Source organism: Gemmatimonadaceae bacterium, from assembly GCA_036504815.1.
Classification (GTDB): domain Bacteria; phylum Gemmatimonadota; class Gemmatimonadetes; order Gemmatimonadales; family Gemmatimonadaceae; genus PNKL01.
The window spans coordinates 1-95,217 of record DASXUN010000001.1 but is presented as its reverse complement, the minus strand read 5'-3'; the positions used below and the strand labels follow the sequence as shown (position 1 = coordinate 95,217).

General features: G+C 68.9%; 78 protein-coding genes and 4 tRNA genes. 51 read left to right on the top strand and 31 right to left on the bottom strand.

Annotation, left to right across the window (positions count from 1 at the left end; all coding sequences use genetic code 11):
- Nucleotides 1-74: 74 nt before the first annotated feature.
- Complete coding sequence (gcvH, locus tag VGJ96_00410; GenBank protein ID HEY3285561.1) at nt 75-476, bottom strand: glycine cleavage system protein GcvH; 402 nt, start codon at nt 474-476, stop codon at nt 75-77.
- Between the two features lie 58 nt (nt 477-534).
- Nucleotides 535-1,143, bottom strand: a complete 609-nt coding sequence (gene coaE / locus VGJ96_00405) for a dephospho-CoA kinase (protein ID HEY3285560.1) — start codon at nt 1,141-1,143, stop codon at nt 535-537.
- Nucleotides 1,144-1,188: 45 nt separating this feature from the next.
- Here coaE and VGJ96_00400 point away from each other — a divergent pair, with 45 nt between their 5' ends.
- On the top strand, nt 1,189-1,740 hold the full coding sequence (locus VGJ96_00400) for a GspH/FimT family pseudopilin (GenBank protein ID HEY3285559.1): 552 nt from the start codon (nt 1,189-1,191) through the stop codon (nt 1,738-1,740).
- 65 nt (nt 1,741-1,805) lie between these two features.
- Here the strand turns inward: VGJ96_00400 and VGJ96_00395 are convergent, their stop codons facing one another.
- Together VGJ96_00395 and VGJ96_00390 are read right to left on the bottom strand one after the other, a co-directional pair.
- Entirely contained in the window at nt 1,806-3,194 is a 1,389-nt protein-coding gene (locus tag VGJ96_00395) for a tryptophanase (GenBank protein ID HEY3285558.1), read from the bottom strand.
- Entirely contained in the window at nt 3,191-3,994 is an 804-nt protein-coding gene (locus VGJ96_00390) for a helix-turn-helix domain-containing protein (protein HEY3285557.1), read from the bottom strand. The genes VGJ96_00395 and VGJ96_00390 overlap by 4 nt, the downstream gene beginning before the upstream one ends.
- A 113-nt stretch (nt 3,995-4,107) precedes the next feature.
- On the opposite strand from VGJ96_00390, the gene VGJ96_00385 reads away from it, so the two are divergent.
- Genes VGJ96_00385 through VGJ96_00375 form a run of 3 tightly spaced genes read left to right on the top strand, consistent with a single transcriptional unit; the run spans nt 4,108 to nt 7,780 of the window.
- Nucleotides 4,108-4,539: a prepilin-type N-terminal cleavage/methylation domain-containing protein gene (locus VGJ96_00385; GenBank protein ID HEY3285556.1), complete on the top strand. Its 432-nt coding sequence runs from the start codon at nt 4,108-4,110 to the stop codon at nt 4,537-4,539.
- A complete protein-coding gene (locus VGJ96_00380) occupies nt 4,539-5,675 on the top strand; it encodes a hypothetical protein (GenBank protein HEY3285555.1) in 1,137 nt (378 codons plus the stop codon). Before VGJ96_00385 ends, VGJ96_00380 begins: the two co-directional genes overlap by 1 nt.
- Nucleotides 5,672-7,780, top strand: a complete 2,109-nt coding sequence (locus VGJ96_00375) for a hypothetical protein (protein HEY3285554.1) — start codon at nt 5,672-5,674, stop codon at nt 7,778-7,780. The genes VGJ96_00380 and VGJ96_00375 overlap by 4 nt, the downstream gene beginning before the upstream one ends.
- Before the next feature lie 84 nt (nt 7,781-7,864).
- On the opposite strand, the gene VGJ96_00370 is transcribed toward VGJ96_00375, so the two are convergent.
- Both VGJ96_00370 and VGJ96_00365 read right to left on the bottom strand, forming a co-directional pair.
- Nucleotides 7,865-8,470 (bottom strand): thymidine kinase, encoded by a 606-nt coding sequence (locus tag VGJ96_00370; protein ID HEY3285553.1) that lies wholly within the window; start codon nt 8,468-8,470, stop codon nt 7,865-7,867.
- A complete protein-coding gene (locus VGJ96_00365; protein ID HEY3285552.1) occupies nt 8,467-9,972 on the bottom strand; it encodes a hypothetical protein in 1,506 nt (501 codons plus the stop codon). The genes VGJ96_00370 and VGJ96_00365 overlap by 4 nt, the downstream gene beginning before the upstream one ends.
- A gap of 109 nt (nt 9,973-10,081) precedes the next feature.
- Between VGJ96_00365 and VGJ96_00360 the strand changes: the two genes are divergently transcribed.
- Together VGJ96_00360 and VGJ96_00355 are read left to right on the top strand one after the other, a co-directional pair.
- Nucleotides 10,082-11,263 carry a pyridoxal phosphate-dependent aminotransferase gene (locus tag VGJ96_00360; GenBank protein HEY3285551.1) on the top strand — a complete coding sequence of 394 codons (1,182 nt, stop codon included), beginning with the start codon at nt 10,082-10,084 and terminating at the stop codon, nt 11,261-11,263.
- 69 nt (nt 11,264-11,332) lie between these two features.
- Nucleotides 11,333-11,611, top strand: coding sequence for an Lrp/AsnC ligand binding domain-containing protein (locus tag VGJ96_00355; GenBank protein ID HEY3285550.1), 279 nt, complete (start codon nt 11,333-11,335; stop codon nt 11,609-11,611).
- Between the two features lie 118 nt (nt 11,612-11,729).
- On the opposite strand, the gene VGJ96_00350 is transcribed toward VGJ96_00355, so the two are convergent.
- The gene (locus VGJ96_00350; GenBank protein ID HEY3285549.1) at nt 11,730-12,653 is read right to left on the bottom strand and encodes a hypothetical protein; all 924 of its coding nucleotides are present in this window, start codon (nt 12,651-12,653) and stop codon (nt 11,730-11,732) included.
- On the opposite strand from VGJ96_00350, the gene VGJ96_00345 reads away from it, so the two are divergent.
- The 5 genes from VGJ96_00345 (at nt 12,643) to VGJ96_00325 (ending at nt 20,566) form a co-directional block, all read left to right on the top strand.
- Nucleotides 12,643-13,653, top strand: a complete 1,011-nt coding sequence (locus tag VGJ96_00345; protein HEY3285548.1) for a hypothetical protein — start codon at nt 12,643-12,645, stop codon at nt 13,651-13,653. The two genes, VGJ96_00350 and VGJ96_00345, sit on opposite strands and share 11 nt — an antisense overlap.
- 121 nt (nt 13,654-13,774) lie before the next feature.
- Complete coding sequence (locus tag VGJ96_00340) at nt 13,775-15,721, top strand: hypothetical protein (protein ID HEY3285547.1); 1,947 nt, start codon at nt 13,775-13,777, stop codon at nt 15,719-15,721.
- Nucleotides 15,722-15,939: 218 nt separating this feature from the next.
- On the top strand, nt 15,940-17,142 hold the full coding sequence (locus VGJ96_00335; protein ID HEY3285546.1) for a DNA repair exonuclease: 1,203 nt from the start codon (nt 15,940-15,942) through the stop codon (nt 17,140-17,142).
- On the top strand, nt 17,139-19,607 hold the full coding sequence (locus tag VGJ96_00330) for an SMC family ATPase (GenBank protein ID HEY3285545.1): 2,469 nt from the start codon (nt 17,139-17,141) through the stop codon (nt 19,605-19,607). Before VGJ96_00335 ends, VGJ96_00330 begins: the two co-directional genes overlap by 4 nt.
- Nucleotides 19,604-20,566: a GNAT family N-acetyltransferase gene (locus VGJ96_00325; protein ID HEY3285544.1), complete on the top strand. Its 963-nt coding sequence runs from the start codon at nt 19,604-19,606 to the stop codon at nt 20,564-20,566. The genes VGJ96_00330 and VGJ96_00325 overlap by 4 nt, the downstream gene beginning before the upstream one ends.
- Before the next feature lie 22 nt (nt 20,567-20,588).
- Here the strand turns inward: VGJ96_00325 and VGJ96_00320 are convergent, their stop codons facing one another.
- Nucleotides 20,589-20,744: a hypothetical protein gene (locus tag VGJ96_00320; protein HEY3285543.1), complete on the bottom strand. Its 156-nt coding sequence runs from the start codon at nt 20,742-20,744 to the stop codon at nt 20,589-20,591.
- A 278-nt stretch (nt 20,745-21,022) separates the two neighbouring features.
- The gene (locus VGJ96_00315; protein HEY3285542.1) at nt 21,023-25,084 is read right to left on the bottom strand and encodes an AAA family ATPase; all 4,062 of its coding nucleotides are present in this window, start codon (nt 25,082-25,084) and stop codon (nt 21,023-21,025) included.
- Nucleotides 25,085-25,282: 198 nt separating this feature from the next.
- Here VGJ96_00315 and VGJ96_00310 point away from each other — a divergent pair, with 198 nt between their 5' ends.
- From VGJ96_00310 to VGJ96_00295, 4 genes are read left to right on the top strand one after another with little or no spacing between them, the layout of a single operon-like run.
- Nucleotides 25,283-25,696 (top strand): 6-carboxytetrahydropterin synthase, encoded by a 414-nt coding sequence (locus tag VGJ96_00310; protein ID HEY3285541.1) that lies wholly within the window; start codon nt 25,283-25,285, stop codon nt 25,694-25,696.
- Nucleotides 25,686-26,366 (top strand): GTP cyclohydrolase I FolE, encoded by a 681-nt coding sequence (gene folE, locus VGJ96_00305; protein HEY3285540.1) that lies wholly within the window; start codon nt 25,686-25,688, stop codon nt 26,364-26,366. Before VGJ96_00310 ends, folE begins: the two co-directional genes overlap by 11 nt.
- A 4-nt stretch (nt 26,367-26,370) precedes the next feature.
- Nucleotides 26,371-27,096 carry an SDR family oxidoreductase gene (locus VGJ96_00300; GenBank protein HEY3285539.1) on the top strand — a complete coding sequence of 242 codons (726 nt, stop codon included), beginning with the start codon at nt 26,371-26,373 and terminating at the stop codon, nt 27,094-27,096.
- Nucleotides 27,097-27,106: 10 nt separating this feature from the next.
- On the top strand, nt 27,107-27,715 hold the full coding sequence (locus VGJ96_00295; GenBank protein HEY3285538.1) for a hypothetical protein: 609 nt from the start codon (nt 27,107-27,109) through the stop codon (nt 27,713-27,715).
- A gap of 10 nt (nt 27,716-27,725) precedes the next feature.
- Here VGJ96_00295 and VGJ96_00290 read toward each other — a convergent pair whose 3' ends face one another.
- The 4 genes from VGJ96_00290 to VGJ96_00275 are packed head-to-tail and all read right to left on the bottom strand — an operon-like array spanning nt 27,726 to nt 31,640.
- Nucleotides 27,726-29,558 (bottom strand): long-chain fatty acid--CoA ligase, encoded by a 1,833-nt coding sequence (locus VGJ96_00290; protein ID HEY3285537.1) that lies wholly within the window; start codon nt 29,556-29,558, stop codon nt 27,726-27,728.
- A gap of 52 nt (nt 29,559-29,610) precedes the next feature.
- Complete coding sequence (locus VGJ96_00285; protein HEY3285536.1) at nt 29,611-30,402, bottom strand: hypothetical protein; 792 nt, start codon at nt 30,400-30,402, stop codon at nt 29,611-29,613.
- On the bottom strand, nt 30,399-31,178 hold the full coding sequence (locus VGJ96_00280; protein HEY3285535.1) for a ParA family protein: 780 nt from the start codon (nt 31,176-31,178) through the stop codon (nt 30,399-30,401). The genes VGJ96_00285 and VGJ96_00280 overlap by 4 nt, the downstream gene beginning before the upstream one ends.
- Nucleotides 31,179-31,640: a tetratricopeptide repeat protein gene (locus VGJ96_00275; GenBank protein ID HEY3285534.1), complete on the bottom strand. Its 462-nt coding sequence runs from the start codon at nt 31,638-31,640 to the stop codon at nt 31,179-31,181.
- 204 nt (nt 31,641-31,844) lie between these two features.
- On the opposite strand from VGJ96_00275, the gene VGJ96_00270 reads away from it, so the two are divergent.
- Complete coding sequence (locus VGJ96_00270; protein ID HEY3285533.1) at nt 31,845-32,387, top strand: phosphoribosyltransferase family protein; 543 nt, start codon at nt 31,845-31,847, stop codon at nt 32,385-32,387.
- Nucleotides 32,388-32,534: 147 nt separating this feature from the next.
- Here the strand turns inward: VGJ96_00270 and VGJ96_00265 are convergent, their stop codons facing one another.
- From VGJ96_00265 to VGJ96_00250, 4 genes are all read right to left on the bottom strand, one after another.
- Complete coding sequence (locus VGJ96_00265; GenBank protein ID HEY3285532.1) at nt 32,535-33,092, bottom strand: V4R domain-containing protein; 558 nt, start codon at nt 33,090-33,092, stop codon at nt 32,535-32,537.
- A gap of 17 nt (nt 33,093-33,109) precedes the next feature.
- The gene (gene ligA / locus VGJ96_00260) at nt 33,110-35,137 is read right to left on the bottom strand and encodes an NAD-dependent DNA ligase LigA (GenBank protein ID HEY3285531.1); all 2,028 of its coding nucleotides are present in this window, start codon (nt 35,135-35,137) and stop codon (nt 33,110-33,112) included.
- An 80-nt stretch (nt 35,138-35,217) separates the two neighbouring features.
- Entirely contained in the window at nt 35,218-35,742 is a 525-nt protein-coding gene (locus VGJ96_00255) for a ferritin (GenBank protein HEY3285530.1), read from the bottom strand.
- A 19-nt stretch (nt 35,743-35,761) separates the two neighbouring features.
- Nucleotides 35,762-36,553, bottom strand: a complete 792-nt coding sequence (locus VGJ96_00250) for a GAF domain-containing protein (GenBank protein ID HEY3285529.1) — start codon at nt 36,551-36,553, stop codon at nt 35,762-35,764.
- 129 nt (nt 36,554-36,682) lie between these two features.
- Between VGJ96_00250 and VGJ96_00245 the strand changes: the two genes are divergently transcribed.
- Together VGJ96_00245 and VGJ96_00240 are read left to right on the top strand one after the other, a co-directional pair.
- On the top strand, nt 36,683-38,020 hold the full coding sequence (locus VGJ96_00245; GenBank protein ID HEY3285528.1) for a thymidine phosphorylase: 1,338 nt from the start codon (nt 36,683-36,685) through the stop codon (nt 38,018-38,020).
- Nucleotides 38,021-38,257: 237 nt separating this feature from the next.
- Nucleotides 38,258-39,628, top strand: coding sequence for a serine hydrolase (locus tag VGJ96_00240; protein ID HEY3285527.1), 1,371 nt, complete (start codon nt 38,258-38,260; stop codon nt 39,626-39,628).
- Between the two features lie 7 nt (nt 39,629-39,635).
- Here VGJ96_00240 and VGJ96_00235 read toward each other — a convergent pair whose 3' ends face one another.
- Nucleotides 39,636-40,094, bottom strand: coding sequence for a hypothetical protein (locus VGJ96_00235; protein ID HEY3285526.1), 459 nt, complete (start codon nt 40,092-40,094; stop codon nt 39,636-39,638).
- Nucleotides 40,095-40,353: 259 nt separating this feature from the next.
- Here VGJ96_00235 and VGJ96_00230 point away from each other — a divergent pair, with 259 nt between their 5' ends.
- Complete coding sequence (locus VGJ96_00230) at nt 40,354-41,535, top strand: C40 family peptidase (protein ID HEY3285525.1); 1,182 nt, start codon at nt 40,354-40,356, stop codon at nt 41,533-41,535.
- A 77-nt stretch (nt 41,536-41,612) separates the two neighbouring features.
- On the opposite strand, the gene VGJ96_00225 is transcribed toward VGJ96_00230, so the two are convergent.
- The 6 genes from VGJ96_00225 to VGJ96_00200 all read right to left on the bottom strand — a co-directional run bounded on the left by VGJ96_00225 (nt 41,613) and on the right by VGJ96_00200 (nt 48,153).
- Nucleotides 41,613-42,767 carry a dipeptide epimerase gene (locus VGJ96_00225; GenBank protein HEY3285524.1) on the bottom strand — a complete coding sequence of 385 codons (1,155 nt, stop codon included), beginning with the start codon at nt 42,765-42,767 and terminating at the stop codon, nt 41,613-41,615.
- A 70-nt stretch (nt 42,768-42,837) separates the two neighbouring features.
- Nucleotides 42,838-43,575 carry a YIP1 family protein gene (locus VGJ96_00220; protein HEY3285523.1) on the bottom strand — a complete coding sequence of 246 codons (738 nt, stop codon included), beginning with the start codon at nt 43,573-43,575 and terminating at the stop codon, nt 42,838-42,840.
- 279 nt (nt 43,576-43,854) lie between these two features.
- The gene (gene gyrB, locus VGJ96_00215) at nt 43,855-45,804 is read right to left on the bottom strand and encodes a DNA topoisomerase (ATP-hydrolyzing) subunit B (protein ID HEY3285522.1); all 1,950 of its coding nucleotides are present in this window, start codon (nt 45,802-45,804) and stop codon (nt 43,855-43,857) included.
- 141 nt (nt 45,805-45,945) lie between these two features.
- Nucleotides 45,946-46,254 (bottom strand): DUF721 domain-containing protein, encoded by a 309-nt coding sequence (locus VGJ96_00210; GenBank protein ID HEY3285521.1) that lies wholly within the window; start codon nt 46,252-46,254, stop codon nt 45,946-45,948.
- The gene (gene recF, locus VGJ96_00205) at nt 46,251-47,366 is read right to left on the bottom strand and encodes a DNA replication and repair protein RecF (GenBank protein ID HEY3285520.1); all 1,116 of its coding nucleotides are present in this window, start codon (nt 47,364-47,366) and stop codon (nt 46,251-46,253) included. Before recF ends, VGJ96_00210 begins: the two co-directional genes overlap by 4 nt.
- Before the next feature lie 7 nt (nt 47,367-47,373).
- On the bottom strand, nt 47,374-48,153 hold the full coding sequence (locus tag VGJ96_00200) for an enoyl-CoA hydratase-related protein (GenBank protein ID HEY3285519.1): 780 nt from the start codon (nt 48,151-48,153) through the stop codon (nt 47,374-47,376).
- Nucleotides 48,154-48,429: 276 nt separating this feature from the next.
- Between VGJ96_00200 and mtnA the strand changes: the two genes are divergently transcribed.
- The 4 genes from mtnA to VGJ96_00180 all read left to right on the top strand — a co-directional run bounded on the left by mtnA (nt 48,430) and on the right by VGJ96_00180 (nt 51,577).
- The gene (gene mtnA / locus VGJ96_00195) at nt 48,430-49,443 is read left to right on the top strand and encodes an S-methyl-5-thioribose-1-phosphate isomerase (GenBank protein ID HEY3285518.1); all 1,014 of its coding nucleotides are present in this window, start codon (nt 48,430-48,432) and stop codon (nt 49,441-49,443) included.
- 7 nt (nt 49,444-49,450) lie between these two features.
- Entirely contained in the window at nt 49,451-49,771 is a 321-nt protein-coding gene (locus VGJ96_00190) for a hypothetical protein (protein ID HEY3285517.1), read from the top strand.
- 61 nt (nt 49,772-49,832) lie between these two features.
- Nucleotides 49,833-50,045, top strand: a complete 213-nt coding sequence (locus tag VGJ96_00185) for a hypothetical protein (GenBank protein HEY3285516.1) — start codon at nt 49,833-49,835, stop codon at nt 50,043-50,045.
- A gap of 119 nt (nt 50,046-50,164) precedes the next feature.
- The gene (locus VGJ96_00180) at nt 50,165-51,577 is read left to right on the top strand and encodes a hypothetical protein (protein HEY3285515.1); all 1,413 of its coding nucleotides are present in this window, start codon (nt 50,165-50,167) and stop codon (nt 51,575-51,577) included.
- 117 nt (nt 51,578-51,694) lie between these two features.
- Here the strand turns inward: VGJ96_00180 and VGJ96_00175 are convergent, their stop codons facing one another.
- The 5 genes from VGJ96_00175 to VGJ96_00155 form a co-directional block, all read right to left on the bottom strand.
- Entirely contained in the window at nt 51,695-52,174 is a 480-nt protein-coding gene (locus VGJ96_00175) for a GNAT family N-acetyltransferase (GenBank protein HEY3285514.1), read from the bottom strand.
- On the bottom strand, nt 52,171-53,916 hold the full coding sequence (locus VGJ96_00170) for a hypothetical protein (protein HEY3285513.1): 1,746 nt from the start codon (nt 53,914-53,916) through the stop codon (nt 52,171-52,173). The genes VGJ96_00175 and VGJ96_00170 overlap by 4 nt, the downstream gene beginning before the upstream one ends.
- Before the next feature lie 42 nt (nt 53,917-53,958).
- Nucleotides 53,959-54,717, bottom strand: a complete 759-nt coding sequence (locus VGJ96_00165) for an ABC transporter ATP-binding protein (protein HEY3285512.1) — start codon at nt 54,715-54,717, stop codon at nt 53,959-53,961.
- Nucleotides 54,718-54,814: 97 nt separating this feature from the next.
- Nucleotides 54,815-56,395 (bottom strand): transglutaminase-like domain-containing protein, encoded by a 1,581-nt coding sequence (locus VGJ96_00160; protein ID HEY3285511.1) that lies wholly within the window; start codon nt 56,393-56,395, stop codon nt 54,815-54,817.
- A 23-nt stretch (nt 56,396-56,418) separates the two neighbouring features.
- On the bottom strand, nt 56,419-57,399 hold the full coding sequence (locus VGJ96_00155; GenBank protein ID HEY3285510.1) for a hypothetical protein: 981 nt from the start codon (nt 57,397-57,399) through the stop codon (nt 56,419-56,421).
- 155 nt (nt 57,400-57,554) lie between these two features.
- Between VGJ96_00155 and uvrA the strand changes: the two genes are divergently transcribed.
- From uvrA to rpoC, 21 genes are all read left to right on the top strand, one after another.
- The gene (gene uvrA / locus VGJ96_00150; protein HEY3285509.1) at nt 57,555-60,365 is read left to right on the top strand and encodes an excinuclease ABC subunit UvrA; all 2,811 of its coding nucleotides are present in this window, start codon (nt 57,555-57,557) and stop codon (nt 60,363-60,365) included.
- A gap of 161 nt (nt 60,366-60,526) precedes the next feature.
- Nucleotides 60,527-61,201, top strand: coding sequence for an L-serine ammonia-lyase, iron-sulfur-dependent subunit beta (sdaAB, locus tag VGJ96_00145; protein ID HEY3285508.1), 675 nt, complete (start codon nt 60,527-60,529; stop codon nt 61,199-61,201).
- 69 nt (nt 61,202-61,270) lie between these two features.
- Nucleotides 61,271-62,149 (top strand): L-serine ammonia-lyase, iron-sulfur-dependent, subunit alpha, encoded by an 879-nt coding sequence (gene sdaAA / locus VGJ96_00140; GenBank protein ID HEY3285507.1) that lies wholly within the window; start codon nt 61,271-61,273, stop codon nt 62,147-62,149.
- 231 nt (nt 62,150-62,380) lie between these two features.
- Entirely contained in the window at nt 62,381-62,785 is a 405-nt protein-coding gene (locus VGJ96_00135) for a hypothetical protein (GenBank protein ID HEY3285506.1), read from the top strand.
- Nucleotides 62,786-62,787: 2 nt separating this feature from the next.
- Complete coding sequence (locus VGJ96_00130) at nt 62,788-63,561, top strand: PspA/IM30 family protein (GenBank protein HEY3285505.1); 774 nt, start codon at nt 62,788-62,790, stop codon at nt 63,559-63,561.
- On the top strand, nt 63,562-64,626 hold the full coding sequence (locus tag VGJ96_00125) for an AI-2E family transporter (protein ID HEY3285504.1): 1,065 nt from the start codon (nt 63,562-63,564) through the stop codon (nt 64,624-64,626).
- 137 nt (nt 64,627-64,763) lie between these two features.
- Nucleotides 64,764-65,663, top strand: a complete 900-nt coding sequence (locus VGJ96_00120) for an ABC transporter ATP-binding protein (protein ID HEY3285503.1) — start codon at nt 64,764-64,766, stop codon at nt 65,661-65,663.
- A 21-nt stretch (nt 65,664-65,684) separates the two neighbouring features.
- On the top strand, nt 65,685-67,097 hold the full coding sequence (gene cysS, locus VGJ96_00115; protein ID HEY3285502.1) for a cysteine--tRNA ligase: 1,413 nt from the start codon (nt 65,685-65,687) through the stop codon (nt 67,095-67,097).
- A 95-nt stretch (nt 67,098-67,192) separates the two neighbouring features.
- A tRNA-Thr gene (locus VGJ96_00110) sits at nt 67,193-67,265 on the top strand.
- 42 nt (nt 67,266-67,307) lie between these two features.
- Nucleotides 67,308-67,390, top strand: a tRNA-Tyr gene (locus tag VGJ96_00105).
- A gap of 88 nt (nt 67,391-67,478) precedes the next feature.
- Nucleotides 67,479-67,551 (top strand) — tRNA-Gly (locus tag VGJ96_00100).
- A gap of 24 nt (nt 67,552-67,575) precedes the next feature.
- A tRNA-Thr gene (locus VGJ96_00095) sits at nt 67,576-67,648 on the top strand.
- Between the two features lie 106 nt (nt 67,649-67,754).
- Complete coding sequence (rpmG, locus tag VGJ96_00090) at nt 67,755-67,907, top strand: 50S ribosomal protein L33 (protein HEY3285501.1); 153 nt, start codon at nt 67,755-67,757, stop codon at nt 67,905-67,907.
- A 2-nt stretch (nt 67,908-67,909) separates the two neighbouring features.
- Nucleotides 67,910-68,131 (top strand): preprotein translocase subunit SecE, encoded by a 222-nt coding sequence (gene secE, locus VGJ96_00085; GenBank protein HEY3285500.1) that lies wholly within the window; start codon nt 67,910-67,912, stop codon nt 68,129-68,131.
- Between the two features lie 8 nt (nt 68,132-68,139).
- The gene (nusG, locus tag VGJ96_00080) at nt 68,140-68,679 is read left to right on the top strand and encodes a transcription termination/antitermination protein NusG (GenBank protein HEY3285499.1); all 540 of its coding nucleotides are present in this window, start codon (nt 68,140-68,142) and stop codon (nt 68,677-68,679) included.
- Between the two features lie 240 nt (nt 68,680-68,919).
- Nucleotides 68,920-69,342, top strand: coding sequence for a 50S ribosomal protein L11 (gene rplK / locus VGJ96_00075; GenBank protein HEY3285498.1), 423 nt, complete (start codon nt 68,920-68,922; stop codon nt 69,340-69,342).
- Nucleotides 69,342-70,037, top strand: a complete 696-nt coding sequence (gene rplA, locus VGJ96_00070) for a 50S ribosomal protein L1 (protein ID HEY3285497.1) — start codon at nt 69,342-69,344, stop codon at nt 70,035-70,037. The genes rplK and rplA overlap by 1 nt, the downstream gene beginning before the upstream one ends.
- Before the next feature lie 6 nt (nt 70,038-70,043).
- Nucleotides 70,044-70,532, top strand: coding sequence for a 50S ribosomal protein L10 (rplJ, locus tag VGJ96_00065; GenBank protein ID HEY3285496.1), 489 nt, complete (start codon nt 70,044-70,046; stop codon nt 70,530-70,532).
- Nucleotides 70,533-70,597: 65 nt separating this feature from the next.
- The gene (rplL, locus tag VGJ96_00060; GenBank protein HEY3285495.1) at nt 70,598-70,984 is read left to right on the top strand and encodes a 50S ribosomal protein L7/L12; all 387 of its coding nucleotides are present in this window, start codon (nt 70,598-70,600) and stop codon (nt 70,982-70,984) included.
- A gap of 194 nt (nt 70,985-71,178) precedes the next feature.
- A complete protein-coding gene (rpoB, locus tag VGJ96_00055) occupies nt 71,179-75,747 on the top strand; it encodes a DNA-directed RNA polymerase subunit beta (GenBank protein ID HEY3285494.1) in 4,569 nt (1,522 codons plus the stop codon).
- Between the two features lie 3 nt (nt 75,748-75,750).
- Nucleotides 75,751-80,058: a DNA-directed RNA polymerase subunit beta' gene (rpoC, locus tag VGJ96_00050; protein ID HEY3285493.1), complete on the top strand. Its 4,308-nt coding sequence runs from the start codon at nt 75,751-75,753 to the stop codon at nt 80,056-80,058.
- A gap of 123 nt (nt 80,059-80,181) precedes the next feature.
- On the opposite strand, the gene VGJ96_00045 is transcribed toward rpoC, so the two are convergent.
- The gene (locus VGJ96_00045; protein ID HEY3285492.1) at nt 80,182-81,390 is read right to left on the bottom strand and encodes a phosphodiester glycosidase family protein; all 1,209 of its coding nucleotides are present in this window, start codon (nt 81,388-81,390) and stop codon (nt 80,182-80,184) included.
- 162 nt (nt 81,391-81,552) lie between these two features.
- On the opposite strand from VGJ96_00045, the gene VGJ96_00040 reads away from it, so the two are divergent.
- From VGJ96_00040 to rpsG, 7 genes are all read left to right on the top strand, one after another.
- Nucleotides 81,553-84,381, top strand: coding sequence for a carboxypeptidase regulatory-like domain-containing protein (locus VGJ96_00040; GenBank protein ID HEY3285491.1), 2,829 nt, complete (start codon nt 81,553-81,555; stop codon nt 84,379-84,381).
- Nucleotides 84,382-84,678: 297 nt separating this feature from the next.
- Nucleotides 84,679-87,702, top strand: coding sequence for a hypothetical protein (locus tag VGJ96_00035; protein ID HEY3285490.1), 3,024 nt, complete (start codon nt 84,679-84,681; stop codon nt 87,700-87,702).
- Nucleotides 87,703-87,771: 69 nt separating this feature from the next.
- The gene (locus VGJ96_00030) at nt 87,772-89,127 is read left to right on the top strand and encodes an MFS transporter (protein HEY3285489.1); all 1,356 of its coding nucleotides are present in this window, start codon (nt 87,772-87,774) and stop codon (nt 89,125-89,127) included.
- A 117-nt stretch (nt 89,128-89,244) separates the two neighbouring features.
- Nucleotides 89,245-91,374 carry a patatin-like phospholipase family protein gene (locus tag VGJ96_00025; protein HEY3285488.1) on the top strand — a complete coding sequence of 710 codons (2,130 nt, stop codon included), beginning with the start codon at nt 89,245-89,247 and terminating at the stop codon, nt 91,372-91,374.
- A 3-nt stretch (nt 91,375-91,377) separates the two neighbouring features.
- On the top strand, nt 91,378-92,838 hold the full coding sequence (locus VGJ96_00020; GenBank protein HEY3285487.1) for a 1-acyl-sn-glycerol-3-phosphate acyltransferase: 1,461 nt from the start codon (nt 91,378-91,380) through the stop codon (nt 92,836-92,838).
- Between the two features lie 271 nt (nt 92,839-93,109).
- Nucleotides 93,110-93,493: a 30S ribosomal protein S12 gene (rpsL, locus tag VGJ96_00015; GenBank protein HEY3285486.1), complete on the top strand. Its 384-nt coding sequence runs from the start codon at nt 93,110-93,112 to the stop codon at nt 93,491-93,493.
- A gap of 3 nt (nt 93,494-93,496) precedes the next feature.
- Nucleotides 93,497-93,967, top strand: a complete 471-nt coding sequence (rpsG, locus tag VGJ96_00010; protein ID HEY3285485.1) for a 30S ribosomal protein S7 — start codon at nt 93,497-93,499, stop codon at nt 93,965-93,967.
- A gap of 138 nt (nt 93,968-94,105) precedes the next feature.
- Here the strand turns inward: rpsG and VGJ96_00005 are convergent, their stop codons facing one another.
- Nucleotides 94,106-94,615, bottom strand: a complete 510-nt coding sequence (locus tag VGJ96_00005; GenBank protein HEY3285484.1) for a hypothetical protein — start codon at nt 94,613-94,615, stop codon at nt 94,106-94,108.
- Nucleotides 94,616-95,217: the final 602 nt, after the last annotated feature.

The window sequence follows — 95,217 nt, the reverse complement described above, 5'->3', positions numbered from 1 at the left end:
GGTCCGGAGCTCACGCTCCGGACCTCTGTTGTCTTTCCGTTGTTTCGCTGTTGTCTCTCTGTTGTTTCTCTTTCCTAGTGCCCGCCGCCCCCGGCCGCCAGGTGCTTCTCGTACGCGGCCGCATCGAGCAGCGCGGCGACATCGGCGGGACTGGCCTTCAGCTTGATCATCCAGCCATCGCCGTAGGGGTCGCTGTTCACCAGCGACGGCTCGCCTTCGAGGCGCGCGTTCACTTCCACCACTTCGCCAGCGACCGGGGCGTAGATGTCCGAGACGGCCTTGACGGCCTCAATGGTGCCGAACGAGTCGTGCGCGCCGAACTTCGCGCCGGCCTTCGGGAGGTCGAGGTAGACGACGTCACCCAGTTCACCCTGGGCGAAGTCGGTGACGCCGACGCAGAACACGCCTGCGTCCGCGGTGGGCTTCAGATATTCGTGACTTTCCGTATAGCGCAGATCAGCAGGAATCGAGGACACGGACCGCTCCAGGTGTGTCAGAGGTGTGCCCGAATTCTACCGTTCGCCCACGGTGGGTTCAAGGCGACGAGGCGCGCGCCTTGAGCGCGGTGAACACGTCATGGGCGCGCGTTTCGAGCTCGGCCAGGGTGCCGTTGTTGTCGATGATCCAGTCCGCCCGGGAGCGTTTGCGTTCGCTGGGCCATTGGGCGGCCATCATCGCGTCGGCGTCGGCGGCGCCCAGCTGGCGATCCCGTTCGAGCCGGGCCCGCCGCACCTCCTCGGGGGCGTCCACCAGCACGACGCCGTCCACCGTGCCCTCGAGCCCCGCCTCGAAGAGCAGGGGAATGTCGCAGACGACGAGCCGGTCGCCACGCCGGGCCGCGGCGGCGAGTGCCTCGGCGCGGAGCCGGCCCACCTCGGGGTGAACGATGGCGTCGAGCGCCGAGCGCTCGGTTGGACTGGCGAAAACGAGTCGGCGGAGCGTGGCGCGGTCCAGCGAACCGTCCGCCTGCAGCACGGCCGGACCCCACCGTGCCGAGATGGCCGCGAGAGCCGGCCTGCCGGGAGCGACCGCCTCCCGTGCGAGCTCGTCGGCGTCCACCAGCGTGGCGCCCCACCGCGCGAAGAGGCGCGCCACCGATGACTTGCCGGCCGCGATATTCCCGGTCAATCCGATTACGAGCATGTCGAACGATGGCGTCGGCTGCGCCTCCCGTGCAACTTCCTTCCCGTGCCACGCCGCGGATACACGATCATCGAAGTGATGCTGGTGCTCGCCCTGATCGCCATCATGGCGGCGATGGCGATCCCCAAGATCTCGTTCTTGCGCCTCCGACAGGACGCCAACGGCCGCCTGGTGCAGCGCACGCTCGTCAGCGCGCAGCAGACCGCGATGAAGTACAACACCAACGTCCTCTTCGTCATCGACTATTCCGCGTCGCGGATGCGCGTGGTGCAGGACACCAACTCGAACGGAGCGGCCGACGGCAACGAGCGATGGACGTCATGGAAGCTCGCCAACGGGGCATCGTTCGCGATCCCGACGGTCACGGTGGACGGGGCCACGGCGTACTACGCAACGGGACCCGGTGTCTCATCCACCGGGACAGGACCCGTGATCACCTTCTACCCGAACGGATCGGCCAGCGGCGACGCGTTCCTGTACATCGGCGTGCCGACGGGACGCAGCGACGCGCTGCGCGCCATTGAGTTCGCGGGGTCCACGGGCCGCACGCGGCTCTGGCGCTACAGCACTGGCAGCTGGAAACGCGACTCGATCTAGCCTGAGACGTCGCGGGCGCGGCCGGGGTGGCCGCGCCCGCGGTGCCCGCCCACGCGCGCGGAAGCCTACGCGATCACGCCCGGAACGAGCGGGGCGAACTTCGCGGTGAAATGGCGCAGCGCAGCCGGCTGTTCGACGATGCGAACGCCGCGAATGCGCGGGGCCAGCGTGTGCACGTGCGCCAGCACCTCGCACACGTAGTCCATGTGGCTCTGGGTGTAGACGCGACGCGGGAAGGCGAGACGCACCAGCTCGAGGTCCGCCGGCTTTTCGCTTCCGTCGGGCTGCTGCCCGAACATCACGGAGCCGATCTCGGCCGCCCGAATGCCGCCTTCCAGGTACAGCACGAGCGACAGTGCCCACCCGGGGTACTCCGACGGCGGGATGTGCGAGAGCCAGCGCTTGGCGTCCAGGTACAACGCGTGCCCGCCGGCCGGTCGCACGGTGGGGATGCCGGCGGTCGCCATCTTCTCCGCCATGTACTCCACCATGCGAATGCGGTACCGCAGGTAGTCCGGATCGAGCGCTTCGTAGAGGCCGACCGCGATGGCCTCCAGGTCGTATCCGGCGAGCCCGCCGTACGTGGGAAACCCCTCGGTGAGGATGAGGGTGTTGCGGCACCGTTCGGCCAGGGCATCGTTGTTCATCGCCAGGAAGCCGCCGATGTTGGCCATCCCGTCCTTCTTGGCGCTCATCGTGCACCCGTCAGCCAGCGAGAACAGTTCGCGGGCGATGGCGATGGGCTGCTGGTCGCCGTAGCCGCTTTCGCGCGTATGGATGAACCAGGCGTTCTCCGCGAAGCGGCAGGCGTCGATGAAGAACGGCACGCCGTGCTGGTGCGCGAGGGCCGAGGCGCCGCGAATGTTCTCCAGGCTCACCGGCTGGCCGCCGCCCGAGTTGTTGGTCACGGTGATCATCACCAGCGGCACGCGGCCCGGGTGCTCGCGCAGCACACGCTCGAGCGCCGCGAGATCCATGTTGCCCTTGAACGGGTGCAGCGTCTGCGGATCGTGCCCTTCGGCGATGGGGAGGTCGAGCGCCGTGGCCCCGCGGTGCTCGACGTTGGCGCGCGTCGTGTCGAAGTGGCGGTTGTTCGGCACGATGTCACCGGGCTTGAGCATCGCCCCCGTGAGGATGTGCTCGGCGGCGCGCCCCTGATGGGTGGGGATCACGTGACGGAAGCCGGTGATGTCATGCACCGCGCGCTCGAAGGCGTAGAAGGAGCGCGCCCCGGCGTACGTCTCGTCGCCCCGCATCATCCCGGCCCACTGGTAGACGGACATCGCGCCCGTCCCCGAATCGGTCAGCAGGTCGATCAGGACGTCCTCGCCATGGAGGAGGAAGACGTTGTAGTGTGCGGCCCCGATGGCGGCGGCGCGCTCCGCCTCGGTCGTCTGGCGGATCGGCTCGACCGTCTTGATGCGGAACGGCTCGATGATGGTCTTGTATTTCACGGGGAGGTTGGAGCTTCGAGGCCTTCCGCCAGCGCGGGACGGCCGATGGCGCGCAGGAACTGCGCGGTGACGTAGCGGGCGCCGCCGCGCTCGCGAATCTCGAGCGGCGTGGCCCCCACGTAGCGCTGGCACATGTTGCGGAAGGCGGAGCCCGACGGAAAGTCGAGCGTGCGGGCGATGCCGTCCGCGCTCCGTTTCGGGTCGTCGAGCATCTGCCCGGCGACGATCAACCGGCCCCAGCCGATGAGTTTCTGCGGGGCAGGCAGGCGCTCCTTGCGCAGCTTGTCCAGCAGGGTGGCCTTGTTGATGGAGAGCGTTTCCGCCAGCCGGTGCGAGGTGAGCCGCATGTGGGCCCGCGTGACGACGATCAGGATCGCGTCGCGCGCCACGACATCCAGGGCCGCGAGGCGGTGCCGGAGCAGGGCCGCGACGCCGCGCGCCTCGGCCTGCTCGACAACGGTGCGCACCGCCTGCGGCGAGTCGTCGAGGTCGACCAGGAGCAGGCCGTCGAGTCCGGCGCGCCCGGCGTCAAACAGGTCGCGGGCGCGCTGCGGCGTGGCGGTGACGTAGGCGATCAGCGTGAGCCGAGGAAAGCGCGTGCGCAACTGGCGGATGCGCTCGAAGCTGGCGGCGCCGTCCGCGAAGAGGTCCACCACCGCCAGATGCACCGGTTCGGTGGCGCAGGCGGTCAGCAACTCATCCCAATTGCGACAGGGCGTGAGCGTATGCTGTCCGCGAACGGCACCGTGGACGCGCTGGAGGCAGCGGTCGAGGGGAAGAAGCGTGGCAATGACGCCCATGGGCCTGGGGGTGGAGGCCGCCGACGTGGCGACAGGGAGAAGTTACCACCGTCGCGGCTTCGGCGGCAAAAGGGCTGGCGTTGGCCCGTGTGAAACGGCCACATTCCGTACGAATGCTGACGAAGATCTCCGCCCGCGCGCCGCGGCGCCGTTCCGGCATGACGCTGATCGAGGTCATCATGGCGGTGATGATCCTCAGCGGCGTGCTTATCGGCCTGTCGAATTTCACGCGCCGGTTCCAGCATCTCACCACCAATCACGATGTGCTGGCCGTCGCGAGCGAACTGGCGTCGGCGCGCATTGCGGCGGTCGAGCTCCACCGGACCTACGCCACCCTGGCGTCCACCTTCAGCGGGACGACGGAGACGAGCGGCACCTCCTCCGCCAATCCCTCCATGAGCGGCTTCCCGGGGTATACCCGCACGACGACGGTGGCGGCCACCGATTCCTCGTACAAGGCGCGCTACGTCACCGTCACGGTCACCGTCACGCATGCGGCGACCGCGACGACGGTCACGAAGTCGCTGGTCATCGCGGCCTTCTGATGGGACGGTCCGTGCGGCGGCGGGGCGGCTTCAGCATGGTCGAGATGATCTTTGCGGTCTCGATCACCGTGCTGGTCTTTGCCATCGCGGTGCCGTTCTTCCGCGCGCAGACACGGGCGATGGACGCCGGCGCGGGGCGAATGGACGCGTTCCAGAGCGCCCGGTACGCCGTCTGGCGCATCGGAGCCGATCTTCGCCTGGCGGGCGGGGACATCGGGCAGCCGCTCATCGTGCAGGCGGCGCCGCTCGCCATCGCCTTCAACGCCAACCGGCTGGGGCGGACCACGTCCAGCGACCCGAACGCGTCGGCGTGGGACGCCACGCTGGACACGCTGACGACGCAGAGCTGGATGGTGTCGCGCGCGGGCTCGTTGCGCACGGCGAGCAAGACCTATCCCACGCGGGCCTACACCGATCCGAGCGGGGCGACGAGCAAGGCCGAGACGATCCAGTACTACCTGCTTCCCGATACGGCCGGCGGCAACGCGAATCTCTACGTGCTCTATCGGCGAGTGAACGATCGCGACAGCACCCTGGTGACCCGCAACCTTTACATCCCCGCCGACTCGGCATTCTTCTTCCAGTACTTCCAGACCAGCGCGAGTGGCGCGACGACTGCCATCGCGAAGGCCTCGCTGCCCATCTACTGGGACGACTCGCTGGCGCGCGCCGATTCGATCACCGCCGTGCGCGTGCGGGCGACGGGGCGCTTCTGGGACGCGCGCAACCGGCAGAATGTCTTCCGCAACCTCTTCGTCACCGTGAACCTGCGCAATGCGTTCCGGCTCGTGAACAGCACGTGCGGGGCCGTGCCGCCGACGCCGGATTCGCTGGGTGTCACGGTGGAGACGGCTCCGGCGGGGCAGAAGCTCGACGTGCGGCTCGACTGGTCGGGGGTGGTGGGCGACTCGACCTCGCCGCGCGATGTCCGGCAGTACGTGCTCTACCGCCGGCCGAGCGGGGCGTCGTCGTGGACGGCGATTGCCAGCCGTCCGGCGCGTCGCGCGTCGGCGTATCGCTATCAGGACTTCGCGATTCCCGACTCGGCGGGGACGTACCAGTATGGGCTGGCCGCCCGCGACTGCTCCGGTCTCTCCGGGGTGCGCGTGGGCACCGCCACGGTGACCTTCCCATGACGGCCCGGCTTCGTCGCGGATCGGCCCTGATCCTGGTGCTGATCATGACGCTCTCGCTGGCCGCGCTTGCGTCCTCGGCCATCTACATGGCGTCGAGTTCAGGGATGCTGAGCCGGTACCACGACAAGGAGCGCGACCTGACGCTGGCGCTGGAAACCGCGCTCGAACTCGGGAAATCGCGCCTTCAGCGAGACACCACGCTTGTGTTGTACGACACCGGGTACAAACAGCTGCTCTCGAGCCAGAAAGTGTACGCCGCGACCGGCGCGGAAGTGACGGGGCTGACGGTGAATCTGTACGCAGGATACACCGGGGATACCGCCGGCACGCACGTGCCGTACATCACGCTCGTCGCGACGGTCAACGACGCGTCCGGGCTGCGACTCGCCCGGCGCATGGACCTGACGGCGCAGTCCTTTTCGCGCTACGCGCTCTTCGCCAACGACTTTCCGTCGGCCGCGTCCATTGGGCCGGGCGAGACATTCGGCGGACGCGTGCACGCGAACAACCGCTTCATCGCAACGAGCACGGGATCGCCCGTCCCCGTCTTCATGGATACGGTGAGCGCCGCCGGCACCATCAGTGGAAGCGCGCAGTGGTCCGACACCGTCTCCTCGACGGGCGGCGCGACGATCATCCCCTATCCGACGGTCAACGCGGCGAATTGGCGCGGGTCCACCTTTGCGAGCTGGTTCTACAACGTTGCCGACGCGGGCGGGTTGCGCGAGACGGTGTCCAGCGCGAGCCGCGGCCGGGTGGAGTTCCTCACCATCGACGTCAACAACAACGGGATGATCGACTCCACCGAGGGGTTCTTCCGGTATTTCCGGCTGAACACCGCCGCCGATACCACGGAGCTGGCGGTCTACTTCAGCGGCGCCCCCGTGCCGACGACCAACACGAACCTGCTCAACCAGTGCGGTGCGTTCTACACGATCAGCGGTCGCAAGGAGTTCTTCCCGATCGTCATGCACAAGGTCAACTGGGTGCGATCGCGCATCCAGTCCAGCACGCATCCCACGGTGTCGTCGGGGGACGCCGCGACGATGAGTGTCCTCGACCGTACCGCCATCATGACGATCCTGCAGCAGCCGACCGCGCGCTGCTTCCCGCAGGGCAGCCCGTACCTCGTCAATACGGAGCGCTACACGACGAACTCGGCGTGCACGCAGGACTGGTACACCGGTGTCACGATGTACACGTGGGGCTCCGCTGCCGCCTGTACCGGGGCGCAGCAATATGGCGGCCAGGACACGACGTTCACCCGGTATTCGTTCCGCTGCACGGTGGACCAGTCGGTCTCCACGGGACGATGTATGGCCGAGCCCACCTATGAGGGTTATTGGGACATCTACACGGGGAACAGCAACCTGCCGACGCTTCCCGCGGCGGTACGCCAGGACGTGGAGCGCCCGTTTCTCTATCCATTGCACAAGACCTACAACCCCGACTCGCGCGGGGTGATCTACCTGAACAGCAGCATGTACCTGCACGGCAAGGTGCGTGGCTTCGTGACGCTGTACGTGAACGGGGTCGCCAAGATCATGGATGATCTCACCTATGATGCCGACCCGGCGGACACCACGAATCTCTGCCGTTCGTTCTTCGGACTGATTGCGCGCGACTCGATCGCGATCATCGACAACGCGATCCTTCGCCCACGCATCTACAACACGCCGACGACGACCGCGGGCAACGTGATGACGATGGGAGGCGACCGCCAGTTCACCTTCCATGGCATCGCCATGGCGCTTGGCGGTTCGGTGAACGCCGCCAACCCCAGCGGTGCCACGCTGACGGTCCCAGCCTACTCCTGCCCGCTGGGGACGTCGATCACCGCCTCGGGCGGGTGCATGCAGATCGTCGGCGGGATCGTGGAGCGGACCTTCGCGAATCCGTACACGAGCACCACGGGGTCTGGCATGCGCGCCCTGCGCGAGCTCGATCCCTGCCAGAACACGAACCGGCGGCCGCCGTACTTTCCGATCGCGCCCACGCGCGTCAAGGCACTCAAGTCGTTTGATGTCGATGCGCGGCAGGTCAGTTCGGCGTCCTTGCTCCGGGCGTACTTCACGAGGTTGCGGGGAAATCGCGCGGCGCCGTGAGAGTGATGGCTGATGGCAGAAGGCGGATGTGCGGGACGCGTTCTGCCTCTCGCACATCCGTCATCCGCCATCAGCCATCCGCTTCTAGAGCAGCCTCGGCTGATCCCCGCGCAGCACCTGGTGGCAGGCCCGGCATCGCGCTTCGTAGCTCTCGGTGCCGCCCACCATGATCAGCGGCGAGTCCCAGTGCGCCGGGCGGCCATCGACCAGACGCTGGTTGCGCGTCGCGGGCGCGCCGCAGAGGACGCAGATGGCGTGGAGCTTGTCGACGACCTCCGCCTGGCACATCAACTTCGGCATCGGGCCGAACGGCTCGCCGCGGAAGTCGGTGTCGATGCCGGCGAGGATCACGCGCCGGCCGCGGTCGGCAAGATCGCTGGCCAGCGAGACGATGGCGTCATCGAGGAACTGCACCTCGTCGATTGCGATGACCTGCGCGTGCGGATCGAGACGGGTCGCCACCTGCGCCGCCGAGTCCACTGGCACCGCCTCCACCGTGCGGCCGTCATGCGAGCCGACCGCGAAGACGCCGGTATACCGGTTGTCGAGGTGCGACTTGAACACCTGCACGCGCTTCTTGGCGATCATCGCCCGCCGCACGCGGCGAATGAGCTCTTCACTCTTTCCGCTGAACATCGAACCGGCGATTACCTCCACCCAGCCGCCGGTCAACTGGAAGTGCTGCGTCACCGTTCACCCCGCGGCCGGCGCGGGCCCCCGCCCCGCGGCTTGTCGCTGAAGTCCGTGCGCTTGCCGGCGAAGCCGCCCCGTGGCTTGTCGCCGAACGATCCCCGCGGCTTGTCGCCGTAGGACCCGCGCGGCTTGTCGCCGAACGATCCCCGCAGTTTGTCGCCAAAGGATCCGCGCGGCTTGTCGCCGAACGACCCGCGTGGCTTGTCCCCCGTGCTGCGACGTGGGGCCTGGTCTCCCGCGCCACGGCGCGGCGGGCGCTCATCGCGATCGCGGCGCACCGTGCGATCCACGAACCGCGCCTTCGGACGCTCCATCGGATCGCGGAGCGGAAAGTCCGCGCGCGGACCACTCGGCCGATCGGATCGCGGGGCGCGAGCGCTCCGCTCCGGCGCCGGTGTGGCGGCGGCGGCTGGCGCCGGTGTCGGCATCGTGCTGCGCGCGCCTTCCAGCAGACGCAGCGCGGCGCCCGCGAGTTCGACGCCGTCATACTCGGCGAGCATCGGCTCGAGGGAGACGATCTCGCGCGCCGGATACGATCCGTCGAGCACCGCCTTCAGCTCCTTGCGCAGGCGTGCCTCTTCGGCGCGCGCCGTGCTGGTCGCGCGGCGCGTGGTGTACGGCGTGACGCTGGGGCCGGCGAGCCGGCGCAGCGCCGCCAGCTGGCGCGGACCGATGAGTGCCACGGCGCGGCCGGGCTGTGCCGACATCGCGGCCTCGAACGCGGCCGGCGAGGGCAACCCGGCGAAGACCACCAGCGCGACGTTCGTCGGCGCGCTTCCCTCGGTCACCTGCACGATGGTCGCATCGTCCGGATAGCCGGACGCGGCGAGCACCGTCCGCACCGCGGCCGCGTCGGAAGTGACGATAACGGCGGACGGCGGGTCGAGGTCGTCGAGAATGCCGGGCACGGCCGCGGCGGCGCCGAGGCTGCGCACACAGGCGTATTGCACAGCCGCGGGCGTTGCATCGGCGGCGGAATCGTCGGCCAGGCGATGCGCCTTGTGGAAGTAGCGCTCGAGCAAGACCTCCACCATCGGGGTCGCCTCGGAAGCAACGAGCACGCGCCGCGCCTCCTTCGGCACCGAGGCCATCACCGTCGCCAACTGGTCGGCCTGGAACTCCTCCGCGCCGACGAGCGCGATCACCTGCACCGTATCGAGCGGCAGTGCCGACGCAGAGAGCAGGCGCTCGATGTCGGCCGGCGTGGCGATGATGATCGGGGCCCCGCACGTCTTGATGACACGCGCCGCGCGCAACGCATCGGTCACGGGGAGAATGCGCGCAATCGCCGGGCGGGCGGTGCGCAGGGCCGCGGCCAGCTCGACCGCGGCGCCCGAGTCGGGAACGCAGAGGAGCGCGACGGGCGCCGAGCCCGGCTCACCGCCTTCGCGGTCGATCACCGGCCCAAGCCGTTCGGCGATGCGGCCCCAATGCGGGGCGAGGAAATGGGCGACGGAAGTGTTGCGGCCGACGGTGCCGGCGGTGGGTGAAGCGCTCACTACGACCTCGATTGTCAATGGCGTCAGCGTCGACGTGACGCTAATTTTTCGTGCGCCCTCAATCTACTGCGTTTATCCCCGGCCCTCCAAACGGGAGCCCGGCCTGTCCATGTCGCACCCCTTCGTACCGTCGCCCAACGTCGCCTCCCTCAAGGAGTCGGCCACCATCGCGGTTTCCCAGCGGGCCAGGGCGTTGCGTGCGGCCGGCCGATCGATCATCGACCTCGGGGCGGGGGAGCCGGATTTCGACACGCCGGCCTTCATCCTCGACGCCACCAAGTCGGCGCTCGACGCCGGGGCGACCCGATACACGGCCGTTGAAGGGATCGCGCCGCTGCGTGAGGCGATCGCCGCCGAGGCCACGCGCCGCCGGGCTGGCCGTGAAGAGCCGGTGACGGCGGGCGAGGTCGTCGTCTCCACCGGCTCCAAGCAGTCGCTGCAGAATGCGACCTTCGCCCTCTTTGGCCCCGGCGACGACGTCCTGCTCCCGGTGCCGAGCTGGGTGAGCTACGCCGAGATGGTCGGGCTGGCGCGGGCGAACGTCGTGAGCGTGCCCGGCGACCCGTCGCGCGGCCTCAAGGTGACGGCCGCGCTGCTGGCGCAGCACGCCACGCCGCGCACGCGGGGATTGATGCTGAACTCGCCGTCAAACCCGACGGGGGCGGTCTACGAGGCCGAAGAGCTGGCCGCCATCGCCGACCTGGCGTCGGCGCGCGGCTGGTGGATCATCAGCGACGAGATCTACGGGCGCATCACCTATCGCCTGCCGGAGGCGCCCTCGATGCTCGATGTCGCCGCTCGGCGCGACCACATTGTCGTCGTGAACGGCGTGGCGAAGGCGTACGCGATGACCGGGTTCCGAATCGGCTGGTCCGTCGCGCCACGCGCATTGTCGCAGACGATGACCGCCCTGCAGTCGCACACCACGTCCAACGCGGCCACGGAGTCGCAGTACGCGGCGCTGGCGGCGGTCACGCGGAAGCCGGAGGCCGACGCGGCAATCGCCATGATGGTGGCTGAGTTCCGCGAGCGCCGTGACGCAGCCCGGGCGATTCTCTCGGCGATTCCGGGGCTCGAACTCATCGAGCCCGAGGGGGCATTCTACCTCTTCTTCAAGGCGCCGGGCGGTGACGGGACCGCGTTTGCGACGACGCTGCTGGAGCGCGAAGGGATTGCGGTGGTGCCGGGGGCGGCCTTTGGCACGCCCGAGTGGGTGCGCGTCTCGTATGCTGCCGCGCGTGCTGATGTCGACGCCGGCATGCACGCCATTGTGCGTGCCTGGACGGCGTGACGCGCGCCCGGTTGGTGCTATGTTGGTGGTGTTGCCACTGTCGACTTTTCACCCGTTCCGCGTGATCCCATGATTACCACGATCGTCCTCGTCAGAGCTGAACCTGCGCTCATTCCAAAATGCGCGGCCGCCCTCGCCGGCATCGCCGGGGTCAGCGATGTCTATTCGGTATCGGGAGAGTGGGATCTCGTCTGCATCATCAAGGTGGCCGAATACGGCGAGATCGCGCACGTCGTGACGGAGGAGTTCCCCAAGGTGCCGGGTCTCCAGCGCACCATGACGCTCACGGCCTTCCGGGCCTACTCGAGGCAGGATATGGAGGGGGCGTTCAATATCGGGGTCGAGTAGGACTGAGCGGAACAGAGAAACAACAGAGAGACAACAGAGAAACAACAGAGAGACAACAGAGGCGGCGCTCCAGATCCTGGGCGCCGCCTCTGTTGTCTCTCTGTTGCTTGCCGGTTGTCTATCTCTGCCTCAAACACCACGCCTGGGGCACCCTCAACGCCTCATGCCACTTGCCGTTGGCGCGCGAGAGGACGATCAACTCGTTGGTGCCGGCGTACCGCCACGACTCGAGGAAGACCTCATCCGTGCCATCGCCCGTCAGGTCGAGGTGGTCGAGCATGCGCTGGAACTCCACCAGGCGCGCTTCGCCGCTCTCGAGGTGCTTGTAGGTCACCTGATAGCCCTTGCCGTCGGGGTTGTCGCCGAGCACGAGGAAATGCGTCGTGTGGCCAGCCCCCGGCCCCTGATCGCCGGCGTTCGGGTCCACCTGATTGGCGACCAGCGTGACGCCGCCGCCGTTCGACATGTGAATGGCGCGCGCACTGAACGCCGCCGTGTCGATGTCGGCGGCGTCGAGTCCCTGGGTGCGCAGCGCCAGCAACGCGACCTCGCGAGCCGCGGCGGTCACATCAGGCGGCTCCTGCCCGCGACTGTTGCCGCCCTTCAACGGCGTGCTGAGCGAGAGGAACTCGAAGGCGGGGTCAAGCGACACCTGCGTCTTGAGCTTCACCTCGGCCATTGGACGCACTTCACGGCAGCCGGGGAGGAAATAGAGCGGCTCGCTGTCGGGCTGCCACATGCGCCGCGTGACCGTCACCGCCCCCGCCAGTTGCCCGTCGCGATAGACGGGGTACTCCGTGCCCGGCTGGAAGTAGAGCGAGTCGAGTCGGCGCCAGTCGGCACCCGGGAGTACGATCGCCTTCACCGTGCCGTCAATGACGGCCGCGATGGGGACGAGGCGCGTGGAGTCGAGGTTGCCGAACGCCTGGAAGACCAGCGGCGGCTTGGTCGACACGTCGAACGACGGCGGCGGCGGCCGGTCGTCGGCCGACTCCTTCTTCGCCTTGTCGCATCCCGTCGAGAGGACTAGGATGCTCAGCATGAGTGCGGAACGGCGCATGGCGCCAACGTACCCGCCATCGGGGGGGGCCGCAAGCGTGCGCGACGCCCTGCGGGCGCTGCGCCACGCGGGCGCGGTGGTGGCTGCCGCCGAACCGGCGCTCGAGCTCCGCCCTGCGGCGAGCGAGCCGCCGCGACTCCAGCGGGCCGAACCGCTGGAGGGAGAGTCGATCCGCGCGCGCCGCCTGGAAGGTGAACCGGTGATCGGCATCGCGGCCTTTCTCGACGGCATTCAGGAGAGCCGCGTGCTGGCGCACTGGCCGGGGGGCGTGCCGCTGGTGCATGGCACGGTGGCCGCGGCCATCCGTCGACGGTCTGAACGCACGCTGGTGGCGTGGCGTCCGGACGGCGTTCGCATCGAACGCGCGCTCTTTGTGCCGCGCGCCGCGGTGGGCGATGCGGCCTGGCGCGCGCTGGAGGCGGCGTACGACGTGCGCGACACGCTCGATGCCGGCGAGGGCGGACCGTGGCATCCGCAGGAGCTGACCTCGCGGGCGTTGAGCGCCGTGCAGCGCCGGCGGGAGGCTTCGGAAACGTGGTGCGCCGAGCTTTGGTGCGGCGCCGGCGACGGGCCGCTCTTCGTGGACGGCGGCATCGCCGCCGCCGGCGCGGCCGCGCACAGCCCGCTGGCCATCGGCGTCGTGAAATCGCATCGCACGCTCTACGTGGACGGCGACGCGCTTCCGCTGGTATTGGAGCTCGCCGCCGGCGAGCGGACCACCGCCTTCACGGTCACCTCGCCGCGTCGTGCGGCCGTGGCCAGCTGGTACCTGCGGCTCCGTGCACCATCGGCACGCGATGCGCTCTGGGGGCTCGTCCGCGTGGAAGTCGCGCTCGACGGCGCGACCACCGAGCGCGCCGACCTGGTGTCGCGATGGCTGCTGGCCGAGCGTTCGCCGCTTTCGCTGCCGGATCCCCGCTGGGGGGCGATGGCGTACGGCGTTAGGTTGACGGAGGAGTACCTGCGGGCGGTGACCCGGTGAGTGGCGCCCGTCACGCGCACTCAGATGCGCCCGTCGGCGCTCCGGGCCGGAATCGCCCATCGCAATCCCAAATCGGAATCCGGATGCGCGATCCGGAATCCACATCCTGAATCGTATCCCGATGCCGATTGGCCGAGTCGTCGCCACCGAGCGCCGTCCCAACACGCCGCACGAGTTCCATTTCTGGACCGCGCTCGACGCGCCGGTGGGGATCGGGACCATCGTGCGCGTCGAAGGGCCGCCGTCAACGGACGGGCGCCTGGTAAGCGTCTACGGCGTGGTCGTGGAGGGATTCTCATACACGGACCTGCAGTCGCCGCTGCACGACGTCCTCGGCGCCGACGGCGATCCGGCGAGCGCCCTGCGCGCCCCGACGGACCGCACCGAGATTCGCCTGTACACGGCGCATGCGCTGCGACACGTCCCGGACGAGCCGCTGCAGCCCGTGCCCATGGGCACGGTCCATCTCACGACCGACGCCGACATCGCCGTGGCGCTCCGCATGGACGGCTACCTGCGCGACGGGCAGCGGACCGCGATTCCGATTGGCGTCTATCGCTCGGCGGAAATGCAGAGTCCGATCTTCCTCGATGCCGACTTCCTCCTCGGGCCGGAGGCGGCGCACCTCAACATCTCCGGGGTGTCGGGCCTGGCGACGAAGACGAGCGCCGTGGAGTGGCTGCTCAGCTCGATCTTCGCGCACTTCCCCGAGCAGAAGGGGAGCGTGGCCGCCGTCTGCTTCAATGTCAAAGGGCCCGACCTCTGTTTTCTCGACCAGCCCTCCGACCGGCTCGATGACGCCGATCGCGCCCTGTACGAGGCCGCCGGCGTCCCCGCGGAACCGTTCAAGGATGTCGAGTACTACGCGCCGTGGACGGCGCGCGGCCACGCGCTCGCGACGCTGCGGTCCCACCCGGCGCTGGCGCACAACGTGCATCCGCTGTCGTGGGGCCTGCGCGAAGTCCTGCAGTACGCCGAGGTGCTCCTCAACAAGGACGACGTGGATGCCAAGGCGGACGCGCTCATCGACTTCATCCGGGAGCGCGTGGTCAACCAGGAGTTCACTGACGCCATGCTCCCGCGGGCGCACACGGTGCGGTCGTTCTCGGACCTCGAGCAGTGGTTCCGCGACGTCCTGCGCGGCATGGAGTCGCATGACGCCGAGACCTGGCGCACCCATCACGTGGCGACCATCCGCAAGGTGCGCAACCGGCTCACGAACATCTCCACGCGCTGCCGCGGGCTCGTCACCGACGACGGCACCGCCAACGACCTGCCGTTCGGCGCCTTCCGCGACCGCGCGGTCTACGTCATCGACGTGGCCGCGGCGGAGGAGGATGCGCAGGACCTGATCTTCGCGCGGGTCGTCTCGCAACTGCGCGAGCAGCTCGAGCGTCGCACGCTGGGCGTGGACCACGTGATCGTCTTCGTGGACGAACTCAACAAGTACGCGCCGTCGGACGGACCCGACACGTATGTGCGGCAGATGCTGCTCGACATCGCCGAGCGCGGGCGCTACCTGGGGCTCGTGCTGTTCGCGGCCCAGCAGTTCCGGTCGCAGGTGCACCGGCGCGTGGTGGGGAATTGCGGCACCGCGCTGTTCGGGCGCATGGACATGGACGAGCTGGCGACGCCGGGATACGCGACGCTCGCCCCGGCGACGCGCATCAAGCTCTCGACGCTCGACAAGGGCCAGCTGATGGTGCGGCATCCGCACTTCGCGCAACCGGTCTTCGTGCGGTTCCCGCGGCCCGCGGTGATGGGTGGGCGCGACGGCGTGGAGCGTTTCCCCGCGGAGCCCGAGCCGTCGCTCGAGGTGGCGGTCACGCGCACCCTGCGCGGTCTCGATCCCTCGATCACCATCGAGTGGGTGAAGCAGGCGATCGTGGCGGCCGCCGAGGACGACGTGCTGCGGGCGCGGAACCGCACCCTGCAGGCGCGGCCGGAGGACGTGAAGGCCTACTTCCGGGCGCAATTCCGGGGGCGGGTGACGGCCGAACGCCCGTCGCCGCCCGCCGCCGCGCTGCCGCTGGCCGGGTCGGAGAGCCGGGATCCGTACGGGTCCTGACCGGCGGAGTACGACGGAATCCGACGGTGTGCCACGGACCACGACAGCGGATGGCTCGGGTGATCCGGTGCCTTCCTGCCGTGCTCCGTATGTACTCCGTCGTATTCTGTGGCACTCTGTCGTACTCTGTGGTATTCCGTCGTTCTCGGCGGTACGCCGTCGTGCTCTGTCGCCCTCCGTCCCACCCACTACATTTTCCTGACCCACGTCCGCGCCCCGTGCGACTCGTCCACCTCTCCGATCTCCACCTCGGCTTCCGGCAGTTCCAGCGCGTCACGCCCGCGGGCAAGAACCAGCGCGAGGCGGACGTGGCGGCATCGTTCACGCGCGCGATGGACAAGGTCATCGCGCTGGCGCCCGAACTGGTGCTCATCGGCGGGGACGTCTTTCACACGGTGCGGCCGACCAACCCGGCCATCCTGCACGCCTTCGCGCAGTTCCTGCGGCTGCGCACGGCCCTGCCGAACGCCATCGTGGTCATCGTCGCCGGCAACCACGACATGCCGCGCTCGAGCGAGACGACGTGCATTCTCCGCCTCTTCGAGCAGCTGAACTTCCACATCGTGGACGTGACGCCGCGCCGGCTGACCTTTCCCGAGCACGACCTCGCCATCCTCGCCGTTCCCGACCTGCCGCCGGGAAGCGTCGACCTGTCGCCCGACCTCGACTACAAGCACAACATCCTGCTGCTGCACGGTGAGGTGGAAGGGGCGCTGCCCGAAGGGGCCCGCGAGGACGAACGCGCCTCGATGCCGATTCCCGCGTCGGCGGTCTCGCACGAGCGGTGGGACTATGTCGCCCTCGGTCACTACCACGTGTACCGCAAGGTCGGGCCCAACGCGTACTACTGCGGCTCGATTGACTACACCAGCACGAACAGCTGGGGCGAGTACGCCGAGGAGAAGGCGGCGAAGCTTCCCGGCAAGGGGCTGATCGAGCGCGACCTCGCGACCGGGAAGCAGACGTTTCATGCGCTGCCCGTCACGCGGAAGATCATCGATCTGCCAGCAGTCAGCGGCCGCGGCATGTCGGCGGCCGACCTGGACGCGGCGATCGCCGCTGCCGTCGAGAAGTGCCCGGACGGCGGGATCGACGGCAAGGTCGTGCGCCTGGTCGTGCGCGACGTGCCGCGGCACGTTGTGCGCGAGCTCGACCATCAGCGCCTGCGCGAATTCCAGCGGCGCGCGCTGCACTTCGTCCTCGACACGCGCCGTCCCAACGTGGTGCGCACCGCGGTCGCGGAGAGCGGCGCGCCGGGCCGGCGGCCGTCGCTCGCGGACACGCTGCGGGAGGCGCTGCGCAGCCGCGTGCTGACGAGCGACATCGACCGCGACCGCCTGGTGGAACTGGGCGAGCATTACCTGCGCGACGCCGAGCAGGACATGGCCGTGCGCGGCGTCGACGAGACGGAGCAGACGTGAGGCTCTCGCGCCTTCGCCTCGTGAACTTCCGCCAGCACGCGGACAGCACGCTGCAGTTCGACAGCGGGCTGACCGGCATCATCGGGCCGAACGGGTGCGGCAAGACGACGATCCTCGAGGCGATCAAGTGGGCGCTCTACGGCGGCGACGCCACGCGCGGGACCGTGGACTCCATCCGGTTCGCCCGGGCCAGCGCGCGCTCGCCCGTGCGCATCGAGCTCGACTTCGAACTTGGCGGACATCGGTTCCGCCTCGTCCGCGCACTGACCACCGCCGACCTGTACGTGGACGGCGGCGAGCGTCCCATCGCGACGGGGGCGTCGGCCGTCACCGACGTCATCCGGCGAAAGCTCGGGATGTCGCTCGACGAGTTCGACAACACCTATTTCACCGCGCAGAAGCAGCTCGCGGTGATGGCCACCCTGACCGCGGCCGCCCGCGCCCAGTTCCTCTCGCGCGTGCTGGGTTACGAGAAGCTCCGGGCGGCGCAGGACCTCTGCGACGAGCGACGCAAGGCCCTGCGCAACGAAAGCAACGGCATGCGGGCCGGGATGCCGGACCCGGACGTCCTCGCGCGGCAGCTCGCCGACGCCGAGGCGCGGCTCCGCGATGCGCAGGCGCGCGCGGCCGCCGCGGCGGTCGAGCAGGCCCGCGCGCAGCAGGCGCTCAGCACGCTCCAGCCGCGCTGGGCGGAGGCGCAGCGCGCCCGCGAGGAGCTGCAGGGCCTCGACGCGGAGCGCCGCATTGTCGACGCCGAGCTCACCGGGCTCGCGCGCACCGTCGAGCGCGTGGAGGGGGAGCTGCTGCACGTCGCCGAGGCGCGCGCGCAGCTCGTGCCGCTCGCGGAGGCGCTCGCGCCGTTCCATGAGGTCGGCGAGGAGCTCACGCGCCAGCGCGAACTCGCGGTGTCGAATGGCCGCCGGCAGGCGCTGCAGGAGGCGGCGCACGAGCTCGCCACCGAATTGCAGCACTTGCGGGAAGGGCGCTCGCGCCTCGAGACGGCGCCGGCAGTCGAGGAACAGCTCACCGATGAGATGGAGCAGAAGCGCCACCGGCTGGAGGAGCTGCAGGGGCGTCTTGAGCTGCGTCGCACCGAGTGGGTGCGCGACCGGCAGGAGGCGGAGACGCGCCGGAACGCGCTGCGCGCGCATTATCAGGAGCTGCGTGAGCAGAAGGACAAGCTCAAGTCGGCGGGAGAGGAAGGGCAGTGTCCCACCTGCAGCCGGCCGCTCGGCGATCATTACCACAGCGTGATGGACTTCCTCGAGACGCAGATCGAGGCGGTCAGCGCCGACGGCCTGTACTTCCGCCAGCGGCTCGAGCAGCTCGAGGGCATGCCCGAGGACATCGCCGCGCTCGATGAGGAACGGCGACAGGCCATGCAGGAAGTCAGTGCGCTGGAGCGGAAACTGGCGCGCACGCAGGTGGCCGTCGGCCAGCTCGAGCAGCTGGCGCGCGAACTCGGGCAGAAGGAACAGCGGCACGCGGCGCTGGCGGCCGAACTCGCCTCGCTCCCGGGGGGTTACGTGCGCGAGCGGCACCTGGCGCTCGAGGAGCAGTTCGAGCAGCTCGCGGCCCTGAGCACGCAGGCCAACCGGCTCAACACGCAGGTCGAGCGCGAGCCGGCGCTGCGGCGCGAGCTCGAGTCGGCGCAGCGCGCGATGGCCGCGGCGCACGGCAAGCGCGAGCAGATCGCGGCGCGCCTCGGGACGATCGCCCACTCCGAGGAGGAGTATGCGGCGCTCGGCAGTGCCCACGCCGCCGCAACCGGCGCGGTGCAGGCGGCGGCGATGGCCGTGCTGAACGCCGAAGGGGAGGCCCGGCTCGCGTCGTCGGACCGCGATCGCGTGGTCGCGGCGCAGCGCGACCTCGACGAGCGGCGCGAGCGCGTGGCGGCGATCGAGGCGGACAAGCGGCTGCACGACGAGCTGTATCGCGCCTACTCCGACTTGCGAACCGATCTCAACTACCAGATGCGCCCCGAGATCTCCGAGCTCGCGAGCGGATTCCTCGCCGCGCTGACCGACGCGCGCTACAGCGAGCTCGACCTCGACGAGAAATACCGCATCTCGATCCTCGAGGACGGGGTCCCGCTCCCCGTCATCTCGGGCGGTGAGGAAGACCTCGCCAATCTCGTGCTGCGCCTGGCCATCTCGCAGATGATCGCGGAGCGCAGCGGCCAGCCCTTCTCGCTGCTCATTCTCGACGAGGTCTTCGGGTCGCTGGATGAGGTGCGTCGCCAGAACGTCATCGGCCTGCTGCGCGCGCTGCGCGACCGGTTCGACCAGGTGATCGTCATCACCCACATCGACGACGTGCGCGACGGCCTCGATCAGGTCTTCGTGATCGCGAACGACGAGAAGTCGGGCGCGTCACGGGTCACGCGCGGTGATGCCGAGCTGCCGGTGGGTGCCGACGCGCTGCTGGCGACGGCGGGGGCGGCGGACGGCGGGGCGGAGTCGTGAGCGCGGCGGCGGCGCCCCATCCGCGAGGCGTGCACCAGCGCGCGCTGACGCTCGCCGACATCCCGGCGCTCAATCACCTCTTCTCCGACGCCTTCTCGGATCGCTACCGCCGCGACGGACTCACGGGCGTGCGCGTCCCGCCCCTGAATCCCGCCATCTGGCGCTACGCGATCGACGATGCGGGCGAGGGCGCGATGTGCTGGACCGACATCGACGACCGCCTCGTGGCGTTCAACGTGGCGCACCAGTCGGGAACCGAGGGGTGGATGGGGCCGCTGGCCGTGCGTCCCGAGTGGCAGGGGACGGGGCTCGGCAAGACGGTCGTGTCGTGCGGCATCGACTTCCTGCGGGCGCGCGGCTGTGCGGTCATCGGGCTCGAGACGATGCCGCGCACGATGGACAACATCGGCTTCTACTCGCGCCTCGGCTTCATCCCGGCGCACCTCACGGTGACGTTCTCCTTCGAGGCGCGCCCCGGCCGCTGCACGCTGCTGTCGCGCCTGGGCGCGGCCGACGCCGAGCGGGCGCTCGCGAGTTGTGCGAGGCTCGTGCAGTCGCTGCAGCCCGGCGTCGACTTCTCGCGCGAGATCCAGCTGACGCGCGCGCTCGGCATCGGCGACACCGTGCTCCTCAAAGGGCGTGACGGCGTGGAGGGCTTTGCGCTGTGCCACGAGGCGGCGCTCGTCGAGGGCCGCCCGCGCGATGAGGTGCGGGTGCTAAAGCTCGCGGTGCGCGACGTGCAGCAGCTGCCCGCCCTGCTGGCCGCGGTGAGCGGCTACGCGCGCGACTGCGGGACGGCGCGGGCCGCGATCCGCACCCAGGGTGAGTACACCGGTGCCTATCAGGCGCTGGTGGCGACGGGGGCGCGCGTGCGGTGGACCGACCTGCGCATGACGCTCGCCGGCTACCCGGAGCAGGTCCCGGCCACGGGCGTGGTGCTGTCGAACTGGGAGATCTAGGTCGGCGACGCGACGGGCCGCGCTACTTCCTGCCTGTCGTCTGCGGCTTGACGATGCCGTAGACGCAGAGCGACAGCCCGACGGTGAGCAGCAGGTGAATCCAGCCCGGCGCGTGGTAGAAGACCGTGGCGAATCCCCAGACGACGATCAGGGCGAGGCCGGAGACGATGTAGGGCATGTGCTGGAAGGTAAGCGGACGATGGCGCTGCGCGAAAGTCAGCGAAGGTCGGTGGCTGCGTCCGCTCCCTTTCCCGCCCCGATCCCCGATGCTATTGTTGATCGCGAAGGGGCGAAGCGGACTCCTTTTTTGAGCCAACAAGTCCTCCGAGTGGCTTCCGACATCTCAGCTGACGACATGCCCTCACTGGGGGAAGTCGGAAGGCCGGGTGAGGGGCTCAACATTCGACAGGGCTTCAAAAACCCCGCTTCGTTCCGACTCTTGGTGCAGCGCCCCGTTCACCTTGGTGAGCGGGGCGTTGTGCGTCTGGGGTTGTCGCCGAGGATCGTCCAGTCGATGTCGCCCGGCACGCCTTCGCTGATCGTGACCGGTCCGAGCAGCATGCGGGAGCGCCAGGAGCTGCCGTAGGTCATGAGCAGCATCGGCATGCCGCGCTCGAAGCGTTCGGACGAGATCGCGAGCGGCCGCCCATCAAGTGCCACTCCGCAGCGGCCGTCGGGAAAGACCTGGAGGCGGAGGTGCCAGGGTGCGCCGTGCGCGAGTCGGCGCGCGTCGAAGTCGACACTCGCATTCGGAAATGGAGTTGCCAGCACACTGCGAAGTCCGTTGACTCCCTCTGCGCTCGGGTACTGCATGATACACGAGCCAAGCCCCGTAGTCGTCGAGAGAGCCGGCGGATAGCCGCTGCGATGGTCCCATTTCGAGAGGGCGATCGTGTCATTGGCAGCGTTCAGTCCGAGCAGCAGCGACTGCCACTGCAGTTCGGTCACCGGTGTCCGCACGATGGCATCGACGGCCAGTCCGTGGCGCGCATGAAGTAACTGCCCGAGATACGCGCCGCTGTAGTACGTGCCCTCGCCCTCGTTCGAGAGCGCGCGGCCGAAGGTGTCGTCAACAATGCGTGGGTGGGGATCGCCGAATAGTCGCCACCGGCTCGTGCCGCTCGCCCACGCCTCGCGAAGCACCACACGATCGCGCCGCGCGACGGCAATGAACGTGTGACGCGCCGTGCGCCATCCGCCGGTCGTTACGGCGACGGTGACCGGGCCCTCGCGATTCGCGACGATCGTGCCCAGGGTGTCCACGCGCGCCGTCGTGCTGTCGTCAACCGACCACCGGAGGCGCCTGGCCGGCGCGCGATCGCCATTGCTCCACAGTGCGAGCACTGGGGCGCGGTGAGGAACGCCGACGAACAGCGTGTCCGTGGGCGCATCAAACCGGAGTGCTGCGACGTACGGCGCACCGAGGCCGCGCGTGCTCCATCCCAGCGTGCTCACGGCGGTTCCCAAGCGCTCATCGGCGACGACGCGCGACCGTGTGAGGTCCGCAGTGGGCGCCACCCGGATGTCACTGTGGCCGCTCGCCGCCATCTGCCACGCGATCCACCGGCCGTTGGGCGAGAGCGTTGGCGCCCACGCCGAGGTGGCGATGACCTGTTCGCTCCCCGGGCCGTCGACGGCGAGCGAGGCCACCACCGACTTGTCGTCTGATTGGCTCCGATTCACCAGGAGGTGCGCGTCATCGAGCCATCCGAGGACGAGGACGCCATCGGTGAATTGTCCCGGCCGACAGTGCTCGTCGCGTCCGTCGACGTCCACGGTGCAGAGTTCGGGCAGCCGTTCGTCGAGATACTTGCGTACAAAGGCGAGGCGACTGCCGTCCGGACTCCAGCGAACGGTCATCTCGAATCCGCGCCCGCTGCCGATCGGCCGCACCTGGCCCGACGCCAAGTCAAGGATCGCCAGGTGGTGATGGCGCGCTGGACTCCAGCGCGATGAAGTCATGGCGACGAAGCGCCCGTCTGGCGACCAGCTGGACGGAACGTCATCGCCGACCGCGCTGGTGAGACGCGTGCGGCGTCCATCGGCATCGACGCGCACGACGTCGCTGCCGCCGGAGTCGCTGAAGACCTGCACCCGAAGCCCCGAATGCACCGCGAGAGAAATGAGGCTCCCCTCACGCAAGCGAGCTTCGCCGGTGACGCCGTTCTCTTCCGAACGGATGGTGACCGGAAGCGGAGCGGACGCGTTCCAGCCATCCCGGTGGAGCGGCACTTCCACAACGCGTCGTTCCGTGCCCGGTCCAGGGACGAAGACGCGAAGCTCCGCGTCAGGCTGCGGCGCCGGGTTGGCCGCGCGCCACGCGCCGATCAGCAGCGCCCCGGACCCGAAGATGCCGGCGGCCAGCAGCCGGCGTCGGAACGGCCGCAGTCGAACGGTAACGGGCAGGCGGCGCGCCACGGCCGCGGCCGTCGCTTGGTGGTGCGCGGACTGTCCGAGCCACGACGCGATGAGCCTCGACATCGACACGCCGGACGCGACTCGAAGCGTCCGCAGCACCGGCGTGAGTCGCCGAGCCAGGTCCTCCGCGGGCTCGACGTCGGCGAGCAGGCGCGCGCCGCGTTCGACCCACGGCGGCTCGTCCGTGGCGAGCATCGCGGCGCCAAGGGCGCGGCTCCAACGCACGCGATCGGCATCGGAGAGCGCGGCCAGCGCTGCATCCGTGACAAGGTCATGTGAGATGCTGCACGCGTCGCCGTGCCGGATGATCAGCGCGCGCCGCTCGAGGTCCGACAGCGCATTGCCGTGAGGGTCCGTCGGGGACTCGGCGGCGGGCGCCCGCAGAAACGACACGGGCACCGAGCGTCCGGCGAGGGCGAGCAGCGCGAGAATGCGCGCCGCACGCGGCGAGATATCGCGCAGGCTCTGCGACAGCACCGTGCCTTGGGTGAGGTGGCCGACCAGTGCCGCGGGGTCGGGACACTCCCATTCCGTCTCGCCGGCCACCAGCAAGCCGGCGTCCTCGGCGCTGCGCAGTGCCAGGATCGCGAAGAGCGGAACGCCACCGCTTGCCGCCTGCAGGCACCGACTTACCTCGGTCGCCCAGCGCGTGTTCGGCAACGGACGGATGCTCGCCACCAGTTGCCCGAGCTGGTCTGTGCTCAGCGGATGCAGCGCGATGGTCCCCGTGCGCTCGGGTGGGAGCGGGTGACGCACGCCGGGCCTCGACGCGGTCACGATCAGCACACGCGCGTCGGGCAGGCGCGTGAGTGCCGCGAGAATGGCATCCACCGACGCGTCGTCGGCCCAGTGCATGTCGTCGAGGAAGATCGCCGTGGACTTGCGCTCCGCGATCGCCTCGAGCAGTTCGCGCAGGGCGAAGGCCCGGCGCAGCAATTGATCGCCGGCGCCAGCATCCGGCGTCACGCCGTATCGATCGGCGAGCGAGGGATCGAGCGAGGCAAGGACGCGCGCGGCGCTCTTGGAGATGCTCGAGGCCTCGACGAGAGGCGCGAGGGTTGCGACCAGGGCCGCCAGCAGCACGAACGGCAGGTCCCGCTCGCCGGGCAGCGCGCGGACTTCGACGACGCGGCCGCGTTCGGCGCGCAGGCGGTTGGCGGCGTCAGCGAGGAGCCGCGACTTCCCGACGCCCGCGCCGGCGGCAACGGCCACGAACACCGGGCCTCGGCTTCGCGCGCGGTCCCACGCCGCGACGATGTCCGCGAACTCGGCTTCGCGACCGACCAGATCCGGCGTGAGGGGGCTGCGGGTCTCCCCGCTCGAGCGCCGTCCCGTGCTCCTGCCTCGGCGCGCCTGGGCGAGCAGCGCCTTCGTGGCGGGTTCCGCGTCGAAGTCCTCCATCCGAAGCCATTGCTCGATCACGGCCGCTTCGGTGAGCGCGCCAAGGTCATCTCCGGCGGCGATCAGCGATTCGAGCAGTATGCGCCGCGCCCGCTGGCCAAACGGCTCGATCTCCGCGATGCGACGCGCGAGTTGCACCGCGTCGCGCGCGCGACCCGCGTCGAGCAGCCGGCGGGCCAGCACATCGGCGGCGTTTGCCACGTCGGTGCGCAGGCGATGCCGCACACTCTCGCACCAGAGTTCGAACTGCTGACAACCGGGGGCGGCGAAGCCCGCGAAGAACTCGCCCGTGTATCTCTCGGTCACCTCGGCGAGCCGGCCGTCCCGAATCGCCGCTTCGAGCGCGTCGAGATCACTGGGAAACGCGCGGCGGAGGCGGCAGCGACTGGCGCTGGCCTCGACGACATCGTGGCCAACCACATTCTTGAGCGAGACCAGCGCGTTGCGGAGACTGTGCGCCGGATCGGAGACGGAGTCACCGCCCCACAACAAGTCGGCGAGGAAGTCCCGGGTGGCTTCGTGCTGCGGCGAGACGGCGAGGTAGGTGAGCAGCGCGAGCGGCTTGCCGACGCCGAGAACGCGCCGCTCCGAACCGGCCTCCCCCGGGCCGCACAGACAGGGTTCGCCGAGGAGGCGAAGCGTCAGAGAGCCGTCACGGAGGGGACGCGACGCGCTTTCGGGAGGGGTAGGACGAGTCATCAAAACAGGTCGGTCAGGTCGACGCGGGCCCCGACCCAGAGTGACGGGGCGGTGGCCAATGCGAGGCTGCCAGCCGCGAAGGTACGTCGAACCCCACGGCTCGGCAAGCAGTGCCTGCGGTCGAGTGACATACTGTAACACGGGACGGCGCGCCGGGCGAACGAGCCGACTGGCGGCCGGCGGCGTTAGATTGTGCGCATGCCCCTCCTCACCGTCACCCGCCGCCTGACCTTCAACGCCGCGCACCGGATCCACAACCCGGCCCTCAGCGACGACGAGAACCGCCGCCTGTTCGGCAAGTGCAACTCGCCCAACTGGCACGGCCACAACTACACCCTTGAGGTCTCGGTCACCGGCGCGCCCGACCCCGTGTCGGGGTACGTCATGGACCTCGCCGAGCTCAAGGCGCTGGTCAACCGCACGCTCCTCGACCGCGTGGACCACCACAACCTCAACCTCGACGTCCCGGAGATGGCGGGAACAAATCCCACGGCCGAGAACATTATCCTCATGTTCTGGCGCGTCCTCGAGCCGGCGCTGAAGCCGCGCACGCTGTCACGCCTCCGCCTGTGGGAAACCGAAAACAATTGGGTCGAATACGATGGCCGCTGACGCCCCCCGGTCCCCCCGTCCGCTGCGCTCCGCCCGCCTCGACGCGGCGGCTGACCCGTTCGATGCCACCGGCGCCGGTGCGGACATCGGCGGCGATCGCTACCTCGAGTTCGAGAACCTGGTCCGCCGCCAGCTGGAGCTCCTCGGCGAGGAGCCGGAACGCGACGGGCTCGCCAAGACCCCGAGCCGCGTGGCGAAGTCGCTCACCTGGCTGACACGCGGCTACCAGATGGACGTCGCCGACGTCGTGGGCGACGCCGTCTTCGCGGAAGAACACCATTCGATGGTCATGGTGCGCGACATCGAGCTCTACTCGATGTGCGAGCACCACATGCTCCCGTTCTTCGGCAAGGCGCACATCGCGTACATCCCGGACGGCCAGATTGTGGGGCTCTCCAAGCTGCCGCGCATCGTCGAGGTCTTCTCGCGCCGCCTGCAGGTGCAGGAGCGCCTGACCGAGCAGGTGGCCGCCGCCATCGAGGAGGTGCTGAAGCCGCTCGGCGTGGGCGTGGTCATCGAGGCCTACCACCTGTGCATGATGATGCGCGGCGTGGAGAAGCAGAACTCCAAGACCATCACCTCGGCGCTCCGCGGCGCGTTCCGCGACGACGCCAAGACACGCGACGAGTTCCTGCGCCTCGCGTACGCGCCGTCGAACCCGCTCCGGTAGGTCCGTGCCCGTGCCCCAAGCGTTGGAAGGGAGATTCGCCCTCGTCACCGGAGCGTCGCGCGGCATCGGCGCCGCCACCGCACGCGCGCTCGCCGACGCCGGCGCGCGCGTCGCGTTGGTTGCCCGAGGCGCCGAAGCGCTGCACCGCGTGGAACGCACCCTCGGCGTCGGCCACCTCGCCGTGGTCGCCGATTGCACCCGCGCGGCTGACGTCGCCCGCCTGGCGAACGAGGTCACGGCCTGGGCAGGCGGCGCCCCCGACATCCTGGTGAACAACGCGGGCATCTATCCGCGCGCCAAGCTGCACGAACAGGACCCCGACGAGTTCGCGGCGACCCTCGACGTCAACCTCGCGGCGCCGTTCCGCGTGCTGCACGCCTTCCTGCCGGCGATGCGCGCGCGGCGCCGCGGCCATGTGGTGTCCATCGGTACCGTGGCGGATCGCAGCATCTGGCCGATGAACGGCGCGTACAGCGCCTCGAAGTACGGCCTGCGCGCCCTGCACGAGGTGCTGTACGCCGAGTCGCGCGGCACTGGGGTGCGGGCCACGCTCATCTCGCCCGGCGCGGTGGACACGGAAATCTGGGACGCGCACGAGGCGGAACTGGGCAAGACGCTCGCGAAGCGCGAGTCGATGCTGAAACCCGAGGATGTGGCGCGCGCCGTGCTCTACGCCGTGTCCCAGCCGCCGCACATGTCCGTGTACGAGCTGCGCCTCTCGCCGCAGTGAGCGGCGCGCCGTGTTCGTCGAACTGATCGACCGCCTGCGCTGCCCCAGCGAACACGCCGACACCTGGCTGGTGGCGGCCGCCTCACACGTGGCGCATCGCCACCTCATCGAGGCGACGCTCGGCTGCCCCGAGTGCGGGGCGGAGTTTGCGGTGCGCGACGGCGAAGTCTGGTTCGGCGATCGCGTGGAACGCCAGGCGATGCCCGTTTCGGAGGACGAAGCCATGCGGGCCGCCGCGCTGCTGAAACTGGAGGAGCGCGGACTCTACCTGCTCGATGGCGCCTGGACGGGCCTGGCGGGCGCGCTGCAGGCAATCCTCGACGTCGACCTCCTCCTCGTCGACCCCGCGTCCGGCGATGTGGGCGCGACGGGGCAGGGCATCCTGCGCGGCGTCGGCGACCGCTGGCCGTTGGGCGCGGCGTCGCTGCACGGCCTCGCGCTCGATGAGGCCACGCCGGCCCGCACCACCGACGCCCTGCGCGTCCTGCGCGCCGGCGGGCGCCTGGTGGCGCCGGCCAGCGCCGGAGTGCCAGCAGGCGCGCGCGAACTGGCGCGCGATGACCGGCACTGGGTGGCCGAGAAAGTCGGCGACGTCGTTCCCCTGACGCGCCGACGCTGAGGAATCCCCGCTACTCCCCGCTCCCCTCGTAGAGCTTCTCGATCAGCGCCGCGTACGTCTTGTCGATCACGCGCCGCTTCACCTTCAGCGTCGGTGTCATCTCACCCCGCTCCACCGTGAAGTCGTTCTCGAGCAGCGCCACCTTCTTGGGCGTTTCGAAGCTCGCGAGCTTCATCCGCTCGCACTCCTCGCGGATCTCCTTCTCCATCTTCTGCTGGATGGTCGGCATCTGCAGCAGCTGCCGGCGATCCGTCCAGTAGATGTTGTGCAGCGCCGCCCAGCGCTCGATCGCCGGGAACTCCGGGACGACGAGGACCACGGGATACTTGCGCTTGTCGCCGATCATCACCGCCTGCGAGACGTACTTGTTGGCCTTGAACCCGTTCTCGATGGGCTGCGGCGCGATATTCTTGCCCCCCGCCGTCACGATGATGTCCTTCTTGCGGTCCGTGATGCGCAGGAAGCCGTCCTCGAGGACGCCGATGTCGCCGGTATGGAACCACCCGTCGGCGTCGATGGCCTCGGCGGTCGCGTCGGGCCGGTTCCAGTATCCGTGCATCACGTGCGGGCCGCGGGTGAGCACCTCGCCATCGCTGGCGATCTGCACCTCGACCCCCGCAATCGGCTTGCCGATGGTGCCGATGCGGAAGGCGGTCGGACTGTTCACCCCGATCACCGGCGACGTTTCCGTGAGGCCGTACCCCTCGAGAATGGTCAACCCCGCGGCGAAGAAGAACTTGTTGATTTCGGCCGACAGCGGCGCGCCGCCGGAGACGAAGTACCGGATGCGGCCGCCCGTGCGCGCCTGGATCTTGCTGAACACCAGGCGCTGCGCGAGCGCATACTGCCACGCCAGCGGGCCGCGCGGCGTGCGCCCGGCAAGCACCTGATCGGCCCAGCGGTCGGCGACCTCGCGCGCCCAGAAGAAGATGCGCTTCTTGAATGCGCCGCTCGCCAGGGCGTTCTCGAAGGCGCGGGCGTACATCTTCTCGTACAGGCGCGGTACCGACATCGCGATGGTCGGTCGCGCTTCCTGCAGCGCGATGGGGACGGTGTCGAAGCTGTCCACGTAGTAGATGGCACCACCCATCGCCCAGTACAGGTAATCGCCCATCCGCTCGAAGATGTGACAGAGCGGGAGGAAGCTCAGCGCGACTTCCTGGCCGATGTGCAGCGGCAGGACCTGCATTGACGCCTGCACGTTCGAGTAGATGTTGTCGTGCGACAGCATTACGCCCTTGGGCAATCCCGTGGTGCCCGACGTGTAGATGAGCGTCGCCAGGTCGTCGGGCTGCACCGCCATCGCCTCGGCCTTCCACTGCGCCGCACGCTCCGGCGTGTCCACCGCCGCGCCGCGCGCTTCCACGTCAGCCAGCGTCAGGTCGGCACCAGTGCAGAGCTCCGTGCCGAAGGTGATGACGTGCCGCAGCGCCGGGCACTGCCCGCGGATGGCCGCGACCTTGGCGCCGTGCGTCTCGCCGGAAACGAAGACCGCCACCGCGCCCGAATCGTTGATCGGGTGCACCACCTGCTCGGCGGGAAGCGACGGGTAGATGGGCACGTCGGCGAGCCGAGCCGTCAGGCAGGCCCAGTCGGTGAGCGCCCACTCCGGACGATTCTCCGAGATCAGCGCCAACCGATCGCCTGGCCGGAAGCCCAGCTCCTGCAACCCCAGCGAGAGATGGCGCACGCGCCGCTCCGTTTCGCGATGCGAGATCGCCTGCCACTGCCCCGGACCCACGCGGACGTTCATCACGTTCGGCCGGTCGTACGCCGTCATCGTGTCGAAGAACAGGTGGTTCAGCGTGCCCGGGGCGGGGCGAGGGCCTCCCTGTGCGATCATCATCGACTCCACTCGGCGGGGGTTGCGCACGCCAGGCGGAGGGGATCCCGCATCAGCGTGCCGGCGGCTTCGGACGGAAGTGAATTACGAACTTCACCGGACTTCCCGCTACCACCACCCCACGGAGCCTGGTGGTCGCGGAAACCACAAAGGAGTCGGCCGCCGAGGGAAGGCGGTTGGAGCGGATGCGCAGCAGGCGCGCCGCGGTCCCGTCAGTGCCCGTGGTGTCCAGCACCGTCGCCTTCCTGCTGTCGTCCCACAGCGACGCCAGCGTGGTGTCGGTGATCGGCACCGTCTGGCCGCGGAAGGTCAGCTGCCAGCTCACGAGGAATCCCGGCACGGGAAGCGCGGTGCCCGCGCTGTCGCGCGTGAGCTTCACGCTCATCGACTTGCTGACGTTCGTCGCGGCATCCGGCAGCGCGTACTTCACCGTGTCCGCCGTCGCGCCATTCGCGGCCAGCTTCGTGGGGGCGCGCGTCACCGTGACGGTCTTCTGCAGCGATTGCAGCGCTGCCGCCGCGGCGACCACGCGCACCGTGCCGCTCGTGCGCGTGGTCGCGATCAGATAGCCCTGGCTGCTGATGTCCACGCCCGTGTCGAGCGCGATGTACCGCACCGGCGGATTCTCGATCACGGCGCCGTCGGCGTTGTACGCCACGGCGCGCAACGGGGCCGCCTTGCCGCTGGAGTCGCGCATCGTGTCGTTCGCCACCACCGCGGGATACGGCAGCGTGTCGAACGCGAGGGCGACAATGCCATCCGGGGCGGTTCCCACGTCGGTGCACGCCCCCACCCACGCCGCGGCCGCGATCGCCGCGCCCACCCAGCGCGGAGCGCGCGTCATTCCGCGTCCGCGGAGAGACGCTCGGCGACCCGCAGGGCGAGGTTGACGTACGCCTGGCTCGCCGGGTCCGCCGGATCGCGCACCACGGCGGGCTGACCCGAGGCGAAGGCCTCGGCCAGGGCAACGGATCGAGGGATCATCACGTCGCATACCATCGCGGCAGGCAGGTGTTCCCGGATGTACTTCACGGTCCGCTCGCACGCCGGGTTGCCGGCCTCGTACATCGTCAGCAGGATCCCGTCGAGCGTGAGGGCCGGATTCGTCGCCACCACGTCCTGAATGCTGCGCAGGATCTGCGGCGTCGTCTGCAGCGCCAGCGGCTCGGCCTGCAGCGGCACGAGCACGCGATCCGTGCTCTCGAGGACCCGGCGGGCGATCGGGCCCAGGCCGGGCGGCGTGTCCACCACCACCACGTCGCAGCGCTCACGTGCCGCCTGCAGCATGCGCGGCAGCAGGTCGCTGGCCGCCACGCGCGCCTGGTAATCGCTGTGATCGGCGCCGTCGGTGACACTGCCGACGAGCATCACGCGGAGCCACGGGAGCGCGGTCGGCAGGATGACCTCGCGCAGCGTGCGCGTGCCCCGCAGGTAGTCGGCGAACCCCCGCGTGTCGGCCCCTTGGCGCAGGCCAATGCCGAACCGCACCGAGCCCTGCGGGTCCACGTCCACCAGCAAGGTCTTCATGCCGCGGCGCGCGAAGGCGGCCGCCAGGTTCACTGCGGACGTCGTCTTGCCGACGCCTCCCTTCTGGCTGACGATCGAGAGAACCTTGCCCACCTAGCCCTCGCTCGGTTCGGCCGTGGCCTCACCGGCCGATGGATTTCGCAGGGCCTCGAGCGTCGCCTCGGCGTGGCGCACCCAGCGTTCGGATTCAGCCCCTCCCGGCGGAGCGGCCAGGAAGGCCTCGAGGTGCTTCTCCGCCCCGACGGCGTCTCCCCGCTTGATCAGCAGGAAGGCCAGGCCGTAATGCGCGCCCGACTGCGACGGATCGAGGTCGAGCGCGCGACGGTAGGCCCGGATCGCCTCCTCCAGCCGCCCCGTGCGCGAGTACGCGATGGCCATGTTCTGCAGCACGCGCAGGTCGTCCGGATGGTCGCGCAGCGCGAGCCGGTACGAGGTGATGGCCGCGTCATAGTCGCCCTGACGCTCCAGCAGCAGCGCCTCGTTCAGATAGTCGAGTCGCTGCGGTCGGGCATCGCTGTCTGACTTGCCGCCGAAGAGGCGGTTCAACCAGGACATAGGGCGCGGCGGGTTCGCAGGGATAGGGATGTCGCCCGCCAGCGCGGTCGCGGCTAGCGGAACCATCTATAGACGCTCGGCGAGGCTCCAACGGCACAACCTACCCCCCTCAATCGGGGGCAGCAACCGCGCTTACGTCCCACTCGCGCAGCGCATACCTTCACCGGTGCACCCCGCGTTCCGCACCCTTTCTCCGGAGTGCCCTTGTCACCCCGCAAGACTGCCGTTGATCCCGCCAAGGGCGTCCTGCACGTCGAATGGCCCCTCTTTGGCGAACTGTCCCGGGCCCTCGCGCTCAAGGTGGCCCGCGATTTCGTCCCCGAAGTCGTGGTCGGCGTCGCCACCGCCGGCGTGGTGCCCGGCTGCGTGGTCGCCGCCATCCTCGACTGCGAGTTCCACTCGATCATGGTCAGCCGCCGCTTCGGAGCCGCGCACGTGCGCGAGACGCCGGCGGTGCTCGGCGGCGCCCCCGGCCAAGTGCGCGGCCGGCGCGTGCTCCTCGTCGACGAGACCTGCGACAGCGGCGAGACCCTGCGCCTCGCCAAGGCGGCGCTCGTCAATGCCGGCGCCAGCGATGTCCGCACCGCCGTCTCGTTCAAGTGCGGGACGTATGAACCCGACTTCTACGCGCTGGCCACCGAGAGCACCATCGTGCTCCCGTGGGATCGGGAAATCCTGATGAACGGGGAACTCGTCCCGAATCCCAAGTACGAGGCGGTGTATCTGGATGATCCGGGCGGGTACTGAGAGGGGGCTGGCTGATGGCGGATGGCAGGCGGCAGATGGCGGATGTTGGCAGGTGAATAGGAAAGCGCCCGGTGATCACGCTGATCCCGGGCGCTCATTTCAGGCTTGACCCGCCATCTGCCATACGCCTTCTGCCATCACCCAGCTTTACACCAGTTCCTGCACCGCCTCCTCATATCCCACCCCTTCGCTCATCCGCTGGTACACCTGGCCAATCACCTCGGCGCTCCCCAGCAGGAAACGGCAGCGCGGCGCGCCGTTTGAGCGACACTCCACTTCGTAGCACGCGAGCGGCGCCTCGGCCAGCCGGCCGAAGAAATCGGCCAGCAGTCCCATCGAGTAGTAGCAGGCCGGAAAGCCGATGTTGAGCGTCGGGTCGGCCTCGGCCCAATCCGTGGAATCCAGCGTGATGACCACGTCGTGCAAGGTGCCGATGGCGAGCGTCCCCCAGCCGGTGTCCCTGAAGAATTCGGCGGCAAGACCCTGGAACTCCGCGAAGCTCACACCCTCGGCGTTTCCACCGCGGGCCGCGAGCCACTCGCGAAACGCCGCGAAGATGGCTTCGCCCCCGGCGTAACCGGACTCCTGCAGATACGTCGCGTAGTTGCCGCCGAGGTCGCGGATGAGGGCCGAGCGCAGCGCGGCGAGCGACTGGCGGGGAAGCGCGACGAGCGATGTCGAGGCGAGCGCGAAGTTGGTGGCCATATGCGTCAAAGAAGGGGTTAGCGGCCAATCCGGCGCAAGAGCTCGGCCTCGTCAATGACTTCGACGCCGAGGGCCTTCGCCTTGTCGAGTTTGCTCCCGGCATCGGCACCCACGACGAGAAAGTTCGTGTTCTTCGACACCGAATCGGTCACCTTGCCGCCGGCGCCCTCCACCAACTCCTTGGCTTCGGTGCGGCCGAGCGTGGGCAACGTGCCAGTGATGACGATCTTCTTTCCGAGCAGGGCACCTTCGGCCTCGGCGCGCCTGGGCTCCACCATATTCACGCCATGCGCCGTCAGCGCCTTGATCAGCTTCCGGTTGTCGGGCAGCGCGAACCAGCGGCTGACCGAGGCGGCGATGGACGGGCCAACACCGTGGATCGCCTCGATCTCCTCTGCGCCCGCCTCCTGAATGGCGTCCGCCGTGCCGAACCGACGGGCCAGCAGCTTGGCGGTTTCCTCGCCCACGTCGGGGATGCCAAGGCCGAACAGCAGGCGGGACAGTGGCTGCGTCTTCGAGGCAGCGATGGCCGCCACCAGCTGCTGCGCGCTCTTGTCGCCCAGCCGCGGAAGCGCCGCCAGCACGTCCTCGGTGAGATCGTACAGCGTGGCCGGGTCGCTGATCAGGCCGGCCTCGAGCAACTGGCGCACCCGCTGCTCCGAAAGGCCGCGAATATCCATCGCCGCGCGCGCCGTGAAGTGGATCAGCTCCTCCAGGTGCCGCGCCGGACAGCGATCGTTCGGGCAGCGCACGGCCACCTCGCTCTCGACGCGCACCACCGGCGTGCCGCATTCCGGGCACTTGGTCGGCGCGCGGAACTTCCTGGGTGGATCGTGCGCGTCGCGCTTCTCCGGCACCGGGCCGAGCACCTGCGGAATCACCTCGCCGGCGCGCTTCACCTGCACAAAATCGCCGATGCGCAGGTCCTTCTCGGCGATCAGGTCGAAGTTGTGCAGCGTCGCGTAGGTCACCGTCGTGCCGCCAATCTCCACCGGGTCGAGGACGGCGCGTGGAGTCAGCACGCCGGTGCGTCCCACCTGGATCTCGATGTCGAGCAGGCGCGTCTCGGCCACGTCGGGGGCAAACTTGCGGGCGATCGCCCAGCGCGGTTCGCGTCCACCCGCGGTGGAACCGAGTTCGGCCTGCGTGGCCAACGCGTTCACCTTCACGACGCCGCCGTCGATGGCAAAGGCCAGTTCGGCGCGATGCGTCGTCTCGAGCGCGTGCGTCCACGCATGCACCTCCGCCAGCGACCGGCAGTGCTGCCGGTGCGGCGCCACGGGGATGCCCCATCTGGTGAGCGTCTCGAGGAGTTCCCACTGCGTCGCGAACGGCAGCGACGTCGTGCCCGGCACCGCAAACGCGTAGCCGAAGAAGCGCAGCGGCCGCTTGGCGGTGATCGCCGGGTCCTTCTGGCGCAAGGCGCCCGCCGCCGAGTTGCGCGGATTCGCGAAGACAGGCTCGCCGTTCTTCGCGCGCTCGGCGTTCATCTTCTCGAATCCGTCGAAGGTCATGTACACTTCGCCGCGGAGCTCGATCAGCGGCGGCCACCCGGCGCCCGCGAGGCGCAGCGGGATGTCGCGGATCGTCCGCACGTTCGCGGTCACGTTCTCGCCCACGGCGCCGTTGCCGCGCGTGGCGCCCGTGACGAGCACACCCTCGCGATACGTCAGGCTGATCGCGGCGCCGTCAATCTTGAGTTCGCAGCAGAAGCCGGAGCGATCGAAGTCGGCGCCCGCCACGTCACGCCCCGACGTGGCCCAGTCCTCGAGCTCCTCGTCGCTGAAGGCGTTGTTCAGCGAACCCATCGGCACGAGATGCGTGTACTTCGCGAGATGCGACGTCCCGACGTCGGTTCCCACGCGCTGGGTGGGGGAGTCGGCGGTGCGCAGTTCGGGATGCGCCTCCTCCAGCGACCGCAGCTCGCGGAACAGGCGGTCGTACTCGGCGTCGCTGAGAGACGGCTGGTCGAGGACGTAGTACTCGTGCGACGCCCGCTCGAGCGCCTCACGCAGCCATGCGGCACGTGCCGCCCGGTCACTCACGGCCGTGGACTCCGGTGGCCCGCGCCGCGCCCGGTGGGCGCGGCGCGTGACAGACCCCTTCCCGGGTTGCCGGCATCCGCCTACGCGGCTCCCTCGCCTTCGCCGCCCTCCGGCTCGGCCAGCCCACCCTGCTGGAGGAACTGTTCCACGTAGAAGAGGCCGCTCTCGCCGGCGCGCTTGACCATCTGCACCAGCAGGCTGGCGGAGGTGACCTCCTCGCGCTGCTCGTTCACGAACCACTCGAGGGCGTTCTTGCTCAGGTGGTCCTTGTCCGTGATCGCCTGATCCACGAGCGCGTTGATCTGCGCGGTCACCTTCAGCTCGCTTTCGAGGGCCAGCTTCACCGCCTCGAGCGCGCCCTTGAAGCCCATCTTCGGCGCCGGGACGGCGGGGATCTTCAACTCAGCGTCGGCATCGAGGACGAGCTTGACCAGGCGCATGGCGTGGTCGCGCTCCTCGAGCGCCTGCGCATAGTAGTGCTTCGCCAGTGTCGGCAGCCCTTCCTGGTCGAAGTAGGTCGCGATGGCGACGTACTGGTGCGACGCGGAGAGTTCATTGCCGACCTGCGCATTGAGCATCGTGTTCAGTTTCTTGCTGATCAGCATGGCGGTGCTCCTCGGAGGTTCAGCCCTTGGCTTCTTCGGCGACGACATTCAGCGCCACTTCGACGAGGCGCTCGAGTTCTTCATCCGAGGCCTTGGGCAACAGGGTTTCGGCCCACATGTGGTCCTGCGTGCCGGCGTAGCGGTCGAGCAGGCGGCGCAGGAAGGCCACCAGCGCGATCCGTTCGAGATCGGCCCGGCGCGACTCGTGCTGCTTGTCCTCGGTCGAACGAAGCAGCGCCTCGAACCTGTGCGCGTTGCGCAGCGCCTTGGCCGTGAGCTCGGCGACCACCTGCGTGAACCGCACGTCGGCGTCCGAGAACGGCATGGCGTCGCGCTCCGTCCGCAGAAAGATCGCCCCGATCACATCCTGCCGCCACCGAATCGGGACGACGATGATCGAGCGCACGTTGCGCGCGTTCAGTTCCGAGCGGACGCTCAGGTACGCGGGATCGTTGGCCGCGTCGGGAATGAAGACCGTCTCGCCGCTGTCGAAGGCGCGCTTGAGCTCCGGATACCGGTCGAGATCCACCACGAGGTTGCGGATCGACGGATCCTCGTAGCTCGCCACCAGCCGCACGCCCTCGCGTTCGCCCGCGAGAAAGATCGAACAGCGGTCGAGGCCGAACGTCTGTCCCAGCTTCCCCGCGATGGTCTGCAGGATGTCCACGAAGTGCAGCGAGCTGGAGATCTCCTGCAGGATGTCCACGATCGCCAGCAGGTGTTCCTTCTCGCGCGTCAGCTCGCGCACGCGCGCTTGCAAGCGCGTGATTTCCTCACCGGCGTCGACCGGATTCGGCGTGGGACTGGTCAAGCCTGCCTCCCTGCGTATGGGCGTCGAGCCCGTGACATTTCCCGCAGTGCGTCGTAGTGCGTATGACCGGGGGCGTGCGCCCGTTTCCGGCCCACGGGGGAACGTACGGGGCGCGTCGCCACACGGTCAATGCACCTCCTGGACCTCATTCTCAAGAAACGCGACGGCGGCCGGCTGACCCCGGCCGAGTTGCAGACGTTCGCCGCCGAGTATGCCGCCGGGAACTTTCCGGACTATCAGGTTGCCGCCCTCCTCATGGCCATCTTCTTCCGCGGCCTGGACGACGAGGAAGGCTTCGCCCTCATGGAAGGGATGCTCAACAGCGGTGGCCGCCTCGATCTCTCTCGGCTGGGCATGCCCGTCATCGACAAGCACTCCACGGGCGGCGTCGGCGACAAGGTGTCGATTCCGCTCGCTCCGCTCGTGGCCGCCTGCGGCATCGCCGTGCCCATGATGAGCGGCCGTGGGCTCGGCCACACCGGGGGGACGCTCGACAAGCTCGAGTCCATCCCGGGCTTCAACACCCGCCTCTCGCTCGCCGAGGCAAAGGCCCAGGTGGAACGCGTGGGGTGTGCGCTCATCGGGCAGACGGGTGAGATCGCGCCGGCCGACAAGAAGCTGTATGCCCTGCGCGACGCCACGGCGACGGTGGAAGCGATTCCGCTCATCGCGGCCTCCATCATGAGCAAGAAGCTGGCGGAGGGGCTCAACGGCCTGGTGCTCGACGTCAAGACGGGGGCCGGGGCCTTCATGCCCGAACTCGACCGGGCGCTCACCCTGGCCCGGACGATGGTGGCGATCGGCGAGCGGTGCGGCTGTCCGACGGTCGCCCTCATGACCTCCATGGCGCATCCACTCGGCGTCGCCTGTGGCAACGCGCTCGAGATCGAGGAAAGTCTCGAGGTGCTGCGCGGCGGCGGCCCGGCCGACACCCGCGAGGTCACCCTCGCGCTCGGCGCGGAGATGATGGTCCTTGCGAAACTGGCCGTGGACGTCGGTGCGGCGCGTCCCGTGCTCGAGGACGCGCTGCGCACCGGGGCGGCGCTCGAGAAGTTCCGGCAGATCGTCGAGGCGCAGGGCGGCGACCCACGCGTGGTGGACGATCCCAAGGGCGTGCTGCCGCAGGCGAAGGAGCAGGCGATGGTGACGGCGCCGCGCGCGGGCATCGTGCAGACGGTCGCGCCGCGCGTCATCGGCCGCGGCATCATCACGCTGGGCGGCGGCCGCCTGACGATGGAGGATGCGGTGGACCCGTCCGTCGGGTTCCGAATCCTCGTGCGTCCGGGCCAGCACGCCACGCGTGGCCAGCCGCTGGCCGTGATCTACGCGCGCGACGCCCATGGGATCGCGGCCGGCAGGGCGTGCATCGCCGAGGCCGTGGTGATCGGCGACGAGCCCTTCACGCCGGCGGCGCTCGTCAGCCATCGGGTCACGGTGGGTGGGGTTCAGGCGGTTACGGCTGATTGAGGATTGGGAATTCGGATTGCGATAGCGGATTACGATTGCGGATCGCGATGGGCGATAGGACCCACGGCGGCGACCCAGCACGGCGACCACGCACGGCGACCACGCACGGCAATCACGCACGGCGATCACGCACGGCGATCACGCACGGCGATCCGCGCTAAACAATCGCCGGTCGCCGTCCGTAGTCGTAATCAGTAATCCCGTTCCGGATTCCCCATCCTCAATCATCCCGCCGCCATGTTCTCCTCCCGCGTTCTGCAGGCGAGTCTCGCGACTCTCGTCCTGGCGGCGCCGCTTTCCGCGCAGCTTCCCGCCGACTCCTCCATTCGCGCCATCATCCAGCCGCGCGTAGACGCGGGGTTGTGGGCCGGGGTCGCGGTGGGGCTGGTGGACAAGAGCGGGGCACGCCGCACCCTCGCCTACGGACCGAACGCCGGCGTCGCGCCATTCGACGACCGCACGGTCTTCGAGATCGGTTCGATCACGAAGACGTTCACGACCGCCATCCTCGCCGACATGGTGCGCAAGGGCGAGGTCGCGCTCGACGATCCGGTGGCGAAGTACCTGCCGCCCGGCACCGTCGTCCCCGCGCGGGACGGCAAGCAGATCACGCTGCTCGACCTTGCAACGCAGACCTCGGGCCTGCCGCGGATGCCGGCGAACTTCAGCCCGAAGGACGCGGCCAATCCGTACGCCGACTACACGCCCGCGCAGCTCTACGACTTCCTGAAGTCGTACCAGCTGCCGCGCGGCATTGGCGAGAAGTACGAATACTCCAATCTCGGCATGGGTTTGCTCGGCCACGCCCTCGCCTTGCATGCGGGCAAGAGCTACGAGGCGCTGGTGACGGAGCGCGTGCTCGCGCCGTTGAAGATGAACGACACGCGCATCGCGCTGGACAAGGGCATGCGCACGCGCCTCGCACCCGGCCACGGTCCGGATGGTGCCGTCGTCGCGAACTGGGACCTCCCGACGCTCGAGGGCGCCGGTGCGCTGCGATCCACCGTGCGCGACATGCTCACGTTCATTCGCGCCAATGCGGATTCGACGTCGACACCGCTCGGGCCGACACTGGCGCTCGCCCACGGCGCGCGGCGTCCCGGAGGCTCGCCGGCCATCACCTTGGGACTCGCCTGGCATCGCCTGCGCCTTCCGTCGGGGAACGTGATCGTGTTCCACAATGGCGGCACCGGTGGCTATCGCACCTTCACCGGCTATAGCGAGAAGACGGGCGACGCGGTGGTGGTGCTCGCCAATACATCGAACAGCGTCGATGAGATCGGATTCCGCCTGCTCGAGCCGGGCTTCCCCGTCCCGCCCGTGCCGAAGAAGCGCACCGCGGTGCCGCTCCCCGAGGCGACGCTCGAGCGCTACGTGGGCACCTTCGAGCTCGCGCCGACGTTCGCCATCGTCATCACGCGCGAAGGGATCCAGCTATTCGCCCAGCCCACGGGGCAGCCGCGCTTTCCACTCTTCGCGGAAAAGGAAGACGAATTCTTCCTGAAGGTGGTGGACGCGCAGGTCACGTTCACCAAGGACAGCACCGGCGTCGTCACGGGCCTCGTGCTCCACCAGAACGGGCTGACCCAGCCGGCGAAGAAGAAGTAGCGGCGCGCTACGTCCCCACCGACCCGCTGAACAGCGACTGCAGGTTCAGCGTGGGCGACTTGGTCTTGCTGGCCAGCGTCACGTAGGCGCGGGCGAGCGCGTCCTTGCCGGCGCCGAGGACCGTGCCCACGAGCCCCAGCGCCTCCGCGTACTGCTCGGGCGGAAGCTCCTTGATCACCCGCGTCCAGATCGCCTCCTCCAGCACATTGAACGCGGTCTGCACCTCCCACAGGTCGAATCCGGCGGCGAACCGTTCGCTGGCCACCCGCTCGGCATGCCGGAGCAGTGGTCCCAGTTTCCGCTCGGCGATCGCGTCCACCGACAGGCGATAGAGATCGTGCAGGCGCGCACGGGTCTGCTCCATTCCCGCCTGCTCGTAACTCTTCAGGTGCGAGCGAACCATCGCCTGGAAGGCCTCGTCGACGATCGCTTCGCCGCGTTCGTGCAGCAATTGCAGTAGTGGCATGGGTCGGATGCTCAATGAGCTGACGCGTCGCGCGAGTGATGGGCTGGGTCCAGGTCGGCGCGCGCGACGTCGACTGAGCGCGCGGCCGGTCGCATTCAATATACGGTTTCACCGGCCCGTCCTCGCTCCGACGATTGCAGGGCAGGAACGTCAGGCGTCACCTCACGTGCGGCACGGCACCCGTCGTCTGGCGTCGCCTGTCGCGCACGGGCAATTTCCAGGGGTCCCCTTGGCCCACATGCCTCTCTGGAAGGCCGTCATGATGCGTCGAAACGAACACCTGCCGCTGCTTGCGCTCGTCCTCTGCTTGCTGGCGGCGACGCCCTCCGGCGCGGGGGCGCAGGACGATCCGTGCAAATCCGCGGTCGCCGCCGTCAAGGCGCGCTACGCGCCCGACCGCCGCGTGGCGGTCTTCGACGTCACCTGCGTGCAGCAGGCCACCCAGGTTCTCGTGCGTGGCGACGTCGATCAGGAAGCGGCCCGCCGTGACGTCCTCGCCGCCCTCGCGGCCGCGAAACTGGCGCCGGTGGTCGACAGCATCCGCGTCCTCCCCGATCCCGCGCTGGCGGGCACGCCGTTTGGCATCGTGAAGGTCAGCGTCGGCAACGTGCGTTCCAATCCCGCCCACTCCGCGGAACTGGCCACGCAGGTGATGATGGGGATGGTCGTGAAGCTGCTCAAGCGCCAGGGCGACTGGTACTACGTGCAGGGTCCGGACCAGTACCTCGGCTGGCTCGAGGGGGTGGCGATGCACCTGACCCAGCAGGCCGGCGTGGACGCCTGGCAGAACGGACCCCGCGTGATCATGACCGCCTACTTCGGCGTCGTGCGCAGCAAGCCGGACACCACGTCGTTGCCGGTGAGCGACGCAGTCCCCGGCGTGCTGTTCAAGGACGATGGCGTGCGCGGGGCGTGGCGTGCCGTGGAGACCCCGGACGGCCGCAAGGGCTTCATTCAGCGCACGCTCGTCGCGGATTACGCGAGGTGGAGAGCGACCCGCAAGCTGACCGCGGACAACGTCGAGCTTACCGCCAAGCGTTTCATCGGCGTCCCGTACCTGTGGGGCGGCACGTCGCCCAAGGGCATGGACTGCTCCGGCTTCACGAAGAACGTCTTCCGGCTCAACGGGCTGGAGCTGAATCGCGACGCGAACCAGCAGGCGCAGATGGGGAACGAAGTCCCGGTGGGCGACGACTTCCGGCACCTGGCCAAGGGCGACCTGCTCTTCTTCGGGCGCAAGGCGACCGCCGAGCAGTCCGAACGCATCACCCACGTCGCGATCTACCTGCAGGACAAGCAGTTTATCCACACGCCGGGCGGCGCCGGCGTGCGCATCGACAGCTTCAACCCCGCGGCGGCCAACTTCAACGACGGGCTGCTCAAGAACCTCGTGCGCGCGCGGCGCATCATCGGGGCCGTGCCGCCGCGGGTGCAGCCCTAGCCGTTCCTGGAGGCTAGATGAGAACGCGGCGAACGGAACGCTCCGTTCGCCGCGAATCGTATCGAGGGGGCAGGGCGCTACTTCTTGAGCTTCTCCACGCCGATCCCGGGCCGGTCGAGCAGCGTGACCTTGCCGTCCACGACCTTCGTGCCGTCGTACACGTCGTTGCCGATGAGCAGCGCGCCGTCCAGATCGGCCCAGTCCACCATCGGCGACAGGTGCGACGCGGCGGAGATGGCGCACGACGTCTCCGTCATGCAGCCCAGCATCACCTTCAGGCCCAGCGACCGCGCGAGCACGATCATCTTGTGCGCCTCGCGCATGCCGGTGCACTTCATCAGCTTGATGTTGATGCCGTGATAGACGCCCTTGGCGTGCGGAATGTCGGTGAGGCGCTGCACGCCCTCGTCGCCGATGATGGGGAGCGGGCTCCGCTCGGTCAGCCACGCCAGGTCGTCCACCTGCTCCTTGGGCATCGGCTGCTCCACCATCACCACGCCGCGCTCCTTCAGCCAGAAGAGCATGTCGAGCGCGACGGCGCGGTCTCGCCACCCCTGGTTCACGTCGGCCGTGATCGGCGTGTTCGTCACCGAGCGGATGGTCTCGATCATCATCTTGTCGGTGTCGCGCCCGAGCTTGACCTTCAGCACCTTGAACTCGGCGGCCTCCTTCGTCTTCTGCCGCACGACGTCCTGCGTGTCGATGCCGATGGTGAACGAGGTGTACGGCGTCCGGGCGGCGTTGAAGCCCCAGATGTTGTACCACGGCTGCTTCATCAGGCGGCCCAGCAGGTCGTGCAGCGCGATGTCCACCGACGCCTTCGCCGCCGTGTTGCCCGAGGTGATCGCGTCGATGTCGCGCAGGATCGTGTCGAGCTCGAACGGATTGTCGTACTTCGACAGGTCCACGCGCGACAGGAAGTCCGTGACCGACGCGTGCGACTCGCCGAGATACGGCGGCATCGACGCCTCGCCGTAGCCGATCACGCCGTCGTACTCGACCTCGGTGAGCACCACCGGCGTGGTGGTGCGCGAGGAGTTGGCGATGGTGAAGACGTGCTTCAGCTCCAGCGTATACGGGCGAAAGCGCAGCGCGAGCCGCGGCTTGCCCGAAGGCCTGGCGCGGGGGCGGCGCACCGCGGCCGCATCGGCGGGCGCCACCAGCGCGGCCGCGGCCGCCGAACCGGCGATCAGTGACGACTGCTTGAGAAAATCACGGCGATTCTGGGTCACGGAATATTCCTGCGGGTCGAATGCGAATGTGACGCCGGCCGGCGGGCGGCCGGCGGCGGCAAGCGAGGGCTCAGCCGGAGATGGCCGCCTTCGCGAAGGTCCAGAGCGACGGCAACGCACCGAACGCCCACATGATGGCGCCGGCCGCGATCACCTTGTCCTTCGGCAGTTTCGCCACCACCCCGATGCCGATCGCCAGCAGCACCGTCACCCAGAGCGTGAAGAGGTCGATGCGTCCCAGCAGGCCAAGCAGCCCCGGGGACATCTCGGGATCGAGAAACCGCGCGACGCCCAGCGAGAGCTGGTAGCGGCCGCGCAGGCCGGCGGTGTCGAGGAGGAGCCCCTGCACCGAGACGGAGAGCGACTCGAGGATGCGCGGGAAGTACGAATACGTCGCGATCATGGTCGCCGCCTGGTACGAGAGCGAAGCGCCAAGGAGCTTCGCGGTCAGCCACGCGCAGAATCCGATGAGGAAGAGCGCGATGGGGATCCCGACGAAGGCCCCGAACGTCATGATCTGCTGGCCGATCTTGCGCCCCGTCTCCGCCTGGGCCGCGGTCATGCCGGGATTGTCCTTCATCGCCTGTGCCATGCCGCGCGCCAGCTCGGCGTCCATGAGGTCCTGCATGGTGGCGCGGTTGGCGAGGAAGAGGCCGCCCAGCACCAGCGTCAGGATGACGAGCACGAGGAAGTAACCGGAGTTCGCGCGCCGGGCGAAGACCTCGCGCGGCGAGACGAAGATGTCGACGAAATCCTCCGCGAGGGACACCTTGGCGGGCGCGGGGGCGGCGGGCGCTTCATCGGTCATGGTCAACTCCATCGGGAGAGAAGGATCGAACCCAATGAAGTTGCGGGTGTCCGGTGCGCCGGCGCAATTCGTGAGCGGCCGGACGAAGGCGTGGCGCATTCCCTGAGCGTTCGACGCCAGCCCCGTCCGCCGGTGCCGGCGGCGCCAGGTGCCTCCCCCGCCGACCCGCGTGGCAAAAAGAAAAGACCCGGGCGCCGCAGCGCGCCCGGGTCCATCGCCAATCGCATTCGTCAATCGAAATCGATCAATCGATTTCCGAGTTCCAGATCCTCAATCGTCCTAGATATCGAGGTTGGACACGAACTTCGCATTCGCCTCGATGAATGCCCGCCGCGGCTCCACCTCGTCGCCCATCAGCGTCTCGAACAGCTGGTGCGCCTGCGCGGCGTCATCGATGCCCACCTTCAGGATCGTGCGCGTCGCCGGATCCATCGTGGTCTTCCACAGCTGCTCGGGGTTCATCTCGCCGAGGCCCTTGTAGCGCTGGATGCCGACGTTCGCCTTGCCGTCCTCGCCCCCGCCCAGCCGCGTCACGAAGTCGGCGCGCTGCTGCTCGTCGAAGGCGTAGTACTCCTCCTTCCCCTTGGCGACCCGGTAGAGCGGCGGCTGCGCGATGTAGATGAAGCCGCTCTCGATGAGCTGCGGCATCTGCCGGAAGAAGAACGTGAGCAGCAGCGTGCGGATGTGCGCGCCGTCCACGTCGGCGTCCGTCATGATGATGATCTTGTGGTAGCGCGCCTGCTCGATGGAGAAGTCCTCCTCGCCGATCCCCGACCCGATGGCCGTGATGATCGTGCGGATCTCCTCGTTGCTCAGGATCTTGTCGATGCGCGCGCGCTCGACGTTCAGGATCTTGCCGCGCAGCGGCAGGATGGCCTGGAACATCCGGTCACGCCCCTGCTTGGCCGAGCCGCCCGCCGAGTCGCCCTCGACGAGGTAGAGCTCGCACAGCGCCGGATCGCTCAGCGAGCAGTCGGCCAGCTTGCCGGGCAGGTTGCCGACGTCGAGCGCCGATTTCTTGCGCGTGAGGTCGCGCGCCTTGCGCGCCGCCTCGCGGGCTCGCGCCGCCGCCAGCGCCTTCTCGATGACGATGTTGCCGACGCGCGGATGCTCCTCGAGGTACTCGGCCAGCCACTCGTTCACGTACGTCTTGACCGCCGACTCCACCTCGGAGTTGCCCAGCTTCGTCTTGGTCTGCCCCTCGAACTGCGGCTCCTTGACCTTGACGCTCAGCACGGCGGTGAGGCCCTCGCGCACGTCGTCGCCGCTCAGCCGCAGCTCCTTGTCCTTCTTGGCCGCGCTCGACTTGTCGAGGTGCTTGTTGATCACCGAGGTCAGCGCCGACTTGAAGCCGGTCAGGTGCGTGCCGCCCTCGTGCGTGTTGATGTTGTTGACGAACGAGAACATCGTCTCGTTGTAGCCGTCGTTGTACTGCAGCGCGATCTCGATGCCGATCCCGTCGCGCTCGGCGTCGGCGTAGAGGATCTCGTTGTGCAGCACCCTGCGGTTCGCGTTGAGGAACTGCACGAACTCGCGCAGGCCGCCCTTGGCGTGGAACGTCTCCTCCTTCTCCAGGCCCTCGCGCTCGTCCTTCAGCGTGACCTTCACGCCCTTGTTCAGGAACGACAGCTCGCGCAATCGCGAGGCGAGCGTGGCGTAGTCGTACTGCAGCTCGGTGAAGATCTCGTGGTCGGGCTTGAACCAGACCGTCGTGCCGGTGTCCTTGTCCTTCACCTTGCCGAGCACCTTGAGCTTCGTCGTCGTGTCGCCACGGACGAAGTCCATGTAGTGCTCCTTGCCGTCGCGCTTGATCCAGACCTTCAGCGACTCCGAGAGCGCGTTCACCACCGAGACGCCGACGCCGTGCAGGCCGCCCGACACCTTGTACGACTCCTTGTCGAACTTGCCGCCGGCGTGCAGCACCGTCAGCGCCAGCTCCACCCCCGGCAGCTTCTCGGTGGGATGCATGTCCACCGGGATGCCGCGGCCGTTGTCGATGACCGTGATCGAGTTGTCGGCGTGGATGGTGACCGCGACGGAGTCGCAGTAGCCGGCCAGCGCCTCGTCGATGGAGTTGTCCACGACCTCGTAGACGAGGTGATGGAGGCCGCGACTCGACGTCGAGCCGATGTACATGCCGGGGCGCTTGCGAACCGCCTCGAGTCCCTTCAGGACTTGAATGCCGGAGGCGTCGTAGTGCGATTCAGCCGCGTCGTTCGTCTTGGCCATTGCGCGCGCAGAAAGGGGAGTTGGGGGAGCTCCAAAGAAACGCCGAATTTCGAGTGTTTCTCCACATCTCCAATACTATAATTGAAAACGCCTCGGAACGCAACCCGAGGCACAGTATATAACGTTATGTAAATCAACAACTTACCGCTGTGCCTCCCAGCGAATCTTCCTAACAACGTCGCGCCCGGCGCTCTTGTTCACTTTCGCGACGAGTGTGCGCTCCATCATCGACAGCTCCTGCAGCCACGCGCTCGTCTTCACCGACACCGTCAGCGTGCCGTTCTCGGCGATGGCCCGTGCGTGCGTCACAGCGGCGATTTGCGGCCCGACCGCCCCGGCCCAGTGGGTCAGCACCTCCGCCCGGGCGATGCGCGCGCCCAACGGGCTTGCCGCGAGCAGGTCGGCCAGCGCGTCACCCACCTTCGCGGGGCCCCGACGGCGGTCGGTCACGATCCCTCCGACAGCGCGCCGCCCGCGATGCGGTAGCGGGCGAGGCGCGTGAAGCGCGCCGGAATCTCCTCCGGCCGCGGCACGCAGAGCACCACCTGGCCCACCCCCGCCTCGAGCAGCAGGTCGAGCACGCGCGCCGCGCGGCGGTTGTCGAGTTCCGCAAACGGATCGTCGAGCAGCAGCACCGGGAGCGTGGCGCGCCGCTGGCGCAGCGTCGCGGCCTCGAGGAGGCGCAGCGCGATGGCCCCCGTGCGCTGCTGCCCGGCCGAGCCAACCACACGCAACTCGCGCCCGTCCAGCGTCAGCGCCAGGTCGTCGCGATGCGGGCCGGCGTGCGTGCTGCCGCGCCGCAGGTCGTGTTCGCGCAGGCGCTCCAGCGCGGCGCGCAGCGCGTCCTCGACCGCCCCCTCATCCGACAGCGTCGTCGCGTACGCCATGGCGGCGAGGCCCGGCTCGCCAATGGCGTGCGACAGCCGCGTGAACTCCGCGGCGTGCTGTTCCACCCACGCCCGGCGCTCCGTCACGAGCACCGCGCCGTGTTCCGCGAGCGCGGGCTCCCAGGCCGCGACGGCCTCGGCGCCGCGCCGGTGGCGCGCCGCGTCGCGCAGCGCGGCGTTCCGCCGATCGAGCGCGGCCCGGTAGTGCCGCAGCGCGCGCAGGTAACTCGGCGAAGTGAGCGCGAGCGTGATGTCGAGGAACCGGCGACGCTCGGCCGGTCCGTCGCCCACCAGTGCCACGTCACGCGGGGCGAGCAGCACCGACGGCAGCGCGCCCAGCGCGTCGGTGATGCGCGGCAGTTCCACGCCGTCGCGCGTCACCTTCTTGCGGCCGGCGCGGTCGGCGCCGGCGCCAAGCTGGCGCGGGCCCTCCGGGCCGTGCACGGTGGCATGGACATGAAAGGCCGGTGCGTCGAATCGCACGAGGTCGCGGTCGCGCGCGCCGCGCGCCGAGCGCAGTTGCTCCACGTAGGCGAGCGCCTCGAGGAAGCTCGTCTTGCCCTGGCCGTTCTCGCCCACGATCGCGATCCCCTCGGGAGCGAGCGTCACGTCGATGCGCTCGAGATTGCGGAAGTCGCGTACCGCGAGTTCCGCCACGCGCGTGAGCGGTATCATCAGGCTCCTACTCGCCGGTGAACTGCGCGGGACGCTTGGCGAGGAATGCCGCCGTCCCTTCCGCCATGTCCTTCGTGGCGCCGAGCGAGCCGAAGAGGCGCGCTTCGAGCGCCAGCGCATCGTCGGCGAGTCGGTCGAAGCCGTCATTCACCGCCTCGATGGCGCGCGCCACGGCCACGGGCCCGTTCTTCGCCATCTGCAGGGCGATGGAGCGGGTCACGTCCGTGAGCGTCGTGTTCGTCGCCAATACGTCCACGAGCCCCAGCCGATACGCCTCATTGGCGTCAATCTGTTCGCCGCTGAGGATCATGCGCAGGGCGCGCCCCTTGCCGATGAGCCGCGGCAGGCGCTGCGTGCCGCCGTAGCCGGGGATGAGCCCCAGCTTCACCTCGGGGAGGCCGAACTTGGCATGCTCCGATGCGACGCGCACGTGGCAGGCCAGCGCCAGTTCACACCCACCGCCGAGGGCGAAACCGTTCACGGCGGCCACGACTGGCTTGGGCAGCCGCTCGATCCTGCTGAAGATGGCCTGGCCCCTGGCCGAGAGCCGCTCGAGTCCGGCCGCGTCGTTCGCGGCGATCTCGGCGATGTCCGCGCCGGCCACGAAGGCGCGGCCAGCGCCGGTGAGGATCACGGCGCCGACCAAACGGTCGGTCGCGAAGGCGGTGAAGACGCCATCCAGTTCCTCGAGGACGCGCGCATTGAGCGCGTTGAGCTTGTCGGGGCGGTTGATCGTGACCGTGGCGAGGCGGTCGGCGACCTCGACGGTCAGGAATTCGTAGGGCATATCGGCGCACCAAAGGGAGATGACGAAAGGTACGGGGGGCGGCAGGAAGGGTACAGAGTGAGGTGCAGGGTGCAGGGAACAGGGTGTGGTGCGGGGGAGGGGTGCGGGGTGTGCTGCGGGGGGTGGGGTGTGGTAAAGAGTGCGGGGTGTGGTGAAGAGTGCGGGGTGTGGTGCAGGAACTCGGGCCGAGTGTCCACGGACTTGTCTCCCCCTCCCCCTGCACCACACTCTTCCCCCGTACTCCGAACCACACCCTGTTCCCTGCACCCTGCACCCGTGATTCCACGCTCTCTCCGCTGGGACTCCCACCGTCGAACGCTCCGCATCATCGACCAGCGCCTGCTTCCCGGGCAGGTGGTCGAGCGCGAGTTGCGCACGCTCGATGACGTGGACGAGGCGGTGCGCACGCTCGCGGTGCGCGGGGCGCCGGCCATCGGCGTGGCGGCGGCGCTGGGCATCGTGGCGGCGTGCGCGCAGGGCGCGATGCCGGCACGTCCGGCGTTGCTCCTCGCCATCGACCGGCTCGCCCATGCGCGTCCGACGGCGGTGAACCTCCCGTGGGCCATGCGCCGCATGCGCGCCGTGGTGGAGCACGTCACCGCGGACGGCGCCGCACTGCTCGACGCGCTGGCCGCCGAGGCGGAGGCCATCCTCGCGGAAGACGAGCAGATGTGCGAGGCCATCGGCCGCCACGGCGCCGCGCTCATTCCCGACGGCGCGCGGGTGCTCACGCACTGCAACGCCGGCGCGATGGCGACGGCCGGCATCGGCACGGCGCTCGCGCCGGTCTACACGGCCGCCGCCGCGGGACGCCGCGTCGAGGTGATCGCCTGCGAGACGCGTCCGCTGTTGCAGGGCAGCCGCATCACCGCGTGGGAACTGGGCGAGGCGGGAATTCCCGTCACGGTCTGCACCGACGGGATGGCCGCGTCACTGATGCGCGCCGGACGCGTCGACCTGGTGATCGTGGGGGCCGATCGCATCGCCGCCAATGGCGACGTCGCGAACAAGATCGGTACCTACGCGCACGCGGTCGCGGCGCACCATCATCAGCTGCCGTTCTACGTGGCGGCGCCCTCGTCGACCATCGATCCCGCCACGCCGCATGGCGAGGCCATCGCCATCGAGCAGCGCGCGGCCGACGAAGTGCGGCGTGTCGGCGACCGCGATGTCGTTCCCGCCGGCGCGGCGGTGCACAACCCGGCCTTCGATGTCACGCCCGCGGCGCTCGTGCGCGCGATCGTCACCGATCGCGGCATCGCGCACCCGCCGTACCGGTTCACGGCGTGAGGTGACGATGAACCTGACGCTCGTCTTCCTGCTCTTCTCCGGCGGTCCGCCGCACCGCGCCAACGACCCGTGGTTCGGGCGCGACACGTTCCTGCACGCGGCGGCGTCGGCGGTGGTGCAGGGCGCGGCGTACTCCCTGTTCCGCCGCGACGCGCGTTACACCGTCGCCGTGCAGCGCGCCTCGCTCGTCACGGTCGCGGTCGGCGTCGGCAAGGAACTCTACGATCGGCGACATCCCGCGCAGCACACCGCGAGCTGGCGCGACCTCGCGTGGGATGGCGTCGGTGGCACGGCCGCCACGGTCATCGCGCGACAAGCCGATCGATGAGGGCACCCCGTTTCAATTCCGGCGGCGAAGGGACAGACTTCAGGGATCCCCACCCTCCGAGATGACCGAGTCCACGCCGCAGGCCCCGCCATTCGCCCACCGCCGGAGCAACTTCATTCTCCGGGCGCTGATCGATGAGATGCTGGAGCAGGTCCGCGGACTGGATCGCCACTCGGCAGAGATGGCGTCGGAGGAGCGGGTGCGAGCCGAGCAGGCGCTCGATGAGCTCATGGCGCGCGTGCGTCGCGCGGCCATGAAAGGGCCGGCCGCCTGATCCAGCTGGGCGACCTGTCGCTGTGGCTCGCGCTCCTGCTGGGAGCGTGGGGAGCATCGCTGGCGCTGGCCAGCGCGCTCACGGGACGCGCCGAGTTCGCGGTCAGCGGCGAGCGCGGTGTGCACGCGGCCACGCTCTTCACGCTGCTGGCCGTCGTCGGCCTGGGATGGGCGCTCGCCGTTGGTGATCTCACCTACCGATACGTGGCGACCTGGGCGTCGTACAGCACGCCCCTCCCGTATCGCATTGGCGCCGTCTGGGCGGGACCGAATGGCGCGCTGCTGCTGTGGGCCCTCGCACTGGGACTCGGCGCGATCGGCGCGGCGGCAAGCCTGCCGCGCGGCGGCCTGCTGCGCGCGTGGACGGTGGCGTTGCTCGGCCTCATGCTCCTCGCGGTGCTCGCGATGGCGAGTTTCGGGTCGAATCCGTTCGGGCGACTCGCGTTCCCGCCCAATGACGGGCGCGGCATGCCGCTCGAGTGGATGCGCCCGGTTGCGCTCGTCCAGATGCCGGTCGGCTATGTGGCGATGGCGCTCGTCTCCGTTCCGTCGATTCTGGTGGTGATGGGTGCGCTCGGACGCGCGCCCTGGCGCGCCGCGGCGCGCCGGTGGACGCTGCTGTGCTGGGCCCTGTTGAGCGCGGCGATGCTGCTCGACTGGCGCCGGCGTTACGGCGACGCGGCCTGGGCGTCCGACTGGTCGTGGGCGCCGGTGCATGACGGGACTGCCTTCGCGTGGGCCGGTGCCACGGTGCTGGTGCTGGCCACGATCCGCGTGTGGCGGTCGGGCGTCTCGATAGTCGCAGGATTTGCGGCATTCACGCTGGCGCTTGTCGGGCTCGCGCTGAGTCGTGCCCTCGGCTGGGAAGGCGTGCATGACTTCGCCGCCTCGGCGCCCGGGCGCGCGGCCGCCTGGCTCGCGCTGGCGGTAGTGCTGGCGATCGTGGTGGAGGTGCGGCGCGCCTCGCGCCCGGCGGCGGGCATGGGCGCGCGCGCGTTGCGTATCTCCCTGGTGGCCACGATGGTGGCCAGCGTGTCACTGGTGGCGTCGGGCTTTGCACGCGTCGCCGACGTCGCGGTGAGCGAGGGGGAGCAGTCGCGCGTCGTCGATCGATTCGGCTCGGCTTGGACGCTTTCGCTGGAAGGCGTGTCACGCGTCGGGCGCGAGGACGTCGTTTCCTCCGTGCTCGCGGTGCGTGCCGTGTCCGGCGGTCGGGCGCGCGCGTACGTGACCACCGAAGTGCGCACCCTGTTTGCGCCGACCAGCGGCCAGCCGGTGGCGGAGGAGTACCTGTCCGGGATCGCCTGGGGCGTGCTGCAGGACCTGCACATTGACGTGCGCGACGCCGACGCGACAACGGCCGTGCTCTCGGTGCGCTTCGTGCCGATGGTGAGCTGGCTCTGGGCGGCGGGCATAGTTGCCGTGCTCGCCGCGCTGCTCGCGGCCTTCGCCGGCCCCGTGAACCCCGCCAGCGCCGTCGCGGAGGATCCGACCACGGCGGACGCGACGGTCCACGAGGGGGAGAACGCGTGAACCGCTCGCTGCTCACCGCCATGGCGCTCGGCGCGCTGGCCGTGGCGTACGTGCTCTGGCCGCTGCTCCGTCCCCCGAAACGCTGACGGCGCGGCACGCCGCGGCGTGCCGCCGTGCCTACGCCGCCGCTTCGTGTGTCTCGCGCAGGACGCGCGAGAAGCAGTGCTTCTCCGCCATCTCCACCTCGGTGCGGTCGATGCGCGTGTAGCGCAGCACCTTCTCCGGAAACTCGTCGAGCTTCTCCTTGAGGAAGCCGCACGCCTCGAAGATCGCTTCGGAGAACGACGTGGCGAAGATCTCGTCGTAGCCGCGGCGCCGCGCGAGGTCGGTGATTTCCTCGATGAGCATCACACCGTAGCCGCGGCCGCGCGCCGACGGGTGCACGGCCAGGCCAATCAGTTCGACGAGCGACGGCGAATATTCGTCGAGCGCCACGCAGCCGAGGACGCGGCCGCTCTCGCCGCGGAGCACCAGGTAGTCGGGCAGGTGCTCCTCGACGAACTGCGGCGTGCGATGGAGGGTCTTGCCCTCCGGGGCGAACATGTTGTTCAGCGCGACAATCGCGGGAATGTCGCGTTCCGTGGGACGGCTGATCATCCGCGCTCCGTGGCTTCCAGGCGCCGCAGCGCCACTCGAATGGGAATCACCGTGCAGGCCGCGCACAGCATGACGGCCGCGCCAAACCCGAGCACCATCTCCACCGGGCTGGCGGCCGTGTTGAAGGCGCGGGCCGCCAGGTAACCGTACACCGGGCGTGCCTCGAGAATGATGGTGCCCCCGATCATGCCGATGGACGCCATCATGAAGAGCAGGCCCCCGAATGACGTGGGAATCTGCGCTGCATTCTCGGTCTCGAACTGCGGGAACAGCGTCCCGAATCCGATGGCCAGTCCGGCGATGGCAAACGTCATGAACGTGATGGTAAACACCGACACCAGGAACATGAAGGTGGAGACCTGCAGCAGGTAGTCGGTCACCCCCACGATGCCGAGTGCCAGCACCAGCAGGGGCAGGGTGCCGACCCAGAATTTCGCCCACAGCAGGTCGCGCATCGCCAGCGGGCTCGAACGCAGGAGCCAGAGCGTGCGCCCCTCGAGCGAGACGCCGGGGAAGATGAAACGCGCCGCGATCGACGCGAGCACGAAGCCCGCCAGCACGAGGTTCAGGAACGGCACCACGTTGATGAGGAAGAACGTGATGCCCTCGCCGCGCAGCGGCAGGTACCTGATGTTGAACACGTAGACCACGACGAGCACGGCCAGCAGGATGAGCTGGCTCCACTGCGTGGTGTCGCGGAAGAAGAGCCGCACTTCCTTCATCACCAGCTCGCGCTTGAGCGTGCCGAGTGGCCGGAGCACGCGCATCGCGGCGCGGTGCAGCAGCCCGGCGTGCGCCCAGCGCTCGGCGCTCTCCTGCGCCTTGCTGAAGCCCGCCGCGTAGAGCGCGCGGTGCAGCAGGGCGCCGAGCACGACGAGCGCGGCGGCCGTGGACCAGAGCATGTAGAGCGACAGCCAGTCGTGCCGGTCGGCGAGGAAGCCCATCACCGCCTTCTGGAACCACTCGCTCGGGAGCAGCGGCGACGTCGGGCCGCGCAGCACCGCGATGAAGTCCACCAGCGAGCGGAATCCCTCGGGACGCGCCAGCTTCTCGGGGCGCACGAGGCGGAACAGGAGCACGATGCCGCCCGCCGTCATCACCGCGATGACGCTCAGGATGTCGCGCGTGCGCCGCGCCGGGAAGATGTTCACGAGGAGCAGCGTCGTCGCGCTCCCCAGCACCGAGGGAATGACGAGAAAGGGAATGAGGCCGAACGCGACGAAGAGGCCGAAGCCCCAGCCGCCCTGATAGGCGATGCCGTACGCCGTGAACATCGGGATCGCCATCAGCACGACCATCCAGCTCGAGAAGATGGTCGTCTCCGACAGCTTCGCCGCGTAGACCCGCAGCCAGTCCACCGGCGCGGAGACGAGCAGGTCGAGGTCCTTCGCCAGGAAGAACGACGACAGCGCCGTGATGACGTTCGAGAGCAGCAGCAGCGAGAAGAACGACACGAGCATCAAGCCCAGCAGCTTGCCCGCGAGCAGTTCGCCGATTTCGGGGACGCCCTTGAAGTAGCTGAGCAGCCGGTAGAGCAGGCCGAAGATGAACCCCCAGAAGAGCAGGCCCACCGTGGCCAGGATGGTGATGCGCGCGCCGCGGCCCCGCTCGCCGGCCATCGCGCGCGCGCGCGCCGTGAGCCACTTGGGCATCAGAATCCACAGCAGCGGCGCGTCGGGGTTGGCGACGCTCACGTGCGGCACGTGCGGCGCATCGGGCGACTGCGGCGGGTAGTTGGTCATCGCCCGTCCGCCATCCGCCACCCGCCATCTGCCATCACTCGTCTATGCATCCAGCACGTCCATGAGGTTTCGCGCTGCGTTTTCTCCAGTGAGGCGCAGGAAGACTTCTTCCAGCCCGCTCCCGCCGTACGTCGCCGAGTTGCGCAGCTCTTCCATGGTGCCGAGCGCATGCATGCGGCCGTTCACGATGATGCCGATGCGGTCGCACAGCGATTCGGCCGTGGCGAGCGTGTGCGTGCTCATCATGATCGTATGGCCGCGGGCCGCGTACTCGCGGAACAGGTCGCGCAGGATCTTGATCGCCTTGGGGTCGAGCCCCACGTGCGGCTCGTCCACCACGATCACCTCGGGACGGTGCACGAAGGCGCTGGCGATGATCAGCTTCTGCCGCATGCCGTGGCTGTAGCTCTCCACCAGCTCGTCGCGCCACTCCTCGAGGTCGAACAATGCCAGCAGTTCACGCGCGCGATGCTCCACCTGCGGGCCGTGCTGGTCGTAGAGCCCCGCTACGAAGCGCAGGAACTCGCCGCCCGTCAGCTTCTCGTAGATGAAGGGCCGGTCCGGAATGAACCCGAGCTTCGCCTTTGCCGCGATGGGATCGACCGCGAGATCGATACCGCCAATCTGGACGCGCCCCGCCGTCGGCTTCAGGATGCCGGCGATCATGCGCAGCGTCGTCGTCTTGCCGGCGCCGTTGGGACCGAGGAAGCCGAACAGCTCGCCCTGCGGGACCTCGAGATCCAGTCCGTCGACCGCGACGAACGAGCCGTAGTGTTTGGTCAGGCCAGTCAGGCGAATCATGGGGCAGACGGGAGACGGGAGACGGAAGACGGGAGACAGAGGGCGCAGGGTTGGCGGTGCACGGCGACAGGCGACAGCAGGGAGTCGAACCTCCCGTCTACGGTCGCCCGTTTCCCGCCAGTATTCGTATTTCCAGATTGCCGATCAGTCGCAGCAACTCCGCCTGCTGCCCAAGCCCGCCGACGACAAAGCGCAGGTGCGCCGCATCGGCGGGGAACTGGCCGAACGTCGGGTCCACGGGCACCCATTCGTCGAGCCAGACTTCGGGCCAGGCATGGTAGTAGAACTTGCCGCGCACGTACGCGAGTCCGGTGGCGATGCGCGCCGGGATGCCGACCGCGCGCGCCAGCGCCACGTACAACTGCGTGTGCTCATTGCAGTCACCGCGCCGGGCGCGCAGCACCTGCAGCGCGTTGGGCACGCTGAACGTCACTTCCTTCTTCAGCGAATCGTGGACCCACCGGTTCAGCTTCTCGGCCACCCGGTGGGCGTCGCGCTCGAGTCCGGTGATCGCGATCGCCTTCTGCACGATGGCGATGTCATTGGCCTGCAGCAGCGGCTCGGCGGCCAGTTCCGCCTTGAAGCGTGCGAGGAACTCCGGCGAACGCGTGGTCAGCGAATATGAGGTCCTCGGCGCCGCACGCCGCTCGACCAGCAGCGTGTCGCCGCGCAGCTGCTGGCGTCCGCCGTCGAGGGCGTAGCCGGCCAGCGAAACGCCGGTGAGCCGCACCCGCAGCCGCGGCAGGGCAGTTGCGTTGAGCGCCACGCCCGCGGAAATGGCGGTGCTCTCGAAGATGTCGCGCGACGGCCCGACGCCGGCCGCGGCGGCGGCATCGCGGGCGATGCGCCAGTTCTCGAAGGCGAGTTCATACGCGGTGCGTCGCAGCACGATCCCCGCGGCCTGACGGGCCACGACGACACGGCCCTGCGTGTCCACCCAGCCGTCGAAGCCGCCGCCTTCGCCCGTCACGTGCCAGGCGCGCACGGTGTCGCGCAGCGCGCTCGTCCAGACTTTCGCCGCGGCGTCGAACCGCGCCGAGTCGTCCACCACAAACAGGCTCTCGGCCTGCACGGTGAGCGCCACGTCGCGTGACTGCATCTGCTGCGGGTCGAACGTCGGCAGGCGGTACGTCTTGCCCGTCTTCGGCGTCTCGCCGAGCGCCATCGCGAGCGGGGCGAGCGTCGGCACCAGCACCGGACCGCGCACCGCGATCCGCTGCGTGTCGGCCGGCTGTCCGGGGACATCCATCGCGAAGACCACCAGGCTGTCTCCCTCGGTGCGTCCCACGACGCGAATCGGCGTCTCCGCCGCCTCGGCCTGCACGTCGAAGGTGCGCAGCGCCAGCGCGCGGGAGAGCAGCACCACCGATCGCGCAGAGGCGCGATGCACGCGGCCGGCCAGCGGCAGGTCGGCCACGAAATAGTCGGTGACCTCGATCCCGTTCGCGACGGTGTCGATGGTCGTGGACGCGAAGCCGATGCGCACGCCGTTCTGTTCGACGGTGTAGAACGTGGCGCCCGGACTGAGGCGCATCGCCGCCTCGGCGAGACGTTCCGCCCGACCCTGGAAGAACTCACGGCGCACGAGCAGGGCAAGGCCGCCCGTCCAGGCGGCGAGCACGATGACCGCCGTGGCGACCCGCACCCTACCGCGCCCGGTGCGAGCGCGTGGCGTCACCACCGCTGATGATCCGATGCGCACTACCGTCCCTGCGCCTCGCGCATGTGGCGATAGGCGACCGCCGCGTCCGCGGGACGCCCCAGTCGGTCGAGGACGATCCCCACGCCCTTGAAGGCGCGCCAGTTGGCCGGGTCCAATTGCGTCGCATGCTCATACGCACGCAGCGCGGGCGTCAGCTGATCGACGTGGTTCAGCGCCTCGCCCAGGTAGAAGTGCGCCAGCGCATCGTCAGTGCGCTGGGCCGCCGCCTTCTGCAACGGCTCCACCGCATCGCGCCACCGCGCGCGGCGGCAGGCGAGGATCCCCACCTGCAGCTGCACCTCGGGATCGTCGATGCGCAGCTTGGCCGCCCGCTTCAGCTCGGCCTCCGCGAGATCGTACTTGAGCCGGCTGCCCAGCAGAAACGCCCGGGCGCAGATGAGCCGCAGCTCGTCGCCCCCCGCCGCAAGACACTGGTCGAGCGCCTCGAGCGCGGCCGACGCATTGCCGTGCTTCTCGAGCGCAAAAGAGTACGCGATGGCCGCTTCGGCGTCGCGCGGCGACATCTCGGTGGATCGCTTGAGCGGATCGAGCGCCGCGGAGGGTATGGCGACTGGCGCGGGGCGCTTCGCGGCCGCTGGAGAGTCTGGCGTCGTGTGGTTTCCCGTGGTGCGCATCGAACCGGCGGGGCGCGCGGCGGCAGGCCGCGTCAGATCGCCCGGCCGGTGGTCGGCGACCGCCGGTTTCGGCGCCGGACGCGGGCGCGGTGCGGCCGGCGCCGATTCCGCCTCCTGTACGATGCGCACGGACCAGCTGAGCCCGGCATCCACGACATCGTCGTACGACGACTCGCCGCAGACCGGGGGCTCGCGAAACGCCATCGCCGACTCATTCGCTCCGCCCGTGCCTTCCCCCTGCCGGTCCACGCGCAGCTGCGGCACCGCCTCGACGTCGCCGAACGAGAGCTGGGCGGGGTCGAAACTGGGCAGCGCGGGTGTCGGGCGCGGGTCGCGGCTATTCACGAGTGGCGGGGGGAGTCGGGGAGATCGTTACAATCTAGCCCGCGGGTGACGGGGTCGGCCAACTGGCCACAACCATAAAGATGCGAACCGACCCCTACGGCGGGGTAACAGGTCCGGCTCCCATCTTTTGGTCCCCTGCGCCATCTTACAAAGCTATGGCAGAAGAAGCCCTGATCGTCCGCGGCGCCCGCGAACACAACCTCAAGGAGATCGACGTCACGATCCCGAGGAACCGCCTCACGGTGGTGACGGGGTTGTCGGGCTCGGGCAAGTCGTCGTTGGCCTTCGACACGATTTTTGCCGAGGGCCAGCGGCGCTATGTGGAGTCGCTGTCCGCCTACGCGCGGCAATTCCTCGGGCTGATGGAGAAGCCCGATGTCGACGCCATCGAGGGGTTGTCACCGGCCATCTCCATCGAGCAGAAGACCGCCGGGCACAACCCGCGATCGACCGTCGGCACGGTGACCGAGATCTACGATTACCTGCGCCTGCTCTACGCCCGCGCGGGCACACCGCACTGCCCCAACTGCCATCGCCCCGTCGAGCGCCAGAGCGCGGGGCAGATTGCCGACGTCCTCCTGACGTGGCCGGACGGCACGCGCATCGAAGTCCTCGCGCCGCTCGTGCGCGGCCGCAAGGGCGAGTTCCGCGAGCTGTTCGAGAACGCCCGCAAGCAGGGCTTCGTGCGCGCCATCGTCGACGGCGAATTGGTGGAGCTCGCCTCGCCACCGGCGCTGAACCGTCGTCAGAACCACGACATCGCCGTCGTGGTGGACCGGCTCACGGTGCGCGTGAGCGACCGCGGACGCCTCGCCGACTCGGTGGAGACGGCCCTCCGCCTCGCCGAGGGACTCGTCGAGGTCCGCCGCCACGAAGGGTCCAAGCAGTCGTCACATCTTTTCTCGGAACGATACGGGTGCCCGGATTGCGGGCTCTCGCTTCCCGAACTCGAGCCGCGCCACTTCTCGTTCAACTCGCCCTTCGGCGCCTGTCCGGCCTGCAGCGGCCTCGGCGTGCGCCGGCTCGCCAGCGCCGAACTCGTGCTCGGTGACCCGAGCATCTCGCTGCTCGAGGGCGTGGTGCTCCCGTGGGGCGAGCCCGACGGCTACCTGCGGCGCGTCATCCTCCCCGGGCTCGCCAAGCAGCTGAAGTTCGAGCTGAACACGCCGTGGGGGAACCTGCCGAAGAAGGTGCAGGACGCCCTGCTGCACGGCATTCCCGCGAAGACCGGGGACGCCAAGTGGGAAGGGATCCTGGCGACGGTGCAGCGCCGCTGGTCGGAGACGACCAGCGACAACGTGCGCACCGAGCTCGAGGAGTACATGCTCGTCGCCGAGTGTCCCGAGTGCTGCGGCTCGCGCCTCAAGCCCGAGTCGCTGGCCGTCACGATCAATGCGATGAACCTCGGCGACTTCGTCGAGCTCTCCGTCGCCGACGCGCTCGCCTTCATTGAAAAGGTGCCGCTCCGGGCCAGCGGCCGTCCCGGCCTCGATCCGGAGATCGCCGGTCCGATCGTCAAGGAAGTCTCCGAGCGCCTGCGCTTCCTCGTGGATGTGGGGCTCGAGTACCTCACGCTGAACCGCTCCGCCGAATCGCTCTCGGGCGGCGAGGCCCAGCGGATCCGCCTCGCCACGCAGATCGGCAGCAAGCTGGTGGGCGTGCTCTACATTCTCGACGAGCCGAGCATCGGGCTGCACCAGCGCGACAACGCGCGGCTGCTCGCGACACTCAAGCGGCTGCGCGACCTCGGCAACACGGTGCTCGTCGTCGAGCACGACGAGGAGACCATTCGCTCGGCGGACTACCTCATCGACCTCGGGCCGGGGGCGGGGAAGCACGGCGGCGAGGTCGTGGCGCAGGGGACGGTCGAGGAAGTGATTGCGACGCCGGGCTCGCTGACGGGGGCGTACCTGCGCGGCGAGAAGTCCATTCCGGTGCCGCCGCAGCGCCGCCCGCGCGACCCGCGGCGCGCGCTCGTCGTCGAAGGCGCGCGCGAGCACAACCTCCAGGAGATCAACCTCGAGGTGCCGCTCGGCTGCTTCACCGCCATCACCGGCGTCTCCGGGTCGGGGAAGAGCACGCTGATCAGCGACATCCTGCAGCGGGCGCTGTCGCGCCACTTCTACCGGGCGCGCGTCATTCCGGGCGCGCACCGCCGCATCACCGGACTCGAGCATCTCGACAAGGTCATCGACATCGACCAGAGCCCCATCGGGCGGACGCCGCGGTCGAACCCCGCGACGTACACCGGGCTCTTCACGCCCATCCGCGACCTCTTCGCCGAGCTCCCCGAGGCGAAGATGCGCGGCTATGGCCCCGGGCGCTTCTCGTTCAACGTGAAGGGCGGGCGCTGCGAGGCGTGCCAGGGCGACGGGCTGGTGAAGATCGAGATGCATTTCCTCCCCGACGTCTACGTCACGTGCGAGACGTGCAAGGGGAAGCGCTACAACCGCGAGACGCTCGACGTGCGGTTCCGCGGCCTGAGCATCAGCGAAGTGCTCGACCTGACGGTCGAGGACGCGCTGGCGCTGTTCGAGAACCAGCCGCGCATCGCGCAGAAGCTGCAGACGCTCCACGACGTCGGCCTCGACTACATTCACCTTGGCCAGAGCGCGACGACGCTCTCCGGCGGCGAGGCGCAGCGCGTGAAGCTCGCGACCGAGCTCAGCAAGCGCGACACGGGCCGCACGCTGTATATCCTCGACGAGCCCACCACCGGCCTGCACTTCGAGGACGTGCGCATGCTGCTCGAAGTGCTGCACAAGCTGGTGGACCGCGGCAACACCGTGCTGGTGATCGAGCACAACCTCGATGTGATCAAGACGGCCGACTGGATCGTGGACCTCGGTCCCGACGGCGGCGCCGGCGGCGGCCGCATCGTGGCCGCCGGCGCGCCGGAGGAAGTGGCCGCGGTCGCGGCGAGCTACACGGGGCAGTTCTTGCGGGGGATGCTGGAGGCGCGCTGAGTGGACGCGGTAGTTGTTGAAGGCAGACGGCTGATGGCAGACGACTGATGGCGGATGGCGGATGGCTGATGGCGGATGGCTGATGGCGGATGGCTGTCCGTCGCCAATCACAATCCGCATTCGTGATCCTCAATCCCATTCCGGATTCCAGATCCTCAATCGTGGTCTCGATTCTTGATATCATCGGCCCCGTCATGGTGGGCCCCAGCAGCAGCCACACGGCCGGCGCGTGCCGGCTGGGGCTGCTCGCGCGCAACCTCGTCGGAGGCACGCCGCAGAAGGCGCACATCGAGCTGCACGGCTCCTTCGCGCGCACCGGTGAGGGACATGGCACCGACAAGGCGATCGTCGGCGGCCTCCTGGGGTTCCGTCCCGATGATGACCGGCTGCGCACGGCGCTCGACATCGCTGCCGGCGAGGGACTCGACTACACCTTCGCGAAGACCAAGCTGGGCGAGGAAAACGAGGTGCACCCCAACTCGGTGCGCATCACCGTCGAGCGCGGCGACCGCACGTCGGTGATGGTGGGATCGTCGCTCGGCGCGGGACGCATCCTCGTCAACGACATCGACGGATATCCGGTGGAAGTGCACGCCGATCATCACACCATCGTGCTCGTGGCGGAGGATACGCGCGGCTCCATCGCGCGCATCACCACGCTGCTTGCCGACACCGGCGTCAACATCGCCACGCTGCGCGTCTCGCGTCGCCGTCGCGGCGGCGATGCCTTCATGGTGATTGAAGTGGATGAGCCGCCATCCGATGCGGTGCGCGACGCCATCCGCGCCCTGCCATGGGTGCGCTGGGCGTTCCGGCTGGACCGGGTGACGGTGTAGACCCCGGTTCTCGTTCCTGCACTCGTCCCCCCTCGCCAGGTCTCTACCTCCTCCTCGTTCCGATCCCGCATGTATACCTCCCTCGCCTCCGCCATTCACGACGCCGAGTCGCGCGGCCTCCGCCTGAGCGACGTCGCGCTCGACGCCGAGTCGCTCGATCACGGCCGTCCGGTGCCGGAGATTCGCGCGGCGCTCGGCCGCGCGCTCGCCGTGATGCGCGAGGCGGTCGGCCGCGGCGCGGCGGGCGACCTGCGCAGCGCGTCCGGGCTGGTCGGCGGCGACGCCGCCAAGCTGCGCGAAGGTCCGGCGGGGCCGCTGAGCGGCACGCCCTTTCGCGACGTGCTCATGCGCGCGCTCGCGGTGCAGGAGGTCAATGCCGCCATGGGTGTCATCGTCGCCGCGCCGACGGCGGGCGGCGCCGGCGTCCTCCCCGCGGTGCTCACCGGGTTGGCCGACGCGCGCGGCCTCGGCGACGACGCGCTGATCGATGCGCTCGCCACCGCCGGCCTCATTGGTGCGGTCATCGCCGAGCGCGCGTCGCTGAGCGGCGCCGAGGGCGGCTGCCAGGCCGAGACCGGCGCCGCCGCCGGCATGGCGGCGGGCGCGGCGGTGGAGATGCTCGGCGGCACGCCGGCCCAGTGCGGCCACGCCGTCGCGCTGGCGCAGCAGGGAACGCTCGGCCTCGTCTGCGATCCGCTGGGCGGGCTCGTCGAGCTGCCGTGCGTCTTCCGCAATGCCACTGGGAGCGCCATCGCTCTCGCGGCCATCGAGATGGCGCTTGCCGGCATCGAGTTTGCGATTCCCGCCGACGAGGTCATCGACACGATGGGGCAGATCGGCCGGGAGATGGATGTCCGATACCGCGAAACGGCGGGCGGAGGGCTCGCGGCGACGCCCACGGGACGGCGGTTGGCGCGCGAGCGGCTCTATCAATTGAAGAAGGGGTGACGGAAACGGGGAGGAGGTAGAGGCCCAGCAAGGAGGGACGGGAGTCGGAACGAGGAGGGAAGTCTAAGGGCGCACAATTCATCTCCGTTCTCGTTCCGCGTCTCGTCCCCCCTCGCCTAGCCTCTACCACCTCCTCGTTCCGGGCCGTTCACTGGCGCTCCTCCGTGTCAGTGTGAAACTTTCACCAGTTAGGCGGGCGTAGGATCCCCACACGCTCACGCAGGAACGATCATGGTCAACCGCGAAGACATCGAGAAATTTCTCGACCGCCTGTCCAATGAAGGCGCGACGTACCGGGAGATCGAACCCGGGCTCTGGGCCGTCAACCCCGGGGGCGAGTTCGAGCTGAACGTCGTCGTCCACCACTCGCCGCCCGTGGTCGTGCTGCGGGTCAAGGTGATGGACTATCCGGCCGATGACGCCACGGCGGCGCGGCTCAACCGGCGCCTGCTCGAATTCAATGCCACCGACCTCCTGCACGGGTCGTACGGCATCGACAACGGCTCCATCGTGCTGACCGAGGCGCTCGAACTCGACCACCTCGACTTCACCGAATTCCTGGCCGCCTACGAAAGCATCACGCTCGCCCTGCCTTCGCATCTCCGCGAGCTGGCGACGATCAGCGAGGCAAAGTGACAATGGGTATCTGGGACCGTTTCACCACGCTGCTCAAGTCGAACATCAACGACCTGATCTCGCGCGCCGAGAATCCGGAGAAGATGCTCGACCAGATCGTCGTCGACATGCGTTCGCAGCTGCAGAAGGCCAAGCAGCAGGTGGCGGCCGCGATCGCGGACGAGAAGCGCCTCAAGGACCAGGCGGAGCAGGAATACAAGGCGGCGCAGGACTGGGAGCAGAAGGCGATGCTCGCCGTCAAGGAAGGGCGCGACGACCTGGCCAAGCAGGCGCTGGTGCGGCAGGGCGAGCACTTCGCGCACGGCCAGCAGCTCGAGAGCACCTGGCAGTCGCACCAGGCCGAGACCGAGAAGCTCAAGAACTCGCTCCGCGACCTCAACGACAAGATCGAGGAAGCCAAGCGCAAGAAGAACCTCCTGCTCGCCCGCCAGCGGCGCGCGCAGGCGCAGGCCCGCATCAACGAGACCATGTCGTCGATGTCGGAGAAGTCGGCGTTCGAGGCCTTCGCCCGCATGGAAGAGCGCATCGACCAGAACGAGCGGATGCTGAAGGCGAGCACCGAGATCGAGGAGGAGTTCACCGGCGACCGGCTGCAGCACGACTTCAAGCAGCTCGAGAAGGTGGCCGGCGCGGCCTCGGCCGACGCGCAGCTCCTCGCGCTGAAGCAGAAGATGGGGCTGCTCGGCGCGGGCGGATCCGCGCCGCCGCGGCAGATCGGGGCGGGCGAGGAGATCGCGCACGCCGAGATCGAGGACGCGCGTGAGGAGAAGCAGTAGTTGAACGACACCGTGGCGCCGCGCCGCTTTGGCCCGGCGCTCGCCGGTGTGGCGGCGGCGGCGCTCCTCGTCTGGCTGGCGGGGCGCGTCGCCGACCTGCTTCTGCTGCTGTTCATCGCCATCCTGATGGCGGTCTATCTGGGCGCGACCACCGACTTCCTGATGGCGCGGACGCGCCTGCCGCGAGGCGCCGCCTTCGCCCTCGCCATCGCCGGCACCATCATCGCCGTCCTCGGCATCGGGTCGCTGCTCGTGGGGCCGGTGGTGGCGCAGACCCGCGACCTGTTCTCCGTGCTGCCGCGCTACATCCCCGCGTGGGAAGCGCAGCTGGAGGCGCTGATCGGCCGCATCCCCGGCGGAAGCGATCTCGTGCGCCCGGGCGAGCACAAGCTGGTGCAGCTCGCGATCGAGGAGATCAACGGCTTCGTCGGCGACGTCGTGCCGCGCGTCTTCAGCGTGCTGCACGGCTTCATCAACCTGGTCGGCGTCCTCGTGATGGCGCTGTACCTGGCGCTGCGCCCCGACATCTATCGCGACCTGTTCATCACGCTCATCCCGCCGCGCCATCGCGAGGCGGCGCGCGACGTGATCACCGGCGTGACCACGGCGCTGCGCGCGTGGACCTTCGCCCAGCTGCTCGCGATGTTCGTGCTTGGCGCGCTCACCGCCCTCGGGTTGTGGATCCTCGGCGTCCCGTACTGGCTGACCTTCGGCCTCTTCACCGGCGTCGTGGCGCTCGTTCCGTTCTTCGGGACCCTGGTGTCGTCCCTGCTCCCCGCGCTCTTCGTGCTGGCCGAGGGCGACTGGGTGCGCGCGCTGCTCGTGGTGGTCTTCGGCTTCGTCATCCACGCCGTAGAGAACAACCTCGTCAACCCGCTCCTCATGCAGAAGCACGCGAACCTGCCGCCCGTGCTCACCATCATGAGCGTGCTCATCTGTGGCAAGCTGCTCGGCCCGCTCGGCCTGCTGGTCGCGGTGCCGGGGCTTGCCGTGCTGCTGGTCGTGGTGCGCAAGCTGCTGGTCGAACGGTCGTACGGCAGCGAGGCACCCGCCGAAGCCGCCTGACGGTTCGGCGGCGGTGCCGGCGGAGGCGGGGCGCGTGCGCCGCCACCCGCGCACTTTCGCGCCCCCGCGCAGACGAATGGTGACGCGCGCGGCGTGCCTCACCGCCACACTCGGCGCATCTCCGTCGGAGTGCGCCCGTGTCAGCTGCCGTCGTGACGTTCACCAATCTCCGCAAGACCTACGCCGCGGCGTTCGGCGGACAGCGCGGCGGCACGCTCGCGCTGGACGGCGTGTGCGGCGACGTGCATGAGGGCGAGATCGTCGGCGTGGCCGGACCGCCGGGCGCCGGCAAGAGCACGCTGCTGCGCATCGTCGCCGGGATGCTGCGCGCCGACGGCGGCGCGGTGCGATGGCGCGACGCGGCCGAGTGTCCGTCGCACTTCGCCGCATTCGTCCCCTCCCACGCACTGCTGCACGAGTTCCTGACCGTGCGCGAGTCGCTGCGCTTCGCCGCGGTGCAGCGCGAACTGCACGGGGCCAGCCGGGTGGCGGTCGAGGAGCTGTGGCTGGCGCGATTCGGGCTGGCGCATCGGCTGGCGGCGCGCGTCGGGACGCTCACGCCCGTCGAGCGGCGCATCGTCGCCCTCGCGGCCGCGCTGCAGGCGTCGCCGGCGATGCTCGCGCTCGACGGGATCCTCGACGGGCTCGACCCCGCCGCCCGGCGGGAGATGCGGCACGCGCTGCAGGTGGCGGCGGCGAGCGGTCTCGCCGTGCTCGTCGGAGCGGCCGACCTCGGCGTGCTCACGGGCATCGTGCATCGCGCGGCGCTCCTGCGCGCCGGGCGCGTGGTCGCCTGGGTCGATCCGCGCGCGGCGGCGCCGCGCGACGCGCTCGAGCTTGCCGTCGGCGCCCCGCGCGTGGCCGCCGCCCGGCTGCGGCGCCACGTCGCGGCGTCGTGCCGCCGGGACGGCGCGGTGCGCGTCCCGCTCGCCGACCGATCGGCGGAGGAGGTGCTGGCCCTCTGCCGTGCCGAAGGGATCCGGGTGCTGCGCTCGCGCGTCGTCACGGAGCCGCCGGGACGGTGGACGGTACCCTAGGCCTCCGGCTAGCTTTGGGGCATGCCCGAGTTCCGCCTCTACAATTCGATGTCGCGCGCCGTCGAGCCGTTTGTGCCGGCCGATGGAGAGACCGTGCGCATGTATGCGTGCGGCCCGACGGTCTACAATCCCGCGCACCTCGGGAACTTCCGCACCTTCCTGATGGCCGACCTGCTGCGCCGCGCGCTCAAGCACAGCGGCTTCAAGGTGCGGCAGGTCATGAACCTCACGGACGTGGACGACAAGATCATCAAGCGCGCCACCGAGCAGAAGAAGACGGTGCGCGAGGTGACGGAGCCGGTGATCGCGCTCTTCAACGCCGATCGCGACTACCTGCGCATCGAGGCCGCGGAACACTACCCGCGCGCCACCGACTTCATCGTCGAGATGGTCGATCTCGTGCGCCGGCTCGAGCAGAAGGGGATTGCGTACCAGGCCGAGGACAAGTCGGTCTACTTTGCGATCGACAAGTTCCCCGGCTACGGCCGCCTGTCACGCCTCGACACGCGGGAGCTCAAGACCGGGGCGCGCGTGGCGCAGGACGACTACGCCAAGGAGAACGCGCAGGACTTCGCGCTCTGGAAGGCGGCGACGCCGGACGACGAAGCGTGCGGCGCCGCGTGGGATTCGCCGTGGGGACGCGGGCGCCCGGGGTGGCACCTGGAGTGCTCGGCCATGGCGATGAGCCTGCTGGGCGAGACGATCGACATTCACACCGGCGGCATCGACCTGCAGTTCCCGCATCACGAAGACGAGATCGCGCAGAGCGAGGCGGCGACCGGCAAGCCGTTCGCCCGCTTCTGGTGCCACGGCGAGTTCCTGCTCACCGACGGCAGCAAGATGGCCAAGCGCGTGGGGAACGTGGCGACGGTGCAGGACCTGCGCGCGCAGCAGGTGAGCGCCGCCGCGGTGCGGCACCTGATGTTCTCCACGCATTACCGCAAGCAGCTCAACCTGTCGGGGGCGGCGCTCGAGGCGAGCATGGAAGCGGTGCGCCGCGTGGGCGACTTCGCGGAGCGCCTGGCGTCGGCGACCGGCGGGACGGCGAAACTGGCCGAAGTGGCCGAGACGTTCCGGGCCGAGTTCAACGAGGCGCTGCGCGACGACCTCAACGCGCCGCGCGCGCAGGCGGCGCTGTTCGTCTTCATCAATCACGCCAACGCCGAGCTCGACAAGCGCGGGAGCGACGCCGCGGGACTGCTTGCCGCGCGCGAGGCCTTTGCGCGCGCCAACGCCGTGCTGGACATCGTCCCGGACCGCGAAGGGGTGGATGCGGCGCTGGAGGCGTGGGTGGCGCAGCAGATCGAGGCACGGAAGGCGGCGCGGGGCCGGCGGGATTTTGCGGCGGCGGACTCGATTCGCAAGTCCTTGGAAGAGAAGGGGATAGTCGTCGAAGACACCCCACAAGGCGCGCGCTGGAAGAAGGTGCGCTAGGCCTGACGCAAGTCGCCGTAAAGCCAACAATTGCAACGGCTTGACACTTGCCTGTTGGCCGGGTATTCTACAAGTCTCGCAAAAAACGGCCAGTCGCTGACGTAGCTCAACTGGCAGAGCACTTGATTTGTAATCAAGCGGTTGCGAGTTCGACTCTCGCCGTCAGCTCTGTTGGGTTGGGAACGAGGAGGGGGCTGGAGGTAGGACAAAGGTGGGGTACCCAAGTGGCCAACGGGAGCAGACTGTAAATCTGCCGGCGTATGCCTTCGAAGGTTCGAATCCTTCCCCCACCACTCGGTGACTGGCGGTGCGGCGAAGGCGACGAGGCAACGCCGCGAGCGGGAATAGCACGACGCAGGACGAGCGAGCAGGTGGAGACTCGCGGGAGTAGCTCAGCTGGTAGAGCGCAAGCCTTCCAAGCTTGATGTCGCGGGTTCGAGCCCCGTCTCCCGCTCTGGAGCAGAGAGGCAACAGAGTTGCTGGCGTAGCTCAGTCGGTAGAGCACACCCTTGGTAAGGGTGAGGTCATCGGTTCAATCCCGATCGCCAGCTCTGGAAGGAGGCAGGACGCAGGGAACGTTCAATGCATGGCACGGAGTGCCACGGGGGCGGTCAACCGTGAACCGCCAATACCAGCAGCACCCAACAGGTACCTGAAATGCCCCGCGACAAGATCATCCTCGCGTGCAACGATTGTAAGAATCGCAACTACTTCACCACCAAGAACAAGCGCCTGCATCCGGAGCGCGTCGAGTGGAAGAAGTACTGCCCGCGCTGCAACAAGCACGTGGTGCACAAGGAGACGAAGTAACCATGGCCGTCGAGGTGGTGCCGCAGCAGGGCCCCGTGCAGAAGACCATTGCGTTCTACCATGACGTGATGGCCGAGATGAAGCGGGTCACCTGGCCGGACGTGCCGCAGGTGCGCCAGCTCTCCGTGGGCGTCGTGCTGCTTTCGCTCTTCATCGGCGGCGTCATCGCGCTGATGGATGTGGTGCTCCAGCAGCTGCTGGTGAAGCTTCCCACGGCGTTCTAGGAGCCTGCGTGCATCGGTTTTACGCGATCCAGACGACCTCTGGGCATGAGAACAAGGTGCGGTCGCTGATCCAGCGGAAGATTGACGCGGATCCGGCGGCCGCCGAGGCGCGTGCCATCCGGCAGGCGCTCGTGCCGGTGCAGGAAGTCGTCGAGATCAAGAACGGCAAGAAGGTCACGGTCGAGCGCAAGGTGTATCCCGGGTACGTGCTGGTCGAGATGGAGACGAGCGAGGACACGCTCCACACCATCGGCAGCATCCAGGGGGTCATCAAGTTCGTCGGCAAGGACCGCGACCCGCAGCCGCTGCGGGACGATGAAGTGCGCCGCCTCCTCGGCATCGCCGACGAGGCGGAGGAAGCGCCGCCGAAGGAGGAGATCCCGTTCCTCGTCGGGCAGGCGGTGGCGATTACCGATGGTCCGTTCACGGATTTCAACGGGGTCGTCGAGGAAGTGATGCCCGACAAGGGCAAGGTGCGGGTGTCGGTGTCGCTGTTCGGGCGGCCGACGTCCGTGGAGCTGGATTACCTGCAGTTGCGGGCGCACTAGGCGGAGCGCCCTCGGCGGAGCGATGCCTCAATCGCTCCGACCGCGATGCCGCCGAAGGGATGGCTGATGGCAGAAGGCGGATGGCAGATACCTGCCATCTGACGTCTGCCATCCGACGTCTCTGAATGCCGCGTGTGACGGCTGCCGCACTCACGCACCGAGGCCCACCACGACCTCGCAAATCACACCGTGGGAGTCGGCGGGGCGATTGGCGCCCCGCCCGAACGTCAGAGGAGCACCATGGCAAAAAAGGTCGTCGGTTTCGTCAAACTGCAGATTCCTGCAGGCAAGGCGAATCCGGCCCCGCCGGTCGGCACCGCGCTCGGCCCGCAGGGGATCAACATCATGGGATTCTGCAAAGAGTTCAACGCTCGAACGCAGGGCCAGGATACGATCCTCCCGGTTGAGATCACGATTTATGCCGACAAGTCCTTCACCTTCATCCTGAAGACGCCGCCCGCGGCCGTCCTCATCAAGAAGGAGCTGGGCCTGGACAAGGGGTCGGGTCAGCCCAACCGCAACAAGGTCGGAGCCATCAGCAAGGCGCAGATCAAGAAGATCGCCGAGCTCAAGATGCCGGACCTCAACTGCGACTCGATCGAGTCGGCGATGGCCATGGTGGCCGGCGCCGCGCGCTCGATGGGCGTGGAGGTCAAGGACTGATGGCGAACAACACGCATGGCAAGAAATACCGCGCCGCCGCCACCAAGCGCGCCGTCGACAAGGCGTACGCGGCCAAGCAGGCGCTCGAGCTGGTGAAGACCGGCGCGTACGCGAAGTTCGACGAGACGGTGGAGGTGGTGGTGCGCCTCGGCGTCGATCCGCGGCATGCCGACCAGGTGGTGCGCGGCACCGTCGTCCTCCCCGCGGGGACGGGCGCGACCGTGCGCGTGCTGGTGATCGCCGTCGGCGACAAGGCGAAGGAAGCCGAGGCGGCCGGCGCCGATTTTGTCGGCACCGAGTACATCGCGAAGATCAAGGAAGGCTGGACCGATTTCGACGTCATGATCGCCACCCCGGACCAGATGGGCCAGGTCGGCCAGCTGGGTCGCGTGCTCGGCCCCCGTGGCCTGATGCCGAACCCGAAGGCGGGCACCGTGACGATGAACATCGGCCAGGCCGTGAAGGAAACCAAGGCGGGCAAGATCGAGTTCCGCGTCGACAAGGGCGGCAATGTGCACGCCAAGATCGGCAAGGTCTCGTTCGGGCTCGACGCCCTCGAGACGAACTTCGGCGCCTTCATGGACCAGATCGTCCGGTCCAAGCCGGCGGCGGCGAAGGGCGTGTACGTGCGGAACCTGTCGGTCTCGTCGACGATGGGCCCCGGGGTGAAGGTCGACACCACCCCCTACCGGTAACGAGCCATGAAACGCACAGAAAAGGAAAAGCTCGTCGCCGAGCTCAGCGCCAAGATCAAGGGCGCGAATGCGCTGTACTACACGGACTTCACGGGGCTGAACGTGAAGCGGATGACGGACCTCCGTCGCCGCCTCCGCAAGGCGGGCGTGGAGTACGTGGTCATCAAGAACTCGCTGGCCATCCGCGCGGTGAACGAGTGCGGACTGGTGGGGCAGCCGATCAAGGGACCGACCGGCGTCGTGGTGGCGAAGGACGCCATCGCCGCCGCCAAGGTCCTGGCCGAGTTCGCCAAGGCCAACGACCAGCGCCCGGCGGTCAAGGGCGGGGTGTACGAAGGCGCGGTGGTCGACCAGGCGATGGTGAGCAAGCTCGCCACGATGCCGACCCGCGACGAGGCCCTGAGCATGTTCGCCGGATACCTCAACAGCGTCCTGATGTCGTTCGCGCTCGTGCTCGACGCGCGGAAGACCCAGCTCGAAGGCAGCAGCAACTGATTCCCCAGGCGTCCGCCTGATCCACAACGCCCCAGGACTCCTGGGAAAACACGGAGAATGAAACCATGGCTACCACGACCCTGAGCAACGACGAAATCCTCGAGGCGATCGGCAACAAGTCGGTCATCGAGCTGGTCGAGCTCATCGATGCATTCAAGACGAAGTTCAACGTCACCATCGCCGCCGTCGCGGCGGGCGCCCCGGCGGGCGGCGGCGCAGCCGCGGCCGCGGTGGAAGAGCAGACCGAGTTCACGGTGACGCTCAAGGAAGCCGGCGCGAAGAAGATTCAGGTCATCAAGGTCGTGCGCGAGATCACCGGGCTCGGGCTGAAGGAAGCCAAGGACCTGGTCGATGGCGCGCCGCAGACCGTGAAGGCTGGCGTCTCGAAGGACGAGGCGGCGCAGCTGAAGGCCAAGCTCGAGGCCGAAGGCGCGGGCGTCGAGGTCAAGTAAGGCCGGGGGTTGCCGGCGGTGCGGAATCTCCGCGCCGCCGGACTCACACCCTCAGCCCCAAAGACCCCCGTGATCGCACGCATCGTCCTGCCGTACAACTGACGCGTTGCACGCCCTGACCCGCCGTCCGGCCCTCCGCCGGGCGGCGAGGCCCGGGCGGTTTTCGCCTGTCCACCGGAACTCCCGGAACCGCAATGATCAAGCAGATTTCGTTCGCGAAGCTCGATGAGCGGATGGAGATGCCGCACCTTCTCGATATCCAGGTGCGCGCCTTCGAGTCACTGCTCCAGCTGGATGCCGCCGCCAAACACGTCGAGGATGTCGGCCTCGAGCGCGTCTTCCGGGACCTGTTCCCGATCGAGGACGTGCACCAGAACTTCTCGCTCGAATTCGAGAAGTACACGCTCGGGGAGCCGAAGTACTCCGTCGAGGAGTGCATCGAGCGCGACATGACCTACTCGGCGCCGCTCAAGGCGACGCTCTCCCTGCGGGTCTTCGAGGACGCCGGCAACGGCAAGCGCCTCAAGAACGAGATCCGCAAGGAAGTCTACCTCGGCGAACTGCCGCTGCTGACGAACCTCGGCACCTTCGTGATCAACGGGGCCGAGCGCGTCATCGTGTCGCAGCTGCACCGGTCGCCGGGCGTGGTGTTCGAGGAGAGCACCCATCCCAACGGCCAGCGGCTGATCAGCTCCCGGATCATCCCGTTCCGCGGCTCGTGGGTGGAGTTCACCGTCGACATCCACGACATCATCTACGTCCACATCGACAAGAAGAAGAAGTTCCCGGCCACGGCGCTCCTGCGCGCCTTCGGCTACGGGACCAACGCCGACATCCTGCGGCTCTTCTTCGCGGTGCGTGAGCTCGACCTGACGAAGAAGCGCGAGGGCCGCGCGGAGAACCGCGAGGTCATCGGCGCCATCGTCGCCGAGGACATCGAGCTCGCGGGCGAGGCGGCGGCCGAGGATGCGCCGAAGCCGAAGACCAAGAAGGCGCGCGCGCAGCGCGAGCGCGACGAGAACCTGCTGCTGGTCAAGGTGGGCGACGAGCTCACCGAGGAGGTGTTCAACCGCCTCCGCCGGCAGAAGATCGACAAGGTGAAGGTCTTCGCCTCGTACATGTCGGTGGACCTGCGCGACGAGCTCGACGCCATCGAGCGCGGCGAGCGGTCGACGCCGCGCGTCATCGCGCTCGACGTGATCGACCCGAACACGGGCGAGGTCATCGCCGAGGCGGGGCAGGCGCTGCGGGAGATGCTGTGCAAGCGCCTCCGCAAGGCCGAGCTGCACCGCGTGCACGTCTTCTCGCCGTCGCTGCGCGTCGAGAGCCAGCTGATCAAGAACACGCTGCTCAAGGACCCGACGCGCGCCGAGGACGAGGCGCTCAAGCAGATCTACTCGCTCCTCCGCCCGGGCGACGCGCCCAACAAGGAGACGGCGAAGCAGGCGCTCGAGCGGCTCTTCTTCTCGCCCAAGCGCTATGACCTCGGCCGCGTGGGGCGCTACAAGATCAACCAGCGCCTCGGCCTGCCGACGTCGCCCGACACGACCGTGCTCACGGTCGACGATTTCGTCGCGATCCTCCGCTACCTCGTGGAGCTCCACGAGGGGCGCGGCCACACGGACGACATCGACCACCTGGGCAACCGCCGCATCCGCTCGGTGGGCGAGCTGATCGCCAACCAGTTCTCCGTCGGCCTGTCGCGCATGGCGCGCCTGGTCAAGGAGCGCATGAGCATCAACCAGGACACCGAGAAGATCGCGCTCGACGACCTCGTCAACGCGCGCACGGTGTCGGCCGTCATCCAGGCCTTCTTCGGGTCGTCGCAGCTGTCGCAGTTCATGGACCAGACGAACCCGCTGGCCGAGCTGACGCACAAGCGCCGCCTGTCGGCGCTCGGACCGGGCGGCCTGACGCGCGAGCGCGCCGGCTTCGAGGTGCGCGACGTGCACTACTCGCAGTACGGCCGCATGTGCCCCATCGAGACGCCGGAAGGCCCGAACATCGGCCTCATCACGTCGCTCGCGTGCTTCGCGCGCGTGAACGACCTCGGCTTCGTGGAGACGCCGTACCTCGTGGTGCGCAACGGCAAGGTGACGGGCGACGTGGAGTGGCTCGACGCCAACCGCGAGGAGGACGCGATCATCGCGCAGGCGAACGCGAAGCTCAACACCGACGGGACGTTCGTGGACGAACTGGTGCTCTGCCGCCAGCAGTCGGACGTGCCGCTGGTGCCGCCGTCGCGCATCGACTTCATGGATGTGGCGCCGGAGCAGGTGGTGTCCATCGCCGCGGCGCTCATTCCGTTCCTCGAGCATGACGACGCCAACCGCGCGCTGATGGGCAGCAACATGCAGCGCCAGGCGGTGCCGCTCCTCAACCCGCAGACGCCGGTGGTGGGCACGGGGCTCGAGGAGAAGGTGGCGCACGACTCGGGCGCGGTGGTGATCGCCCGCCGCGCGGGCGTGGTGACGCGCGTGACGGCCGACGAGATCATCGTCGACGCCGGCCAGGGCAAGGAAGGGAAGCGCGACGCCGGCGCCCCGCTGGCGCGGCTCACGCAGCAGGACCGCTACCGCCTCAAGAAGTACTGGCGCACCAACCAGGACACCGCCATCAACCAGCGCCCGGCCGTCCGGCTGGGGCAGAAGGTGAAGCAGGGCGACGTCCTCGCGGACGGCGCCGCCACCGAGCACGGCCAGCTCGCGCTCGGCAGCAACGTGACCGTGGCGTTCATGCCGTGGTACGGGCACAACTTCGAGGACGCCATCGTCCTCTCCGAGCGCCTGGTGAAGGATGACGTCTACTCGTCGATCCACATCCAGGAGCTCGAGTTGCACGTCCGCGACACCAAGCGCGGCCAGGAAGAGATCACGCGCGAGATTCCGAACGTCTCGGAAGAGTCGCTGGTGGACCTCGACGAGCGCGGCATCGTCCGCATCGGCGCCCACGTGAAGCCGGGCGACATCCTCGTCGGCAAGATCACCCCGAAGGGCGAGACGGAGCTGTCGCCGGAAGAGAAGCTGCTGACGGCGATCTTCGGCGAGAAGGCGAAGGACGTGAAGGATTCGTCGCTCAAGGTGCCGCCGGGCATGGAAGGCGTCGTCATCGACTGCAAGATCTTCTCGCGCGTCGAGGACCAGGTGGTCGAGAAGGACCGCGGCGAGCGGATCGGCGACGTGCGCCGCCTCGAGGGCGAGGAGAAGGTGCGCGTCAACGACGTGCGCGATGAGGAGATCAAGGAGCTCCTGCTCGGCCAGGTCGTCGAGCTCGCGCTCAAGAGCGGCACGGTGGAAGAGGCGATCCCGAAGGGGACGAAGCTGACCGAGGAGATCCTCGCCTCGCTGCGCCTCGCGACGCTCGACCTCAAGACCTTCCGCGTGGGCAACAAGAAGGTGAACGAGGAAGTGCGCGAGATCATCGAGGCGGCCAACGAGGTCAAGGCGAAGATCGAGGAGAAGGCGGAAGAGCGCATCGACCGCATCCTCCAGCCCGACGAACTGCCGCCGGGCGTGATCCAGCTGGTCAAGGTCTACCTGGCCGAGAAGCGCAAGATCTCGGTGGGCGACAAGATGGCCGGCCGCCACGGCAACAAGGGCATCGTGGCGCGCATCGTGCCGGAAGAGGACATGCCGTTCCTGCCGGACGGCCGTCCGGTGGACATCGTGCTCAATCCGCTCGGCGTGCCGAGCCGCATGAACGTCGGCCAGATCCTCGAGACGCACCTCGGCTGGGCGGCCAAGCTGCTCGGCTTCTACGCCAAGACGCCGGTCTTCGCCGGCGCCAACGAGCGCGAGATCGGGCTGCTGCTGCGCCTGGCCGGTGTCACGTGGGCCAAGTCGTCGCTCGGGCTGCAGTCCGAGGCGCCGGTGATCACCGACAAGGAGATCCGCCACCTGCTCGCCGACATCAAGCCGTCGGCGGAGAACATCGACAAGGTGGAGCTGCTGGCCGACGCGACGTTGAACGACCTGCACGGCCGGACGATGTCGGCGGAGACGAAGGAGATCTTCGTGTCGGTGCGCGAGTACCTCGCCGCGGCGGCCAAGGAATGGGCCGATCGCGAGCATGCGAACCTGCGCAACGAGAAGGCGTTCCACGAGACGGCCGGCGAGGAGGAGGATTACGCCGCGCGGAAGGCCGAGTTCAAGAAGGCGGCCAAGGAGCTGGAGAAGCTGGACGCGCTGGCCGCGGCCGAGCTGCTCGAGACCCGCGGGCTGCCGGCGCTGGCCGCGATGCTGGGCAAGAAGAGCGAGGCCGACGTGGACGCCGCGGCGGTCGAGCTGATCGGGCTCGCCGGCATCATGCCGTTCGGCAAGATCCGCCTGCGCGACGGGCGGAGCGGCGAGACGTTCACCAGCGCAGTGACGGTGGGCCAGGTCTACATGCTGAAGCTCAGCCACCTGGTGGACGACAAGATCCACGCCCGGAGCATCGGGCCGTACTCGCTGGTGACGCAGCAGCCGCTGGCCGGGAAGGCGCAGTTCGGCGGCCAGCGCTTCGGCGAAATGGAAGTGTGGGCCCTCGAGGCCTACGGCGCCGCGCACACGCTGCAGGAGATCCTGACCGTCAAGTCGGACGACGTCAACGGACGCAGCCGCGTGTACGAGGCGATCGTGAAGGGGCAGAACCTGCCCGAGCCGGGAACGCCGGAATCGTTCAACGTGCTTGTCAAGGAACTGCAGGCGCTGGGCATCCACGTCACGATGGACGCGAACGAAGTCACTGGCGGCGGGTCCTTCGGCAACGGGAGCGAGGAATAACCGATGATTGATTTCCGCAATGCGCGCGAACAGCGCGCCTCGGCGTTCGACTTCATCCAGGTTCGCATCGCGAGCCCGGAGGAGATCCGCGGGCCTCGCGATCCGAAGGAGCGGGAGCGGCTGGAGATGGCCGGCCTCCGCTCGTGGTGGTCGTGGGGCGAGGTCACCAAGCCGGAGACGATCAACTACCGGTCGTTCAAGCCGGAGAAGGACGGCCTCTTCTGCGAGCGCATCTTCGGCCCGGTGAAGGACTGGGAGTGCCACTGCGGCAAGTACAAGCGCATCCGCTACCGCGGCGTCATCTGCGACCGCTGCGGCGTGGAAGTGACGCTCAGCAAGGTGCGCCGCGACCGCATGGGGCACATCGAGCTGGCCGTGCCGGTGGCGCACATCTGGTTCTTCAAGACGCTGCCCAGCCCGATGGGCAACCTCCTCGACCTCACGCTCCGTGATCTCGAGAAGGTCATCTACTATTCGAACTACGTCGTCATCGATGCCGGCGAGCAGGACGTGCACGCCAACGACCTGCTCGACGAGGAACAGTTCCTCGAGCTGCGCCTGAAGGCGAAGGCCGAGGGCGACACGGCGTTCCTGGCCGACATCGGCGCGCCGGCGGTGCGCGAGCTGCTGCGCCGCCTCGACGTCGACAAGGTGGCCGAGGAACTTCGCGCCAGCGTCGCCGTGGAGACGTCGCAGCACAAGAAGAAGCAGCAGCTGAAGCGCCTGAAGATCGTGGACGCGTTCCGCAACTCGGGCGACCACTCGGATGTCCGCAACAAGCCCGAGTGGATGATCATGGACGTCGTGCCGGTGATCCCGCCCGACCTGCGGCCGCTCGTGCCGCTGGACGGCGGGCGCTTTGCCACGTCCGACCTGAACGACCTGTACCGCCGCGTCATCAACCGCAACAACCGCCTGCAGAAGCTGATCGTGCACCGCGCGCCGGAAGTGATCCTGCGCAACGAGAAGCGCATGCTGCAGGAGGCGGTGGACGCGCTGTTCGACAACGGGCGCCGGAGCAAGGCGATTCGCGGCCGCGGCAAGCGCCCGCTGAAGTCGCTCTCCGACATGCTCAAGGGCAAGCAGGGCCGGTTCCGCCAGAACCTGCTCGGCAAGCGCGTGGACTATTCGGGCCGCTCGGTCATCGTGGTGGGCCCGGAGCTCAAGCTGCACCAGTGCGGCCTGCCGAAGGCGATGGCGCTGGAGCTGTTCAAGCCGTTCATCATCCACAAGCTGGTGGAGAAGGGCATCGCCGAGACGGTGAAGCGCGCCAAGAAGATCGTGGAGCGCGAGAGCCCCGAGGTGTACGAGATCCTCGAGGAGATCATCCGCGACCATCCGGTGCTGCTCAACCGCGCGCCGACGCTGCACCGCCTGGGCATCCAGGCGTTCGAGCCGGTGCTCGTGGAAGGCAAGGCCATCCGCATCCACCCGCTCGTCTGCGCGGCGTTCAACGCCGACTTCGACGGCGACCAGATGGCGGTGCACGTGCCGCTGTCGTTCGAGGCGCAGCTCGAGTGCCGCGTGCTGATGCTGTCGTCGAACAACATCCTCAAGCCGGCGGACGGCCGCCCGGTGGCGGAGCCCAGCCAGGACATCGTGCTCGGCTGCTACTTCGCGACCAAGGCGCCGACCGACTTCGACACGCTCATCAAGGATCCGAAGCGCGTGGCGAAGCTCCCGGCGTTCACCAACGCCGCGGAAATCGAGATGTCGCTCGCGAGCGGGCGGCTGACGACGCACTCGGCGCTTCGCTACCTGGTGCGCGGCGCCGAGGGCGACGTGCGGTGGGAGGTGACGACCGCCGGCCGCGTGATGTTCAGCGAGATCGTTCCCGCGGAGCTGCCGTTCCAGAACCGCGACATGAAGAAGAAGGCGCTCTCGGAGCTCGTGTTCGAATCGTACCGCGCCGCCGGCCTGGCGACGACGGTGGCGTTCCTCGACCGGCTCAAGGAGTTCGGCTTCCGCAACGCGACGCGCGGCGGCGTGTCCATCGGCATCTCCGACCTGGAGATCCCGGAGGAGAAGGAGACGCTGCTCGAGGAGGCCGGGACGCGCGTCGAGCGCTTCCAGAAGGCGTACTCGACCGGCAACATCACCAACGGCGAGCGCTACAACAAGGTGATCGACACCTGGACGCACGCGAACAACGACATCGCCGACGCGATGGTGAAGCGCATGCGCGAATCCCAGGCGGGATTCAACCCGGTGTTCATGATGTTCGATTCCGGCTCGCGCGGCTCGCGCGACCAGATCCGCCAGCTGGCCGGCATGCGCGGCCTGATGGCGAAGCCGCAGAAGAAGCTCACCGGCGGCATCGGCGAGATCATCGAGAGCCCCATCAAGTCGAACTTCCGCGAAGGCCTCTCGGTGCTCGAGTACTTCATCTCGACGCACGGCGCCCGCAAGGGCCTGGCCGACACGGCGCTCAAGACGGCCGACGCCGGCTACCTGACGCGCCGCCTCTGCGACGTCGCGCAGGACGTGACGATCACCGAGGAGGATTGCGGGACGATCATGGGCCTCGAGGTGTCGGCGCTGAAGGAAGGCGAGGACATCATCGAGCCGCTGTCGGAGCGCATCGTCGGCATCGTGGCGGCGGAGGACGTGTACGATCCGCAGCTGCGTGACGACGCGGGCCGCCCGGCCCTGCTGGTCGAGGCCGGCCAGATGATGGAAGAGGACACCGCGCGCGCCATCGAGGACGCCGGCATCGAGTCGGTGAAGATCCGCTCCGTGCTGACGTGCGAGGCCAAGCGCGGCCTCTGCCGCATGTGCTACGGCCGCAACCTGGCCACCATGAAGATGGTGGACATCGGCGAGGCGGTCGGCATCATCGCCGCGCAGTCGATCGGCGAGCCGGGGACGCAGTTGACGCTCCGCACGTTCCACATCGGCGGCACCGCGGCGCGCATCGCCGAGCAGACCGCCCGCAAGTCGAAGGTGTCGGGCATCGTCGAGTACGGCGACCGCCTGCTCACCGTCATCAATCGCGAAGGCCAGCGCGTGGTCACGTCGTACGAGGGCGAGCTCTTCGTCCGCGCGACGGCCGACAAGAACGCGCCCGTCGCGGCGCGCCTCCACGTGCCGCTCGGCGCCATCCTGATGGTCAAGGACGGCGAGGAAGTGAAGAAGGACGCCGTCGTCTTCACGTGGGATCCGTACACCAACCCGATCATCACCGACACCGAGGGCACGATCAAGTTCGTCGACCTCGTCGAGGATGAGAGCTTCGCCGAGGAGCTCGACGAGCTCACCGGCCTGCGCCAGCGGGTGGTCATCGAGGACCGCGAGAAGAAGCTGCACCCGCACATCGAGGTCTGGACGACGAAGGGCGGCAAGGAGAAGAAGGTCCGCGACTTCGTCATCCCGGTGGGCGCGCAGCTCATCATCGACGACGGCGAGAACGTCGCCGCCGGCACGACCATCGCCAAGATCAGCCGCGAGGCTTACAAGACCCGCGACATCACGGGCGGCCTGCCGCGCGTCGCCGAGCTGTTCGAGGCGCGCCGGCCGAAGGATCCGGCCACCATCTCGGAGATCGACGGCGTCGTGCGGTTCGGCGACATCAAGCGCGGCAAGCGCGAGATCTTCGTGCAGCCGCTCGACGGCAGCGGCTCGATGGACGAGACGGTGCCGGCGCAGCTCTACGAAGTGGCGGCCGGCAAGCACTTGCGCGTCCACGAGGGCGACCGCGTGCGCGCCGGTGACCGCCTGTCGGAAGGGCCGGTGAACCCGCACGACATCCTGCGCATCAAGGGCCCCCGCGCCGTGCAGGAGTACCTGCTCAACGAGGTGCAGGAGGTCTATCGCCTGCAGGGCGTGAAGATCAACGACAAGCACATCGGCGTGATCGTGCGCCAGATGCTGCAGAAGGTCCGCGTGCTCGACTCGGGCGAGACCGAGTTCCTCGAAGGCGAGAACGTGGACAAGGCGACCTTCCGCGACGCCAACGACAAGTCGAAGAAGAAGAAGCAGACCGCCGCGACGTCCGAGCCGCTGCTGCTCGGCATCACGAAGGCCAGCCTCACGACGCAGTCGTTCATCTCGGCCGCCTCCTTCCAGGAGACGACCCGGGTGCTGACCGATGCCGCCATCCGCGGGGCCAAGGACAACCTCCTCGGCCTCAAGGAGAACATCATCATCGGCCATCTCATCCCGGCCGGCACCGGCATGTACCGGTACCAGCAGGTGGACATGGACGTCGAGGCGCCGGCGCTTCCCGAGCCCGAGTTCGGGCTGGGCGACCTCGGCCCGCTCCCGTCAGTGGCCGACGACCTGTCGCCGCTCGGCGCGGAAGAGCTGGAGTAGACGGACAAGGCACAGCGGCCCGCCTCGTAAGAGGCGGGCCGCTGTGCTTTGCCGGGTGCAGGGGCACGGGCACGGTGTGGTGCGGGGTGCCCGGAGCAGGGTGTGGTGCGGAGTGAGGGGGGCTCAGTGATTTCGTTGAACGATCAGCAGGGCGCTCCCCACCTCGCGTTCGCCGGTGCGGTCGGAGGGGACGTTCACGACCTTGCCGCCGATCACCATCGTGGTCGAGCCGCCGCCGTCGAGGTTCAGCGCGTTCCAGGCGCCGAGCGATTTCATGAACGCGGCGAGTTCGACGAGCGTCATGCCGACGCTCGCCGTGGAGCGTCCGTCCACCGTCACCACGAGGAGCGTGGTACTGTCGCGCGTGAACGCGATGGCCGTGCGCGGATGGCGAAGCTCGGCGTTCCGCGAGATGGTGCCCTCCTCGGCCGGGGCGCGGGGCGCGATGTTCACGCCGTCGCGCAGGATGCGCGGCCAGCCGCCGACTACGAGCGACAGGGCGCCGCGCCGCGGCATCGTTGCCGGTGCGGTGCCGAGCGTGAGGCGAACGGTGTCGCCATCGGCCGTGGAATCGAGCGTGGCGGCCCGCGCGCCGTAGGCGGCGAGCACCGCGCCCTGCGCCGGAATCGCGCTGCCGCCGCCTCGGGTGGCGCCGCGCCGCACGTAAAGCAAGGTGTCGGCGCGCCGGCCCACTGGCAGGAGCGTCAGTTCGGTGGTCGGACGCACGGTGTCCCGCGGGGTGGTCGGGCCGAAGCGCGGGGTCCAGAGCGCCGTCCCTTCGTACGCGCCCAGCGGCAGGGCGTTCAGCGCGATGAGCGGAAACCCGGCCCGCGGCGTGCGTGCCCAGCCGTCGAACGCGAACCGCTCGATCAGCGGTCGCCCCGCGGCGTCGAGCGCGAACTGCGCATGGATGTTGTCGTAGGTGTCGTACGGCGACTCCGTGACGCGCACGCCCTTCCACCACTCCCCATCGACGAGAACGTTGTTCTCGCTCCCGCCAGAGGCGAGGTCGAAGAAGTCGGCGTTCACGGCGGCGAGTACGCGGTCACCGGCGGCCGCTCGCCGCTCGCTCATCGCGCTCACCCGTTCGCGCGTCGTTAGGCGATCGTGCGCCCGCACCTGGCGAACGGCGATGCCGGCGCGCCGCAGGTCCACCGCGACGATGTGAACGACCCACGGCCCCGCCGGGTAGACGGCGCGCCGATGCGTGACCCCGGGCGCCAGCGTATCCACGCGCAGGGAGTCGGCGGGGCCGGGCAGAGGATGCTGGGCCAAGGTGGCCGTGGCATCTGCAGTCAGCAGGAGGAGGGCGGCGAGCGGGCGGGCAATCATTAACAAGGATGGCAAAATCGTGGCGGGCACCCTAAGTTACGCGCCCAAGTGGATGCCCGCACCGGCGCCACCTGACGCGATTTGGCCTACTGCAACATCGCGGCGTCGCCCGCCGCCCAGCCCCCCACCCCCCCTTCCCACCACAGCTCCAGGAGAAGACGCATGCGGAGACTCGTGAGCCATGCGCTCGCGGCGCTCACCCTCGTGGCGACGATTGCCACGGGTGCGTTCGCCCAGAACACCGTCATCCTGACGGGCGTCGTTCGGTCCGAGGGACAGCCCATCGTTGATGCGCAGGTGACGATCACCAACGTCGCCACGCAGGAAACGGCCCGGGCAGTCACCCGCGCCAACGGCGAATTCCGTGTCCTTGGCCTGTTCACCGGCCAGTACGCGGTGACCGTCCGCGCCATCGGCTACAAGCCGACCGGCCAGAAGGTGCAGCTGGCCATTGGCCAGCGCGCGCGCCTCGAGTTCAACATGGAGAAGGGCGTCGCGGAGCTGGCGGCGCAGACCATCATCGGCGAGAAGGTCAAGCAGGTGGAAGTCCAGCGACTCTCGGTGTCGGCGCCCGTGATGCGCGCCGAGATCGAGAACCTGCCGCTCAACGCGCGCGGCCTGATGAACCTCGCGGGCGTCGCCCCGGGCATCAAGACGTATGCGCCGCAGTCGGGCCGCACGCTGCCGTCGGCCGGCGGCGCGCCGGACAACCGCTTCTTCAACGTCTACGTCGACGGCGTGGAAATGAAGAGCCTGTACAACGGCAACATCGTCGGCCTCGGCCAGACGGGATCGCCGCTCCCGCAGGAGGCGCTCGAGCAGTTCCGCGTCTTCGTGAACCCGTACGACGCCGAGTATTCACGCGCCGGGTCGTACGTCATCTCGACGGAAAGCCGCCGCGGCACGAACAAGTGGGAAGGGTCGGCGTTCGGGTTCCTGCAGAACAAGGCGATGATCACGCAGAACGCCTTCCAGAAGAAGGTGCCGGACTACAGCCGCCAGCAGCTGGGCTTCAACCTCCGCGGCCCGCTGAAGAAGGACAAGCTCTTCCTCGCGACGAGCTACGAACTGACGAACACGAACTTCTACCTCGACGTCAACCCGACGAGCGGGCCGTGGTCGCAGTACCAGGGGTCGTTTCTCGCCCCGAACAAGAACCACACCCTCTTCGGGCGCCTGACCTACGTGCAGAGCCCGACGGTCACGTACGACGCCATGGTGTCGGCACGCCTGCTGGACGGCGAGGGCAACTTCGGCGCGAAGGTCTCGCAGGACGGCGGCATCTCGCAGAACTACGACATCTACACGGCGCAGCTCCGCCAGCGCTACCTGAAGCCGGGCGGCAACTTCGTGAACGAAGCGAGCCTCCAGCTCGTCAGCTGGGGCCACAAGGAAGCGCCGCTCAAGCCCGGCCCGCAGTTCAACTACCCGGGCATCTCGTTCGGCACGAGCGGCTTCCCGCTCTTCCTCAATGAACTGCACGTGCGCGTGGTCGACCGCGCCACGTGGAACATCGACAACGCGTCGGGCTCGCACACCATCAAGACGGGCATCGAGCTGGCCAGCATCTCCGCCAGCCAGGACTTCGCGAACAACGCCAACGGCACGTTCACGTTCCTGACCGACACGTCGTCCATGCCGTACCTCGCCAACATCGCGGTCGGCTTCACGAGCCCGAACACGACCGAGGATGCCAAGGCCAGCGCCGACGCGATCGTGACCGGCGTGTACGTGAACGACGAGTGGCGCATCAAGGACAACTTTACGCTGAGCATCGGCGTCCGTCACGACGCCGAGCTCAACACGATGAACAACAAGTACACGGTGCCGTGGGCGAGCGACACGACGCTGCAGCGCCTCGAGGCCAACAATGGCCCGCTCGCCGGCTTCCTGAACCGCGGCGACCGCAAGAACCAGCTCGGCAACTTCTCGCCGCGCGTCTCGTTCTCGTGGGATCCGACCAGGCAGAACCGGACGTTCGTGCGCGGCGGCGTGGGCATCATCTACGACCGCGTGACGAGCTTCATGGGCTTCCAGGAGCGCAAGAACTCGACGTGGCGCGTCTACAACTTCACGTTCAACAACACGACCAACACGCCCACCAAGGACCCCGCGGTCCTGCGGCAGCGCGTGCTGGCCGGCCAGTCGGGATCGCCGGCGCCGATCCTGATGAAGCACGACATGAAGACGCCGAAGAACCTGCAGATGTCGCTCGGCATCGGGCACCAGTTCACGGAGCAGTTCGGCATCAACGTGGACTACGTGCGCCAGCACCTGACCAACCTCTACGTCCAGCGCAACCCGAACTACACCGACAAGTCGGTGACGCCCAGCGCGCGCAAGCTGACGTCGCGCTACGGCGACATCGTCCTCTGGGATGACATCGGCGAGGCCTGGTACTCGGCGTTCCTGGTGTCGTCCACGTACCAGCGCAACAAGACCCGCGTGAACCTCGCGTACACGCTGGCCTGGTACGAGGGAAGCTTCGACATCTCGGGCGCGCTGCCCAACTATGCGCTGCCGTTCCTGTTCGACCGCCAGCGCACGTCGGGCGACGAGCGCCACCGCCTGGTGCTGTCCACGGTGACGCCGATTCCGTTCGGCTTCAACATCTCGGCGATCGCCACGATCGCCAGCCCGCGTCCGTTCCTGCAGATCGACGGCCGCGACGTCAACCTCGACAACATCACCGGCGACGACTGGCCGGGCGGCACGCGGACGACGGTGGGCCAGCGCACGGCGCTGCCGGCGAACGCCTTCCCGAACTACTATCGCACGGTGGACATGCGCCTCGCGCGGCAGCTCTACGCGATCGGCGGCAAGAAGATCAGCTTCTCCGCCGAGGTGTTCAACCTGTTCAACTGGTACAACAAGCTGTCGTACGGCGGCACGCAGTTCACGGCCACCGGCACGGCGGTCCCGTCCTTTGGCGTGGCGACGGGCGCGTACGCGGCGCGGCAGATGCAGGCCGGGTTGCGGGTCGACTGGTAAGACGCGATGCGAAACGGGGGCCGCGACCATTCGGTTGCGGCTCCCGTTTCGCATCGCGGGGCACGGGCACAGGCAGAGTGGCGAGCTGGGTGCAGCGAACAGAGCGTGGTGCGGGGGAGCGGGAGCACGCTGCGGATGGCGTATCCGGTCTTTTTCGTCACGGGAAGCCACCCGGCCGTCACACCGGACACTCTGTCCGTCGCCGTTCGGCGCCGGATCGCCTAGGTTGATGAGTGGCAACGCCGTGTTCAAGGCGCCACCTCGCCACCGAGCGCAATACGAACCCCGATCGTGCACATGCTTCGCCGCCGTAGGCGACGCGACTCCAGGCGATTGTTCCTGGCAGCCCACTTCGCTCCACTCCTCGCCCTCGCGCTGACGGGCGTCTCCGCCGCCGCGCAGTCCTCGCCGGTGGACGAGTGGCGATGGGTGCGATTTGGCGTCGCCGAGGGGCTCCCATCGCCAGTCATCGACGCGATCGGGCGGGCAAAGGATGGCACCATCTGGGTGTCGACCGGGCAGGGCCCGGCGTGGTACGACGGGTATCGCTGGCAACTGGTTGCCGATTCCGCCGGACACCTCCTGCAGGGTGGACGCTCGGGACCGATCGTCGTGGCCGAGGACGGCGCGGTGCTGATTCGATACGGTCCCGACATCTGGCGTGTGGCGCGGCGTGGCGAGCCGGCGCGCCTCGTGCCGAGTCCCGCGGCGGGCGCCGTCTGGTTCAGCGTGGCGGTCGCCCGTGGCGGCGAGTTGTGGGGCGCCTTCGTCTTGAACGGAGTGCTGCGTCTCGCGCGAAGGGTGGGAGGTGCGTGGCACGAGGAGCGTTGGCCGGGAAGGCGGCCGATCCAGATGTACGATCTGCAACTGCAACAGGGTCCGGACGAAACGGTTCTCCTGTCCGTCGGGCTGGAGACCTGGAGCCGACGTGACGGCGCCTGGGTGTCGGAACCGCCGTTCAACGGCGGGGCCGGGGCCATTTCGAGAATCACCTGGAACGCGGCGGGCGAGGTGCGCCTCGTGGTGCGCACCTCCGACCCGCGACAGGGCGTCTGGGCGCGCGGACCACACACGGGTCCGCGCTGGCGGCGGCTCGCCGAGTTCGGGCACGATGCGCCGGCGGCGATCGCCATCGGTCCGAAGGATGAAGGCCTCGTGGTGCTCGACGCCGGCGACGTGATGTTCGCCGAATCGTCAGAATGGCGACGGCTCCAGCTGCCGTCGTACGCTGTGCCCACCACCGGTGCGATGTTCGATGGATCGGGCGATGTCTGGTTGGCCACCCGTGATGGCATGGTGCTGTGGCGGCGCACGAGCGGGCGGCGGGCCCAGTGGCGCCTGCCGGCGCCGGCCCCGGCGAATCGGGTAAATGGCCTCGCCGTCGCCGACGACGGTCGCCTCGCGGCGGCGACGGCCGGCGGCGTCGCGTTGCTCGATCCAAAGGGCGTGCTGCAGGTCGTGTTCAGCCCAAGGGGCGTCGTCTTCACCACGGTGGCATGGGGACGCAGCGGCGAAATGTGGGCGGGAAGCGGGGGCAGCGTTCCGGGCGTTTTTCACCGAACCGCAAACGGCTGGCGACGTCGCACCGACGCTCCCGGCCTCGACCAGGCTGGCATCCACCGGATCGTGCGCGACCGGGACGGATCGTGCTGGCTGCTGGGCATCCCGTTCGGCCAGCATGGGCGCGGCGGCGTCTGGCGCGAAGCGGCGGGGCGCATCGACGCGGTGACGCTGCCGCCCTCGGTCGCCGGCGGCCGTTTCTACGATATGGTGCAGGATTCCATCGGTCAGCGCTGGTTCGCCACCAATCGCGGCGTCTTGCGCGACTCCGCCGGTACGTTCGTGCTCGTGCCGCCGGCGCGGGACCAAGCGGGTGATGTGGCATTCTCACTCGCCCTCGCCGACAGCGGCGCGCTGTGGGTGTCAGTACGGCCGTCCGGGGTGCTTCGCGTGCTTCCCGGCCTTCGCGCCGAGTTGCCCGACACCTCCGGTGCGGCGCCCACGGGGCAGGTGACGGTCTATCGCGCCGGCGACGGACGCATCTGGGCATCGAACGCGGATGGCATCTGGCTCCGCGTGGGGGAAGGATGGACCAGGCTCTCACGAGCGCTCGGCCTGCCGACGCTCAATGTCTGGCCCCTCGTCACCTCGGGGAGTGACTTGTACGTCGGCACGATGGGGGCCGGCGTGCTCCGGGTGCGGCTCGACGAACTGGCGGCGGCGCGCCCGCGGGTCATTCCCCTGCCGTCGCGCGCCGAGGGTGGAGAGCTGAAGCTGCGGTGGAGCGTGGCGACGGAACGCGGCACGTTCGCGCCGGTGGATCTCGAGTCGCGCTGGCGGCTCGACGACGAGGAATGGTCAGCGTGGTCGGCGGCGACGGAAATCACGGCGCCGGCGCACGTGCCGTGGCGGCGCCACATGCTGTGGGTCGAGGCGCGCACGCCACTCGGGGTCACCTCCCAGGCGCCGGCGCGCCTGGCGTTCGAGGTGCCGGCGCCCGTCTGGTGGCGGCGGGACGTGCTCACGGTGGTCTCGGCGCTCCTCGTGCTGCTCGCCTGGCTCAGCGTGCTGCTGGTTCGCCGCCGCCGGTTGCAGGAACAGATGTCGCGGCGCATTCGCGAAGCGGAACGGATGGAGCTCGTCGGCACATTCGCGGCCGGAATGGCCCACGAGCTCAACAACCTGCTCACGACGATCACCGTCAACGCGGAACTGGTGGAGGATGCCCCCGGCAGCGAGTCGCCCTCGCCATCCGCGGAGATCCACCGCGCCGCCCTGCTGGCCGCGGCGCAGCTTCGCCACGTGCTCTCCTTCACGTCCGACCTGTCTCGTGTGGTCAGCGTCATCGATCTCGCGGCGTTGCTGCGTGCGCAGCAGGAGCCAATCGGCGCGCGGGTCCGCGAGCACATCGAGATGCGCTGGCACCTGCCGAACGACGCCGTGCCGGTTCTGGCCGAGCCCAACGCGATGGCCGCCGTGCTCCGGTCGCTCGTGGAGCACGCGTGCGACCACCTGCATGGAACCGGACTCATCGAGGTGACGCTTCGCGTCCGTCAGCTGGATGCCCCGCAGCGCGCGCGGCTTGACCTTGCCGCCGCGCCGCTCCACGCGGAGATCGAGATCACCGATTCAAGCGGGCGCGCAGCCGGCGCGGAGGCGCGTCGCACCCTGGAGGCCGGCTTCCCGTCGCGCGACAACCCGGTGGCCAGCCTGGCCCTGGTGCACGGGCTGGTGCGGCGCCTCGGCGGGGCCGTGCACGCGGACGACGCCGACGGACGCGGCCGCGTGCTGCGCGTCTACCTCCCCGTCGCCGACCGCTGAGCGCGCCTGCTTGGAGTGGCGCCGCGGCCGCCAGCGATCCACATTCTGCGCTTCACTTCCGACGAGCCGATGACCGCCCCTGCGATCACCTCCGCTGCTACCCCCGAGCACGTCGTCACGCGTCGCGCCGTCTGGTCGTGGTGGGTCTACGACCTTGCCAACACCATCTTCTCGATGGGCATCGTCTCGATGTACTTCTCCAAGTACATTCGCGACCACGTGGGCGCCGGCCGCGCCGACGCGCTCTACGGCAACGTCTCGGCGGTCTCGATGGCCATCATCTTCGTCATCTCGCCGCTCCTGGGCGGGATGACGGACCGGGCGCCGCGCCGCATGCCGTTCCTGGTCTGGAGCACCCTCCTCTGCGTGGGGCTCACCGCGGTGCTCGGCAGCGTCGGATTCTGGCCGACCATGCTCTGCTTCATCGTCGCCAACGCGGCCTATTCGGCGGGGCTCCAGTTCTATGACGCCATGCTCCCCGACGTCTCCACCGAGGAGAACCGCGGACGCATCGGCGGCATCGGCGTGGGGATCGGCTACCTCGGATCGTACATCGCGGTGACGCTGGGCTTCGTGTTCGGCACCGAACATCTGCAGGTGCTGTTCGTCGCCATCGCCGCCGTGTTCCTGATGCTGAGCATTCCGTGCTTCCTCTTCGTGAAGGAGCGCGGGAACCCGAACCCGCGCCCGGTCTTCTCGTGGGCGGCCACCGTGGAGAGCACCCGCGTCACGATCCAGACGCTGCGCGAGGGTGAGAAGTACCCCGGCCTGCTGCGCTTCCTCATCGGGCGCATCTTCTACACCGACGCGATCAACACCGTCATCAGCATCATGTTCCTGTACACGCTCAATGTGGCCGATGCCAACGGCCTGCCGGCCCAGCAGGGAAGCGCGGCCGGGATGAAGATCATGATGGTCGCCATCACGTTCGCGGTGCTCGGCGGCTTCATGTGGGGACGCATCGTGGACCGCATCGGCCCGAAGGCCACGCTCAACTGGGTGCTGCGTCTCTGGGTGTTCGACTTCATCCTGGCGGCGGCCATCGGCCTGCTCACCCTCCCGCTGTCGGTGCTGTACGTCGTCGCCTCCCTCGCCGGCATCGGGATGGGCGGCGTCTGGTCGGCCGACCGGCCGCTGATGCTGCGCCTCACGCCCCCCGACCGCATCGGCGAGTTCTACGGACTCTACGGCATGGTCGGGCGTTTTTCGGCGATCACCGGCCCGTTCATCTGGGCGCTCGTCGCCAAGGCGACGATCGAGAGCGGGCTGATGCGGCCCGCGCAGGGGCAGGGCGTCGGGGTCATCGTGCTGATGGGCTTCGTCATCCTGTCGTCCTGGATCCTGCGCACGGTGACCGATGAGAAACGGGATTGGTCGCACCTCGCGGCGCCGCCGCCCGCCACCATTCGCAGTCCAGTCGTGTAGCGGCCACTGCGGTCCCCCGCCGGATCCCGTTGGCACGGCGTGGATCAGGCTGCGCCGCCAGCCCGCCGGACCGCCCGCGCTTGACCCGCGTCGTGCGCGGGCGGATACTGGCACCAGATGCTGCGCACTCCCACTGACACCCCCTCGCGCATCGCGCGCTGTGCGCGAACGACCCTCCTTGGGCTGGCGTCCGCGGTGGCGCTGTCGGTTCCGCACCGCGCCGCAGCGCAGGAACAGGCTCCCGCGGCCACCTGCGGTCCCGCGGGCGGCAAGCTCGCCCTGGTGCTCCCCGGCGGCGGGGCCAAGGGGTTTGCGCACCTCGCGGTGCTGCGCATGCTCGACTCGCTCGGCATTGTGCCCGACGTCGTAGTCGGCACCAGCGCCGGCGCCATCATGGGCGCGCTGTGGGCGAGCGGGCTCGGGGTGGACGAGATCGAACGCGACGTCAAGGCGCTGGGCCTCGACACGCTGGTCGGGCGATACAGCGCGCCCACGCCGCCGTCCCTCGGCACGCGGCGCGCGATCCTCGTCTGGGAGGGCGGCAGCCAGGGACTGGTGCTGCGCACGAGCGTCGTGCGCGAGCGGCCGCTCAACGCGCTGGTCAGCGCGCTCTACGCCCGGGGCAATCTCATCGCGGCCGGCAACTTCGACCGCCTGCCGGTGCCGTTCCGCGCGATCGCCGCTGATCTCAGCACGCGCGAACAGGTGGTCCTCGCGGGCGGCGACCTGGCGCAGGCGGTGCGCGCCAGCGGCGCGATTCCCATCATCTTTCGCTCGGTGCGCGTCGGTGGACGCGACCTCGTGGATGGCGGCATCGTGGACAATGTCCCGATTGCGGTGGCGCGCCGCCTGGGGGCCACGCGCGTCATCGTCTCGAGCCTGCGCGACACGTCGCATTTCGACTTGAGCGAGGACGACCCCCTGTCGATTGCCGGGCAGCTCCTCGCCTTCGTCTTCGAGCAGCCGCTGCCGCCGCTGCGGCCTGGCGACGTCTGGCTGGCGTCCGACGTCAGCGGCGTCAACCAGCTCGATTTCTCGCCGGCGAACATCGATCGCGTCATCGCCGCCGGATACCGCGCCGCCGCGGGGTTGGCGACCGCGCCCTGCCTGCCGAGTGGCCGCGTGCGCCCGCGCGGCACGGTGCCGCCGCTGACCTCGTACCTCATGCCCGGCAGCGTCCCGCCCGAACTGGCGAGCGTCCTGTGGCTGGCGCTGGGCGATCTCGGCGGGCACACGCCGGACCTGCCCCAATTTCAGGAGCGGTTGCGGTCGCTCGCCCAGGTGGACCGCTTTCAATCCATCTGGCTGCATCCGCAGCGTGTCGCGGGCGACTCGGTGCAGCTCGCGGCCGAGGCGCAGACGTCCAGCGCCGACCAGCTGCTGGCGGGGGCGGCGTACGACCGCGAACTCGGTCCGCGCGTCTGGGTGGGGCGCATCCAGCGCCTGCGCGGACGCAACGCCGAGGCCACCGGTGTGCTCGCCGTGGGCCAGCTGCAACAGGAGCTGCAGGTGACGCTGCGGCGAAGCTATGACGTGCTGGGCTCACTGTGGTCACCGCTCATCGGCGGCACCATCACGCGCATGCAGGTGCGCGACATTCGCGACGGCGTGGAGTATCCGGGCATCCGCACCGCGGACTGGCTCGCCGAGGCGGGGATCGAGCGGCGCCTGACGCGGCGCGCCACCGGCGCCTTCACCATCTTCGCGCGGCAGTGGGATGAGCCCGTCTTCGCCGGCACTCCCACGGCGCTCGGCGCGCGCCTCCGCCTGCAGTCATCGGCGGCCTCCGACCGGATGCCGCGCGGTTCCGTCGAGTTCGAGGGTACGCGGCGCTACTGGCGCGCCTCCGTGGAACTGCGCCGGAGCGCCACGCGCCGTGGCCTCATGGTGGAGAGCGTCCTCTCCGCCGTGCTCGGCGAACGGCTGCCGCTGCAGCGCAGCGCGTTCCTCGGCGGCACCGACGTCGGGTTCCCCGGCTTCAAGCTGCAGGAACTCCGCGGGGCGCAGGCAGGGATGGCAGCCCTGCGCGCGTCGCACCCGGTGTACGGAGCAATCAACCTGCAGGGGATGGTGGCGGGCGGGGCGTTCCAGGAGCGCACCTATGGCGTCTTCCGCGACGCCCGCGGCTACTTCGGCGCGCGCGGCGGCGTCGGCGTGACCACCGCGCTCGGTCCGCTGGCCCTCGAGTACGGCGTCAACGACCGGGCGCGCGGCACCCTGTACCTGCGCTTCGGCGACTGGTTCTAGCGCGTGGCGCTGCCCGTCGTCGATGTCCTCCTCGCGGCCGCGGTCCTCGCCGTGGCAATCGTACTCGGCGCGGGTTGGTACTGGCGGCGCTGGGTGCGGCGCACGGCACGCCGCGCGCACCGGCGGTTCGGCGCGCGCATCGACCGTTTCAAGCTGACGGGCAAGCGATACATCACCGAGGCGCTGCTCAACGATCCCGAGGTGGCGGTGGCGGTGGCGGCGCACGCGCGCGAGCACGGCCGGCCGGAGCGCGAGGTGTGGGGGCGGGTGCGCGGGTATCTGGCGGAGATCATCCCGGCCTTCTCGCTGCTGATGTACTACCAGTTCGGCTACGCGGTGTCGAAGGCGCTGCTCTCGATCTTCTACAAGGTTTCGGTGGACCACGTGCGGCGCGAGAGCATCGAGGCGCTGCCGCGCGAGTCCATCGTGGTCTACCTCATCAATCATCGCAGCAACGCCGACTTCATGGTGGCGAGCTACGCACTCGCCGGCGAGGTGGCCATCTCGTATGCGGTGGGCGAGTGGGCGCGGGTCTTCCCGCTCGAGTACCTCTTCAAGTCGTTCGGATCGTACTTCGTGCGGCGACGGTATCGCGAGCCGCTCTACCACCGCGTGCTCGAGCGCTACGTGCAGCTCATCACGCGCAACGGCGTGACGCAGGGGATCTTCCCCGAGGGCGGGCTGACGCGCGATGGGCGCCTGCGCCCCGCCAAGGTGGGCCTCCTCGACTACATGCTGGGCGTGGCGCGCGAACCCGGCTTCGCCGAGCGGATGTACGTGATTCCGGTGGCGGTGAACTACGATCGGGTGCTCGAGGACCGCACGCTGCTGCGGGAACTGCGACCCGCCGACGGGACGCCGCGGCCGGGTCGGCTGGCGCAGCTAGGCGAGGTGCTCAGCTTCGCCGGGTGGAACGTCGGGCGGGCGCTGTCACGCCGGTGGAAGCGCTACGGCCGCGCCGCCGTGGTGATCGGCGAGCCCATTCCGGTGCTGCCGTGGCTCGAAGAAGTGGCGGAGGGCGGTCCGTCGCTGTTCAACCGGCCGCGCGCCGAGCGGCTGGCCGCGGTGCAGGCGTTCTGCGACCGCGTGATGGAGCGGATCGGCGCGATCATTCCCGTGACGCCGGTGCCGCTGGCGTGCGCGGCGCTGCAGACGTTCGACGCCGAGTTCATTCCGCGCGACCGGCTGCTGGCGCGCCTGACCGAACTGCGCACCGCGCTCGTCGCGCGCGGCGCGCGCGTGTTGCGCGCCGACCGCGAGGTGGAGGAGTCGTGGGAGCGCGCGTACCGCATGCTGCGGATGCGCCGCGTGGTGGCGCGCGCCGGCGACGGCTACCTGATCCTGCCGCGTGGCCGCGAGCTGGTGAGCTACTACGCCAACTCCATCGCGCACCTGTGCGGCGAGTTCGAGAGCGCGGTGAAGGCGAGGGATCAGTTGCCGGTGGACGGACTCATTGGAATGTGAGGGCGGCGGACGGGCGGAACGAGGAGGGGGTAGGGGCTACGCGAGGGGGAAAGGGAGTCGGAACGGGGAGGGAGATCGTCGGGCGCGCCAATGGACTCCATCCTCGTTCCGCCCCTCCATCCTCCTCGCCAGGCCTCTACCTCCTCCCCGTTCCACCCCTCGTTCCCATTGACCCGCCCCCCTCTCCCCGCTATTACTTAAGGCTCTGTTCCGTGCCACCCATTCGGGGTGATCCACGTAGAATCAGGTTCACGAACAGCATCAGGATACGATGCCGACGATTAATCAGCTCGTCCGGCAGAGCCGCCGTGACGTCTCCCGCAAGGAGAAGGCTCCGGCTCTGAAGGCGAATCCGTTCAAGCGTGGCGTGTGCACCCGCGTGTACACCACGACTCCCAAGAAGCCGAACTCCGCGCTGCGCAAGGTGGCGCGTGTCCGCCTGGTCAACGGCTTCGAAGTCACCGCCTACATCCCCGGCGAAGGCCACAACCTGCAGGAGCACTCGATCGTGCTCATTCGCGGCGGCCGCGTGAAGGACCTTCCGGGCGTGCGCTACCACATCGTGCGCGGCAAGCTCGACGCCTCGGGCGTGAACGGCCGCAACAAGAGCCGTTCCAAGTACGGCACCAAGAAGCCGAAGGCGGGGGGTAAGTAAGCCATGAGTCGCCGCAAAACTGCCGTCAAGCGCTCCATCCTCCCGGACGCGCGCTACGATTCGCAGACCGTCTCGAAGTTCATCAACGTGCTGATGTACGCCGGCAAGAAGTCCACGGCCGAGCGCATCTTCTACGGCGCGATGGACCTCGTCGAGAGCCGCACCAGCCAGCCGGGCGTGAACGTCTTCAAGCAGGCGCTGGCCAACCTGAAGCCCGTCGTCGAGGTGAAGAGCCGCCGCGTCGGTGGCGCCACTTACCAGGTGCCGGTCGAAGTGCGTCCCGAGCGCCGCACGGCGCTGGCGATGCGCTGGCTGATCTCGTTCTCGCGCGACCGCAACGAGAAGTCGATGGCCGAGAAGCTCGCCGCCGAGGTGATTGCCGCCTCGAAGGGCGAGGGCAACGCCATCAAGAAGAAGGAAGACACGCACCGGATGGCCGAAGCAAACAAGGCGTTTGCGCACTATCGGTGGTAGAGAGACAACAGAGAGACAACAGAGAAACAACAGAGAAACAACAGAGAGACAACAGACGCCCTCGGGACGAGATCCCGGGGGCGTTTGGTTTTGCGCGAGGCGAGGAGCGGCGCGGCTGCCGCGGGCGCGGCCGCGTGATTACTGGCGCTGGAGGCGGGCGGTCACGGCGATGGGGCGCACGTGGCAGAGGCCCTTCGTCACCACGAGCCCTGACTGCTGCCAGGGGCGGTAGCCTTCGGCGTCGATGGAAACGGTCCACGTGCCGGGCCTCTCCCACGCGGTGGCCCAGCTGGCGATGAGGGTTGGCGAGCGGAGCGAGTCGCTGGCCGTGCCGTTCGTCGCATGCAGTCGCATCGCGCCGGGGCCGGAAACGGCGACGCCGGCGATCGAATCGCGCACGGCGAGGTTGATCCCTGCCGCGGCATACGCCAGGCAGACCGGCGTGAATTTCCCGCTGGCCACGAGGAGCGCCGGGCGGGTGTTGACCGAGCGTGCCTTGGCCGTGGCGCTGAACGTCAGGGTTCCGGGGGCGCGCAACAGGAACGCGCTGCCGTCCGGCCGCATGGTAACCGCCGTGGTGTCGTTCACGGTCAGCGCCGGGGCCTCGTACAGGTCAGGCCGCCCGACCACGGTCGCCCGAACGATCACGGAGTCGTCGGCCGTGACAACAACTTCGGTTCCACCGAATTCGGGGCCGATGCTAGCGCGGAGTGCTATGCGCGACTCGGAGTCCTTCGTCGGTTCATCAGGCGGAGATTCCGGCGACGCACAACTCGCGGCGAGGAGCGCAGCGCCGATGCCTAAGACTTTGCGGCGAAATGACATAACTGCATTTTGCGGGGTCTCAGCGAGTTCTGCCAGAGGTGCGGTCTTGCGGTCGCGGCGCGGGCGAGGCGGCGTGAACGGCGGCGGGAGCGAGGGCGGGCTCGGGAGCAGGCCGCAGAGGGAGTCGGGCGTCAGGCTCGACGGTGGGTTGCAGGGGATCCTTGCGGCAACCGCAAACAGGCCCCAACGCCGATGTTTGAACCACTGCCAATCGCGATCGATATCCCAATTCGCGATCCCTTTTCCCGCTCCGGATTCCATATCCTAAATCGTAGTTGCAAGCCTGTTGCACGCCGCGGATAATGTCCCCGTGGTGCGACCAGTAGAAGTGTCCCCCAGATTCGAGGCCTCGCGAGGAGGCCGGGATGGGGCGCACGGGGATGTCGACACGAGAGTTGGAGCGGGCACGGGTCCTGGCGCAGGTG

What these genes read in the sequence shown, in the direction of transcription:
- secE (HEY3285500.1), top strand. Translation starts at nt 67,910, where the DNA reads ATGGCCGTCGAGGTGGTGCCGCAGCAGGGCCCCGTGCAGAAGACCATT.
- VGJ96_00230 (HEY3285525.1), top strand. Translation starts at nt 40,354, where the DNA reads ATGATGCGTCGAAACGAACACCTGCCGCTGCTTGCGCTCGTCCTCTGC.
- VGJ96_00350 (HEY3285549.1), bottom strand. Translation starts at nt 12,653, where the DNA reads ATGCTGAGCATCCTAGTCCTCTCGACGGGATGCGACAAGGCGAAGAAG.
- VGJ96_00200 (HEY3285519.1), bottom strand. Translation starts at nt 48,153, where the DNA reads ATGCCCTACGAATTCCTGACCGTCGAGGTCGCCGACCGCCTCGCCACG.
- VGJ96_00310 (HEY3285541.1), top strand. Translation starts at nt 25,283, where the DNA reads ATGCCCCTCCTCACCGTCACCCGCCGCCTGACCTTCAACGCCGCGCAC.
- folE (HEY3285540.1), top strand. Translation starts at nt 25,686, where the DNA reads ATGGCCGCTGACGCCCCCCGGTCCCCCCGTCCGCTGCGCTCCGCCCGC.
- VGJ96_00275 (HEY3285534.1), bottom strand. Translation starts at nt 31,640, where the DNA reads ATGTCCTGGTTGAACCGCCTCTTCGGCGGCAAGTCAGACAGCGATGCC.
- rpsG (HEY3285485.1), top strand. Translation starts at nt 93,497, where the DNA reads ATGAGTCGCCGCAAAACTGCCGTCAAGCGCTCCATCCTCCCGGACGCG.
- VGJ96_00285 (HEY3285536.1), bottom strand. Translation starts at nt 30,402, where the DNA reads ATGACGCGCGCTCCGCGCTGGGTGGGCGCGGCGATCGCGGCCGCGGCG.
- VGJ96_00190 (HEY3285517.1), top strand. Translation starts at nt 49,451, where the DNA reads ATGAACCTGACGCTCGTCTTCCTGCTCTTCTCCGGCGGTCCGCCGCAC.
- VGJ96_00345 (HEY3285548.1), top strand. Translation starts at nt 12,643, where the DNA reads ATGCTCAGCATGAGTGCGGAACGGCGCATGGCGCCAACGTACCCGCCA.
- VGJ96_00175 (HEY3285514.1), bottom strand. Translation starts at nt 52,174, where the DNA reads ATGATCAGCCGTCCCACGGAACGCGACATTCCCGCGATTGTCGCGCTG.
- rpoB (HEY3285494.1), top strand. Translation starts at nt 71,179, where the DNA reads ATGATCAAGCAGATTTCGTTCGCGAAGCTCGATGAGCGGATGGAGATG.
- rplL (HEY3285495.1), top strand. Translation starts at nt 70,598, where the DNA reads ATGGCTACCACGACCCTGAGCAACGACGAAATCCTCGAGGCGATCGGC.
- VGJ96_00035 (HEY3285490.1), top strand. Translation starts at nt 84,679, where the DNA reads ATGCTTCGCCGCCGTAGGCGACGCGACTCCAGGCGATTGTTCCTGGCA.
- VGJ96_00040 (HEY3285491.1), top strand. Translation starts at nt 81,553, where the DNA reads ATGCGGAGACTCGTGAGCCATGCGCTCGCGGCGCTCACCCTCGTGGCG.
- rpoC (HEY3285493.1), top strand. Translation starts at nt 75,751, where the DNA reads ATGATTGATTTCCGCAATGCGCGCGAACAGCGCGCCTCGGCGTTCGAC.
- cysS (HEY3285502.1), top strand. Translation starts at nt 65,685, where the DNA reads ATGCCCGAGTTCCGCCTCTACAATTCGATGTCGCGCGCCGTCGAGCCG.
- VGJ96_00385 (HEY3285556.1), top strand. Translation starts at nt 4,108, where the DNA reads ATGCTGACGAAGATCTCCGCCCGCGCGCCGCGGCGCCGTTCCGGCATG.
- VGJ96_00045 (HEY3285492.1), bottom strand. Translation starts at nt 81,390, where the DNA reads ATGATTGCCCGCCCGCTCGCCGCCCTCCTCCTGCTGACTGCAGATGCC.
- recF (HEY3285520.1), bottom strand. Translation starts at nt 47,366, where the DNA reads ATGATACCGCTCACGCGCGTGGCGGAACTCGCGGTACGCGACTTCCGC.
- VGJ96_00030 (HEY3285489.1), top strand. Translation starts at nt 87,772, where the DNA reads ATGACCGCCCCTGCGATCACCTCCGCTGCTACCCCCGAGCACGTCGTC.
- VGJ96_00355 (HEY3285550.1), top strand. Translation starts at nt 11,333, where the DNA reads ATGATTACCACGATCGTCCTCGTCAGAGCTGAACCTGCGCTCATTCCA.
- sdaAA (HEY3285507.1), top strand. Translation starts at nt 61,271, where the DNA reads ATGTATACCTCCCTCGCCTCCGCCATTCACGACGCCGAGTCGCGCGGC.
- VGJ96_00185 (HEY3285516.1), top strand. Translation starts at nt 49,833, where the DNA reads ATGACCGAGTCCACGCCGCAGGCCCCGCCATTCGCCCACCGCCGGAGC.
- VGJ96_00135 (HEY3285506.1), top strand. Translation starts at nt 62,381, where the DNA reads ATGGTCAACCGCGAAGACATCGAGAAATTTCTCGACCGCCTGTCCAAT.
- rplK (HEY3285498.1), top strand. Translation starts at nt 68,920, where the DNA reads ATGGCAAAAAAGGTCGTCGGTTTCGTCAAACTGCAGATTCCTGCAGGC.
- VGJ96_00245 (HEY3285528.1), top strand. Translation starts at nt 36,683, where the DNA reads ATGCACCTCCTGGACCTCATTCTCAAGAAACGCGACGGCGGCCGGCTG.
- VGJ96_00220 (HEY3285523.1), bottom strand. Translation starts at nt 43,575, where the DNA reads ATGACCGATGAAGCGCCCGCCGCCCCCGCGCCCGCCAAGGTGTCCCTC.
- VGJ96_00290 (HEY3285537.1), bottom strand. Translation starts at nt 29,558, where the DNA reads ATGATCGCACAGGGAGGCCCTCGCCCCGCCCCGGGCACGCTGAACCAC.
- uvrA (HEY3285509.1), top strand. Translation starts at nt 57,555, where the DNA reads ATGGCAGAAGAAGCCCTGATCGTCCGCGGCGCCCGCGAACACAACCTC.
- rpsL (HEY3285486.1), top strand. Translation starts at nt 93,110, where the DNA reads ATGCCGACGATTAATCAGCTCGTCCGGCAGAGCCGCCGTGACGTCTCC.
- VGJ96_00320 (HEY3285543.1), bottom strand. Translation starts at nt 20,744, where the DNA reads ATGCCCTACATCGTCTCCGGCCTCGCCCTGATCGTCGTCTGGGGATTC.
- rplJ (HEY3285496.1), top strand. Translation starts at nt 70,044, where the DNA reads ATGAAACGCACAGAAAAGGAAAAGCTCGTCGCCGAGCTCAGCGCCAAG.
- coaE (HEY3285560.1), bottom strand. Translation starts at nt 1,143, where the DNA reads ATGCTCGTAATCGGATTGACCGGGAATATCGCGGCCGGCAAGTCATCG.
- VGJ96_00235 (HEY3285526.1), bottom strand. Translation starts at nt 40,094, where the DNA reads ATGCCACTACTGCAATTGCTGCACGAACGCGGCGAAGCGATCGTCGAC.
- gyrB (HEY3285522.1), bottom strand. Translation starts at nt 45,804, where the DNA reads ATGGCCAAGACGAACGACGCGGCTGAATCGCACTACGACGCCTCCGGC.
- VGJ96_00390 (HEY3285557.1), bottom strand. Translation starts at nt 3,994, where the DNA reads ATGGGCGTCATTGCCACGCTTCTTCCCCTCGACCGCTGCCTCCAGCGC.
- VGJ96_00340 (HEY3285547.1), top strand. Translation starts at nt 13,775, where the DNA reads ATGCCGATTGGCCGAGTCGTCGCCACCGAGCGCCGTCCCAACACGCCG.
- VGJ96_00265 (HEY3285532.1), bottom strand. Translation starts at nt 33,092, where the DNA reads ATGGCCACCAACTTCGCGCTCGCCTCGACATCGCTCGTCGCGCTTCCC.
- VGJ96_00240 (HEY3285527.1), top strand. Translation starts at nt 38,258, where the DNA reads ATGTTCTCCTCCCGCGTTCTGCAGGCGAGTCTCGCGACTCTCGTCCTG.
- rpmG (HEY3285501.1), top strand. Translation starts at nt 67,755, where the DNA reads ATGCCCCGCGACAAGATCATCCTCGCGTGCAACGATTGTAAGAATCGC.
- rplA (HEY3285497.1), top strand. Translation starts at nt 69,342, where the DNA reads ATGGCGAACAACACGCATGGCAAGAAATACCGCGCCGCCGCCACCAAG.
- VGJ96_00165 (HEY3285512.1), bottom strand. Translation starts at nt 54,717, where the DNA reads ATGATTCGCCTGACTGGCCTGACCAAACACTACGGCTCGTTCGTCGCG.
- VGJ96_00375 (HEY3285554.1), top strand. Translation starts at nt 5,672, where the DNA reads ATGACGGCCCGGCTTCGTCGCGGATCGGCCCTGATCCTGGTGCTGATC.
- VGJ96_00380 (HEY3285555.1), top strand. Translation starts at nt 4,539, where the DNA reads ATGGGACGGTCCGTGCGGCGGCGGGGCGGCTTCAGCATGGTCGAGATG.
- VGJ96_00360 (HEY3285551.1), top strand. Translation starts at nt 10,082, where the DNA reads ATGTCGCACCCCTTCGTACCGTCGCCCAACGTCGCCTCCCTCAAGGAG.
- VGJ96_00255 (HEY3285530.1), bottom strand. Translation starts at nt 35,742, where the DNA reads ATGCTGATCAGCAAGAAACTGAACACGATGCTCAATGCGCAGGTCGGC.
- VGJ96_00025 (HEY3285488.1), top strand. Translation starts at nt 89,245, where the DNA reads ATGCTGCGCACTCCCACTGACACCCCCTCGCGCATCGCGCGCTGTGCG.
- VGJ96_00170 (HEY3285513.1), bottom strand. Translation starts at nt 53,916, where the DNA reads ATGACCAACTACCCGCCGCAGTCGCCCGATGCGCCGCACGTGCCGCAC.
- VGJ96_00130 (HEY3285505.1), top strand. Translation starts at nt 62,788, where the DNA reads ATGGGTATCTGGGACCGTTTCACCACGCTGCTCAAGTCGAACATCAAC.
- VGJ96_00315 (HEY3285542.1), bottom strand. Translation starts at nt 25,084, where the DNA reads ATGACTCGTCCTACCCCTCCCGAAAGCGCGTCGCGTCCCCTCCGTGAC.